The organism is Streptomyces sp. NPDC090499 (assembly GCF_044769305.1).
Classification (GTDB): Bacteria; Actinomycetota; Actinomycetes; order Streptomycetales; family Streptomycetaceae; genus Streptomyces.
Map to the genome: position 1 here is coordinate 114,521 of NZ_JBIVXP010000010.1, position 115,343 is coordinate 229,863.

The 115,343-nt window shown below is 71.5% G+C and carries 94 protein-coding genes and 5 tRNA genes (1 of these 99 cut by a window edge); 61 read left to right on the forward strand and 38 right to left on the reverse strand.

Features of this window, described 5'->3' with window-relative positions; translation table 11 throughout:
• Positions 1–118 precede the first annotated feature (118 nt).
• The gene (serA, locus tag ACIQVL_RS32180; RefSeq protein WP_403432712.1) at positions 119–1,708 is read left to right on the forward strand and encodes a phosphoglycerate dehydrogenase; all 1,590 of its coding nucleotides are present in this window, start codon (positions 119–121) and stop codon (positions 1,706–1,708) included.
• Between the two features lie 63 nt (positions 1,709–1,771).
• Here serA and ACIQVL_RS32185 read toward each other — a convergent pair whose 3' ends face one another.
• Positions 1,772–3,301, reverse strand: coding sequence for an MFS transporter (locus tag ACIQVL_RS32185; RefSeq protein ID WP_403432715.1), 1,530 nt, complete (start codon positions 3,299–3,301; stop codon positions 1,772–1,774).
• A gap of 97 nt (positions 3,302–3,398) precedes the next feature.
• Between ACIQVL_RS32185 and ACIQVL_RS32190 the strand changes: the two genes are divergently transcribed.
• Complete coding sequence (locus tag ACIQVL_RS32190) at positions 3,399–3,974, forward strand: TetR/AcrR family transcriptional regulator (RefSeq protein WP_403432717.1); 576 nt, start codon at positions 3,399–3,401, stop codon at positions 3,972–3,974.
• 25 nt (positions 3,975–3,999) lie between these two features.
• Here ACIQVL_RS32190 and ACIQVL_RS32195 read toward each other — a convergent pair whose 3' ends face one another.
• Positions 4,000–4,581, reverse strand: a complete 582-nt coding sequence (locus ACIQVL_RS32195; RefSeq protein WP_403477111.1) for a hypothetical protein — start codon at positions 4,579–4,581, stop codon at positions 4,000–4,002.
• An 84-nt stretch (positions 4,582–4,665) separates the two neighbouring features.
• Positions 4,666–5,976 (reverse strand): PucR family transcriptional regulator, encoded by a 1,311-nt coding sequence (locus tag ACIQVL_RS32200; protein ID WP_403477112.1) that lies wholly within the window; start codon positions 5,974–5,976, stop codon positions 4,666–4,668.
• A 142-nt stretch (positions 5,977–6,118) separates the two neighbouring features.
• Here ACIQVL_RS32200 and ACIQVL_RS32205 point away from each other — a divergent pair, with 142 nt between their 5' ends.
• From ACIQVL_RS32205 to ACIQVL_RS32220, 4 genes are all read left to right on the forward strand, one after another.
• A complete protein-coding gene (locus tag ACIQVL_RS32205; protein ID WP_403432723.1) occupies positions 6,119–7,045 on the forward strand; it encodes a proline dehydrogenase family protein in 927 nt (308 codons plus the stop codon).
• 250 nt (positions 7,046–7,295) lie between these two features.
• Positions 7,296–8,927 (forward strand): L-glutamate gamma-semialdehyde dehydrogenase, encoded by a 1,632-nt coding sequence (gene pruA, locus ACIQVL_RS32210; RefSeq protein ID WP_403477113.1) that lies wholly within the window; start codon positions 7,296–7,298, stop codon positions 8,925–8,927.
• Between the two features lie 241 nt (positions 8,928–9,168).
• Positions 9,169–9,708 (forward strand): GNAT family N-acetyltransferase, encoded by a 540-nt coding sequence (locus ACIQVL_RS32215; RefSeq protein ID WP_403432728.1) that lies wholly within the window; start codon positions 9,169–9,171, stop codon positions 9,706–9,708.
• A gap of 292 nt (positions 9,709–10,000) precedes the next feature.
• Entirely contained in the window at positions 10,001–10,132 is a 132-nt protein-coding gene (locus ACIQVL_RS32220) for a hypothetical protein (protein ID WP_089098576.1), read from the forward strand.
• Between the two features lie 133 nt (positions 10,133–10,265).
• On the opposite strand, the gene ACIQVL_RS32225 is transcribed toward ACIQVL_RS32220, so the two are convergent.
• Positions 10,266–11,849 carry a purple acid phosphatase family protein gene (locus ACIQVL_RS32225; RefSeq protein WP_403477114.1) on the reverse strand — a complete coding sequence of 528 codons (1,584 nt, stop codon included), beginning with the start codon at positions 11,847–11,849 and terminating at the stop codon, positions 10,266–10,268.
• 131 nt (positions 11,850–11,980) lie between these two features.
• Between ACIQVL_RS32225 and ACIQVL_RS32230 the strand changes: the two genes are divergently transcribed.
• The 4 genes from ACIQVL_RS32230 (at position 11,981) to ACIQVL_RS32245 (ending at position 16,821) form a co-directional block, all read left to right on the forward strand.
• A complete protein-coding gene (locus tag ACIQVL_RS32230) occupies positions 11,981–13,024 on the forward strand; it encodes a 3-isopropylmalate dehydrogenase (RefSeq protein WP_403432732.1) in 1,044 nt (347 codons plus the stop codon).
• 237 nt (positions 13,025–13,261) lie between these two features.
• Positions 13,262–14,350, forward strand: a complete 1,089-nt coding sequence (locus ACIQVL_RS32235) for a branched-chain amino acid aminotransferase (RefSeq protein WP_403432734.1) — start codon at positions 13,262–13,264, stop codon at positions 14,348–14,350.
• 81 nt (positions 14,351–14,431) lie between these two features.
• Complete coding sequence (locus tag ACIQVL_RS32240) at positions 14,432–15,505, forward strand: hypothetical protein (RefSeq protein ID WP_403432737.1); 1,074 nt, start codon at positions 14,432–14,434, stop codon at positions 15,503–15,505.
• Between the two features lie 14 nt (positions 15,506–15,519).
• Positions 15,520–16,821, forward strand: a complete 1,302-nt coding sequence (locus ACIQVL_RS32245; RefSeq protein ID WP_403432740.1) for a KamA family radical SAM protein — start codon at positions 15,520–15,522, stop codon at positions 16,819–16,821.
• A gap of 193 nt (positions 16,822–17,014) precedes the next feature.
• On the opposite strand, the gene ACIQVL_RS32250 is transcribed toward ACIQVL_RS32245, so the two are convergent.
• The gene (locus ACIQVL_RS32250; protein ID WP_403432743.1) at positions 17,015–18,457 is read right to left on the reverse strand and encodes a cytosine permease; all 1,443 of its coding nucleotides are present in this window, start codon (positions 18,455–18,457) and stop codon (positions 17,015–17,017) included.
• Between the two features lie 153 nt (positions 18,458–18,610).
• Between ACIQVL_RS32250 and ureA the strand changes: the two genes are divergently transcribed.
• The 5 genes from ureA (at position 18,611) to cimA (ending at position 24,628) form a co-directional block, all read left to right on the forward strand.
• Complete coding sequence (gene ureA / locus ACIQVL_RS32255) at positions 18,611–19,312, forward strand: urease subunit gamma (RefSeq protein ID WP_403477115.1); 702 nt, start codon at positions 18,611–18,613, stop codon at positions 19,310–19,312.
• Positions 19,309–21,021: an urease subunit alpha gene (locus ACIQVL_RS32260; protein ID WP_403477116.1), complete on the forward strand. Its 1,713-nt coding sequence runs from the start codon at positions 19,309–19,311 to the stop codon at positions 21,019–21,021. Before ureA ends, ACIQVL_RS32260 begins: the two co-directional genes overlap by 4 nt.
• 9 nt (positions 21,022–21,030) lie before the next feature.
• On the forward strand, positions 21,031–22,065 hold the full coding sequence (locus ACIQVL_RS32265; RefSeq protein ID WP_403477117.1) for an agmatine/peptidylarginine deiminase: 1,035 nt from the start codon (positions 21,031–21,033) through the stop codon (positions 22,063–22,065).
• Between the two features lie 42 nt (positions 22,066–22,107).
• Positions 22,108–22,707, forward strand: coding sequence for a TetR/AcrR family transcriptional regulator (locus tag ACIQVL_RS32270; RefSeq protein WP_403432752.1), 600 nt, complete (start codon positions 22,108–22,110; stop codon positions 22,705–22,707).
• Positions 22,708–23,017: 310 nt separating this feature from the next.
• Positions 23,018–24,628, forward strand: a complete 1,611-nt coding sequence (gene cimA, locus ACIQVL_RS32275) for a citramalate synthase (RefSeq protein ID WP_403432754.1) — start codon at positions 23,018–23,020, stop codon at positions 24,626–24,628.
• Between the two features lie 9 nt (positions 24,629–24,637).
• Here cimA and ACIQVL_RS32280 read toward each other — a convergent pair whose 3' ends face one another.
• Positions 24,638–25,132, reverse strand: coding sequence for a hypothetical protein (locus ACIQVL_RS32280; RefSeq protein ID WP_403432756.1), 495 nt, complete (start codon positions 25,130–25,132; stop codon positions 24,638–24,640).
• A 7-nt stretch (positions 25,133–25,139) separates the two neighbouring features.
• On the reverse strand, positions 25,140–27,005 hold the full coding sequence (locus ACIQVL_RS32285; protein WP_403477118.1) for a ricin-type beta-trefoil lectin domain protein: 1,866 nt from the start codon (positions 27,003–27,005) through the stop codon (positions 25,140–25,142).
• Between the two features lie 127 nt (positions 27,006–27,132).
• Here ACIQVL_RS32285 and ACIQVL_RS32290 point away from each other — a divergent pair, with 127 nt between their 5' ends.
• Positions 27,133–30,144: a glycoside hydrolase family 3 protein gene (locus ACIQVL_RS32290; RefSeq protein WP_403477119.1), complete on the forward strand. Its 3,012-nt coding sequence runs from the start codon at positions 27,133–27,135 to the stop codon at positions 30,142–30,144.
• Between the two features lie 42 nt (positions 30,145–30,186).
• Positions 30,187–31,560 (forward strand): hypothetical protein, encoded by a 1,374-nt coding sequence (locus ACIQVL_RS32295; RefSeq protein ID WP_403477120.1) that lies wholly within the window; start codon positions 30,187–30,189, stop codon positions 31,558–31,560.
• A 1-nt stretch (position 31,561) separates the two neighbouring features.
• Here the strand turns inward: ACIQVL_RS32295 and ACIQVL_RS32300 are convergent, their stop codons facing one another.
• Complete coding sequence (locus tag ACIQVL_RS32300; protein ID WP_403432766.1) at positions 31,562–31,984, reverse strand: MarR family winged helix-turn-helix transcriptional regulator; 423 nt, start codon at positions 31,982–31,984, stop codon at positions 31,562–31,564.
• Positions 31,985–32,046: 62 nt separating this feature from the next.
• Between ACIQVL_RS32300 and ACIQVL_RS32305 the strand changes: the two genes are divergently transcribed.
• Positions 32,047–33,102, forward strand: a complete 1,056-nt coding sequence (locus ACIQVL_RS32305) for an FUSC family protein (RefSeq protein WP_403477121.1) — start codon at positions 32,047–32,049, stop codon at positions 33,100–33,102.
• On the opposite strand, the gene ACIQVL_RS32310 is transcribed toward ACIQVL_RS32305, so the two are convergent.
• Positions 33,099–33,551, reverse strand: a complete 453-nt coding sequence (locus ACIQVL_RS32310; protein WP_403477122.1) for a hypothetical protein — start codon at positions 33,549–33,551, stop codon at positions 33,099–33,101. The two genes, ACIQVL_RS32305 and ACIQVL_RS32310, sit on opposite strands and share 4 nt — an antisense overlap.
• A 158-nt stretch (positions 33,552–33,709) precedes the next feature.
• Positions 33,710–35,083 (reverse strand): MATE family efflux transporter, encoded by a 1,374-nt coding sequence (locus tag ACIQVL_RS32315; protein ID WP_403477123.1) that lies wholly within the window; start codon positions 35,081–35,083, stop codon positions 33,710–33,712.
• 186 nt (positions 35,084–35,269) lie between these two features.
• On the opposite strand from ACIQVL_RS32315, the gene ACIQVL_RS32320 reads away from it, so the two are divergent.
• A complete protein-coding gene (locus ACIQVL_RS32320) occupies positions 35,270–35,953 on the forward strand; it encodes a DUF899 family protein (RefSeq protein ID WP_403432777.1) in 684 nt (227 codons plus the stop codon).
• Between the two features lie 107 nt (positions 35,954–36,060).
• On the opposite strand, the gene ACIQVL_RS32325 is transcribed toward ACIQVL_RS32320, so the two are convergent.
• Complete coding sequence (locus tag ACIQVL_RS32325) at positions 36,061–36,657, reverse strand: YceI family protein (RefSeq protein WP_403432779.1); 597 nt, start codon at positions 36,655–36,657, stop codon at positions 36,061–36,063.
• 465 nt (positions 36,658–37,122) lie between these two features.
• Between ACIQVL_RS32325 and ACIQVL_RS32330 the strand changes: the two genes are divergently transcribed.
• Positions 37,123–38,718 carry an acyl-CoA carboxylase subunit beta gene (locus ACIQVL_RS32330; RefSeq protein WP_403432781.1) on the forward strand — a complete coding sequence of 532 codons (1,596 nt, stop codon included), beginning with the start codon at positions 37,123–37,125 and terminating at the stop codon, positions 38,716–38,718.
• A gap of 35 nt (positions 38,719–38,753) precedes the next feature.
• Positions 38,754–38,951 carry an acyl-CoA carboxylase subunit epsilon gene (locus ACIQVL_RS32335; protein WP_089098553.1) on the forward strand — a complete coding sequence of 66 codons (198 nt, stop codon included), beginning with the start codon at positions 38,754–38,756 and terminating at the stop codon, positions 38,949–38,951.
• Between the two features lie 50 nt (positions 38,952–39,001).
• Here the strand turns inward: ACIQVL_RS32335 and ACIQVL_RS32340 are convergent, their stop codons facing one another.
• The 9 genes from ACIQVL_RS32340 to ACIQVL_RS32380 form a co-directional block, all read right to left on the reverse strand.
• Complete coding sequence (locus tag ACIQVL_RS32340) at positions 39,002–42,169, reverse strand: NACHT domain-containing protein (RefSeq protein ID WP_403432785.1); 3,168 nt, start codon at positions 42,167–42,169, stop codon at positions 39,002–39,004.
• A gap of 104 nt (positions 42,170–42,273) precedes the next feature.
• A complete protein-coding gene (locus tag ACIQVL_RS32345) occupies positions 42,274–42,855 on the reverse strand; it encodes an ATP/GTP-binding protein (protein WP_046729246.1) in 582 nt (193 codons plus the stop codon).
• The gene (locus ACIQVL_RS32350; protein WP_351707153.1) at positions 42,836–43,405 is read right to left on the reverse strand and encodes a DUF742 domain-containing protein; all 570 of its coding nucleotides are present in this window, start codon (positions 43,403–43,405) and stop codon (positions 42,836–42,838) included. Before ACIQVL_RS32350 ends, ACIQVL_RS32345 begins: the two co-directional genes overlap by 20 nt.
• Before the next feature lie 96 nt (positions 43,406–43,501).
• A complete protein-coding gene (locus tag ACIQVL_RS32355; RefSeq protein WP_005479603.1) occupies positions 43,502–43,915 on the reverse strand; it encodes a roadblock/LC7 domain-containing protein in 414 nt (137 codons plus the stop codon).
• A 10-nt stretch (positions 43,916–43,925) separates the two neighbouring features.
• On the reverse strand, positions 43,926–47,204 hold the full coding sequence (locus tag ACIQVL_RS32360) for a nitrate- and nitrite sensing domain-containing protein (RefSeq protein ID WP_403477124.1): 3,279 nt from the start codon (positions 47,202–47,204) through the stop codon (positions 43,926–43,928).
• 392 nt (positions 47,205–47,596) lie between these two features.
• Positions 47,597–48,172 carry an ATP/GTP-binding protein gene (locus ACIQVL_RS32365; protein ID WP_046729249.1) on the reverse strand — a complete coding sequence of 192 codons (576 nt, stop codon included), beginning with the start codon at positions 48,170–48,172 and terminating at the stop codon, positions 47,597–47,599.
• Positions 48,153–48,551 (reverse strand): DUF742 domain-containing protein, encoded by a 399-nt coding sequence (locus ACIQVL_RS32370; protein ID WP_019058642.1) that lies wholly within the window; start codon positions 48,549–48,551, stop codon positions 48,153–48,155. The genes ACIQVL_RS32365 and ACIQVL_RS32370 overlap by 20 nt, the downstream gene beginning before the upstream one ends.
• 110 nt (positions 48,552–48,661) lie before the next feature.
• Positions 48,662–49,075: a roadblock/LC7 domain-containing protein gene (locus ACIQVL_RS32375; protein ID WP_003973453.1), complete on the reverse strand. Its 414-nt coding sequence runs from the start codon at positions 49,073–49,075 to the stop codon at positions 48,662–48,664.
• Between the two features lie 9 nt (positions 49,076–49,084).
• On the reverse strand, positions 49,085–53,002 hold the full coding sequence (locus tag ACIQVL_RS32380; protein WP_403477125.1) for a nitrate- and nitrite sensing domain-containing protein: 3,918 nt from the start codon (positions 53,000–53,002) through the stop codon (positions 49,085–49,087).
• Positions 53,003–53,570: 568 nt separating this feature from the next.
• Between ACIQVL_RS32380 and ACIQVL_RS32385 the strand changes: the two genes are divergently transcribed.
• The 9 genes from ACIQVL_RS32385 to ACIQVL_RS32425 all read left to right on the forward strand — a co-directional run bounded on the left by ACIQVL_RS32385 (position 53,571) and on the right by ACIQVL_RS32425 (position 57,595).
• Positions 53,571–53,759: a hypothetical protein gene (locus ACIQVL_RS32385; protein WP_403432794.1), complete on the forward strand. Its 189-nt coding sequence runs from the start codon at positions 53,571–53,573 to the stop codon at positions 53,757–53,759.
• 124 nt (positions 53,760–53,883) lie between these two features.
• Positions 53,884–54,669, forward strand: a complete 786-nt coding sequence (locus tag ACIQVL_RS32390) for a fumarylacetoacetate hydrolase family protein (RefSeq protein ID WP_403432798.1) — start codon at positions 53,884–53,886, stop codon at positions 54,667–54,669.
• Complete coding sequence (gene gltX, locus ACIQVL_RS32395) at positions 54,662–56,146, forward strand: glutamate--tRNA ligase (RefSeq protein WP_403432801.1); 1,485 nt, start codon at positions 54,662–54,664, stop codon at positions 56,144–56,146. Before ACIQVL_RS32390 ends, gltX begins: the two co-directional genes overlap by 8 nt.
• A gap of 114 nt (positions 56,147–56,260) precedes the next feature.
• A complete protein-coding gene (locus ACIQVL_RS32400) occupies positions 56,261–57,028 on the forward strand; it encodes an HAD family hydrolase (protein ID WP_403433404.1) in 768 nt (255 codons plus the stop codon).
• Between the two features lie 91 nt (positions 57,029–57,119).
• A tRNA-Gln gene (locus tag ACIQVL_RS32405) sits at positions 57,120–57,191 on the forward strand.
• Positions 57,192–57,212: 21 nt separating this feature from the next.
• Positions 57,213–57,285 (forward strand) — tRNA-Glu (locus ACIQVL_RS32410).
• A gap of 28 nt (positions 57,286–57,313) precedes the next feature.
• A tRNA-Glu gene (locus ACIQVL_RS32415) sits at positions 57,314–57,386 on the forward strand.
• A 21-nt stretch (positions 57,387–57,407) separates the two neighbouring features.
• Positions 57,408–57,479, forward strand: a tRNA-Gln gene (locus ACIQVL_RS32420).
• A gap of 43 nt (positions 57,480–57,522) precedes the next feature.
• Positions 57,523–57,595 (forward strand) — tRNA-Glu (locus ACIQVL_RS32425).
• Positions 57,596–57,660: 65 nt separating this feature from the next.
• Here the strand turns inward: ACIQVL_RS32425 and ACIQVL_RS32430 are convergent.
• A complete protein-coding gene (locus ACIQVL_RS32430) occupies positions 57,661–58,305 on the reverse strand; it encodes a MerR family transcriptional regulator (protein ID WP_403432804.1) in 645 nt (214 codons plus the stop codon).
• 101 nt (positions 58,306–58,406) lie between these two features.
• On the opposite strand from ACIQVL_RS32430, the gene ACIQVL_RS32435 reads away from it, so the two are divergent.
• Positions 58,407–58,907, forward strand: a complete 501-nt coding sequence (locus ACIQVL_RS32435) for a DUF4188 domain-containing protein (RefSeq protein ID WP_403433406.1) — start codon at positions 58,407–58,409, stop codon at positions 58,905–58,907.
• A 324-nt stretch (positions 58,908–59,231) separates the two neighbouring features.
• On the opposite strand, the gene ndgR is transcribed toward ACIQVL_RS32435, so the two are convergent.
• Entirely contained in the window at positions 59,232–59,948 is a 717-nt protein-coding gene (gene ndgR, locus ACIQVL_RS32440; protein ID WP_089098541.1) for an IclR family transcriptional regulator NdgR, read from the reverse strand.
• 205 nt (positions 59,949–60,153) lie between these two features.
• Between ndgR and leuC the strand changes: the two genes are divergently transcribed.
• From leuC to ACIQVL_RS32460, 4 genes are all read left to right on the forward strand, one after another.
• Entirely contained in the window at positions 60,154–61,578 is a 1,425-nt protein-coding gene (gene leuC, locus ACIQVL_RS32445) for a 3-isopropylmalate dehydratase large subunit (RefSeq protein WP_403432807.1), read from the forward strand.
• Between the two features lie 6 nt (positions 61,579–61,584).
• Positions 61,585–62,178, forward strand: coding sequence for a 3-isopropylmalate dehydratase small subunit (leuD, locus tag ACIQVL_RS32450; RefSeq protein WP_403432810.1), 594 nt, complete (start codon positions 61,585–61,587; stop codon positions 62,176–62,178).
• 287 nt (positions 62,179–62,465) lie between these two features.
• Positions 62,466–62,696 carry a hypothetical protein gene (locus ACIQVL_RS32455; RefSeq protein ID WP_362583586.1) on the forward strand — a complete coding sequence of 77 codons (231 nt, stop codon included), beginning with the start codon at positions 62,466–62,468 and terminating at the stop codon, positions 62,694–62,696.
• A 139-nt stretch (positions 62,697–62,835) separates the two neighbouring features.
• A complete protein-coding gene (locus ACIQVL_RS32460; RefSeq protein WP_403432812.1) occupies positions 62,836–63,465 on the forward strand; it encodes an HU family DNA-binding protein in 630 nt (209 codons plus the stop codon).
• A gap of 181 nt (positions 63,466–63,646) precedes the next feature.
• Here the strand turns inward: ACIQVL_RS32460 and ACIQVL_RS32465 are convergent, their stop codons facing one another.
• Together ACIQVL_RS32465 and cofC are read right to left on the reverse strand one after the other, a co-directional pair.
• Positions 63,647–63,850 (reverse strand): hypothetical protein, encoded by a 204-nt coding sequence (locus ACIQVL_RS32465; RefSeq protein WP_403432815.1) that lies wholly within the window; start codon positions 63,848–63,850, stop codon positions 63,647–63,649.
• Positions 63,851–63,859: 9 nt separating this feature from the next.
• Positions 63,860–64,498 carry a 2-phospho-L-lactate guanylyltransferase gene (gene cofC / locus ACIQVL_RS32470; RefSeq protein WP_403477126.1) on the reverse strand — a complete coding sequence of 213 codons (639 nt, stop codon included), beginning with the start codon at positions 64,496–64,498 and terminating at the stop codon, positions 63,860–63,862.
• Between the two features lie 155 nt (positions 64,499–64,653).
• Here cofC and ACIQVL_RS32475 point away from each other — a divergent pair, with 155 nt between their 5' ends.
• From ACIQVL_RS32475 to ACIQVL_RS32485, 3 genes are read left to right on the forward strand one after another with little or no spacing between them, the layout of a single operon-like run.
• Positions 64,654–65,418, forward strand: a complete 765-nt coding sequence (locus tag ACIQVL_RS32475; protein WP_403432820.1) for a lysophospholipid acyltransferase family protein — start codon at positions 64,654–64,656, stop codon at positions 65,416–65,418.
• Positions 65,415–66,425, forward strand: a complete 1,011-nt coding sequence (locus ACIQVL_RS32480; RefSeq protein ID WP_403432823.1) for an NAD(P)H-dependent glycerol-3-phosphate dehydrogenase — start codon at positions 65,415–65,417, stop codon at positions 66,423–66,425. Before ACIQVL_RS32475 ends, ACIQVL_RS32480 begins: the two co-directional genes overlap by 4 nt.
• Before the next feature lie 59 nt (positions 66,426–66,484).
• Entirely contained in the window at positions 66,485–67,642 is a 1,158-nt protein-coding gene (locus ACIQVL_RS32485) for a D-alanine--D-alanine ligase family protein (protein ID WP_403432826.1), read from the forward strand.
• Between the two features lie 194 nt (positions 67,643–67,836).
• On the opposite strand, the gene ACIQVL_RS32490 is transcribed toward ACIQVL_RS32485, so the two are convergent.
• On the reverse strand, positions 67,837–68,325 hold the full coding sequence (locus ACIQVL_RS32490) for a DUF3515 domain-containing protein (protein WP_403432829.1): 489 nt from the start codon (positions 68,323–68,325) through the stop codon (positions 67,837–67,839).
• 20 nt (positions 68,326–68,345) lie between these two features.
• A complete protein-coding gene (locus ACIQVL_RS32495; protein WP_093498875.1) occupies positions 68,346–68,579 on the reverse strand; it encodes an Lrp/AsnC family transcriptional regulator in 234 nt (77 codons plus the stop codon).
• A 206-nt stretch (positions 68,580–68,785) separates the two neighbouring features.
• On the opposite strand from ACIQVL_RS32495, the gene ACIQVL_RS32500 reads away from it, so the two are divergent.
• Together ACIQVL_RS32500 and thiD are read left to right on the forward strand one after the other, a co-directional pair.
• Positions 68,786–69,751 (forward strand): thiamine-phosphate kinase, encoded by a 966-nt coding sequence (locus ACIQVL_RS32500; RefSeq protein ID WP_093498874.1) that lies wholly within the window; start codon positions 68,786–68,788, stop codon positions 69,749–69,751.
• Positions 69,748–70,563 (forward strand): bifunctional hydroxymethylpyrimidine kinase/phosphomethylpyrimidine kinase, encoded by an 816-nt coding sequence (gene thiD / locus ACIQVL_RS32505; protein WP_403477127.1) that lies wholly within the window; start codon positions 69,748–69,750, stop codon positions 70,561–70,563. Before ACIQVL_RS32500 ends, thiD begins: the two co-directional genes overlap by 4 nt.
• Here the strand turns inward: thiD and ACIQVL_RS32510 are convergent.
• The 3 genes from ACIQVL_RS32510 to rpmB form a co-directional block, all read right to left on the reverse strand.
• Positions 70,526–71,758, reverse strand: coding sequence for an FAD-dependent monooxygenase (locus ACIQVL_RS32510; protein WP_403432835.1), 1,233 nt, complete (start codon positions 71,756–71,758; stop codon positions 70,526–70,528). The two genes, thiD and ACIQVL_RS32510, sit on opposite strands and share 38 nt — an antisense overlap.
• A 34-nt stretch (positions 71,759–71,792) precedes the next feature.
• The gene (locus ACIQVL_RS32515; RefSeq protein WP_403477128.1) at positions 71,793–74,795 is read right to left on the reverse strand and encodes a BTAD domain-containing putative transcriptional regulator; all 3,003 of its coding nucleotides are present in this window, start codon (positions 74,793–74,795) and stop codon (positions 71,793–71,795) included.
• 121 nt (positions 74,796–74,916) lie between these two features.
• Positions 74,917–75,102: a 50S ribosomal protein L28 gene (rpmB, locus tag ACIQVL_RS32520; RefSeq protein WP_003993230.1), complete on the reverse strand. Its 186-nt coding sequence runs from the start codon at positions 75,100–75,102 to the stop codon at positions 74,917–74,919.
• 257 nt (positions 75,103–75,359) lie between these two features.
• On the opposite strand from rpmB, the gene ACIQVL_RS32525 reads away from it, so the two are divergent.
• The gene (locus ACIQVL_RS32525; protein ID WP_403477129.1) at positions 75,360–77,036 is read left to right on the forward strand and encodes a DAK2 domain-containing protein; all 1,677 of its coding nucleotides are present in this window, start codon (positions 75,360–75,362) and stop codon (positions 77,034–77,036) included.
• Positions 77,037–77,057: 21 nt separating this feature from the next.
• Here ACIQVL_RS32525 and ACIQVL_RS32530 read toward each other — a convergent pair whose 3' ends face one another.
• Both ACIQVL_RS32530 and ACIQVL_RS32535 read right to left on the reverse strand, forming a co-directional pair.
• Complete coding sequence (locus tag ACIQVL_RS32530) at positions 77,058–79,967, reverse strand: tetratricopeptide repeat protein (protein ID WP_403477209.1); 2,910 nt, start codon at positions 79,965–79,967, stop codon at positions 77,058–77,060.
• Positions 79,964–81,790, reverse strand: a complete 1,827-nt coding sequence (locus tag ACIQVL_RS32535; protein WP_403432842.1) for an HSP90 family protein — start codon at positions 81,788–81,790, stop codon at positions 79,964–79,966. The genes ACIQVL_RS32530 and ACIQVL_RS32535 overlap by 4 nt, the downstream gene beginning before the upstream one ends.
• A 169-nt stretch (positions 81,791–81,959) precedes the next feature.
• Here ACIQVL_RS32535 and recG point away from each other — a divergent pair, with 169 nt between their 5' ends.
• The 8 genes from recG to mutM all read left to right on the forward strand — a co-directional run bounded on the left by recG (position 81,960) and on the right by mutM (position 89,391).
• A complete protein-coding gene (recG, locus tag ACIQVL_RS32540; protein WP_403477130.1) occupies positions 81,960–84,173 on the forward strand; it encodes an ATP-dependent DNA helicase RecG in 2,214 nt (737 codons plus the stop codon).
• Positions 84,174–84,282: 109 nt separating this feature from the next.
• A complete protein-coding gene (gene rsmD, locus ACIQVL_RS32545) occupies positions 84,283–84,870 on the forward strand; it encodes a 16S rRNA (guanine(966)-N(2))-methyltransferase RsmD (RefSeq protein WP_403477131.1) in 588 nt (195 codons plus the stop codon).
• 26 nt (positions 84,871–84,896) lie between these two features.
• Positions 84,897–85,376, forward strand: a complete 480-nt coding sequence (coaD, locus tag ACIQVL_RS32550; RefSeq protein WP_362583540.1) for a pantetheine-phosphate adenylyltransferase — start codon at positions 84,897–84,899, stop codon at positions 85,374–85,376.
• Between the two features lie 57 nt (positions 85,377–85,433).
• Entirely contained in the window at positions 85,434–86,534 is a 1,101-nt protein-coding gene (locus ACIQVL_RS32555) for an ATP synthase F0 subunit B (RefSeq protein ID WP_403477132.1), read from the forward strand.
• A 166-nt stretch (positions 86,535–86,700) separates the two neighbouring features.
• Positions 86,701–87,351, forward strand: coding sequence for a YceD family protein (locus ACIQVL_RS32560; protein WP_403477133.1), 651 nt, complete (start codon positions 86,701–86,703; stop codon positions 87,349–87,351).
• 2 nt (positions 87,352–87,353) lie between these two features.
• A complete protein-coding gene (gene rpmF, locus ACIQVL_RS32565; RefSeq protein ID WP_007493396.1) occupies positions 87,354–87,527 on the forward strand; it encodes a 50S ribosomal protein L32 in 174 nt (57 codons plus the stop codon).
• A gap of 8 nt (positions 87,528–87,535) precedes the next feature.
• A complete protein-coding gene (gene rnc / locus ACIQVL_RS32570) occupies positions 87,536–88,390 on the forward strand; it encodes a ribonuclease III (protein WP_403432856.1) in 855 nt (284 codons plus the stop codon).
• Between the two features lie 80 nt (positions 88,391–88,470).
• Positions 88,471–89,391 carry a bifunctional DNA-formamidopyrimidine glycosylase/DNA-(apurinic or apyrimidinic site) lyase gene (mutM, locus tag ACIQVL_RS32575; protein WP_403432859.1) on the forward strand — a complete coding sequence of 307 codons (921 nt, stop codon included), beginning with the start codon at positions 88,471–88,473 and terminating at the stop codon, positions 89,389–89,391.
• Here mutM and ACIQVL_RS32580 read toward each other — a convergent pair.
• Positions 89,364–89,765 carry a winged helix-turn-helix transcriptional regulator gene (locus ACIQVL_RS32580; protein ID WP_403432862.1) on the reverse strand — a complete coding sequence of 134 codons (402 nt, stop codon included), beginning with the start codon at positions 89,763–89,765 and terminating at the stop codon, positions 89,364–89,366. The two genes, mutM and ACIQVL_RS32580, sit on opposite strands and share 28 nt — an antisense overlap.
• Before the next feature lie 361 nt (positions 89,766–90,126).
• A complete protein-coding gene (locus ACIQVL_RS32585) occupies positions 90,127–91,278 on the reverse strand; it encodes a CAP domain-containing protein (protein WP_403477134.1) in 1,152 nt (383 codons plus the stop codon).
• Positions 91,279–91,466: 188 nt separating this feature from the next.
• Between ACIQVL_RS32585 and ACIQVL_RS32590 the strand changes: the two genes are divergently transcribed.
• The 4 genes from ACIQVL_RS32590 to ACIQVL_RS32605 all read left to right on the forward strand — a co-directional run bounded on the left by ACIQVL_RS32590 (position 91,467) and on the right by ACIQVL_RS32605 (position 98,124).
• Complete coding sequence (locus tag ACIQVL_RS32590) at positions 91,467–91,748, forward strand: acylphosphatase (RefSeq protein WP_403432868.1); 282 nt, start codon at positions 91,467–91,469, stop codon at positions 91,746–91,748.
• 383 nt (positions 91,749–92,131) lie between these two features.
• Positions 92,132–92,335, forward strand: coding sequence for a hypothetical protein (locus ACIQVL_RS32595; protein ID WP_093498859.1), 204 nt, complete (start codon positions 92,132–92,134; stop codon positions 92,333–92,335).
• A 248-nt stretch (positions 92,336–92,583) separates the two neighbouring features.
• Positions 92,584–96,411: an AAA family ATPase gene (locus ACIQVL_RS32600; protein ID WP_403477135.1), complete on the forward strand. Its 3,828-nt coding sequence runs from the start codon at positions 92,584–92,586 to the stop codon at positions 96,409–96,411.
• A gap of 294 nt (positions 96,412–96,705) precedes the next feature.
• Positions 96,706–98,124: a sugar porter family MFS transporter gene (locus tag ACIQVL_RS32605; protein ID WP_403477136.1), complete on the forward strand. Its 1,419-nt coding sequence runs from the start codon at positions 96,706–96,708 to the stop codon at positions 98,122–98,124.
• 121 nt (positions 98,125–98,245) lie between these two features.
• Here the strand turns inward: ACIQVL_RS32605 and ACIQVL_RS32610 are convergent, their stop codons facing one another.
• From ACIQVL_RS32610 to ACIQVL_RS32620, 3 genes are all read right to left on the reverse strand, one after another.
• Positions 98,246–98,623, reverse strand: coding sequence for a hypothetical protein (locus ACIQVL_RS32610; RefSeq protein WP_403432876.1), 378 nt, complete (start codon positions 98,621–98,623; stop codon positions 98,246–98,248).
• A 54-nt stretch (positions 98,624–98,677) separates the two neighbouring features.
• A complete protein-coding gene (locus ACIQVL_RS32615) occupies positions 98,678–99,649 on the reverse strand; it encodes an LLM class flavin-dependent oxidoreductase (protein WP_403432878.1) in 972 nt (323 codons plus the stop codon).
• A 61-nt stretch (positions 99,650–99,710) separates the two neighbouring features.
• A complete protein-coding gene (locus tag ACIQVL_RS32620) occupies positions 99,711–101,183 on the reverse strand; it encodes a cytosine permease (RefSeq protein ID WP_403432881.1) in 1,473 nt (490 codons plus the stop codon).
• 128 nt (positions 101,184–101,311) lie between these two features.
• Between ACIQVL_RS32620 and ftsY the strand changes: the two genes are divergently transcribed.
• On the forward strand, positions 101,312–102,514 hold the full coding sequence (gene ftsY, locus ACIQVL_RS32625; protein ID WP_403432884.1) for a signal recognition particle-docking protein FtsY: 1,203 nt from the start codon (positions 101,312–101,314) through the stop codon (positions 102,512–102,514).
• 104 nt (positions 102,515–102,618) lie between these two features.
• Here the strand turns inward: ftsY and ACIQVL_RS32630 are convergent, their stop codons facing one another.
• Positions 102,619–103,275 (reverse strand): bifunctional DNA primase/polymerase, encoded by a 657-nt coding sequence (locus ACIQVL_RS32630; RefSeq protein WP_403432886.1) that lies wholly within the window; start codon positions 103,273–103,275, stop codon positions 102,619–102,621.
• 457 nt (positions 103,276–103,732) lie between these two features.
• Between ACIQVL_RS32630 and ACIQVL_RS32635 the strand changes: the two genes are divergently transcribed.
• The 6 genes from ACIQVL_RS32635 (at position 103,733) to ftsH (ending at position 113,424) form a co-directional block, all read left to right on the forward strand.
• Positions 103,733–105,217 carry a hypothetical protein gene (locus ACIQVL_RS32635; RefSeq protein WP_403432889.1) on the forward strand — a complete coding sequence of 495 codons (1,485 nt, stop codon included), beginning with the start codon at positions 103,733–103,735 and terminating at the stop codon, positions 105,215–105,217.
• Positions 105,218–105,622: 405 nt separating this feature from the next.
• Complete coding sequence (locus tag ACIQVL_RS32640; protein WP_403432892.1) at positions 105,623–106,963, forward strand: ammonium transporter; 1,341 nt, start codon at positions 105,623–105,625, stop codon at positions 106,961–106,963.
• Positions 106,960–107,298 (forward strand): P-II family nitrogen regulator, encoded by a 339-nt coding sequence (locus ACIQVL_RS32645; RefSeq protein ID WP_093498850.1) that lies wholly within the window; start codon positions 106,960–106,962, stop codon positions 107,296–107,298. The genes ACIQVL_RS32640 and ACIQVL_RS32645 overlap by 4 nt, the downstream gene beginning before the upstream one ends.
• Before the next feature lie 35 nt (positions 107,299–107,333).
• On the forward strand, positions 107,334–109,790 hold the full coding sequence (locus ACIQVL_RS32650) for a [protein-PII] uridylyltransferase (RefSeq protein WP_403432895.1): 2,457 nt from the start codon (positions 107,334–107,336) through the stop codon (positions 109,788–109,790).
• 93 nt (positions 109,791–109,883) lie between these two features.
• Positions 109,884–111,431 (forward strand): signal recognition particle protein, encoded by a 1,548-nt coding sequence (gene ffh, locus ACIQVL_RS32655; RefSeq protein WP_403432898.1) that lies wholly within the window; start codon positions 109,884–109,886, stop codon positions 111,429–111,431.
• Between the two features lie 49 nt (positions 111,432–111,480).
• Positions 111,481–113,424, forward strand: coding sequence for an ATP-dependent zinc metalloprotease FtsH (gene ftsH, locus ACIQVL_RS32660; protein WP_403432902.1), 1,944 nt, complete (start codon positions 111,481–111,483; stop codon positions 113,422–113,424).
• A gap of 124 nt (positions 113,425–113,548) precedes the next feature.
• Here ftsH and ACIQVL_RS32665 read toward each other — a convergent pair whose 3' ends face one another.
• A complete protein-coding gene (locus ACIQVL_RS32665) occupies positions 113,549–114,409 on the reverse strand; it encodes an SAM-dependent methyltransferase (protein WP_403432905.1) in 861 nt (286 codons plus the stop codon).
• A 583-nt stretch (positions 114,410–114,992) separates the two neighbouring features.
• On the opposite strand from ACIQVL_RS32665, the gene ACIQVL_RS32670 reads away from it, so the two are divergent.
• A protein-coding gene (locus tag ACIQVL_RS32670) for a hypothetical protein (protein WP_093498845.1) crosses the window boundary here: on the forward strand, positions 114,993–115,343 show its 5' portion. Its footprint extends 246 nt past the window's final position; the window shows 351 of its 597 coding nt (coding positions 1–351); it begins with the start codon at positions 114,993–114,995; the stop codon falls past the right edge of the window.

Sequence of the window (115,343 nt, forward strand, 5' to 3'; positions counted from 1 at the left end):
CACTGCCGTACTACATACGCGTCAGGCCCACAGCGTCGTGCGTCTCCACGCGGCTAGCCAACCTCCACCGCCTGCGGCCGTCGGGACGGCCGTCCGCATTGGACATGTGAGGACTCACGTGAGCTCGAAACCTGTCGTACTCATCGCTGAAGAGCTGTCGCCCGCCACCGTCGACGCGCTGGGCCCGGACTTCGAGATCCGGCACACCAACGGAGCAGACCGAGCCGAACTGCTCCCCGCCATCGCCGACGTGGACGCGATCCTGATCCGCTCCGCCACCAAGGTCGACGCCGAGGCCATCGCCGCGGCGAAGAAGCTGAAGGTCGTCGCACGAGCCGGCGTCGGCCTGGACAACGTCGACGTCTCCGCCGCCACCAAGGCCGGCGTGATGGTCGTCAACGCCCCGACCTCCAACATCGTGACCGCCGCCGAACTGGCCTGCGGTCTTCTCATCTCCAGCGCCCGCCACATTCCGCAGGCCAACGCCGCGCTGAAGAACGGCGAGTGGAAGCGCAGCAAGTACACGGGCGTCGAGCTCGCCGAGAAGACCCTCGGTGTCGTCGGCCTCGGCCGCATCGGCGCCCTGGTCGCGCAGCGCATGTCCGCCTTCGGCATGAAGGTCGTCGCGTACGACCCCTACATCCAGCCCGCCCGCGCCGCCCAGATGGGCGTCAAGGTGCTGTCCCTGGACGAGCTGCTCGAGGTCGCCGACTTCATCACCGTGCACCTCCCGAAGACCCCGGAGACGGTCGGTCTGATCGGCGACGAGGCGCTGCGCAAGGTCAAGCCGTCGGTGCGGATCGTCAACGCCGCGCGCGGTGGCATCGTCGACGAGGAGGCGCTGTACGCGGCGCTCAAGGAGGGCCGGGTCGCCGGCGCCGGCCTCGACGTGTACAGCAAGGAGCCGTGCACCGACTCCCCGCTGTTCGAGCTCGACCAGGTCGTCTGCACCCCGCACCTCGGCGCCTCCACCGACGAGGCCCAGGAGAAGGCGGGCATCGCCGTCGCCCGCTCCGTCCGCCTCGCCCTCGCCGGCGAGCTGGTCCCGGACGCGGTCAACGTCCAGGGCGGGGTCATCGCCGAGGACGTCAAGCCGGGCCTGCCCCTCGCCGAGCGCCTCGGCCGCATCTTCACCGCGCTCGCCGGTGAGGTCGCGGTCCGCCTCGACGTCGAGGTCTACGGCGAGATCACCCAGCACGACGTCAAGGTGCTGGAACTGTCCGCGCTCAAGGGCGTCTTCGAGGACGTCGTCGACGAGACGGTGTCGTACGTCAACGCGCCGCTGTTCGCGCAGGAGCGCGGTGTCGAGGTACGGCTGACGACCAGCTCCGAGTCGGCCGACCACCGCAACGTCGTCACCGTGCGCGGCACCCTCGGCAACGGCGAGGAGGTCTCGGTCTCCGGCACGCTGTCCGGCCCGAAGAACCTCCAGAAGATCGTCGCGGTCGGCGACTACGACGTCGACCTCGCGATCGCCGACCACCTGCTGGTGCTGCGGTACGAGGACCGGCCGGGTGTCGTCGGCACCGTCGGCCGCATCCTGGGGGAGGCCGGGATCAACATCGCCGGTATGCAGGTCGCCCGTGCGGCGGCGGGCGGCGAGGCGCTGGCCGTCCTGACCGTCGACGACACCGTGGGCTCCGGCGTGCTGGCCGAGGTCGAGGCGGAGATCGGGGCCACGTCGGCTCGTTCGGTCAACCTGGTGTAACAGCCTTCAGCGAACGGCGGGCGGGCTGACACAGGTCAGCCCGCCCGCCGTTCGCATGTCCCGCTACTCACCGGGCTTCCGCAGCGTCACCCCCGCCCCCACCGCGGCCAGCACCAGCAGCACCGCCCCCGCGATGGCCGCTCCCTGCATCCCGCTGGTGAACGCCTCCCGCGCGGTCCGGGTCAGGGTCTCTCCCGCGGGCCCCGTCAGCCGGCTCGCCGTGGCCAGCGCGCCGCCCAGCGTCTCGCGGGCCCCGGCCGGGGCCGTGGCCGGCATCTCGTGGCGGTAGACCGCCGTGCCGATCGAGCCCAGCACCGCCATGCCGAGCGCACCGCCGAACTCCGAAGCCGTCTCCAGCAGCGAGGACGCCGTCCCGGCCCGTTCCACCGGCGCGCCGGTCATCGCGAGGTCGGTCAGCTGGGACATGATCGCGACCATCCCGCAGGCGAGGACGCCGGCGCCGGTCAGCACCAGCCACAGCGAGTCGGTGCCGACCAGGGCGAGCAGGACGAACCCGGCCGCCATGGCCGCGAAGCCGCCGGCGACGACGTACCCCCGGTCGGCGCCCCGCTGCACCAGCTGGGCCGTGAGCGGCCCCGCGGCCCCGATGAACACCGAGGGCAGCAGGCTCCACAGCGCCGCCGCGAGCGGGCTCATCCCGAGGACCGACTGCAGGTACTGGGTGGTGAAGATCGCCGACCCCATCATGGCGAGCGTGGCGACCAGGTTCAGGACCAGCGCCGGGGTGAAGCCCCGGCCCTTCAGCAGGGCCGGCGGGATCAGCGGGGAGCCGGTGGTGCGCTGGCGGTGGACGAAGAGGGCGGCGAAGAGCAGGCCGACGGTGACCGAGACGACGTAGAGCGGGTGCCAGCCCTCGGAGGGGATCTCCTTGACGCCGTAGACCACGGGGAGCACGGCGGCCATCGAGAGCGGGACGCTCGGCCAGTCGAAGCGGCCGGGGGAGGGGTTGCGGGACTCCGGGAGCAGGAACGGGCCGACGAGCAGGAGCAGGGCCATCGCCGGGAGGTTGACCAGGAAGACCGAGCCCCACCAGAAGTGCTCGACGAGGATCCCGCTCATCACCGAGCCGAGGGCGATCCCGCCCGTCATCACCCCGGACCACAGGCCGATCGCCTTCGCGCGCTGGCCCGGGTCGGTGAACATCGTGCGCAGCAGCGCCATCGTCGACGGCATCAGGGTCGCGCCACCGATGCCGAGGACCGCGCGGGCGGCGATCAGGGTCCCGGCGCTGTCCGCGTACGCGGCGAGCAGCGAGGCGCCGCCGAAGGCCGCGGCGCCGAACAGCAGCAGTCGGCGGCGGCCGATGCGGTCGCCCAGCGCGCCCATGGTCATCAGCAGACCGGCCAGGACGAAGCCGTAGATGTCGAGGATCCACAGCTGCTGGGTACCGCTCGGCGCCAGGTCCGCGCCGATCGCCGGGAGGGCGAAGTAGAGGACCGAGACGTCCATCGAGACCAGCAGGAGCGGAAGCATCAGCACGCCGAGTGCGGTCCATTCACGGCGCCCGGCAAGGGAGTTGGTCTCGGGTGTGCCTGTGGTCGTGCCCGTGTTCGTGCTCGTCGGGTTCGTCATGCCAAGGAATGTACGGGCGTCTTAAACGCTTGTCTAGAACAAATGTATAAGTCATGCGTCTAGGACAGCTGTATGGATCCCGGGGTAGGGTGACCGCATGGGACACCGTGAGGATCTGCTCGAAGGCGCCAAGCGCTGCCTGCTGGAGAAGGGGTTCGCGCGGACCACGGCGCGCGACATCGTCAAGGAGTCGGGGACCAACCTCGCCTCCATCGGCTACCACTACGGGTCCAAGGACGCGCTCCTCGCACAGGCCTACATCGCGCTGGTGGAGGAGATGTCCTTCGAGGGCGGCGACGGGGGGCTGACCGGCGCGCCCGGCTCCCTCGAACGGTTCCGGGAGGTGTGGTCGAACATCGTCGGCAGCATGCGCGAGCCCGGCACGATGTGGCGGCTGAGCGTGGAGATCGTGGCGATGGGCGACCGGATGCCGGAGGTGCGTGACCAGTTGGCGCGCGCCCAGCGCGAGGGCGGCCGGGGGCTCACCTCGCTGCTGATGGGCGTGCCGGAGGAGGAGGTCTCCGACGAGACCGCCGACACCCTGGGCCGCTTCTACATGACCCTGATGTCCGGCCTCATCTCGCAGTGGACCTTCGACCCGAAGACCGCGCCCGACGGCGACACGCTCGCCGAGGGGCTGCGGCAGATCGTCGAGGCCGCGAACCGGAGCTGACGCGTCGCGGACGCCGGTGCGCGGGTCAGCCGAGCGGGTACGTGATCACGGCGCGGGCCGGGAACCGGAGCGCGCCGTCGTACAGCGGTGACCGCTCGACGGTGACCCGGACGCCGTCGGTGGCGTCGTAGTACCAGACGGGGCTCTGCAGGGTGGGTCCGCACAGGCCGTCCGGGAGCTTGTACGGCTCATCGGCCACGCCGACGCCGCCGTGGCGCTTGTCGAACAGGTCCGCGCCCGCCGGCACGATGCCCGCGCCGCGCAGGTAGTACGGGAGCAGGCCGCTGCGGAAGGACAGGGCGGCCCGGCCGTTCCGGGTGAAGTAGTGGACGTCGGCGGCGTCGGAGGGGATCGGCGTGCCGTGGACGAGGATCCGGGCCGGCAGCCGCTGCTCGCTTCCGGCGCAGGCGCGTTCGTCGCCGAGCGGGTGGGGCAGGTCGTCCCGGAAGAGCCAGACGGCTCCGGAGGCGCACCCCGCGAGGGCGAGCGCCCCGATCCCCAGCGCCGCCGCCCGGCGGCCCGGCCGGCGCTGACCGCGTGCCCGGGGCTCCCGCGCCGGCGGCTCGGCGGCCCCGTCCTGCCGTATGTCCGGACCCGAATCGCCCATCGTCCGCCCCCGCCGACAACCTTGATGTGAACACGCGGAGCATACGCCGATCGGCCTCCGCGTACGGCACTGGAAACGCGCACCTCAGGCGAGCCGGGCCGCCTTCAACGCCATGTGCAGCAGCAGGCGGTCCTCGCCGTCGTCCAGGTCGAGACCGGTGAGCTGCTCGACCCGGGACAGGCGGTAGTACAGGGTCTGCCGGTGGATGCCGAGCGCGGTGGCCGTGCGGCCCGCCTGGCCCGCGTGGTCGAGGTAGACCTCGGCGGTGCGGGCCAGTTCGTGGTGGGCCGGGGCGAGGAGCGGGGCCACGGCCGGGTCCTGCGGGGCCTGCGGCGGCAGCGCGGTCAGCAGGCGGTACGGGCCGATCTCCGCCCACCGGACGACCGGCCCCCACCGCGGCTCCGCCAGCGCGGCACGGGCGGCCGCCACGGCCTCCTGCCAGACCGCGCCCAGTTCGGCCAGCCCGGTCCGGGCCCCGCCCACCCCCGCGGCGCAGCCCTGCACCGCCGCCGGGAGGGGTCCCGCGAACCCCGCGGCGACGGCCGCCGCCGTCCGTGCCCCGGCCCCGCGGGCCGTCGCCGACCGGGCCGCCCCTGCCTCCTCGGCCTCCTTGAGCAGTCGGGCGGCGGCCGTCAGGGCGGGTGTGGCCGTGTCCGTGCTGCGCAGCCGGACCAGTACGGCGAGGCTGTGGCCGGTCGCGCCCCAGGGCAGCGCGCACAGCGCGGTGGCGTGCGGGACCGTGCGCGGGGACGGGGCGTCGTCCGGGTCGGCGGACGGCCAGGGGGCGACGCAGACCAGGGTGTGCGGGGCGTCCGCGCGGGTGCCCAGGGCCGTGCGGAGTTCGGCCACCGCCATGTCCCGCTGCCAGCCGCCCTCCGCGACCAGTACCGCCCGCAGCTCCCGGCCGAGTCCGGCCCCGGCCTGTGCCTCGTCCGCGAGCAGCGCCCCGATCCGCCCGGCCACCACCATGGCGGCGGCCAGCTGGGCGTCGGTCGGGCCCGGATCGTCGTCGAGCAGCCAGACATAGCCGAGGACGACACCCCGATGGCGTACCGGAAGGCAGATCCGTCCCCGGTACACGCCGGCCTCCGGGGTCGGCGGGATCCGGACCGGTCCGGTCGCCCGGGTGATGCCGAAGCCCTCGAACCAGGTGCGGACCGCCGCCGTCGAGCGCCGGGTCAGGATCGACCGGGTGCGCACCGGGTCGAGGGCCGACGGGTCGAGGTCGCCCTCACTGTCGTACGCCCCGAAGGCGATCAGCTCGAAGTCGCGGTTCTCCAGGGTCGCCGGGACGCCCAGCAGCTCCGAGATCTCGTCGACCAGCTCCTGGTAGTCACCCTTGAATTCCGACGTCACCCGGGCATTCTCCCGCAATTCACGGCCGCCTTCATACATCTGTCTGAGATCCGCGGCACGGATGCGTGACAGCTGTCGATGGCCCACGATCGGAGGGATCCTTAACTTTCACGGTGGTTCCCCGTGCCGTATCCAAATCGTCGGATCGCGGCCTGTCTGGCATGTGTTGTGGAGGTGCCCCGTGCTGGGTCCCGTGATTCTCGCCGCGTCGCGCAGCGACCGGATGCGACGTCTGATCTCGGCGGCCCCGGTGACGAAGCAGGTCGTCGACCGCTTCATCCCCGGTGAGTCGGTCGCGGACATCGTCCCGATCATCGAGGAGCTGACAGGCCGCGGCCTGGAGCTGACGATGGACGTCGTCGGCGAGGACATCACCACCCCCGAGCAGGCCGCCGCCGCCCGGGACGCCTACCTCGCGCTCGTCGAGCGGCTGAAGGACCTCGGCCTCGGCGAGCGCGTCGAGATGTCGGTCAAGCTGTCCATGTTCGGACAGGCGCTGGAAGGTGGGCACGAGCTCGCCCTCGCCAACGTCCGCCCGGTCGTCGAGGCCGCCGCCGCCGTCGGTACGACCGTGACCCTCGACGCCGAGGACCACACCACCCTCGACTCGATGTTCGCCATCCACGAGGAGCTGCGGAAGGACTTCCCGCAGACCGGCTGCGTCATCCAGGCGTACCTCTTCCGCACCGAGGCCGACGCCCGCCGCCTCGCCGACTCCGGCAGCCGGGTCCGCCTGGTCAAGGGCGCCTACAAGGAGCCCGCCGAGGTCGCCTACCAGCAGAAGCACGAGATCGACAAGGCGTACGTGCGGATCCTGCGGACTCTGATGGACGGCGAGGGGTACCCGATGGTCGGCTCCCACGACCCGCGCCTGATCTCCATCGCCCAGGAACTCGCCCGGCACGCGGGCCGCAAGCCCGACGAGTACGAGTTCCAGATGCTGTACGGCATCCGCGGCGACGAGCACCTGCGGCTGGCCGCCGAGGGCCACCGGATGCGTGTCTACACCGCGTACGGCACGGACTGGTACGGCTACTTCATGCGCAGGCTTGCCGAAAAGCCCGCCAACCTGCGATTTTTCGTCCGCTCAATGATCAGCAAGGGGTGATGCGCTGGATGAGCCACGGCTGTCGGTCGCCGAGGAGTTCGGAGGCCAACAGCCGCAGCCCTGCGGCCGGCTGAGCCGGACCCAGACCCGTGGAAAGGAGTTACGGATCTCGTGACTCCGCCCCCGAAGGGGCTTCTCACGGCTCGCCACAGCGAGTCCGTGACGGTCAAGCCCTGACCGCTGCTCACCATACGCAACTGCTTCGGCCTCCTCCGGCTGAAGCCAGGGACTCACTCGGAAGAGGTAACTCATGGACGCTGTGACCCAGGTCCCCACCCCCGTCAACGAGCCGGTGCACGGCTATGCCCCCGGTTCCGCCGAGCGCACCCGCCTGGAGGCGAAGCTCAAGGAGCTCGCCGAGAACCCGATCGAGCTGGCGATGACCATCGGCGGCGAGAAGCGGCTCGGCGGCGGCGAGCCCTTCCAGGTCGTGCAGCCGCACCACCACAAGGCCGTCATCGGCACCGGCCGGCACGCCACCCAGCAGGACGCGCAGGACGCGATCGACGCGGCCCTCGCCGCCGCGCCCGCCTGGCGCGCGATGGCCTTCGACGACCGCGCCGCCATCATCCTGCGCGCCGCCGAACTGCTGGCCGGCCCCTGGCGCGAGACGATCGCCGCCTCCACCATGCTCGGCCAGTCCAAGACCGCCCAGCAGGCCGAGATCGACTCGCCCTGCGAGCTGGTCGACTTCTGGCGGTTCAACGTCCACTACGCCCGCCAGATCCTGGCCGAGCAGCCCCCGGCCAACTCCCCGGGCGTCTGGAACCGCCTCGACCACCGCCCGCTGGAGGGCTTCGTCTACGCGATCACGCCGTTCAACTTCAGCGCGATCGCCGGCAACCTGCCGACCGCCCCCGCCCTCATGGGCAACGTGGTCGTGTGGAAGCCGTCCCCGACCCAGACCCACGCCGCCGTGCTGCTGATGCAGCTGCTGGAGGAGGCCGGTCTGCCCAAGGGCGTCATCAACCTCGTCACCGGCGACGGCATCGAGGTGTCGAAGGTCGCCCTTGAGCACCGGGACCTGGCCGGCATCCACTTCACCGGCTCCACCAAGACCTTCCAGTACCTGTGGAAGACGGTCGGCAACAACATCGAGAAGTACCGCTCGTACCCGCGTCTGGTCGGCGAGACCGGCGGCAAGGACTTCCTCGTCGCCCACCCGAGCGCCGACCGTGCCGTCCTCAAGACGGCGCTCACCCGCGGTGCCTTCGAGTACCAGGGCCAGAAGTGCTCGGCGACCTCCCGCGCCTACATCCCGGCGTCCATCTGGAACGACGGCTTCCGCGAGGAGTTCGCCGCCGAGGTCGACTACCTGACCATGGGTGACGTCACCGACCTGTCGAACTTCATCGGCGCCGTCATCGACGACCGCGCGTTCGCCAAGAACAAGGCCGCGATCGACCGCGCGAAGACCGACCCGGCCTGCGAGATCGTCGCGGGCGGCTCCTACGACGACTCGGTCGGCTACTTCGTCCGCCCGACGGTCGTCGTGTGCAGCGACCCGGAGAACGAGGTCTTCCGCACCGAGTACTTCGGCCCGTTCCTCGCCGTGCACGTCTACGAGGACGACCAGTACGACGAGATGCTGACCCAGATGGAGTCGGTGTCCGACTACGCGCTCACCGGCTCGGTCATCTCCAACGACCGCGCGGCGGCCGCGTACACGATGGAGAAGCTGCGCTACGCGGCCGGCAACTTCTACATCAACGACAAGTCGACCGGCGCCGTCGTCGGCCAGCAGCCCTTCGGCGGCGGCCGCTCCTCCGGCACCAACGACAAGGCCGGCGCCCCGCAGAACCTGCTGCGCTGGACGCTGACCCGCGCGATCAAGGAGACGCTGGTCGCCCCGACCGACTACGCGTACCCGCACATGGGCTGACCCACAGCCCTCCCGAGCACGGGCCGGGAAGCCTGACCCACGAGCAGGCTTCCCGGCCCGTTCCCATGCCCGGCCGGGGTTCCGCCACAGCGGCTGCCGGTGCGCCCGCAGCGGCCCGCAGACCGGCACCGAGGGCACGGACGCGATCGTCCGCCTCGCCACCGGGCCGTCCGGCGCCGGACGGGCCGGTTCGTCGACCGCAACGGCCCCGTCGCCGGGTCGTCCGTACGACACTTGGGCCATGTCTCTCACCGTCGCCCACACCGCCGACCTCGACCCGGCCGACCTGCGTGCCGCCCGTGCCCTCCTCCACGAGGCGTTCGGCGGGGACTTCGCCGACAGCGACTGGGAGCACGGGCTGGGCGGCCTGCACGCGCTCGTCCACGACGAGGCCGGGCTCGCCGCCCACGGCTCGGTCGTCATGCGCCGCGCCCGGCACCGGGACCGCTGGCTGCGCGTCGGCTACGTCGAGGCGGTGGGCGTCCGGCCCGACGCCCGGCGCCGGGGGCTGGGCGGGCAGGTGCTGGCGGCGTTGGAGGGGGTCGTCGGGCGGGCGTACGACTTCGGCGCGCTGTCCGCCAGCGAGGACGGGGCCCGGCTCTACACGGTCCGGGGCTGGGAGCGTTGGGCCGGCCGGGTCTGCGCACTGTCCCCGGCGGAGGGAATCGTGCGGCTCGCGGACGAGGAGGGGGACGTGTACGTGTGGCCCGGACTCGCCGGGGACGTCCTCGACCCGGCCCAGGAACTGGTCTTCGACTGGCGGGACGGAGACGTGATGTAACCCGTTCGCCCCTCCGGAGCCGTCTGCCCCACCCGCCCCGCCCGTCAAAAGCCCAGCTCACGGCCGGGTGGCCGATGCCGCCGTCTCAGATAGTAGGAAGTCCGAGTAATTGTGCAGACAGAAGCGGGCCGCTCGCTTACTTTTGTAGAAGCCGAACGTCTCGCTCGATCAAGCGAATGGCGGTCGTGAGCCGGGCCCCGTGCAGGCAACCCCTGCGGCACCGCTCCCCGCCCCTTCCGGCGTCTCGTATCCCCCCTGCCGTACTCCCTGTATGCCGAAGGAGTCGATTCCCATGGCCGAGACGACCGTCCGCCGCCGGGTCCGCCACGTGTCCCGCACCAGCGAGTCCGAGCGCAAGAACGCCGCCGCCGCCCTCCAGCGCGCCCTCGACCGCCGCGACAACGGCGGCGAGACCGGCCACTGAGCCGTCGGCGCACCGTTGACGCACCGCCGGTAACACGTGTAGCAACCCCTCAACGGGAGCCGCACCCGCACGGAGTACGGCGCGGCCGGGACAGCCGCGCCGTACTCCGGGGAACCGCGGGGAACCCCGCGGATCAGCCGCCCCGGCGTATCTCGAAGTGGTCGATCCGCGCGCCGCTCTGCGCCAGCGCCGACACCGTCAGCCGCGGGGCCGTACCCGCCTCCGCCTCGACCCTGAGGAAGGAGAAGCCGGCGTACCGCACCCGCGACCACTCCACCGTCTCCGCGACGTTGTGCTGCCCCTTGGCCCAGTGGAAGCTGTGCACCGCGTCGTGCCGGGTGACGTGCCCCTCGTAGCTGTCCCGCACCCCCGAGGGGAACCCGTACAGGTCCCGCCCGCCGCCGCCCGCCGTGACGTACACGATCCCGTCCCGCGTCGGGTCGGTCGAGCCGCCGACCGGGACCGCGCGGCCGACCCTGCCGCCCTTCACCGCGTCGGTGCGCTCGTAGACGTGGTTGTGCCCGTTGATCACCAGGTCCACCTGGTAATCGGTGAACAGCGGCAGCCAGGCCGCCCGGATCCCGCCGTCGGAGGCGTGCGAGGACGTCGAGTACGCGCAGTGGTGGAAGAAGACGACCACGAAGTCCACCCCCTTCGCCGCCCGCAGCTCCTTCAGCTTCTCCGCCAGCCATTTCGTCTGCCGGCCGCCGCTGTAACCGAGGTTGGCGGGGATCTCGTACGACACGTCGTTCGCGTCCAGCGCCACGAAGCCGACGTTGCCGTAGGTGAACGCGTACACGCCCGGTGAGCCGTGCGGGTCGAAGCCGTTGTCCGGGAGGGCGAAGCGGGCGTACTGGCCGCCGTAGCCGTCGGGGGAGTACCAGGCCTCCATGTCGTGGTTGCCGGTCGTCACCATCCACGGCACGGACCGCGCCACCGGGTCGTTCTGCTTCAGGAACCGGTCCCACTCCCGGGCGTCGTAGCCGTCCGAGGTCTTCCCGGCGCCGTTGCCGTCGGCGTAGCAGATGTCGCCGGCGTGCAGATGGAACGCCGGCTTCTGCTTCAGCAGCGCGTTGTCACTGGCCTTCCCGGCCCGGCTGACGCCCTGGTCGCCGAAGGCCGTGAAGACGAACCGCTCCGGGCTCGCGGGCGCGGTGCGGAACGGGGTGATGGCGGCGCGGTGGTTCGGCGCGGCCGGGTCCCAGCCGTCGTGGCCGACGCCGTAGTAGTACGTGGTGCCGGGCGCGAGGCCGGTCAGGGCCGCGTGCACGTAGTACTGCTCGACCACCGGGCGCACCCCCCGCACCCCGGGCGTGTGCAGGTGCCGGATCTCGGCGGCGACGCGCGCGCCCAGCCGGTCCGGGCGCGTCCCGATCCGCACGAACGGCTTCCTCACCGCGAACGGCACCTGCCAGGAGATCCGCATCTGCGTCCGCGGGTCGGCGCCGAAGGCGAGATGGCGGCCGAACGGCACGACCGCCGCGCCCCGGATCGCGGAGGTCGCCGGAGCCGGGCTCGCCGACTTCGCCGTCCTCGCGCAACCGGCTGCCAGCGCACCGCCGGCCACCGCGCCCGCCGTCACCAGGGTGCGGCGGCTCACCAGCCGGGCCCGCAGATACTCGTACTGCTCGGCCATGCTCATCCCGGCGGCGAGCCGCGGCGGGATGCCGAAGTCGGGGAGGTGCGTGCCAGGGTGATCGGTGCCGGGGAGGTCCATGCCGGAAACGTGCCCAGCACAGGCCAACACCGGCCCCACGTACGGGTGAACGCCCGTCGACGGAACGACCCGCCGTGTCCGCATGCCGGACGGTGTGTGTCATCCCATGGGACGCGCAGTAGGGTGCCGACATGTCTCGCAGCATCGATCTCGCAGTGATCCCCGGTGACGGCATCGGGCAGGAAGTCGTGGCCGAAGGCCTCAAGGTCCTCTCCGCCGTCCTCCCCGGGGACGTGAAGCTGGAGACCAAGGAGTACGACTTCGGCGCCAGGCGTTACCACGCCACCGGTGAGACCCTCACCGACGCCGACCTCGACGCGCTCAAGGGGCACGACGCCATCCTGCTGGGCGCCATCGGCGACCCGAGCGTGCCCTCCGGCGTTCTGGAGCGCGGCTTCCTGCTCAAGCTCCGCTTCGCCTTCGACCACCACGTCAACCTGCGCCCGTCGAAGCTGCTCCCGGGTGTCGCCACCCCGCTGGCCGGCGAGCCCGAGATCGACTTCGTCGTGGTCCGCGAGGGCACCGAGGGCCCGTACACCGGCAACGGCGGCACCATCCGCAAGGGCACCGAGCACGAGGTCGCCACCGAGGTGTCCGTCAACACGGCCTTCGGCGTCGAGCGGGTCGTCCGGGACGCCTTCGCCCGCGCCCAGGCCCGCCCGCGCAAGAAGCTCACGCTGGTCCACAAGAACAACGTGCTGACCTTCGCCGGGCACCTGTGGACGAACATCTTCAACCGGGTGGCCGCGGAGTTCCCCGAGGTCACCACGGACTACATCCACGTCGACGCGGCGACGATCTACCTCGTCACCGACCCCGGCCGCTTCGACGTCATCGTCACCGACAACCTCTTCGGTGACATCATCACCGACCTCGCCGCGGCCGTCTCCGGCGGCATCGGCGTCGCGGCGAGCGGGAACATCAACCCGAGCGGCGAGTTCCCGTCCATGTTCGAGCCGGTCCACGGTTCCGCGCCCGACATCGCCGGCCAGGGCAAGGCCGACCCCACCGCCACGGTCCTGTCCGTCGCCCTGCTGCTGCGCCACCTCGGCTACGAGGCCGAGGCCGCCCGCGTCGAGGAGGCCGTCACCGCCGACCTCACCGAACGCCAGGGCAGCCCCGCCCGCTCCACCTCGGAGATCGGCGACGCGCTCGCCGTACGAGTAGCCGGCTGACCCGAGCCACTCGAAGCACGACTTCGAAGCCGCCGGGTCGCACCAGCGCCCGGCGGCTTCCCCATGCCTGCCGCCGGGTGCCACCATCAACCCCGGGTCCGCTTTCACCCTGATTCCTTCCGGCCAGGTCCCCGCGCGATAATCGAACGCGAAGCCGCGGTATGAGGGAATGCTCGGACGTCCTAGGACAGGGGAGTGAGCGCGGCCACTACTACAACCGGTGAAGGACTACCACTGATGACGACGCCCACGATCGAGCTCAAGCCGTCCGCGCACCCGACCGCCGCCGCCGAGCGCGAGGCGATCCTGGCCAGCCCCGGATTCGGCCGCCACTTCACCGACCACATGGTGACGATCAAGTGGACCGAGGGCCGCGGCTGGCACGACGGCCAGCTCGTCCCGTACGCGCCGATCCCCCTCGACCCGGCCACCAACGTCCTGCACTACGCCCAGGAGATCTTCGAGGGCCTGAAGGCCTACCGCCGCCCCGACGGCTCGGTGGCCACCTTCCGCCCCGACCAGAACGCCAAGCGCTTCCAGCGTTCCGCCCGCCGGCTCGCCATGCCCGAGCTGCCGGTGGAGACCTTCATCGAGGCCTGCGACCTGCTCGTCCAGCAGGACAAGGCGTGGGTTCCGGCACACGGCGGCGAGGAATCCCTCTACCTGCGCCCCTTCATGATCGCCACCGAGGTCGGCCTGGGCGTCAAGCCGGCCAACGAGTACCTCTTCCTGGTCATCGCCTCCCCGGCCGGCGCCTACTTCCCCGGCGGGGTCAAGCCGGTCTCCATCTGGGCCTCCGAGGACCGCGTCCGCGCCGTCCCCGGCGGCATGGGCGACGCCAAGACCGGCGGCAACTACGCGGCCTCCCTGCTCGCCCAGGCCGAGGCCGCCGAGCAGGGCTGCGACCAGGTCTGCTACCTCGACGCGGTCGAGCACAAGTGGGTCGAGGAGCTCGGCGGCATGAACCTGTACTTCGTGTACGGCGACAAGATCGTCACCCCGACCCTCACCGGCTCGATCCTCGAAGGCGTCACCCGCGACTCCCTCCTCACCGTCGCCCGCGACCTCGGCTACGAGTCCGAGGAGGCCCGGGTCTCCATCGAGCAGTGGCAGCGCGACTCCGAGAACGGCACCCTCACCGAGGTCTTCGCCTGCGGCACCGCCGCCGTGATCACCCCCGTCGGCACGGTCAAGCGCGCGAACGCCGAGTGGCAGCAGTCGGGCGGCGAGCCCGGCGAGGTCACCCTCAGGCTCCGCGAGGCCCTCCTCGACATCCAGCGCGGCAAGGCCGAGGACAAGCACGGCTGGATGCACCAGCTCGGCTGATCGATCTTCGGTTGTCCGTTCGACGCGTATCACCTCCCCCGTACGGGTATCTCCTGGTTCCACACGGGGGAGGGAACACGCGTGAGCGGACGATCGCCGATGCCACGACTGCGCTGGCTGATGCGCACGTTACGCACCCCGCGCCGCCCGCAGAGCCTCACCGTGCTCGCCCTGCTCACCGCCGTCGCGGGTCTGCTGCTGTGGCGGGCCTCGACGATGGACAGCTACGGGCAGAACCTCGCCCTGAACCTCGGGACCGACCTCGTCGGCGTGGTCATCACGGTGTTCGTCATCGGCCCGCTGATATCCCGGGCCCAGGAGGGCCGGGTCCGCGAGCACACCCGGCTGGACTACGAGTGGTTCGCCGCCCAGGTGCACGGCTCGACGTCCAACGTGAAGGTCCTGGACACCTTCTCCAACCTGTTCGGCCCGCAGTTCTCCGAACGCCTGTTCCGGGGTGTCAGGTCCGCGACCGCGAGCGGTGCCCGGGTGCAGATCCTGCTCCTGGACCCCGACTCCCTCGCCGTCATCCTGCGCGGCCGCGAACTGGGCGAGCAGAGCGCCGACATCCGCCGGGACATCATGCGCAACCTGCGCACCCTGGACGGGTTCGCCCGCCGCCTCGACGCCACCTCCCGGCAGCTCCTGGAGGTACGGCTGTGCTCCACCTCCCCCGGCGTCACCCTCTACCGCTGGGACGAGCGCTGCCTGGTCTCCTTCCTGACCGTAGGCCGGCTCTCCGGTGAGGGGGTCCAGCTGGAGGTCGCGGTCCGCTCGCCGCTGGGCACCTTCGTCGAACAGCGCTTCGACGAACTGTGGCAGCAGGGCAAGCCGATGGACCGGTTCACCCGCCTGCCCGTCACCCTCGTCGACGCCACGGACGGGCGACGCGAGTTCGTCTGCCACTTCGTCTTCCTCGACGACCGCCTGTACGTCGCCGCCCCCGACCTCGTCACCTACCTGGCCCGCCACCGGCTCGACCAACTCAGTGCCTACAGCGACGCCCTGAGCGGGTCCGGCGCGCACGACGTCCTCGTCGTGGACGACGAGAGCGAGCTGCATCGGCGGCTCATCCACCACTTCGGGGAGAAGTACGATGCGCAGGCGGCCGCCTTCGTGGAGTTGCGGCCGTCCACGGTCCTGGTCACGGAATAGAGGGCCCCCGCACCATGAGTTCAGCGCACCACCCCCGCTTTCGCGCCTTCACGCCCCGTGACCTGGACGGTCTGCTCCGGCGTGTCTCCCTGACGGACGATCAGCGGCTGGCGCTGCGGGCGGTCTCCTCGGTCCTGCCGTTCCGCACGAACACGTACGTCGTCGACGAGCTGATCGACTGGACGGCCGTACCCGAGGACCCGATCTTCCGGCTGACCTTCCCGCAGGCCGGGATGCTGCCCGCGCCCGACGTCCGCCGGATGGCGGACCTGCTGCGCCGGGACGCGCCGCGCGCCGAGATCCAGCGCGCCGCGCACGAGATCCGGATGCGGCTCAACCCGCACCCCTCCGGCCAGCTCGACGCCAACGTCCCCGTGCACGAGGGGCAGCGGCTGACCGGCCTGCAGCACAAGTACCCGGAGACGGTGCTGGTCTTCCCGCGCCAGGGCCAGACCTGCCACGCCTACTGCACCTACTGCTTCCGCTGGCCGCAGTTCGTCGGCGAGGCCGACCTGCGCATCGCGACGGACGACATCGCGGCCACCAGCTCCTATCTGCGGGCCCACCCCGAGGTCGCCGGCGTCCTGGTCACGGGCGGCGACCCCCTGGTGATGAGCACGGACGTACTGCGCCGCTACGTCGAGCCGCTGCTGCGGATCGACACCGTCCGCTCGATCCGTATCGGCACCAAGTCCCTCGCCTTCTGGCCGTACCGCTTCACCACCGACCGCGACGCCGACGACCTGCTGCGGCTCTTCGAGGAGGTGGTGGCGAGCGGCCGGCACCTGGCGCTGATGGCCCACTTCACGCATCCGCAGGAGCTGCGCCCGCCCGTCGTACGGGAGGCGATGCGGCGCGTCCGCGACACCGGGGCCGTGATCCGCTGCCAGGGGCCGCTGGTGGCCGGGATCAACGACAGTGCGGACGCCTGGGCCGAGCTGTGGGAGGAGACGACCACGCTGGGGGCGGTGCCGTACTACCAGTTCGTGGAGCGGGACACCGGCCCCCAGGGCTACTTCGGCGTCCCGCTGGCCCGCGGCCACGCCGTCTTCCGCGACGCCTACGCCCGCGTGTCGGGCCTCGCCCGTACGGTCCGCGGGCCGGTCATGTCGGCGATGCCGGGCAAGGTCTGCGTGGACGGCGTCGCCGAGGTGGCCGGCGAGCGGGTCTTCGTCCTCCACCTGATCCAGGCCCGCGATCCGGACCTGGTCGACCGGCCGTTCTTCGCCGCGTACGACGAGGGGGCGACGTGGTGGACCGACCTGAAGCCGGCGTTCGGGGAGCCCCGGTTCCTGCCGGGGCTTGAGCCGGGGTGACGGTCCTTCCGGGGGCTGCGCCCCCAGACCCCCCTTCGGCCTGAACGGCCTCGTCCTCAGACGCCGGACGGGCTGGGGGGTGATGCTGTTCGGTTTTCGTCCTCAGACGCCGGAGGGGCTGGGGGGTGGTGCTGTTCGGTTTTCGTCCTTGGACGCCGGATGGGCTGAGGGGAAAGCGGACCGGTCTTCGTCCTCAGACGCCGGACGGGCTGAGATGTGGCTGGGCTTCGTTGTCGGACATCGGATGGGCCGAGTCTGCCCGATTCCACGTGAGAAGCAGGTACACCAGCCCACCGACCGTCCCCGACAGCAGGAAGCTGCAGTCCACCCCGCCCGTCAGTGACAGCAGCGGCCCCTCGTACGACGGGAGGGACACCGCCAGCAGGCCGACGCCCGCTCCCAGGGCCCAGGATGCGGTGGCGCGGATGTTCCAGCCGGACCGGTACCAGTAGATCCCGCCCCGCGAGCGGCGGTTGAAGACCTGGAGGGCGTCCGCGTCGTAGACGCCCCGGCAGCGGACGAAGCCGATGAGGGTGATGACCGCCCACGGGGTGCCGATGGCGGTGAGGAGGAGGACGAAGGAGGTCATCGCGGACTGGGCGTTCCAGGCGTAGTGGCCGGCGAAGACGCAGGCCGTGGCGACGATGGCGACCGTGTAGGTGGCGCGGGCCCGGGACGCGCGGGGGAGGATGGCGTCCAGGTCGAGGCCCATGGAGTAGAGCATGAGGCCCGCGTTGCCGACCGAGCCCGCGGAGGCGGAGAGCAGGAGCGGGACCAGGTACCAGGCGGGGGAGGCGGAGACCAGCGGGCCCGCGTAGTCCGCCGCCGCCCGTGCCGCGTACGCGGTGAACGTGCCGAAGAGCTGCGGGACCAGCAGGCCCAGGATCAGGCCCAGCCACGTCGCGTGCAGGACCCGGCGGGAGGTGTGGCGGGCCGGGGAGATGTAGCGGGTGTAGTCGCCGAGGAGGGTGATGAAGGCGACGGGGCCGGAGAGGCCGGCCGCCACGGCCGCCAGGCACCAGGTCGGCCAGAAGCCGCCGAGCAGGTAGCCGCCGGCCTCCGGCAGCGCGGAGGTGGTGAAGTGCGGGCCGTAGGCGAAGATCCCGAGGACCAGCAGGGCCGTCATGCCGATGGCGAGGACCTTGGACATGGCGAGCAGCACCCGGTAGCCGTAGACCGCGCCCGCCACCGTCGCCGCCGCGAGCACGGTGTAGACGACGGCGTAGGACAGCCCGTCCGCGGGCAGACCGAACAGCCGGCCGAGCACGCCCACCATCACGTCGCCGCCGATCCACACGGTCAGCGCGGTGTAGCCGAGGGCCAGCAGCAGGCCCACCACCGAGCCGACCAGCCGCCCGCGGACCCCGAACTGGGCGCCCGAGGAGGTGGAGAGGTTGGTGGCGGTGCGCAGGGAGACCAGGGCCAGCGGGGCCGTGAAGACCGTGCCGATCAGCGTGCCCGCCACGATCGCGCTCACCGACGCCCACCAGCCGAGCCCGAAGGACGGCGGCAGCCAGCCGAAGATGATCACGCCGAGGCAGAGGTTGGAGCCGAGCAGGATCGAGACCAGGTCCTTCGGACCGCTGGTGCGTTCCCCGTCCGGGATCGTGTCGACTCCGCGCTGTTCTATCGGCATGGCTGGTCTCCTTCGACGGCCGTCCAAAAGTTAGAGCGACGTTCAATGTGGGTGACCTGGGGGTCGATGTCAATGGTTCCCTTCTCGTAATCCGGCATTTAGAGTGTTGTTCTAAGTGGAGCTAGGTATGAGGAAGCGAAGGAGGTGCCGGGCGTGCGACTGACCCCCACCGAACGTGACCGGCTGCTGCTCTTCGGCGCCGCCGAGCTGGCCCGTGCCCGCCGTGCCCGGGGCCTCAGGCTCAACGTGCCGGAGGCCACCGCGCTGATCGCGGACACCGTCTGCGAGGCCGCCCGGGACGGCCGGCGGCTCGCCGAGGCGATCGAGGCGGCCCGCTCCGTCCTCGGCCCGGCCGACGTGCTGCCCGGCGTCGCCGACATCGTCACCGAGGTGCACGTCGAGGCCGTCTTCGACGACGGGTCCAGGCTCGCCGTGGTCACCGACCCGATCGGCGGCGGGGGACTGGGCGAGGACGCGCCCGGCGCGCTGCTGCCGGGGCCGGAGCACGCCGACCCGGAGGCGGTCGTACGGCTGACCGTCACCAACACCGCGGCCGTCCCCGTCTCCGTCACCTCGCACTTCCACTTCTTCGAGGCCAACCCGCGCCTCGACTTCGACCGCGCCGCCGCCTACGGCCTGCGGCTCGCCGTGCCCGCCGGGTCGTCCGTGCGGTTCGGGCCGGGGGACTCGCTGGAGGTCGGTCTCGTGCCGATCGGCGGTTCCCGGGTCGCCATCGGCTTCGCCGGGCTCGTCGACGGGCCGCTGGACGCGCCCGGCGCCCGCGCGGAGGCGCTGCGCCGCGCCGCCGCCTGCGGATACCTGGGTGTACGAGAGACAGAGGAGGCCGATCGATGAGCCGCCCCGGAGGCCACCCCGCCGAGGCCCGCCGCCTCACCCCGCACGAGTACGCGGCCACCCACGGCCCCCGCGCCGGCGACCGCGTCCGCCTCGGGGACTCGGGGCTCGTGATCCGCGTCGAGGACGACTCCCAGCGCCACGGCGACGAGTTCCTGGCCGGTTTCGGCAAGACGGCCAGGGACGGTCTGCATCTGAAGGCCGCCGCCGTCCGGGAGACCTGCGACGTCGTGATCAGCAACGTCGTCGTGATCGACGCCGTGCTCGGGATCCGGAAGGTGTCCATCGGCATCCGGGAGGGGCGGATCTGCTCGATCGGGCGGGCCGGCAACCCCGACACCCTCGACGGGGTGGACGTCGTGGTCGGCACCGGCACGTCCATCGTGTCCGGGGAGGGGCTCATCGCCACCGCCGGGGCCGTCGACACCCACGTCCACCTGCTGTCGCCGCGCATCATGGAGGCCTCGCTGGCCTCCGGTGTCACGACGGTCATCGGGCAGGAGTTCGGGCCGGTGTGGGGTGTCGGCGTCAACTCGCCCTGGGCGCTGAAGCACGCGTTCGGCGCCTTCGACGCCTGGCCGGTCAACATCGGCTTCCTCGGCCGGGGTTCGTCCTCGCACGCGGCCCCGCTGGTCGAGGCCCTCGCCGAGGGCGGCGCCTGCGGCTTCAAGGTGCACGAGGACATGGGCGCCCACACCCGGGCCCTGGACACGGCCCTGCGGGTCGCCGAGGAACACGACGTCCAGGTCGCCCTGCACAGCGACGGGCTGAACGAGTGCCTGTCGGTCGAGGACACCCTGCGGGTCCTGGAGGGCCGCACCATCCACGCCTTCCACATCGAGGGCTGCGGCGGCGGACACGTGCCCAACGTGCTGAAGATGGCCGGCGTCCGCAACGTCATCGGCTCCTCCACCAACCCCACCCTGCCCTTCGGCCGGGACGCGGTCGCCGAGCACTACGGGATGATCGTCTCCGTCCACGACCTGAAGACCGACCTGCCCGGCGACGCCGCCATGGCCCGCGACCGCATCCGCGCCGGGACCATGGGCGCCGAGGACGTGCTGCACGACCTGGGCGCGATCGGCATCACCTCGTCCGACGCGCAGGGCATGGGCCGGGCCGGGGAGACCGTCCGCCGCACCTTCGCCATGGCCGGCAAGATGAAGGCCGAACTCGGCGCCCCGGACGACGGCCACGACAACGAGCGCGTGCTGCGCTACATGGCCAAGCTGACCATCAACCCGGCGATCGCGCACGGACTCTCGCACGAGGTCGGCTCGATCGAGGTGGGCAAGCTCGCCGACATCGTGCTGTGGAGCCCGGAGTACTTCGGGGCCAAGCCGCAGCTGGTGCTGAAGGCCGGCTTCCCGGCGTTCGGCGTCACCGGCGACCCCAACGCGGCCACCGACACCTGCGAACCCCTCGTCCTCGGCCCCCAGTTCGGGGCGCACGGCGCCACCCCGGCCGAGATCTCCGTCGCGTTCGTGGCGCAGGCCGCCCTCGACCAGGGCCACGACACCATGCCCACCCGGCGCCGCCGGGTCGCCGTCCGCGGCACCCGCGGCATCGGCCCGGCCGACCTGCGGCGCAACTCCCGTACCGGAGCGGTCGACGTCGACCAGCGCACCGGCCTGGTCACCCTCGACGGCGAGCCGCTGCGCTCGGAGCCCGCCGACTCCGTCTCCCTCAACCGCCTGTACTTCCTCTGAGGATCACCGATGACTGCTGCCTCCGACGGCTTCCGGATGCCCGCCGAGTGGACCCCGCACGAGCGCACCTGGATGGCGTGGCCGGGTCCCAACCCCACCTTCGACGACGCCGACGACCTCATCGCCGCCCGGATGGCCTGGGCGTCGGTGGCCCGTGCGATCCTCCGCTTCGAACCGGTGACCGTCGTGTGCGGCCCCGGCCAGTCGGCGGCGGCACAGACGCTGCTCGGGCCCGGCGTCGACACCGTCGAGCGGGACCTCGACGACGCCTGGATGCGGGACATCGGCCCCACCTTCCTCACCGACGGACGTGAACTGGCGGCCGTGGACTGGACGTTCAACGGCTGGGGCGCCCAGCACTGGGCCCGCTGGGAGCACGACGCGAAGATCGCCGCGCATGTCGCGGACCTCGCGGGCGCGCGGACGTACGCCTCGCAGCTGGTCAACGAGGGCGGTGCGATCCATGTCGACGGCGAGGGCACCGTCCTGCTGACCGAGACCGTGCAGCTGGGCCCCGAGCGCAACCCGGGCTGGACGAAGGCGGAGGTCGAGGCCGAGATCCACGGGATGCTCGGCACCCGCAAGGCGATATGGCTGCCCCGCGGCCTCACCGGCGACTACCCGCCGTACGGCTTCGGCACCCTCGGCCATGTCGACATCGTCGCCGCCTTCGCCCGCCCGGGAGTCGTGGTCGCGCACTCCCAGCCCGACCCCGCGCACCCCGACCACGAGGTGAGCAAGGAGGTCGTCGGCCTGCTGCGGTCCCAGACCGACGCCCGCGGCCGCACCCTGGAGGTCGTCGAGGTGCCCGCCCCGACCGTCCTGGAGGCCGACGGCCACTGGGCCGACTACTCCTACATCAACCACTACCTCTGCAACGGCGGGGTCGTGCTGTGCGGCTTCGACGACCCGCGCGACGAGATCGCCGCCGGGATCTTCCGCCGTCTCTTCCCCGAGCGGACGGTGACACTGGTGGACGCCCGTACGATCTTCGCGGGGGGTGGCGGTATCCACTGCATCACCCAGCAGCAGCCGAGGATCTAGTGCCAGGGGTTCTGGTTCTGGTCGTAGTTCGAGGAGCCGAAGATGGCCGGTGGGCGCAGACAGGCCCCGCCCCGCGAGGACGTGCTCGCCGCCGCCATGACGATGATCGCCGGCCGGGGCCTGGAGAAGCTCACCATGGCCGCGCTCGGCCGTGAGGTCGGCATGAGCAGCGGCCATCTCCTCTACTACTTCCACTCCAAGGACGAACTCCTGCTCCAGACCCTGGAGTGGAGCGAGGGCCGGCTGGGCGCCGAACGCGGCCGGCTCCTCACCCGGCGCGGCACCGCCCGCGAGCGCCTCGACGCCTACGTCGACCTGTACGTCCCCGACGGGCACCGGGACCCGCACTGGACGCTCTGGCTGGAGGTCTGGAACCGCTCGCAGAACGCCGACGAGGCGGCCCGCGACCGGCAGGCCGCCATCGAGGGCGCCTGGCACCGCGACCTGGTGGCGCTGGTCGCCGAGGGCATCTCGCGCGGCGAGTTCCGGCCGGTCGACCCCGACCGGTTCGCCGCCCGGCTGCGCGCACTGCTCGACGGTTTCTCCATCCACGTGGCGATCGGCCTGCGCGGCACGGACCGGGCGCAGGTGCTCGGCCATGTGCGCGACTTCCTGGAAGCGGACCTCCTCGCGGACGCGTGACGGACTGCACACTGTTCGCATCATGAGACGGACGGTGAGCACGGGGGCGGTCTGTGCCAGACTGCGTCCGTGCTCTCGTTCGCCATGATTATTGGCAGCAGGCGCGCCGGTCCGCAGTGACCACCACGTACGACCAGGTACGGGTGGCCATCGTCGTCCTCGACCCGCGCGCAGACCTCTCGCACCCGCGAGGGGTTTTTTCGTTTTCCGGCCCACCTTCAGCCGGGGGACGGGCGCGAGGGACCATGGAGGGACGGTGGAGCCGGTCATTCCGGTACGACCGAGATTCGACATCAGGAGCCTTGAGACCATGACCGAGACGGAAACCAACGAGCTGGACGACTCGTTCCACGTCTTCGACACCACGCTGCGCGACGGCGCGCAGCGCGAGGGCATCAACCTCACTGTCGCGGACAAGCTCGCCATCGCCCGGCACCTGGACGACTTCGGCGTGGGCTTCATCGAGGGCGGCTGGCCGGGCGCCAACCCCCGGGACACCGAGTTCTTCGCCCGCGCCCAGCAGGAGATCGACTTCAGGCACGCCCAGCTGGTCGCCTTCGGCGCCACCCGCCGGGCGAACGCCAAGGCCGCGGACGACCCCCAGGTCAGGGCGCTGCTGGAGTCCGGCGCCCCGGTGATCACACTGGTCGCCAAGTCCCACGACCGGCACGTCGAGCTGGCTCTGCGCACCACCCTCGACGAGAACCTGGAGATGGTCCGCGACACGGTCTCCTTCCTCAAGGCCCAGGGCCGCCGGGTCTTCGTCGACTGCGAGCACTTCTTCGACGGCTACCGCGCCAACCCCGAGTACGCGAAGGCCGTCGTACGGGCCGCCGCCGAGGCCGGCGCCGACGTGGTCGTCCTCTGCGACACCAACGGCGGCATGCTCCCCGCCCAGGTCAACGCCGTCGTCTCCACCGTCCTCGCGGACACCGGCGCCCGGCTCGGCATCCACGCCCAGGACGACACCGGCTGCGCGGTCGCCAACACCCTCGCCGCGGTCGACGCGGGCGCCACCCACGTCCAGTGCACGGCCAACGGCTACGGCGAGCGGGTCGGCAACGCCAACCTGTTCCCGGTGGTCGCCGCCCTGGAGCTGAAGTACGGCAAGCAGGTGCTGCCCGAGGGCAGGCTCCGCGAGATGACCCGGATCTCGCACGCCATCGCCGAGGTCGTCAACCTCACCCCCTCCACCCACCAGCCCTACGTGGGCGTCTCGGCCTTCGCCCACAAGGCGGGCCTGCACGCCTCCGCGATCAAGGTCGACCCCGACCTCTACCAGCACACCGACCCGGCCCTGGTCGGCAACACCATGCGCATGCTGGTCTCCGACATGGCCGGCCGCGCCTCCGTGGAGCTCAAGGGCAAGGAGCTCGGCGTCGACCTCGGCGGCGACCGCGAACTGGTCGGCCGGGTGGTGGAGCGCGTCAAGGAACGCGAGCTGAGGGGCTACACCTACGAGGCCGCCGACGCCTCCTTCGAGCTCCTGCTGCGCGCCGAGGTCGAGGGCAAACCGCGCTCCTACTTCCGCGTCGAGTCCTGGCGGGCCATCGTCGAGGACCGCCCCGACGGCACCCACGCCAACGAGGCCACCGTCAAGCTCTGGGCCAAGAGCGAGCGCATCGTCGCCACGGCCGAGGGCAACGGCCCGGTCAACGCCCTCGACCGCGCCCTGCGCGTGGGCCTCGAAAAGATCTACCCGCAGCTCGCCAAGCTGGACCTCGTCGACTACAAGGTCCGCATCCTGGAGGGCAAGCACGGCACCGAGTCCACCACCCGCGTCCTGATCTCGACCTCCGACGGCACCGCCGAATGGTCCACGGTGGGCGTCGCGGAGAACGTCATCGCCGCCTCCTGGCAGGCCCTGGAGGACGCGTACACCTACGGCCTGCTGCGCGCGGGGGTCGAGCCGGCGGAGTAGGCCCCCGGTTCAGCAGGAGTCCTCGGCGAGCTTCTCGAACTCGCCGAGGCTCATGACCCGGCCGTCGGCCCAGACCCGGCCGGGCCTCAGCTTCGCCAGGTCGGTCGTGCGGAACGTCAGCGTCGTGCTGTATTCGTAGTTGAACTCGCCCTTCATGAAGCCGAGTCGATAGGTGTAGGCAGCCACCGTGCGCTGGGTCCCGGTGTGCCGGGCGTGCCAGTCGGCCGGCGGATCGAAGAGCGGGAAGCTCGCGTCACCGGTCCGCAGCGTGCCGTCGACCCGCCAACCGGACAGGTCGCGCCCGGAGCCGTCCCGGGCCCGGGTGCCGGTCAGCGACAGCCCTTCGATCCGGTCGTCACCGCACGGCCGGATGACCGCGTGCGGCATCCCGTTCGCCCCCACCCGCACCGCGGCCAGCGGCAGTTCGATCGCCCCGCAGCCGCTCAGCAGCAACGCACCGGCGGCCGTGCCCAGCACGGCCGCCGCCCCCGTGGTACGTCTCATGGCGCTCCTACTGCAGGTGCCACTTCTGGTTGGCGGCGCCCGTGCAGGACCAGATCTGCGCCCTGGCCCCGTTCGCCGACGAGTTGTCCGTGACGTCCAGGCACTTGTTGGCCGCCGTGTTCACCACGTCACCGGAGGACGAGTTGTACGACCACTGTTGCGCACCGGTGCCGTTGCAGTCGTACAACTGCACCTTCGCGCCGTCCGCCGTCGACGCCGACGTCACGTCGAGGCACTTGCCGAGCGCCCGGACCGACCCGTCGGACTGCACGGTCCACTGCTGGGCGGTGGAGCCGTTGCAGTCGTAGAGCTGGACGGCCGTGCCGTTGGTGGTCGAACCGCCCGCCACGTCCAGGCACTTGCTCGCGAGGCCCACGAACGCCCCGGTCTGGCTGGAGCCGCCCGACTGGGTGCCGGACCAGGTGAAGGTCGCCGAGGTCTTGCCGGGGAGCGAGTAGGTGGCGTGCTGGGAGCCCCAGTTGATGGTCACCGACTGCGCGCTCGACGAGTCGTTGTAGGCGATCAGCGCCTTCGAGCCGTCCGGGTTGCGCCAGGCCACGTTCGGCACGGTGGTGGACGCGGTGGAGGCGATCCGCTGCGCGCCGGGCCGGACGAACTTGGTCAGGTGGCCCATGTCGTAGTACTCGACGGTGTAGTCGACCGTCCCGCTCGCGCCGTCCCCGTTGTGGACGGTGACCAGGCCGGTGCAGGTGCCGCAGCCGCCGTTGTGCGGGCCCATGTTCTGGTCCACGGCCAGCGACCACTTGGTCACCGACTTCGCCCAGTTGCGGGTGTAGTCGATGATGTTGGCCATGTCCTCCTTCTGCTGGTTGGCGACCCAGGTGCCGCCGGAGTGCTCGGTGCCGAAGGCGTCCAGCGTGGGGTACTGGTTGTGCACGGTGGTCTGCTCGGAGACGTCACCGCCGTAGCCGTGCCAGGCGATCCCGCCGAAGTTGGGGTGGTTGCGGATCGTCGAGTCGTTGACGAGCGCGGCCGCGTACGAGTCGTACACGTCCCAGTTCCAGTCGTGCGCGAGGACCTTGGTGGACAGGCCGGCCGACTGGAGCTGCGGCAGCAGGTCGTTCTTGAGGAAGTACTGCAGCCCGGAGGCGTTCCAGCTCATCGACGGGTAGCCGGAACAGCAGGTGGGCTCGTTCTGCGGGGTCACGTAGGAGACGTTGACGCCCTGCGCCTGGTACGCCTGGAGGTACTTCACGAAGTACGCGGCGTAGGCGGCGTAGTCCTCCGACTTGAGCCAGCCCCCGTTGAGCGAGCCGCTGTCCTTCATCCAGGCCGGCGCCGTCCATGGCGAGGCCATGACAGTCAGAGAGGGGTTCAGCTGGAGCGCCTGCTTGGTGAGCGGCACGACGTCCGCGAGGTCGTGCGAGATGGAGAAGCTGTTGAGGTTCGGGTCGGTCTGCCCGGCGGGTACGTCGTCGTACGTGTACCCGTACCGCGCCAGGTCCGAGGCGCCCATCGGATTGCGCAGGAACGAGAGGCCGATGCCGTTCGTCGGCGAGAACAGCTTCTGCATGGTGGCGTCCCGGGTGGTCTGGGACAGCGCCCCGCTGCTGTTCATCAGCCAGGCCGCGGTGTCCGTGAAGGACGCGCCGCCGCCGGTGAAGGTCTGGTAGCGGGTGTTCTCGTCGACGGTGATGTTCGTGCCGCTGCCGCCGGTCCCGGCGGAGAAGGCGAACGGCGTCTGCGCCTGGAGCCCGCGGGTGACATGGCGTCCCGCGGAGTCGTCGGTGGTGGTGAGGTACGCGGTGACCTGCTCACCGGCCGCGTGCGCCGGCGGTACGACGGCACTGAAGCCGGCCGCGGTCAGCAGCCCGGCCAGCAACAGGCGCAGGGTGTGGGGGGTTCTTCTCATGGGCACATCGCCCTTCCTGACGGGACGTCTTGACGGGGGTGCGAGCCGTTAGTTAACTCACGTCGTGATCTAAGCCATGAGTGAACTGTGAGAGCCCCGAGTGAACCAGAGAGTCGAGGGAAGGTCCATGCCAAGAGCCGCCCTGCTCGTCTCCACCGCACTGCTCGCCGCCCTGATCCCCCTGTCCGCCGCCAGCGCCGCCGACGACCCCGCTCCCACCCCCGTCGACCACTTCGAGGGCGAGGTCCCCTTCGCCTCCCAGCCGGCCGACGGCATCTTCACCTGGGGAGGCGACAGCGACGACCCGCCCGCCTTGCAGTTCGCCGACCGTGCCGACGCCCCCGAGGGCGCCAAGGTCCTCGCCGGGACCTACGACATCAGCGGCTACGGCGGCTTCACCCACGACTTCGCCGCCACCGAGCCCGCCCACGACTGGTCCGCGCACAAGGGCATCCGCTTCTGGTGGGACGGCCAGGACAACGGCAGGAAGACCGCCTTCGAGATCAAGGACGGCGGCACCAACGGCGAGGCCTCCGAGCTGTGGACGACGTCCTTCACCGACGACTTCACCGGCTGGAAACAGATCGAGATCCCGTTCACCGACTTCGTGTACCGGACCGACTACCAGCCGGTCGGCGGCATCGACCACGTCCTCGGCCTGACCCAGATGTGGGGCTACGCGGTCACCCTCCCCGTCGGGGTCAAGGGGCAGTTCGCCATGGACGACGTGGAGTTGTACGGCAAGGCCGACCAGGCGCTGCGCGCGTCGGTCACCACGGACGCGGCCGTCTACCCGGTCAAGGAGGGCGCCACGGCGACCGTCAAGGTCACCGTCGCGACCACCGGCTCGGCCCCGATCGACGACCCGGTGACCGTCGCCTACGAGACGTCCGGCGGGACCGCCGAGGCCGGCAAGGACTACCGGGCGGTCTCCGGCACCGTCACCTTCCCGGCCGGCACGGCCTCCGGTGCGACGCAGACCATCAAGGTGCCGACGCTGAAGGACCGGTCGGCCGAGTCGGCGGAGACCATCCCGCTGAAGCTCACGGTCACCGGCGCCAAGGCCCCCGCGGAGACCCCGCAGGTCGTTGTCGACGCCCACGGACTGCCGTACCTGGACAGCAAACTGCCCGTGAAGAAGCGGGTCGCCGACCTCCTCTCCCGGATGTCCCTGGCGGAGAAGGTCGGCCAGATGACCCAGGCCGAGCGCGGGGCCGTGGGCACCGGCGGCGACGTCACCGCGTACGACCTCGGCTCGCTGCTCTCCGGCGGCGGCTCGACCCCGACGCCCAACACGGCCGCGGCCTGGGCGCGGATGATCGACGACTTCCAGCTCCGGGCGCAGGCGACCCGTTTCCAGATCCCGCTCGTCTACGGCGCCGACGCCGTCCACGGCCACAACAACCTGGCCGGCGCCACGATCTTCCCGCACAACATCGGCATCGGCGCCACCCGCGACCCCGGGCTCGCCGAGCAGGCCGGTGCGGTGACCGCCTCCGAGGTCCGTGCCACCGGCGTCTCCTGGGACTTCGCCCCCTGCCTCTGCGTCACCCGTGACGAACGCTGGGGCCGCTCCTACGAGTCCTTCGGCGAGGACCCGGCGCTGGTGAAGTCCATGGAGACCGTCATCCAGGGCCTCCAGGGACGCGCCGACGGACGGGACCTGAAGGACGACGACAAGGTCCTCGCCACCGCCAAGCACTTCGTCGGCGACGGCGGCACCGCCTACGGCTCGTCCACGACCGGCACGTACACCATCGACCAGGGCGTCACCACGGTCACCCGGCAGCAGCTGGAGGCGATCCACCTGGCGCCGTACCAGACCGCCGTGGACCGGGGCATCGGCACGGTCATGCCGTCGTACTCCTCGCTGGAGATCATCGGCGACGGCCGGGGCCCGGTGAAGATGCACGCCCGCGCCGACATGATCAACGGGGTGCTGAAGGGCCGGATGGGCTTCCAGGGCTTCGTGATCAGCGACTGGAACGCCATCGACCAGCTCCCGGGCGACTACGCGTCCCACGTCAGCACGGCCGTGAACGCGGGCGTCGACATGATGATGGTGCCGTACAGCTACCAGGACTTCACGAAGACCCTGACCGACCAGGTGAAGGCGGGCACTGTCAGCGAGCAGCGCATCGACGACGCGGTGTCCCGCATCCTCACCCAGAAGTTCAAGCTGGGCCTGTTCGAGCACCCGTACGCAGACACGAGCAACGCCTCGAAGATCGGCTCCACCGGGCACCGGGCCGTCGCCCGGCAGGCGGCCGCCGAGTCGCAGGTGCTGCTGAAGAACTCCGACGGCGTCCTGCCCCTGAAGAAGTCGGAGAAGGTCTACGTCGCCGGGTCCGACGCCGACGACCTCGGCAACCAGACCGGCGGCTGGACCATCACCTGGCAGGGCCAGTCCGGCACCCACACCACCGGCACCACCATCCTCCAGGGCATGAAGAACGCCGGGGGAGACGTCACCTACTCCAAGGACGCCTCGGCGCCGACGAGCGGGTACGACGTGGGCGTGGTCGTGGTCGGCGAGACCCCGTACGCCGAGGGCGTCGGCGACGTCGGCAACGGCAACGACCTCACGCTGACCCCCGCCGACCAGGCCGCCGTGGACAAGGTGTGCGCGGCCATGAAGTGCGCGGTGCTGGTGGTCTCCGGGCGCCCGCAGCTGATCGGCGACCGGCTCGGCGAGATCGACGCCCTGGTGGCGTCCTGGCTGCCGGGCACCGAGGGCGACGGCGTGGCCGACGTGCTCTACGGGAAGAAGGCCTTCACCGGGCAGCTCCCGGTCACCTGGCCGAAGTCCGAGGCGCAGCTGCCGATCAACGTGGGCGACGCGTCGTACGACCCGCAGTACCCCTACGGCTGGGGTCTGACCACGCTGACCAAGGCCCCCAAGGGCGGCGAGGCCACCCTGAAGGCGCTCGGCGCGGCGGCCAGGGCGGCCGATCGGACGGGCTCCGACTCGGCGGCCCGCAAGCTGGTCGGCAAGGCCCGGCTGCTGGTCCAGGCGAAGATCGGGCAGTCGGTCACCGCGGCCGTCTCCAAGCCCTTCGCCGACGCCGACCACCTGCTGCTGACCGGCAGGTACGCGGCGGCGGTGGAGAAGCTGACGGAGGCCTACCGGGCAGCGTAGGAGGACAGCGCCCGAAGGGAGGCTTCGGGGTAGGTTCGAAGCATGAACGCGGTGCGACGGACCACCCGAAGCCTCCCGGGGCTGCTGTTCCTGGCGCTCGTGCTGGCGCTGCTCGCGCTGGCCGCGCCCGCCCCACGGGCGAGTGCGGCCACCGGCGTCTCGGCGGTCGCCGACGCCCTGCGCAAGAACCCGGTGTACGTCGACCCGGCGGCCGCCGCCCAGTTCTCCACGGCCGACGCCCACGCGCTGGCCCGGCAGATCAAGGACGCGGACAAACCCCTGTTCGTCGCCGTCCTGCCGGCCGGCTACCCCACCAAGGACCTCTTCACGAACCTGCGCACCGCCACCGGCGTCACCGGCCTCTACGCGGTCCGCCTCGGCGACCGCTTCGACGCCCGCGCCGACTCCTCGGTGCTGCCGAGGACGGCCGTGCAGAACCTGGTCACCAGCGTCCAGGGCGAGAGCGCCAAGGCCCAGCTGACCGACTTCACCGACCGCGCCCTGACCAACATGGGCGGCAAGGCCCCCGCGTCCTGGGGCGGCGGCAGCACGGGCGGCTCAGGGGTCTCCAGTACGGCGCTGATCGCGCTCGGAGCCGTCGTGGTGGCCGGCGGGGCGGGCGCGTACGCCCTGGTCCGCCGCAACCGCAGGCGCCACGCGGAGGAGCAGCGGGCCGCCCTGGACCGGCTCCGGGTGGTCGTGGACGAGGACATCACCGCGTTCGGCGAGGAACTGGACCGCCTCGACTTCCACCCGGCCGAGCCGGGCGCCGACGACGCGATGCACGCCGACTACGAGCACGCGCTGAACGCTTACGACCAGGCGAAGTCCGCGATGGCCGACGCCCGCAGACCGGAGGACGTCCGGGCGGTCACCCAGGCCCTGGAGGACGGCCGGTTCTCGCTCGCCCAGCTGGCCGCCCGCCGAGCTGGCCGCCCGCTCCCGGAGCGCCGCCCGCCCTGCTTCTTCGACCCCCGGCACGGCCCCTCGGTCACCGACGCCGCCTGGACCCCGCCCGGCGGCGCGCCCCGCGAGGTCCCGGTCTGCGCGGCCGACGCCGCCCGCCTCGCCGACGGCCACGATCCCGCGGTCCGCGAGGTCGACACCGACTACGGCCGCCGCCCCTACTGGGACGCGGGCCCGGCCTACGGCCCCTGGGCGGGCGGCTACTTCGGCGGCGGCATCCTCCCCGGCCTCCTCATCGGCACCGCCCTGGGCGGCTGGATGTCCGCCCCCGCCTACGCGGCCGACTACGGCACCGGATACGGCGACTTCGGCGGCTTCGACACCGGCGGCTACCAGGGCGGCGACGTCTCGGGCGCGGACTTCGACCCCGGGGACTTCGGATCCTTCGGCGGGGGCGGGGACTTCGGGGGCGGGGGCGGCGACAGCGGGGACTTCGGCGGCGGTTTCTGACCTACGGCACGCCCCCCAGCCGCTCCATCACGGAGGCCGCGAGCGACAGCACCCCGCGCTCGGTCTCGCTCAGCGCCCCGAGCGCCGTGGCCAGCCAGGCGTCCCGCTGTGCCATGTCGTCCTCCAGCGCCCGCCGCCCCGCCGCGGTCAGGCTCAGCACGGACTGCCGCCGGTCGGCGGGGTCCGGCGCCCGCCCGACCAGCTCCTCCGCCTCCAGCTCCGCGAAGACCCGGGTCAGCGACTGCGGCCGCTGCCGCTCGGCCGCCGCGACCTCGCCGGGCGTGGACGGCCCGTGCCGGTACAGATGGCCGAGCACCGACAGCTGGTTGGGACTGAGGCTGCCGTCCCCGCGCTCCTGCCGCAGCCGACGGTTGAAGCGGAGGACGGCACGACGGAAGCGGGCGGCTTCGGCGAGATGCTCCATGACAGAAAATCGTACGCGATTACTTACTACTGTCACGTCATGATGACCGTATTATCGGCTCCGTGACCGTCAAACTCATACGCAACGCGTACGAAGTCGGGCTGACGATGACGGCCGTGCTGCTCTCCTGGGGAGCCGCGCTGGCACTGGAGGGGATGGCCGGGCTGCACACCGACGTGCTGGTCCTCGCGGTCGCCCTCACCCTGACCCTCGCCTCGACCCAGCGCACCGCCGACACCCGCCGACGGCTGACGTCACTGGTGCTGCTGCCCGCGACGGCCGCCGCCTCGATCTTCGTCGGCCGCCTGCTCGCCTCCCACTACGCGGCGGGCGCGGCCCTCTACACGGCCGGGATGGCACTGGCCGTCTGGATCCGCCGCTTCGGCCCGGCCGCCACCAAGGCCGGCACCCTGATCGCCCTCCCGCTGGTCGCCCTGCTCGTCGTGCCCGGCCCGGCGCTGCCGCCCGAGGCCCGGAGCGGGCTGGTGACCTGGGGCTGGTCGGCGCTGGTCGGGGCGATGGCGTGCGGCTCGGTCTGGCTGGTGCAGTCCCTCGGCGACCGTTTCGCCCCCTGGCCCCCGGCCCCGGCCCCGGCCACACCCTCGCGCCGCTCCCGCCTCCACCCCCGCCCCAGCACCCGCATGGCACTCCAGATGGCCGCCGGGATCGCCACCGCCTTCACCCTCGGCCACCTGCTCTTCGACGACCACTGGCCCTGGGTCGTACTGACCGCCTACGTCGCCGCGAGCGGCAACCGCGGCCGAACGGACGTACTGCGCAAGGGAATCGAGCGGCTGGCCGGCGCCTGCGCGGGCACCCTCCTGGCGACGGGCGTGGCGGCCACCGGCGTCACCGGCCACACCGCCGTGGCCCTGATGTTCACGACCCTCGCGATCGCCCTCTGGCTGCGCCCCCTCAACTACGCCTACTGGGCGGCAGGCATGACCTGCGCCCTCTCCCTCCTCCTCGGCTACTTCGGCCAGCACGCGGAGTCCCTGCTGCCGACCCGCCTGGAGGGCATCGCGGTGGGCGCGGTCCTGTCGGTGGCGTCGGCGTGGTGGCTGCTGCCGGTACCGAAACGCCGCGAGCCCGCGGCGGCACGGCCGGCGTGGACCTAGTGGTGCCGCCGGTGGTCCGCCGCGAACGCGTCGGAGAGACTCACCGCGGGGCGGCCGAGCAGCTCCGTGAGCGTGCGCCGCTGGCGCTCGGTCAGGGCGGTGACGAAGATCACCGCGTCGGCGCCGGCCCGGTCGCACACCTGAGCCACCTCGCGGACCTTCCCGTACCTGAGCAGAGTCCGCGAGGAGAAGGGCAGACCCGTCTTCCGGACCCCGCCGTCCGAGACACCTCGCCGCTGCACGATCCGGGCGACGACCCGAGCGCCGCGTGCCGCCAGTTCGGCGGCCGCCGACGCCATGACCGTCTCGAAGTCCTTCTGCTTCGCCGAGAAGCAGCCGACCAGAACCACGTCGGCGTCCGCCACCGGGAGCGGGCACACCTGCCGCCGGACCGGCTCCGACGGCCGGCGGCGAGCCGGGCGGCGGTCACGCCTTCGGGACTGATGCATGCGCCACAGGCTAGATGCGGGGCCTCCTCCGACGACACCGCGTTTCCGCCCCGGCCCGCTCGAAGCGGCTGGTGCGAGTGCACGGTGCGGGGCGGTCTCGGTACGGGGACCGTCCGTGACCGGCCCGATCCGAGCCTCGTCACAAGCTCAGGAGGCGTTCATCGTCCTGGCCGCGGTTCCGGGACAGCGGTGGCGTCCCCCTCTGACGCCGTCGACGGGACGGACGCACTGATCCGGACACTGTGGCGGAGGAAGGACACCAGCTTGGTGACGGCCTGGAGCAGGTTCGCGCACGCCAGGGCGGTCCACAGGCCGGGCAGTCCGGCTGTGTCGGCGACCGGGACGGACAACGCGGCCAGGATCCCGAACCACACCGCGGTGGACACCAGGCTCGGCCCGGTGCGTTTGAGTCCGACCAGGCCGAAGCCCGCCACCGCCTGCACGGCGTCCGTGGCCACCACCGCCAGGATCAGCGGCAACAGCCGGATCACCTGATCCTCCAGCGCCGGGGTCCTGGTGAACAGGCCCACCATCGGGCCCCGCAGCATGACCAGGACGGCCCCGAGTACGGTGACCGCGCACAGGGCCACCCGCATCCCGGCCCAGACGCTGCGCCGGATGCGAACGGCGTCCCGGGCCTCGGCGTATTCGGCGATCAAGGGGACCGTGGCCTGACCGACGGCGACCGCCGCGGTGAAGATGACGTTCACCAGCGATTCGGACACGCTGTGCACGGCGGCGCTGTCGGGGCTGATCCGGGCGGCCGCGAAGGTCAGTACTCCGAGCACCGCGAACTTGACGAGTACGGTTCCGCCGAGTGGGAGCCCCACCCGGGCCAGACGCAGTATCCGGCGCGGATCCGGCCGCCCGGGGCGTATCCGCCGGCCGGCCAGCACTGTGCGGCGGCGCAGCGCGTACTGGTTGAGGCCGGTACTGATCAGGCTGGAGGCGAGCATGGCCAGGCCCGCGCCGGTCAGCCCGTGGCTCGGTAACGGTCCCGGGCCCCCGACGAGCAGCACCGACAGGGTCACCGACGCGGCGGTACCCACCAGACCGGACCGCATCACCTGAGCGGAGTGGCCCAGGGCGACCAGCACGGACGTCGCCGACTGGCCGACCGCGATCAGCAGCACGCTGGCCGCCAGCAGCCACGGGAACGCACCCAGCCGGGTGAGGACGCCGGGCCGGACTCCGAACATCTCGCCGAGCAACGGCACCGCCGCCACCGCGGCAGCACAGATCCCGCCCACGGCGAACGCCAGCCACATACCGCTGCGTACCAGCGGCAGCAGTTCGCCGGGGGCGTCGCGATGCGGCGCGACGAACGGCATCACCCCGCGGAGCGCACCCGCCACGGTGGCGGTGGCCGGGCTGAAGACGGCCATGGTCACGGCGAACGCGGCCAGGGAGAGGGTCCCGTGGCGACCGAGGAGCGCGGTGTCGACGAGCGAGCCCGCCGACGCCGCGAGGGTGGTCACGTAAAGCGGCGCGGCCACCTTGGCAATGGTCACGAATGCGCTGCGGTCGCTCACACACGCAGATCGTGTCACTCAACCCCGTCCCCCCGCACGCCAGTTGCCCGATCGTCCCCGAATCCGCCGACGCGGCGGCGAACCGGGGCGCCCGGAGCGGCCGTGCCACGTCACCGCGCTGCCCGCCGCGGGCGACCGGCCTAGACTTGGGGGCCTGGGAGGGGGACCCCACTCCAGGAGGACGCGATGGTGCGGCAGACCAGGCTGGTCGGGGAGTCCGAGGAGTACCTCGGTGCCCGGGAGGAGCTGCGGCTGGCCGAGATCGAGCTGATGCGGCGCCGGGAGGAGGTCGCGGCGCTGCGGCGGGCGCTCCCGCCGGGGCCGGCCGTCGACGACTACGTCTTCCTCGAAGGACCCGACGACCTCGGCGCCGGTGACGCCCCGGTCCGCGAGGTCGCGTTGAGCGAGTTGTTCACCGGGCCCGAACGGCCGCTGATCGTCTACCACTTCATGTACGGCAAGCTCCAGACCAGCGCCTGCCCGATGTGCACGCTGTGGATCGACGGCTACAACGGCATCGCCCACCACGTCACCCGCAACGCGGACTTCGTCGTTGCCGCGGCCGCCGACCCGCCCACCCTCCGGCAGTACGGCCGCGACCGCGGCTGGCACCGGCTGCGGCTGCTCAGCTGTGGTGACAGCACGTTCAAGTACGACCTGGGGAGCGAGGACGAGGACGGCGCGCAGGACTCCACGGTCTCCGTCTTCACCCGCGACGGCGACGGCACGGTCCGGCTCACCTACTCGGCCCATCCGCGGATGGCCGACGACATCCAGGAGCGCGGCATCGACCTGCTGACGCCCGTCTGGCACCTGCTCGACCTGACCCCGCAGGGGCGCGGCGACTGGTACCCGACGATCGACTACTAGGGCACGGCGGACGCAGGGCGCCCGGACATGGCGGAGCGCCGCCCTCAGGGGAGTGGAGGGCGGCGCTCAGCGGGCGTGGTCGGGGCCGGCGGTCCGGCGCCGCGGGGTCACGCGTTCTTGATCGCCGAGATGTCGAAGTTCAGCTTGATCTTGTCGGAGACGAGGACGCCGCCGGTCTCCAGCGTCGCGTTCCAGGTGACGCCCCAGTCGGAGCGCTTGATCTCGGCCTTGCCCTCGAAGCCGACGCGCTCGTTGCCGAACGGGTCCTTGGCGGCACCGTTGAACTCCAGGTCGATGGTGATCGGCCGGGTGACGCCGAGGATCGTGAGGTCGCCGGTGATGCGGTAGTCCTCGCCGCCCAGGGCCTCCGCCTCGGTGGAGCGGAAGGTCATCGTCGGGAACTCGTCGATCTTGAAGAAGTCGGCCGACTTCAGGTGACCGTCGCGGTCGGGGCTGCCGGTGGTGATGCTGTCCATCTTGATGTCGAGGGAGGCCGTGGACTTGGACGGGTCCGTGCCGTCCAGGTGCAGGGTGCCCTCGAACTCCTGGAAGCTGCCCTTGACGTTGGTGACCATCGCGTGGCGGGCCACGAAGCCGAGCGTGGTGTGCGCCGGGTCGATGGTGTAGTCGCCGGTCAGCGCGGCCGTTTCGGCGGTCGTGCCGGCGGCGGGGGTCTCGTCGTTCTTGCGGCCGAAGATGCCCATGAGGTGCTCCTTGGGGGGACGGGTCGCGACTTCTGAGCGGTGCATGAAGCGGTGTGTGCGGAAGGCGCGGACTTGATGTTTAACGTTCAACGAACTCAACGAGAGACACCGTAGACCCATTCCCTTCAACCTTCAACATCATCGACATGCGTGTCGCGTTCGTCACTCACCGTAACGTCGTGTGACCCGATGTCGTGTCGGGAATCGCTGGGGGAGCGGCTAGGCTCCGTGTGGGTGAACCGCCGTCCGGAGGCCTGTGTCACTCCGCGGGTGGTACGGACCGCCGGTGAATGTGAGGCGCATCTCGGCCCCGCCCTTGTGGTACTCCTACAACCGCGAAGCCCTCTGAGCAGTCGGAACGGCTGCATGGGGTTCTGGTTCTGTTCAGTGGTTCCAGGAAAACGCGCCGGAGACTGTACGGAGTCGACGTCTCGCAATCGTTGGTGTCCTTCGTAAGGTCGCTACATGACCGTTTTGGAAGAGACGACGGGTGAGCCCACCGGTGAGCCGACGGACGCGCGCGGGCGCGTCGCCGAGCTGCACGAGATCCGTGCGGCGGCCGTGGCGGGCCCCGGCGAGAAGGCGACCGAGGCGCAGCACGCCAAGGGCAAGCTGACGGCCCGGGAGCGCATCGAGCTGCTCCTGGACCCGGGTTCCTTCCAGGAGGTCGAGCAGCTGCGCCGGCACCGGGCGGTCGGCTTCGGCCTGGAGGCCAAGAAGCCGTACACCGACGGTGTCATCACCGGCTGGGGCACGGTCGAGGGCCGCACGGTCTTCGTCTACGCCCATGACTTCCGGATCTTCGGCGGCGCGCTGGGCGAGGCCCACGCCACCAAGATCCACAAGATCATGGACATGGCCATCGCGGCCGGTGCCCCGCTGGTCTCGCTGAACGACGGCGCCGGGGCCCGGATCCAGGAGGGCGTCTCCGCCCTCGCCGGCTACGGCGGCATCTTCCAGCGCAACACCAGGGCGAGCGGTGTCATCCCGCAGATCTCCGTGATGCTCGGCCCGTGCGCCGGCGGCGCGGCCTACTCGCCCGCCCTCACCGACTTCGTCTTCATGGTCCGCGAGACCTCGCAGATGTTCATCACGGGACCGGACGTCGTCAAGGCGGTCACCGGCGAGGAGATCACCCAGAACGGGCTCGGCGGCGCCGACGTCCACGCGGAGACCTCCGGCGTCTGCCACTTCGCGTACGACGACGAGGAGACCTGCATCGCGGAGGTCCGCTACCTCCTCTCGCTCCTCCCGCAGAACAACCGCGAGAACCCGCCGCGCGTCGAGTCCACGGACCCGGTCGACCGCCGCAGCGACGTCCTCCTCGACCTCGTCCCGGCCGACGGCAACCGGCCGTACGACATGACCAAGGTCATCGAGGAGATCGTCGACGACGGCGAGTTCCTGGAGGTCCACGAGCGCTGGGCGCGGAACATCATCTGTGCGCTGGCCCGGATCGACGGCCAGGTGGTCGGCATCATCGCCAACCAGCCGCAGGTGCTCGCGGGCGTCCTGGACATCGAGGCGAGTGAAAAAGCTGCGCGCTTTGTCCAGATGTGTGACGCTTTCAATGTTCCGATCGTCACATTCCTGGACGTACCGGGCTTCCTGCCCGGTGTCGACCAGGAGCACGGCGGGATCATCCGGCACGGCGCGAAGCTCCTCTACGCCTACTGCAACGCGACCGTGCCCCGGATCTCCCTGATCCTGCGCAAGGCGTACGGAGGTGCCTACATCGTCATGGACTCCCAGTCGATCGGTGCCGACCTGACCTACGCCTGGCCGACGAACGAGATCGCGGTCATGGGCGCCGAGGGTGCGGCCAACGTGATCTTCCGCCGGCAGATCGCCTCCGCCGAGGACCCCGAGGCCATGCGGGCCCGCATGGTCAAGGAGTACAAGTCCGAGCTGATGCACCCCTACTACGCGGCCGAGCGCGGCCTGGTCGACGACGTCATCGACCCGGCCGAGACCCGCGAGGTGCTCGCCAAGTCGCTGGCGATGCTGCACACCAAGCACGCCGACCTGCCGTCCCGTAAGCACGGCAACCCCCCGCAGTAATCCTGCGGAAACCTCTCTCACGGAGACTGACACCCATGAACGTGCCTGACATCCGCGTCGAGAAGGGCAATGCCGACCCGGAGGAAGTCGCCGCCATAACGGCGGTCCTCCTGGCCCGTGCGGCCGCCCGGCCGACCGCCGACACCGAGCAGACCCACCGCGGCCGCGCCAAGGCAGGCTGGCGCCGCCTGGAGCGCGAGAACGGCTTCCGCGCCCCGCACAGCTGGCACTGACCCTTCGGGCGACGTGCGCCCTGACCCCGCTCTCCTCCGGGAGGGCGGGGTCAGTGCCGTTTCACGCGGATGCCGGGGATGGGGGCGGCGGGCGGCGGGACCTGCGCCGAAGCGATCACCACCAGCCGGCGCTGATGCGGACCACGGCCCAGGGTGCGCAGGTCGAGGGGGTTGTCCGCGCCGGCCGGGTGCGTCCGCAGGTCCAGTGTGCGCAACTGGTCCAGCGCGCCGACGGGCCCCAGGTCGGCCGGCAGCCGGCAACCGTACAGTTCGAGCCTGGACAGCCGCGGTGGCCAGCTCTCCTGGGCGGGAAGCCACGTGCTCAGGTCGTAACCGCACAGGCTCAGGTGGGTCATGTCCGTCAACCGCCCGAGCCCGCCGAGGCCCCGTGGCACGCCGGAACCGGTGAGGAAGAGGCTCTGCCAGGGGGCTCGCTCCAGCAGCGGAGCCAGGTCGACGTTCTCGGCGAGTGTGCCCAGCCCCAGGCTCACCAGGGAGTCCGGCACGGGGACGGCGTCGAGCTTCGGCAGGGAAGTCCAGTTCTGCAGCTGCAGGTTGGTCAGCCCGGTCAGACCACGCAGCGGTTCGACGTCGGCCAGCGGCAGGTCGTCCATGCCGCACAGGACCAGGTTGCGCAGTCCGGGCCGTTCGGCCAGGGGCGAGAGGTCGTTCTCGCCCACCAGGCGCGGCACCCAGAGCTGGTCCAGCTCGCCGAGCGCGGACGTGGCGGCCAGCCCTTCCGTGAACTCGTATCCGATCCATATCCGCCGTGCCCCGCGCAGCTGCAGTACCGCCGGCCACTGAGCGGGGTGGGACAGATGCAGCTCCACCGAGTCGAGCGGAAGCCGGGACAGCACCCGGCGCGCGTACCCGTCCGGGTCGAAGTACGCCCACGACTCGACGAGTTCGTCCCGTACGCCGGCGTCGTCACTGGCCGCCGCGAACCCGGCCAGCCGGTCCATGGCCTCCTCGCCTCCGATCAGCGCCGCCGTGCGTACGGTCGTCCGCGCCGCCCGCGCCGAGAGCCCGTCCAGGGCCGCGGGCAGCCGGTGCGTCAACACGGGCCCCACGGCCGCGAGCGACCTCGCCTCGGACTCCCGCCGGGGCGGCAGCAGCACGCCCAGCGCCTCGTCGAGCCGGCGTGCCACATCGTCCGGCACGGTCGTCATGGTCTCCAGGCAGGACGCGGCGAGCAGCCGCAGCCGCCGGGCGTGGCGGGGCTCGTCGGCGGCGCGGTCCAGGAGGGCGCCGATCAGTTCCCGTCGCTGCCTCAGGTTCGCGTGCCCCGCCGCCATCACGATCGTCTCGCGCCACAGGTCGAGGTGAGCGCGCTCGACCAGGTTGCCCATGTTGTCCTCGTCCGCCGCGTCCTCGGCGGCGAGATACTCCTGAAAGGTGCGGTGCACGAAGTCGACGCGGCCCGCCACGGGGGAGCGCAGGACCCCCGACCGTCCGATCAGGTGGTCCAGGACCGCATCGCCGTCGGCCTCGTCCAGATGCCGCATGGACCTCAGCCGGGAGGCGACGTGCCGGCAGGCCTGCTCGGTGGAGATCTCGGTGCGGTTGTTGTCGGACAGCCGCCATGCCAGGTCGCGCAGCACGCACAGCTTGTCCGACAGGGTGAGCGGGCTGTCCAGGGCGCTCGGCACCCGGCGGTCCGCGTCCCGGTGCTGGACCAGCGTCTCCAGTGCGATCTTGTACAACTCCATGCGGTTACGCGGCAGTTGGCGGCCCTTGCTGAGGTGCAGGGTGCAGATCAGCGCGGCCAGCAGCGGGTTGGCGGCCAGCGACTGGAGATGCGGACGGTCCTGCAGACTGGTGAGCAGCGACTGCTCGTACTGCGGGAGCTCCTCGACCGCGCACGGCAGTTCGTCGCCTTGTTCCCGTACCGCACGGTGCCACTGCCGGACGAAGGCGGTCAGGTCGGCCGGGGCCAGCCGGTCCAGCTGGTAGGCCGTGAAGTCCAGCGCGCGCAGCCAGTCCGTGCGGGCGGCCGCCGGCCGGGTCGTGACCACGGCCCGGATGCCGGGGTACGCGTTCAGCAGGCCGGTCAGCCAGGCGCGCACCGCCTGCCGCTCGCCGGCCGGCAGTTCGTCCACCCCGTCCACCAGGAGCAGCACCCGTCCGTCGCGCAGGGCCCGGTCCATCCAGCCCCTCGGCGTGTGGCCGGTGAGAGCGCCCGCGACCCCGTCCAGCAGGGCCTCCGGCAACGGCAGTTCCCGTCCCGCGTACCGCCGCAGCTTCACCAGGACCGGAATCAGCCCGTTCCAGCTGCCCAGCGGCCCGGAGAAGGCCCCTCTGGCCGCCGTCACCGCCAGCCACTGCATCAGCGTGGTCTTCCCGGAGCCCGCCTCTCCGCGCAGCAGTACCCGGGAGGCACCGCCCAGCGCGTTCTCCACCCGCTTTCCGGAGCTGTCCGGCTCCTCCCAGTCCCGCAGGCCCCGCCGCAGCAGCGGACGCCTCTCGACGGCCGTCCGGCGGTGTCCGTCGTCCGGCGTGGCCCGCATGCTCACGTACGCGACCGACAGCTTCGCCCGGGTCACCTGCTCCGAGGCCACACGGAACAGCTCCACCTCGTCCAGGGACCGGCTCACCAGGCCGAGGTACTCCCGCAGGAACGCCTCGTCCTCGTCCGAGCCCTCGGGCGCGTACAGCGAACGCGTCGGCAACCGCTCCAGCACCCGGGCGAGTTCGGCCCCGAGCGAGGTGGTGCGGCCGAGCAGCTCCGTGACGGCCCGCTCGGTGAACACGGGCAGGCGGCGCAGCACCCGTACGTAGCACTCGCAGCACTCGGCGAAGAGCACCTCGTAGTAGCGCTCCGCGGGCTCGCCCAGTCCGCCGGGCCGGGGAGTGTCGTGCCGTATCCGCCGTACCAGCTCCGCCGCGTCCGCGTCCGATCCCAGCACCGTCTCGTCGGACAGGTCGGCGTGCGCGAACGTGTCCGTGACGGCCTGGACCGCGGCCAGCCGTTCGTGCTCGGCGAGCCCCGGGAACTCGTGCGCCAGCAGCGGCTCGACCCGGGCCGCCACGGCGTCCGCGATCTCCTCGAACTGCCGTTCCACGCTCCGCTGGGACCTCAGGCCGGGAACCCGGGACCGGATCAGGTCCGACATCTCCGCCCGGCGTTCCTGCTCCTGCCGCCGGGCACCCAGCCACAGCCGTACGGCACTCGTCGCCACCGTCTGCCCCAGGCGCACCGCGGCCACTTCGATGCTCATCCCCGCCTCCCCCACTCGGCAGATGGCTCATTGTGGCAGCGGGGTACGCCAAAAGGGCCCCTGCCTGATGGAAAGGGGCCCCAGGAACCTCGGAGAACCGGCCGCTACCGCAGCCGGGCCATCAGAGCGTGCTCGACCAGCGTGATCAGCGCCGACTTCGCGTCGGCACGGTGCCGCGCGTCGGTCGTGATGATCGGGGTGTCGGGGCCGATCTGGAGGGCCTCGCGGACCTCTTCGGGGTTGTACGGCTGGTTGCCGTCGAAGCCGTTGAGGGCGATGACGAAGGGGAGACCCGAGTTCTCGAAGTAGTCGACCGCGGGGAAGCAGTCGGCGAGACGGCGGGTGTCCACCAGGACGATGGCGCCGATGGCGCCGCGTACCAGGTCGTCCCACATGAACCAGAAACGGTCCTGACCGGGCGTGCCGAACAGGTAAAGGATCAGGTCCTGGTCCAGGGTGATGCGGCCGAAGTCCATGGCGACCGTCGTGGTCGTCTTGTCCCCGGTGTGGGTGAGGTCGTCGATGCCGGCAGACGCGGACGTCATCACGGCCTCTGTGCGCAGCGGGTTGATCTCCGAGACGGCACCGACGAACGTGGTCTTGCCCACGCCGAAGCCGCCCGCCACCACGATCTTCGCGGAGGTGGTGGAGCGGGAAGGACCGCCGCTAGAGCTTGCGAAGTCCACTGAGCACCCTTTCGAGCAGTGTCACGTCTGGCTGGCCACCGGCGTTCTCGTCGCCGCCGGGCTGATGGATGGCGACCAGGCCCGCCTCCGCCAAGTCGGCGACGAGGATCCTGGCCACGCCGAGAGGGATCGACAGCAGGGCCGAGACTTCGGCCACCGACTTGATCTCCCGGCAGAGGTTGCAGATCCGCTGATGCTCGGGCAACTGGCCCTGCATCTGGTGCGGCTGCGCGGTGGTGTGCACCAGCGCCTCGATGGCGAGCTGGTACCGCGGGCGGGTCCGGCCGCCGGTCATGGCGTACGGACGTACCAGGGGGTTGCTTGACCCCGAGGCCGGCGCCGGCTCGGGGCGGCGCTGCGGCTGCACGGGCTGGATGCGCGGCGCCGGCGGCTGGTCGTACGGCGAGGGGCCGGGGCCCTGCGGAGCGTACGGCTGCCGGTGGCTCGGCGTGGAGGGGAAGTTGTACCGGTTCCCGGAACCGTCGCCCTGGCCCTGCGCAGGCCCGTACGACCAGTTGCCGTTATTAGAACCGCCTGGGGGTGTTGCCACTTTCTCTCCTCCTCCGACCGTGCCGGGCACCCAACCTTGTGGAGCCGCGTCCCGAAACCTTACGGCCCCGGGACGCGAAAACGCACCGTCTGACTATTAGTTGAGAAGGCTTCCCTGGAGTTCCGCACGCAGATCCGGGGTAAGAACCGTGCCCGCGCGGTCCACCAAAAGGGCCATCTCGTACCCAATCAGGCCGATGTCGGCCTCCGGGTGGGCCAGGACCGCGAGCGAGGAACCATCGGAAACGGACATGATGAACAGGAATCCCCGCTCCATCTCCACAACCGTCTGATTCACGCTGCCGCCCTCGAAGATCCGGGAGGCGCCTGCCGTCAGAGACGTCAGACCGGAGGCGACGGCCGCGAGCTGGTCGGCGCGGTCGCGGGGGAAGCCTTCGGACATCGCCAGAAGGAGTCCGTCGGCGGAGACCACCACCGTGTGGGACACCCCCGGGGTGTTGTCCACGAAGTTGGTGATCAACCAGTTCAGGTTCTGTGCCGCCTGGCTCATCGGGCTCACACTAACGCTCCTGGTTGTAGGTGCTGTCAGGACCGAAGCCCTGGCCGTTCGTTTCACTGCCTGCGTTGCGTCCGCGCTCGACGCCGCGACGCAGGTTGCTCAGCCTGCCCCGGATGTCCTCCGGGGCGCGGGAGACCTGGGGGCCTCCCTGAGGGGTGCTCTCCGCGGCGCCCTCGACCAGGTTGGCCTTGGGTACCCGCCGCGGCAGACCGGAGGAGGTGACCCCGCCCGCCTTGGGCCTCCGCAGTGCCGAGGCCTGCTGCCAGCGCTCGTCGTTCTGCGAACGCCAGGAGGTGTCGCCGCCCGGTTCCGGAGCCGGGGCCGCGGGAGCCACCGGTGCCGGGGCCGCAGCCGGAGCGTGCCGCGCGGGACCGCCGCCGTTCGGGCCGCCCGTGCCGCCGCCGACGGAGCCCCGGCGGGGCAGTCCGGCGTCGGTCAGCCGGTGGCCGTTGGAGGGGGCCGTTCCCGGACGGTCGAAGCCTACGTGGTTCCGCTCGTCCACGGCACCGGCCTGCGCCGACTCCGCCTGCGGAGCGTACTGGGCCCCGTAGCCGTTCTGGTAACCGTCCTGCTGCGGCCAGTCGTCCTGGTAGGGCTGCTCGCCGAAGGCCGGGAAGGCCTCCGCGGCGGCGGCCTGCGCGGCCGCGGGCTCCTCCTGGGCCGGCTCCGGATAACCGGGCTCCGGGTATCCGCCGCTGACGGAGAACGCGTCGGGGGAGAAGGTGTCGTTCTGCGGGAGGCCGCCGTTGGGCGCGTAGTACTGCTCGTCGTACGTGCCCTGCGGCTGCTCCTGGTACGCCGGCTGCCCGTCGTAGCCCGTGGGCTGTTCCTGGAAGCCCGTACCGTTCGGGTCGTAGTCCGCCCGGCCGCTGTCGAACTCGTCGACGTACGCGGGGATCTCGGCGGTCTCCTGGGGGGCCTGCGGGGCCTGTGCGGCCTGCGGGGGCTGTGCCTGGGCCTCCAGGGCCGCACGGCGCTCCTCGCGCATCAGCGAGCGGCCCACGGGGTCCAGGTCGCGGATGTCGTCGGGGACCTCGATGTAGCGGCTGTCGTCGAAGCCGAGTTCGGCCGCCGTACGCATCGGCTGGAGCTGCGGCTGGTTGAAGTTCTCGGGCTGGAACTGCTGCTCCGGGATGATCTGCGAGACGGTGAACTGGTCGCGCTCCAGGGGCTGTTCGCCGCCACCGCCGTGGGTGATCGCGTCCGGCAGCATGACCAGCGAGGTGGTGCCGGCCTGCTCGCCGGAGGGGCGCAGCTGGACCCGGATGCCGTGCCGGTCGGAGAGCCGGCCGACCACGAAGAGGCCCATGCGCTGGGAGATCGCGGCGTCCACGGTCGGCGGGTTGGCCAGCTTGTGGTTGATGTCCGCGAAGTCCTCGGCGGTCAGGCCGATACCCTTGTCGTGGATCTCGATCATGATGCGGCCGTCGGGGAGACGGGTCGCCGTGACGCGGACCTTGGTCTGCGGTGAGGAGAACGTGGTGGCGTTCTCCAGGAGCTCGGCGAGCAGGTGCACGAGGTCGGTGACCGCGCGGCCGTGGATCTCGGCCTCCGGGACGCCGGAGAGCTCGACGCGCTCGTACTGCTCCACCTCGGAGGAGGCGGCGCGCAGCACGTCCACCAGCGGGACCGGCTGGTCCCAGCGGCGGCCGGGCTCCTCGCCGGCGAGGACCAGGAGGTTCTCGCCGTTGCGGCGCATACGGGTCGCGAGGTGGTCCAGGCGGAAGAGGTTCTCCAGCTGGTCCGGGTCGGCCTCGTTGTTCTCCAGGTCGGTGATCAGGGTCAGCTGGCCCTCGATCAGCGACTGGTTGCGGCGCGACAGGTTGGTGAAGATCGCGTTGATGTTGCCCCGCAGCAGGGCCTGCTCGGCGGCGAGCCGGACGGCCTCACGGTGGACCTGGTCGAACGCGCGGGCGACTTCGCCGATCTCGTCGGTCGAGGTGATCGGGATCGGCGCCACCCGGGTGTCGACCCGGCCCGGGTCGGTGCGGGAGAGCTGGTCGACCAGCATCGGCAGGCGCTGCTCGGCGATGCCGAAGGCGGCGTTGCGCAGCTGGCGCATCGAGCGGGACATCTGGCGGGCCACCATGCCGGCCAGGATGAACGCGGCGAGCAGGGCGACCATGACCGCGGCACCGGTGATGAACGCGGAGGTCTTGGCGTCGTCGGCGATGCCGGAGGCCTCGCTCACCGCCTTGTCGGCCATGTCCGACTCGATCGTGCGGTAGGCCTGGTACTTGAGGGTGTTGACCGTCCACCAGTTCTCGGCGGTGACGCCCTGGGCGGCCAGCGCCTGGCGGGTGCTGGTGTCGGTGTTCGGCAGCGTCGCCAGCGCGTTGACCATCGCGTTGTCCTTGGACGGCGGGGCCACGTAGTTCGGGTCCTTGGCCTTGGCCTGCTGGGCCAGTGCCGCGCCGTCCGTCTTGATCTTCTTCTCGAGGTCGGTCAGCTTCTGCGCGTCCGCCTCGGTGCCACCGCCGATGTACTCCTCGACGGCGATGCCCTCCAGGTAGGCGTACGAGGAGAGGGCGACCCGCTGGCTGGCCAGGTTGCCGGCGTCCGGGCCGGGCTTGACCAGCAGGTGCATGCCGATCGACCGCTCCAGCGACAGGGCCGCCTTGGTGAGCGAGATGGCGTAGACGGTACGGCCGTAGGAGGTGATGTTTCCGGTGCCCAGACCGAGTTCGTTGGCGAACTCCATCAGCGGGTGGGCGACCCCGACGTAGCCCTCTTCGGTCTGCACGCCGGAGAGCTTGCTGGTGTACGAGGCGGCGCGCAGGTTCGTGAGCTGCGGCTCGGCCTCGCGGAACAGCTTCAGGCGGCGCTCCAGGCCCGGCTTCTGCGGCATGTTCTGCGCGGCCGCGTCGAAGGCGTCGGCGGCCTTGTCGGTCGCGGCGCGCGCCTGGGTGACCGTCGCCTTGTCCTTGTTCAGGAGCAGCGGTGCCGCGCTGACGTCACGCTCGTTGTAGAGGGCGTCGGCGTAGGTCAGGGCGGCGCGGACCAGGCGCGCGGTGTTCTCCGCGTCGCGGGCGTCCTGCCAGGTGTCGATGGAGCTCTTCACCTGGAAGCCGCCCATCACCAGGCCGACGGCCACGGGTATGAGCAGGATCGCGTTCAGCCTGGTCGGCACTCGCCAGTTGCGCGGGGAGAAACGGCCGCCGCTCTTCGCGGGCGCGGCCGGTGGTTCCGCGGCTGGCACAGGGGTGGGCGCCGCAGCGCGCGGCGGCGGGGTGAAGTTGCCCCGTGCCGACGGCTCGGGACCGTTCTTGCTTCGCCTCACTCGACCAACAACCTCTCGGCGGCGGGCACCTGTCGTCGTGCCGCAGTCTCTCAGAGCCCGGTGTGTCTCAGACCACTACTCAGTACGTCTTTGACTAATGGGCAGTTCAGGCATTCCAGCACGGGGGCCGGTGCACTTCCAAACAGTCCATTGGGGCAGAGCGCACGGATGTAAGCCCCAGATAAAACGGTCATAAAGAGCGAGCCCCGCCAAAAGGCGGGGCCATTGTGAGCGCAGCGGCACCGCACGACCGCGACGCGTGGCGATACCACTGGATTCCTCTGCCGAAACGTTATGAACACCGGAGCCGACCGTGTCAAAGGCCACAGTCGGCTCCGGTTTCCATACGACAACTGCCGTACTCGATGACGGACTTGAGTACGGCGGCGGCGCTACCGCAGGCGCGCCATGAGGGCGTGCTCGACCAGCGTGATCAGCGCGCTCTTCGCGTCGGCGCGGTGCCGGGCGTCGGTCGTGATGATCGGTGCGTCCGGTCCGATCTGCAGCGCCTCGCGCACCTCTTCGGGTGTGTAGGGCTGGTGTCCGTCGAAGCCGTTGAGGGCTATGACGAACGGCAGACCGCTGTTCTCGAAGTAGTCGACGGCCGGAAAGCAGTCGGCCAGACGCCGGGTGTCCACGAGCACCACCGCGCCGATCGCACCGCGTACCAGGTCGTCCCACATGAACCAGAAACGGTCCTGACCGGGCGTGCCGAACAGGTACAGGATCAGGTCCTGGTCGAGCGTGATACGGCCGAAGTCCATGGCCACCGTGGTGGTGGTCTTGTCCCCGGTATGGGTCAGGTCGTCGATGCCCGCCGAGGCGGACGTCATCACGGCCTCCGTGCGCAGCGGGTTGATCTCGGAGACCGCTCCCACGAACGTGGTCTTGCCGACGCCGAAGCCGCCCGCCACCACGATCTTCGCGGAGGTGGTGGCCCGACCTCCGTCAGAGCTTGCGAAGTCCACTGAGCACCCTTTCGAGCAGCGTCACGTCAGGAGCGCCGCCGTTGTTCTCGTCGCCGCCCGGCTGGTGGATGGCGACCAGGCCGGCCTCGGCGAGGTCGGCCACCAGGATCCGGGCCACACCGAGCGGCATGGCGAGCAGCGCCGAGACCTCGGCCACCGACTTCACCTCGCGGCACAGGTGGCAGATGCGCTGGTGCTCCGGGAGCAGCCCCATGAGCGCTGCCGGGTCGGCCGTCGTGCTGATCAGCGCCTCGATGGCGAGCTGGTAGCGCGGCCGGGTCCGGCCGCCGGTCATCGCGTAAGGACGTACCAGCGGCTGGTCGCCCTCGTCCCCGTACGGCTCCGCGTACGGATCATGAGAGGCGGTGGGCGGGGTCATCGTTCCTCCGGGCGGGACAGCAAGTCGGTCGGGCTAGCCGTCGGACGTGGCCGGTGGGGGGATTGTGGCGGCCGGACGGTGATTTGGTGAGGCGGGTTGGATCCGGGCTGTCAGTGGAGCAGACTGCCTTGCAGTTCGGCACGCAGGTCGGGCGTGAGCACCGCGCCCGCGCGGTCGACCAGGAGCGCCATCTCGTAGCCGACGAGACCGATGTCGCACTCCGGGTGGGCCAGGACCGCGAGGGACGAGCCGTCGGAGACGGACATCAGGAAGAGAAAGCCGCGTTCCATCTCGACGACCGTCTGCGCCACGTTGCCGCCCTCGAAGATCCGGGAGGCCCCGGCCGTCAGCGAGGTGAGCCCGGACGCGACGGCCGCCAGCTGGTCGGCACGGTCACGCGGGAAACCTTCGGACATCGCCAGAAGGAGGCCGTCGGCGGACACGACGACGGTGTGGGACACACCTGGGGTGTTGTCCACGAAGTTGGTGATCAACCAGTTGAGGTTCTGTGCCGCCTGGCTCATCGGACTCAACTAACGCTCCTGCTGGTGAGTGGGGCTCGGGAAGCTGCCGGTCTGCGGGCCGCTGCCGGCCTGCCGACCCTGCGCGATACCCCGACGGAGATTGGTCAGCCGGCCGCGAACGTCGTCAGGCGAACGCGAGACCTGCGGACCCGCTTGGTGCTGTTGCTGCTGTGCCGTGCCCGGTACCAGGTTCGCCCGGGGGACCCGGCGCGGCAGACCGGAGGTGGTGACACCGCCCGCCGCCGGCTGCCGTACGCGCTCCGCCTGCCGGACGAGGTCGTCGTTCGGGGAGGTGCGCCAGGCTGCCTGGGCGGGACGCTGGGGGGCCGCGGCGGCGGGCGCCGGCGGCTGTGCGGGCACCGGCGGGATCGGCGGGACCGAGGCCGCCGAGCCGTTGCCGTTGCTCTGGGGGCGCTGCTGCTCCTGCTGGCCGCCGTGGAACCAGTTGGTCTCCAGCGTGTCGTACAGCGGGGTACGACCGTCACCGGGACCGGTGGCCGGCGGCAGCGCCTCCGGCTCCTGGCGGACCGGCGGCGCGGGCGGGACCGGCGGGCGCTGCGGCGCACCGTAGTCGACGCCGCGGCCGTTGGTCCCCGGACGCTCGTACTGGCCGGTGCCGTACTGGCCCGTGCCGTACTGGCCGTTGCCGTTCTGGCCGTTGCCCGGGTAGCCGTTCTGCCGGCCGGGCAGGGAGTGCTGACCGGTGGAGCTGCCGTCGTAGGACGGCGTGGCGAACTGGCCGGTGGAGCCGTTGTCGTAGGCCTGCGGAGCGGCGAACTGCCCCGTGTCACGGGAGCCGTTCTGCGGCGCGGCCGGCGTGCCGAAGACGTCGGAGCGCACGAACTGGCCGGAGTCCTGCTGGCCGTTGACGTTCGGCCGCGGGAACGAGCCGGTGTCGTGGCGGCCGTTGACGTCGGGCCGCGGGAACGAGCCGGTGTCCTGCGGGCCGGTCGTCCCCGGCCGCGGGAACGATCCCGTGTTCTGCGAGCCGTTCGGCGCGTTGAAGTCCGGGCGCGGGAACTCGCCGGTCGACGGAGCCTGCGGGATCGCCGGCATCTGCGAGGTGGCGCCGAGGTCCTGCCGGTCGTCGACGCGGGGCATCGGCGCGGTGTGGGTCGGGTCCTGCTCGTCGTGGCCGCGCGGGGTGTCCAGCGAGGCACGGGACAGCGGCGGCTGGGCGTTCTCGTCGCTCCAGCTGGGCCGGCCCGCCGGCGGGGTGGCGCCGGGCAGTTCGGCCCGCGGGCCGCCGCGCGGCGGCAGCTGGGGCTGACGGCCCTGGTCGGAGGGGTTCGCGGAGCGCTGCGGCGGGACCGGGGTGCGGTTGCCGAAGGCGTCCTGGCCGCCGAAGGAGTCCTGCGGGTTGCCGAACGCGTCCTGGTTGCCGAAGGCACCGGCACCCGCGTTCGACCGGCCCTGCGAGCCGCGTCCGCCGCCCTGTGCACCGGGAGGACGGCCGCCGTTGGGGCCCGCGCCGGGCAGCGCGGCCCGGGGACCCTGGCCGGCACCGACCTGACCGCGCGGACCCGCACCGGCGCCGAGCAGTCCGCCGCCGGAGGGGGCGCCGGAGCCGAGGGCCCCGCCGCGTCCGCCTGCCGTACCGGCACCGCCGCCGAGCGCCGGGGCCGGGGCGCCCGCGCCGAGCGAACCACCGGCGCCGCCCTGGCCGCCTCCGCGACGGGCGGCGGCCGCACCGGCCGCGGCCTGCGCGGCCGCCGGGCCGCCGGACTGGGCCGGGGCACCGGGCTTGCCGGGAGCGGGCTTCTTGCCGCCCTGGGCGACGTCGACCGGGAGCATGACCAGCGCGGTCGTGCCACCGGAGTCGGACGGGCGCAGCTGGATGCGGATGCCGTGCCGCTGCGACAGACGACCGACCACGAAGAGGCCCATGCGGCGGGAGACCGAGACGTCCACGGTGGGCGGCGAGGCGAGCCGCTCGTTGATCGCCGCGAGGTCCTCGGGGGAGAGGCCGATGCCGGTGTCGTGGATCTCGATCAGGACGCGGCCGTCGGGCAGCGCGTGACCGGTGACCTTGACCTTGGTCTGCGGGGAGGAGAACGAGGTGGCGTTCTCGAGGAGCTCGGCGAGCAGGTGCACGAGGTCGTTGACCACGCGGCCGGCCACTTCGGTGGTCGGCACGGCGGCCAGCTCGATGCGCTCGTACTGCTCCACCTCGGACGCGGCGGCGCGGAGCACGTCGACCAGCGGGACCGGGCGGGTCCAGCGGCGGCCGGGCTCTTCACCGGCGAGGACCAGAAGGTTTTCACCGTTCCGGCGCATACGGGTCGCGAGGTGGTCGAGCTTGAAGAGGGAGGACAGCTGGTCCGGGTCGGCCTCGCGGGACTCCAGTTCGGAGATGAGCGAGAGCTGACGCTGGATGAGGCCCTGGGAGCGGCGCGAGAGGTTGGTGAACATCGCGTTGACGTTGCCCCGCAGCAGGGCCTGCTCGGCGGCGAGGCGGACCGCCTCGCGGTGCACGTCGTCGAAGGCCGCGGCCACCTGGCCGATCTCGTCCCGGGAGTGCACACCGACCGACTCCACGGACGTGTCGACGTCCTGCGGGTCGGACTCGGAGAGCTGCTTGACCAGCTCGGGCAGCCGGTCCTGGGCGACCTTGGTGGCGGTCTCCTGGAGGCGGCGCAGCGAGCGGATCATGGAGCGGGCCACGATGAAGGCGCCGACCAGCGACACACCGAGGACGAGCAGGATCAGCGCACCGGAGATGATCGCCGACTGCTCGGAGGAGTTGCGCAGCTCGCGCGCCTTCTGCTCCATGTCCTCGAGCAGCGTGTGCTCGATCTTCTTCATCTGGTCGATCTTGGTCGAGCTGTCGTCGACCCAGTCCAGGTACGAGCGCTTGCTGAGCTCGTTCAGACCGTTCTGGGCGCCGAGCGCACGCTTGGCGTAGGTGTCGGCGGCCTCGATCGTCGGGTTGTTGCCGTCGATCGGGCTGAGCAGGTCGGCCGCGTTGCCGGCGTAGATCTTCCGGAAGATCGTCAGCTCGGAGGTCTCGCTCTCCTGGGCGGACTCGCCGTACAGGCGGTCGTTCTCGGAGAGGTCGCCGGCGCTGGTGCCGTTGGCGGGCAGGGCCGCGGCGATGACGGCGCGCTGTACGGACGCGTACTCCTTGGCGGTGGAGAACGCCGCCAGGGCGCGGGTGCGCTGGATCATCTCCGGGTTGCTGGAGGCCTGCGCCATGTCCTGGGAGAGGTCGATCAGCTGGGTGATCAGCCGGTGGTAGGCCTCGACCGTCTGGGTCGAGTTCTCCTTCTGCTGATAGGCGTCCTTGCGGATCTTCGCCAGGTCGTCCAGCTGGCCGGCCAGACCGACGAGGCTGTCGCGGACGCCCTGCAGCTGACCGTTCTTGCTCGCGGTGTCGATCGACTCGGAGGCGTTGAGGAAGTTCTCGCGGGCGCGGTCGGTCTGGTCCTCGTAACCCTTGACCGCGACGCTCGAGACCGACCCGCCGTGCGCCAGCGGACCGGCGGTCTTGTCGCGCTCGGTCTGGAGCGCGGTGGCCAGCTCGGTCGCCTGCGTGGTCATGTCCGTCAGCAGCTGCATGTTGTCGAGCTGCTGGATGTCGTCGAGCGAGTCGTTGATGCGCACCGCGCCCAGCGTCGTCGCCGCCACCACGGGGAGGGCGAGCAGCGAGACCAGGCGCGTGGAGATGCGCCAGTTGCGCAGGGCTATGCGCGAGCCCGGGTTGGGGGAACCCTGCGCGGGCTTGATCGTCGGAGTCGGACCCGCGGTCGGCTGGGGGCTCGAAGACGCCGACGCGGCGGGGCGCCCGGGGCGCTCACCGCCGTCACCGCCGCCGGCCGGGGCCGGGCCCGGGTTCTGGGCGTGCTGGGGCGAGGAACCGCGGTCGGTCCCGCCGTGCGCCTCCGGCTCCGCCGAAGCGCTGCCATCCCTCTTGAAACGTCCCTGCACTAGCGTCGCAACCTCTGGACCAGGCGCCCTTCCGGGAACGGAAGGACACGGTGTCGGCGTTGAACGGGGAGCGCCCTGAATGCGCACCCTGTTGGTCGTGAGTGTGACCGGCGCTGGCTCCCCCTGTCTCGCCGCCACTCGGCGCTGCGTTGCGCCCCCTGCGCGCCGGCTCGATCCTGCGGCGGTCCGTGGAATTCCAGCACAGTGCCGGATCTCCAACAAGGGCCGCGGACCGAGCTGTGACCTCCGTGACAGCGTGTGAGTGACACGTTACGAGATGTGGAAGCCGATCGCGTACATAAAGGGCGTATCCCTGTCAGTTGCCGGTGTGCCGACCGTGTCCCAGTCGCCATGATCAGGAGCGGAATGACAGGTTCAGTTCGCCAATGTCCGTTTCGTTGCGGTGACTTGTCAGCCGGATATGACCGCTTTGACCCTCGGGTCGTGAGCAAACTCACACGCAGATCAAGGCCTCTTCGCGGCTTCGGCCGGGAATTCGATGTTTAGCCTGGCGCTTTACAAGAGGGAAGTCTCTGCCAACCCACACATGACGGGGTCCAGTACAACCGTGAAGACGACGATGATGTTCCGCAACATAGCCAACCCCCGGCGCACCACCCTCGCCCACCTCAAGGACGCCGAGGAACTGCAGACCCCCGAGCTGCCCGAGCACTCCCTCGATCTCCCCTCCCAGACCGCCAACCCCCGGCGCACGATCCTCATGGAGATCCCGGTCGGGACCTCGGTCGCGGAGTAGTACGGGACCCGGCCGCCGATCACTCACGCACCCGGTGACCGGGTAATTCCGCGGCGGCCACCCCTCACCGCGTTAGCCTGGGGCGTCAGACTCCAGCCGGTTCAGTGAGGGGCGCCAGGATCCCGTGCGCATCGCCAGGTTCTCCATCGACGGGAACGTCGCCTTCGGCGCCGTCCAGGGCGACAAGCAGGACGAACTCGTCCTCGACATCATCAAGGGCATTCCGTTCGCGGACTTCGAGCTCTCCGGCACGAAGGTCCCGCTGAGCAAGGTCCGCCTGCTCCCGCCGGTGCTCCCCAACAAGGTCGTCGCCTACGGCCGCAACTACGCGGAGCACGCGCAGGAGCTGAGCAACGAGGTCCCGGAGGTCCCGTTCGCCTTCTTCAAGCCGTCCACCTCGGTGATCGGCCCCGGCGACGACATCCAGTACCCCTCCTTCTCCCAGGACCTCCACCACGAGGCCGAACTGGCCGTGGTCATCGGCCGCATGTGCCGCGAGGTCCCGCGCGAGCGCGCGGCCGAGGTCATCCTCGGCTACACCTGCGCCAACGACGTCACCGCCCGCGACGTGCAGCGGCGCGAGAAGCAGTGGGCCCGTGCCAAGGGCTTCGACACCGCCTGCCCGCTGGGCCCCTGGGTGGAGACGGACCTGGACCTCGCCACCGCGTCCGACCTGACGATCCAGCTCACGGTCAACGGCGAACAGCGCCAGCTCGGCCGTACGAGCGAGATGATCCACTCCATCGCGGACCTGATCGTCAACATCACCGAGGCCATGACGCTGCTCCCCGGCGACGTCATCCTCACCGGCACCCCGGCAGGGGTCGGCCCCCTCAGCGTCGGCGACGAGGTCGCCGTCACCATCGAAGGCATCGGCACTCTCACCAACAAGGTTGTCAAGCGTGGCTAGCGCACCCGGCACTCCCGTTCGCGTTCGTTTCTGTCCGTCCCCCACCGGTAACCCCCACGTGGGCCTGGTCCGCACCGCCTTGTTCAACTGGGCGTTCGCCCGGCACCACCAGGGCACGCTGGTCTTCCGCATCGAGGACACCGACGCGGCCCGCGACTCCGAGGAGTCGTACACCCAGCTGCTCGACGCGATGCGCTGGCTGGGCTTCGACTGGGACGAGGGCCCGGAGATCGGCGGCCCGCACGCGCCGTACCGGCAGTCGCAGCGCATGGACCTCTACGCCGACGTCGCGGCCAGGCTCCTCGACGCCGGCCACGCCTACCACTGCTACTGCTCCCAGGAGGAGCTGGACAGCCGCCGCGAGGCCGCCCGCGCCGCCGGCAAGCCGTCCGGCTACGACGGCCACTGCCGCGACCTGACCGGGGAGCAGGTGGCGGAGTACCAGGCCCAGGGCCGCACGCCCATCGTCCGCTTCCGGATGCCCGACGAGACGATCACCTTCACCGACCTGGTGCGCGGCGAGCTGACCTTCACCCCGGAGAACGTCCCGGACTACGGCATCGTCCGCGCCAACGGCGCCCCGCTGTACACGCTGGTCAACCCGGTCGACGACGCCCTGATGGAGATCACCCACGTCCTGCGGGGCGAGGACCTGCTCTCCTCCACCCCCCGCCAGATCGCGCTCTACAAGGCGCTGATCGACCTCGGCATCGCCCGGCAGATCCCGGCCTTCGGCCACCTCCCCTACGTCATGGGCGAGGGCAACAAGAAGCTGTCGAAGCGCGACCCGCAGGCCTCCCTGAACCTCTACCGCGAGCGCGGCTTCCTGCCCGAGGGCCTGCTCAACTACCTGTCCCTGCTGGGCTGGTCGCTCTCCGCGGACCAGGACATCTTCTCGGTCCAGGAGATGGTCGCGGCCTTCGACATCTCCGACGTGAACCCCAACCCGGCCCGCTTCGACCTGAAGAAGTGCGAGGCGATCAACGCCGACCACATCCGCATGCTGGACGTGAAGGACTTCACGGAGCGCTGCGCCCCCTGGCTGAAGGCGCCCTTCGCGCCCTGGGCCCCGGAGGACTTCGACGAGGCGAAGTGGCAGGCGGTCGCCCCGCACGCCCAGACCCGGCTGAAGGTGCTCTCGGAGATCACCGAGAACGTCGACTTCCTGTTCCTGGCGGAGCCGGTCGAGGACGAGGCGTCCTGGACCAAGGCGATGAAGGAGGGCAGCGACGCCCTCCTCGCCACGGCCCGCGAGAAGCTGGAGTCGGCCGACTGGACCTCCCCCGACTCCCTGAAGGAGGCCGTCCTGGCCGCCGGCGAGGCCCACGGCCTCAAACTCGGCAAGGCCCAGGCCCCGGTCCGCGTCGCCGTCACCGGCCGTACGGTCGGCCTGCCGCTCTTCGAGTCCCTGGAGGTCCTGGGCAAGGAGAAGACGCTGGCGAGGATCGACGCGGCGCTGGCGAAGCTGACCGCGTAACACCGCGACACGCGTGAGGGGCGGTACCCGGGCCTCCCGGGTACCGCCCCTCACGCGTCGGCCCACCCCGCGTCCGCACGGGCCTCGGCGGTGAACGGGAACCGGTACTCGCTCATGCCCCCGGTGTGCCAGTCTGGGAGGGTGATCAGAGCCGTGGTGTGGGACGTCGACGACACCCTCTTCGACTACACGAGTGCCGACCGCGAGGGGATGCGGGCGCATCTGGCGGCGGAGGGGCTGCTCGCCGGACGGGAGAGCGCGGAGGCGGCGCTGGTGCGGTGGCGGGAGATCACCGACCGGCAGTGGGCGCGGTTCTCGGCGGGCGAGGTCTCCTTCGAGGACCAGCGCCGCGACCGGGTGCGGGTCTTCCTCGGCGCGGAGCTGACCGACCCGCAGGCCGACGACTGGTTCCGCCGCTACCTGACGCACTACGAGTCCGTCTGGGCCCTCTTCCCGGACGTCCTGCCCGCCCTGGACGCGCTCGCGGCCGGCTACCGGCACGCCGTGCTGTCCAACTCCAGCCTGCACGTCCAGGACCGCAAGCTGCGCACGCTCGGGGTGCACGACCGTTTCGAGGCCGTCCTCTGCGCCGCCGAACTGGGCGTCTCCAAGCCCGCCGCCGGTGCCTTCCTGGCGGCCTGCGAGGCCCTGGAACTCGCCCCGCACGAGGTCGCGTACGTCGGTGACCACCCGGAGATCGACGGGCGCGGCGCCGCCGGCGCCGGGCTGCTGTCGGTGTGGATCGACCGCCACGGACCGTCCGCCGGCCCGGCCACCAGGGCGGACGCCCCCGGCGGCCCGCACCGGATCTCCTCCCTCGCCGAACTGCCCGCGATCCTCCGCGCCGATACCCGTTTTGGAGCCCCGTCCACCTTCAGGTAATGTTCTTCCTGCGCCGCCGGGGAGCGGGCCGAAAGGCCGGAACCGAGGGCGCAAAACTAGAACAAGATCCCCTCAGGGGCTTGCGTTCCAGTGGCCTATGGTGTAATTGGCAGCACGACTGATTCTGGTTCAGTTAGTCTTGGTTCGAGTCCAGGTAGGCCAGCTCGCAGAGCTCATCTGCAAAGCCCCCGTTGTGTAGCGGCCTAGCACGCTGCCCTCTCAAGGCAGTAGCGCCGGTTCGAATCCGGTCGGGGGTACGGAGATCTTCCACGGATGATCGCTAGGGCCCCCGTTGTGTAGCGGCCTAGCACGCCGCCCTCTCAAGGCGGTAGCGCCGGTTCGAATCCGGTCGGGGGTACGAACTGGTCTAAACCATCATTGGTCTATGGTGTAATTGGCAGCACGACTGATTCTGGTTCAGTTAGTCTTGGTTCGAGTCCAGGTAGACCAGCTCGGATCTGCGGCGTTGTACATCAAACGCGCGTAAGATCCACGCCCCCGTTGTGTAGCGGCCTAGCACGCCGCCCTCTCAAGGCGGTAGCGCCGGTTCGAATCCGGTCGGGGGTACGCGAGGAAGGCCCTCCGCTTCGGCGGGGGGCCTTCTGTCCGTGTGTACGGCTGTGTACGGCGCCCTACTCGAAGCCGTAGCGCCGGGCCGACTCCTCCTCCTGGGCCAGCCGGTGCAGCGCCTGGAGCATCGGCTCCACCAGCACCGCGCTGGCGACCGCGGCCTCCACCTTCTCCTCCTCCGACGGGCGCGTCTCCAGGAAGTCCAGGTCGGCGACGGCCGCCTGGTACATCAACTTCGCGTGGGGTACGAGGAGTTCGGCGCCCCAGTCGTAGCCGAGCCGGCGGAACGCGGCCAGCGCGACCACCAGCTGCCGGTACGCCGGCGAGATCGTCGTCAGCTGCCTGGCGTTGTCCCAGCCGAGGGCGTCCAGCAGGGCGTCGGCCTCCCGGTGCGCGCCCCGCACGTACTCGTCGTCCTCGTCCGGCTCCGGCAGCTGCGGCAGCGCCCACAGTGCGGCGCCCACCCGGATCGTGCGGCCCAGTGAGTCGTCGTCGACATGCCGGAGCACCTCGCGGACCGTCGCCACGGGGACTCGTCCCACCTGGATCATCGCCCGCACCAGCCGCAGCCGCCGCAGATGCTCCTCGCCGTACTCGGAGGTCGTGGCGTTGACCTGGCGGCCGGGCGGCAACAGCCCCTCGCGCAGGTAGTACTTGATCGTCGCGGCGGACACCCCGCTGCGCTCGCTCAACCGGGCAAGCCGCATGTCTTGCGCGCCTCCTTGGTAAGTGCCACTATCCAAGCATTCACAAAAGGATAGTGTCGCTATCCGACAAGGCTCCGGGGGTGTCGTTCCACATGGTCTCCATGTCCGCCAAACCGATTCCGGGCCGTACGACCGCAGCCCGCGAGGGCGACGCGGTGGTCCTGCTCATCGGGATGCGCATCAACCACTTCTGGGCGGTCCACCAGTGGCTCCCGGTCATGGTGGCGATGTTCCGCATGCTGGCCGAGTTGGCGCGGGACCCCGGCCGGGGACTGCTCGGCCGCATCCTGCTGACGGCCTCGCCGCGCACGTACTACGTCGTCCAGTACTGGGAGTCCAAGGAGAAGCTGTACGCGTACGCGAGCGAGGTGGGCCTGCTCCATCACAAGGTGTGGGGCGCCGTGAACCGCAAGGAGAAGGCGGGCAAGCTGCACGCACACGTGGGCCTCTGGCACGAGACCTACGTCGCCCCCGAGGGCTCGTACGAGTCGATCTACTTCGACATGCCGGAGTTCGGCCTGGGCGCGGCGAGCGGGGTGGTCCCGGTGGAGCAACGGGGCCGGTACGCGAAGGACCGGTTCGCTCACCGGAGCGCCCCGTAAGGGGCGCGGGGAACTGCGCGACCAGCCACGACGGCGGCCCGCCCGGCTGACGGCCGGTGGCTGTGCGAGGAGCCGCTTCGCCTGTCGATCGGCTTGAGTGCAGCACCCCGCCAGGGGCGCGGGGAACTGCGCGACAAGTCGCGACGGTGTCACGGACGGGTGCGGTCGGTGGTGGCAGTGACTGCGCCGTGGGGGCTTCGGTCGCTGGGCGGGCGTGGGTCGCGCGTGGCTGGTCGCGCAGTTCCCCGCGCCCCTTACGGGGCACTGCACTCGCGTAGGGAGAGGCCTGCCGCGGCGTTGAGGCCGGGCTCTCCCTGCGGGGTGTCAGCCTGTGCGGCGCAGGGCCTCGGAGAGGCGGGCCGCCGCGTCGATGACGGCCTGGGCGTGCATGCGGCCGGGGTGGCGGGTCAGGCGCTCGATGGGGCCGGAGACGGAGACGGCGGCCACCACGCGGTTGGAGGGGCCGCGCACCGGCGCCGACACCGACGCGACGCCCGGCTCCCGCTCGCCGATGGACTGGGCCCAGCCGCGGCGGCGCACCCCCGACAGGGCCGTCGCCGTGAAGCGGGCACCCTGCAGGCCGCGGTGCAGCCGCTCCGGCTCCTCCCAGGCCATCAGGATCTGCGCCGAGGAACCGGCCTTCATGGTCAGCGTCGAGCCGACCGGCACCGTGTCCCGGAGTCCGGACAGGCGTTCCGCGGCGGCCACGCAGATCCGCATGTCGCCCTGGCGGCGATAGAGCTGCGCGCTCTCTCCGGTGATGTCACGGAGGTGCGTCAGCACCGGGCCCGCCGTCGCGAGCAGGCGGTCCTCGCCGGCCGCCGCGGCCAGTTCCGCGAGTCGCGGGCCGAGAATGAAACGGCCCTGCATGTCGCGTGCCACCATGCGGTGGTGTTCCAGGGCCACGGCCAGCCGGTGGGCCGTGGGTCGTGCCAGTCCGGTGGCCCCGACCAGACCCGCGAGGGTGGCCGGACCGGACTCCAGGGCGCTCAGGACAAGGGCCGCCTTGTCCAGCACGCCGACGCCGCTACTGTTGTCCATGCAACGATACTCACGTCTCACTCTGTGAAACGCAAGTTCAATTTTCCGTGGAACGCGCCACCCTGGAATCACACGGTGGCCCGCAGACCAACGGGCCCGGCGGCGGACGCCCGGAACCACGACTTCAGGGGCCCGGAACACGGGCAGCCGCCTCCTCAAGATCTCTAGTTGGGCCGGTGCACGCTTGCCGGCCGGAGGGAAAGCGATGGGTAGGACACTCGCGGAGAAGGTCTGGGACGACCACGTCGTCCGGCGCGCCGAGGGCGAGCCCGACCTCCTCTTCATCGATCTGCACCTGCTGCACGAGGTGACCAGCCCGCAGGCCTTCGACGGGCTGCGCCAGAACGGCCGCCAGGTGCGCCGCCTCGACCTCACCATCGCGACCGAGGACCACAACACCCCGACCCTCGACATCGACAAGCCCATCGCGGACCCGGTCTCCCGCGCCCAGCTGGAGACGCTGCGCAAGAACTGCGCCGAGTTCGGGGTGCGCCTGCACCCGCTGGGCGACGTCGAGCAGGGCGTCGTGCACGTCGTCGGCCCCCAGCTGGGCCTGACCCAGCCGGGCACGACCGTGGTCTGCGGCGACTCGCACACCTCCACGCACGGTGCGTTCGGCGCGCTCGCGTTCGGCATCGGCACCTCCCAGGTGGAGCACGTGCTGGCCACCCAGACGCTGCCGCTGGCCCGCCCCAGGACCATGGCCATCACGGTCGACGGCGAGCTGCCCGAGGGCGTCACCGCCAAGGACCTGATCCTGGCGATCATCGCCAAGATCGGTACCGGCGGCGGCCAGGGCTACATCCTGGAGTACCGCGGCTCCGCCATCGAGAAGCTCTCGATGGAGGCCCGGATGACCATCTGCAACATGTCGATCGAGGCCGGCGCCCGCGCGGGCATGATCGCCCCCGACGAGACCACCTTCGCCTACCTCAAGGGCCGCGCCCACGCGCCCGAGGGCGAGGACTGGGACGCCGCCGTCGCGTACTGGAAGACCCTGAAGACCGACGCGGACGCCGAATTCGACGCCGAGGTGCACATCGACGCCGCCGCGCTCTCCCCGTTCGTCACCTGGGGCACCAACCCGGGGCAGGGTGCGCCGCTTTCGGCGGACGTCCCCGACCCGGCTTCGTACGAAGACGCTTCGGAACGCCTCGCCGCCGAAAAGGCCCTGGAGTACATGGGGTTGGAGGCCGGCCAGTCGCTGCGCTCGATCAACGTGGACACCGTCTTCGTAGGCTCCTGCACCAACGGCCGGATCGAGGACCTGCGCGCCGCCGCCGAGATCCTCAAGGACCGCAAAGTCGCCGACGGCGTACGGATGCTGGTCGTCCCCGGCTCCGCGCGGGTCGGGCTGCAGGCCGTCTCCGAGGGCCTGGACGTCGTCTTCAAGGACGCCGGCGCCGAATGGCGGCACGCGGGCTGCTCGATGTGCCTCGGCATGAACCCCGACCAGCTGGCCCCCGGCGAGCGCTCCGCGTCCACCTCCAACCGCAACTTCGAGGGGCGGCAGGGCAAGGGCGGCCGTACCCACCTGGTGTCGCCGCAGGTCGCGGCCGCAACCGCCGTCCTGGGCCACCTGGCCTCCCCGGCCGACCTGTCCGACGCTCGTACGCCCGCTGGAGTCTGATCAGCCATGGAAGCATTCACCACGCACACCGGCCGGGCCGTCCCGCTGCGCCGCTCCAACGTCGACACCGACCAGATCATCCCTGCTCACTGGCTCAAGAAGGTCACCAGGGACGGCTTCGAGGACGGGCTCTTCGAGGCCTGGCGCAAGGACGAGGAATTCATCCTCAACCGCCCCGAGCGGCAGGGCGCCACGGTGCTGGTCGCCGGCCCCGACTTCGGCACCGGCTCCTCCCGTGAGCACGCCGTCTGGGCGCTGCAGAACTACGGCTTCAAGACCGTGATCTCCTCCCGCTTCGCCGACATCTTCCGGGGCAACTCGCTGAAGAACGGCCTGCTCACGGTGGTCCTGGACCAGAAGATCGTGGAGGCGCTGCAGGAGCTCACCGAGAAGGACCCGCAGGCCGAGATCACCGTCGACCTGGAGGCCCGGGAGGTGCGCGCCGAGGGCGTCACCGCCTCCTTCGAGCTGGACGAGAACTCCCGCTGGCGGCTGCTGAACGGTCTGGACGACATCTCCATCACCCTCCGGAACGAGGCCGACATCGCCGCCTACGAGGCCAAGCGGCCGTCGTACAAGCCGCGGACGCTCCAGGTCTGACCCGGGGCCCGCTTCGGCGGGAACCGCCACATCTGAATACGGCTGGTTTCAGCCACCGGAACACCCCGCCTGTACCCCCGATCGCCACGATTGGGGGTACAGCCATGTCTGCACCCGAACGGGCGCTCGCGTTGTCGCAGGTCTTGCCAACTTCCCACGTTAGGGCGGATGTTGTCGGGGTACGTGAGTGCTGTGTCCGCGGCTTCCGCAAGTGCCCCGAAGGCCATTCGAGGCGCCAGTTGCACCCTGCGCAGGCGACAACTCGCCCCAGATGGCACAATCTGTGCATGGAACACGACGGCCAACTCCAGCTCTATGCGGCGGTCGCGGACCAACTCAAGGAAGCGCACACAAAAGTGCGCGCACTGCAAGTCCCGGAGGGCGTACGGATGGCGCTGACCCGGAAGCTGCTGGTCATTACGGCCGCGGCCAAACACGACGTGGCCGACGCGGCGAGGCGGCTCGAACGGTTCAACGCGGACCTCGATGCGGGTCGAATCCCCGAAGAGGACCGCTGACCGGACCGTACGAGCGGCCGAGTCGGTTGCGGCACAAGGGTGATAAGCCCGTTTCGTGTTTGATTTGCGGTATATATCTGCCTAACGTGCGAAAAAGCTTGAACACATTCGTTCTGGCGATGTCTCCGAAGGGGAAGACGTGAACAAGGCGCAGCTCGTAGAAGCGATTGCCGACAAGATGGGCGGCCGCCAGCAGGCCGCCGAGGCTGTCGACCATGTCCTGGACGCCATCGTCCGCGCGGTCGTCGCGGGTGAGCGGGTCTCGGTCACCGGCTTCGGGTCCTTCGAGAAGGTGGACCGCCCCGCCCGTTACGCCCGCAACCCTCAGACGGGCGAGCGGGTTCGGGTCAAGAAGACCTCCGTGCCGCGCTTCCGTGCCGGTCAGGGCTTCAAGGACCTGGTGAGCGGCTCCAAGAAGCTCCCGCGCGGCGGTGAGGTCGCGGTCAAGAAGGCGCCCAAGGGCAGCCTGACCGGCGGCGCTTCGGCAACGGTCAAGAAGGCTGCGGCGAAGAAGACCACCACCGCCAAGAAGGCGACGGCGGCGGCGAAGAAGACCACCGCGAAGAAGACGGTGGCCAAGAAGACCACCGCCGCTGCCGCGAAGAAGACCACGGCGACGGCGAAGAAGACCACCGCCAAGAAGACCACGGCGACCGCGAAGAAGGCGGCCGCGAAGAAGGCTCCGGCCAAGAAGGTCACCGCCAAGAAGGCGCCGGCCAAGAAGTCGACGGCGCGCAAGGCTGTCGCCAAGAAGGCCGCAGCCCGCTAGGCGAGCGGGGCTCGGGGACACTCACGCGACGGGCCGGATTCCCTTGGGGAGTCCGGCCCGCGGTGTGTTCGGCGACAGAGTTGCGTTGTGTTTCGGGTTCGGCCCGGTGGGGCTGGTCGCGCCCACGCGGCGGAGCCGCACATCGAATACAGTCCCGCGCCCCGTGCGGGGCGCTTGCGCTTCAGAACGTTTGCAGGGTCACCAGGGTCACGCGAAGATCTTCGCCCGACCCCTCGGTCTCGATCCGTACCCGCTGACCAGGCCTGAGCAGCCGCAGGCCGCCCGCCTCGAAGGCCGGGCCGTCGAACGGCACCGGGGTGCCGTCGTCCAGGAGCACCTGGCCGCTGTGGGTCTCCGGGTCGTACGTGTATGCGGTCGCCTGCATGAGCGCAGCCTACTGGTCCGGGATCAGCAGGCGGGCGGCCACCGCGGCCGTGCGGGGGCCCACGCCCAGGGCGAGGGCCGCGCGCAGGTCGGCGCCGGTGTCCACGTCCTGGCGTACCGAGTCCACGCCCACCAGACGCAGTTCCGCGGCGCCCGAGGCGGCGTGCCGGGCGCGGGAATCCGGGCCGAACGCGGGCGCCAATTCCCGGCCGGGAGCCGCCGCCAGCAGGGTGGTGCCGATTGCCGCGGCGTCCGGGAGAAAAGCGCGCGGGAATTCCGCGGCCGCGTCGAGAACCCGGGCCAATTCCAGCGGGCGGACGGCCGGGAGATCGGCGTTCAGGGCCGCCACGGGGCTTTCCGGACGCGATGCCCGGACCGCCGCCGCCCCGTGCCGCAGCGCCGCGTTCAGACCGCCGCCCGGCGTGTCCGGGACGATCCGCGCGCCCAGTGCCGACAGCTCCCGCCCGGCCAGCGTGTCGTCCGTGACGACCGCCACATCCTTCACCGACTGGCAGGCCAGGGCGGCCGCCACCGTGTCCTGGGCGAAGGCGAGGGCCAGTGACGGGCGCACGCCGTCCGATGCGGTGTCCGCGAGCCTGCTCTTGGCACGGGCCAGCGGCTTGAGCGGGATGACCAGGGTCCACTGCACAGTCGTACCGTCCCTCCCTTGTTGCCTCATTGTCACCCGGGCCCACGGGGTGGCCGCGACACCGAGGCGTACGGTGTTCTCGACAGGCCGGCGGGCCGGGGCCACACTTCTTCCCGATCCCAGGCCGGGAAGAAGTCCTAGAGGAAGGTGTCCGCGTGCCCCGCCGGAGAATCGGCTTCTGGTACCGCTTCGCTGCGGTGCTCTGCAAACCTCCGCTGGTGGTTCTGATCAAGCGGGACTGGCGTGGAATGGAGAACATTCCGGCCGAGGGCGGTTTTATCACCGCGGTGAACCACAATTCCCACATCGACCCCTTCGCCTACGCCCACTATCAGTACAACACCGGCCGTGTTCCGCGATTCCTCGCGAAGAGCGGGCTTTTCAAGAAGGGATTCGTCGGCGCCGCGATGCGAGGCACCGGCCAGATCCCCGTCTACCGCGAGTCCACCGACGCGCTCAGCGCCTTCCGGGCCGCGATCGACGCCGTGGAGCGCGGCGAGTGCGTCGCCTTCTACCCTGAGGGAACGATCACCCGCGACCCGGACCAGTGGCCCATGGCCGCCAAGACCGGTGCCGCCAGGGTCGCCCTGCAGACCAAGTGCCCGGTGATCCCGGTCGCCCAGTGGGGCGCCAACGAACTCCTCCCGCCGTACGCGAAGAAGCCCAACCTGCTGCCGCGCAAGACGCACCACGTCCTCGCCGGACCGCCCGTCGACCTCACCCGCTTCTACGGCAGGGAGATGACCCAGGACGTCCTCAAGGAGGCGACCGAGGTCATCATGGCGGCCGTCACCCGCCAGCTGGAGGAGATCCGCGGCGAGAAGGCTCCCGAGACCCCCTACGATCCACGCCAGGTGCGGATCGAGCAGCGGCGCCGCACGCGTGCCCAGAGTGGTCTGGAAGAGGAGAGCGGCAAGTGAGCATGCCTGCCAAGGCGGCGGTCTTCAGCGCGGGTTCGTGGGGTACGGCCTTCGGGATGGTGCTCGCCGACGCCGGGTGCGAGGTGACCCTGTGGGCGCGGCGCCCGGAGGTGGCGGAGGCTGTCAACTCCGGCCGTACCAACCCCGACTACCTGCCGGGTGTGGAACTCCCCGGGAACCTGCGGGCCACCACCGACCCCGCCGAGGCGGCAGCCGGCGCCGACTTCACGTTCCTGTCGGTGCCGTCCCAGACCATGCGGGCCAACCTCGCCGAATGGACGCCGCTGCTCGCGCCCGGGACGGTCCTCGTCTCCCTGATGAAGGGGGTCGAACTCGGCACCGCCATGCGGATGAGCGAGGTCATCGAGGACGTCACCAAGGTCGGCGCGGACCGCGTCGCCGTCGTCACCGGACCCAACCTCGCCCGGGAGATCGCGGCCCGGATGCCGGCCGCCGCCGTGGTCGCCTGCACCGACGAGACGGTCGCCCGGCGGCTGCAGGCGGCCTGCCACACGCCGTACTTCCGGCCGTACACCGAGACCGACGTCGTCGGCTGCGAGCTGGGCGGCGCGGTGAAGAACGTGATCGGCCTCGCCGTGGGCATCGCCGACGGCATGGGGCTCGGCGACAACGCCAAGGGCTCCCTCATCACCCGCGGTCTCGCGGAGACCGCGCGGCTCGGCCTCGCCCTCGGCGCCGACCCGCTGACCTTCTCGGGACTCGCCGGGCTCGGCGACCTGGTGGCCACCTGCTCCTCCCCGCTCTCCCGCAACCACACCTTCGGCACCAACCTCGGCAAGGGCATGACCCTGGCGGAGACCATCGCGGTCACCCGGCAGACCGCCGAGGGCGTCAAGTCCTGCGAGTCGGTGGCCGATCTGGCCCGCCGGCACGGTGTGGAGATGCCGATCACCGAGACGGTCGTCGACATCGTGCACGAGGGCAAGCCCCCGGTGGTCGCCCTCAAGGAGCTGATGTCGCGCAGCGCGAAGCCCGAGCGACGCTGAGCGAACCCGTCCTGCCGTCGCTGTCTCGGGGCCCTACCACCGGGTACTCTCAACGCGATATGAGCACCGAGAACCTCCCCCAGAGCCCTGAGCAGCCCGCTCGCAAGCCGCGCGTGGCCGTCGTCTTCGGCGGCCGCAGCTCCGAGCACGGGATCTCCATGGTCACCGCCGGAGCCGTGCTGAGCGCCATCGACCGGACCAGGTACGACGTCCTGCCGATCGGCATCACCCGGGAAGGCCGCTGGGTGCTCACGGCCGACGAACCCGAGCGCATGGCGATCACCGAACGCCGTACCCCCGAGGTCGCCGACCTCGCGGAGTCCGCCGAGGGCGGCGTGGTGCTCTCCGTCGACCCGGCCGACCGCGAGGTCGTCTACACCGAGCCCGGCTCGGTGCCCAAGGCGCTCGGCGAGGTCGACGTGGTCTTCCCGATGCTGCACGGCCCGTACGGCGAGGACGGCACCCTGCAGGGACTCCTGGAGCTGTCGGGCGTCCCGTACGTCGGCTCGGGCGTGCTCGCCTCGGCCGTCGGCCAGGACAAGGAGTACATGAAGCGGGTGTTCGCCTCCTTCGGGCTCGCCGTCGGCCCGTACCTGGTGATCCGGCCCCGCGAGTGGCAGCAGGACGAGTCCGCCGCCCGCAAGAAGATCGTCGACTTCGCCGGCGAGCACGGCTGGCCGCTGTTCGTGAAGCCCGCCCGCGCGGGTTCGTCGATCGGCATCACCAAGGTCGACGGCCTCTCCGGCCTGGACGAGGCGATCGCCGAGGCCCAGTCCCACGACCCGAAGATCCTGATCGAGGCGGCCGTCCGCGGCCGCGAGATCGAGGTCGGCGTCCTGGAGTTCGAGGACGGGCCGCGGGCCTCGGTCCCGGCGGAGATCCCGCCGCCCTCGGAGCACGCGTACTACGACTTCGAGGCCAAGTACATCGACTCCACCCCCGGCATCGTCCCGGCCCCCCTCACCCCCGAGGAGACCGCCGAGGTCCGCGGGCTCGCGGTGGACGCCTTCGAGGCCGCCTCCTGCGAGGGCCTGGTCCGTGCCGACTTCTTCCTCGCGGAGGACGGCCGCTTCGTCATCAACGAGATCAACACGATGCCGGGCTTCACCCCGATCTCGATGTACCCCCAGATGTGGCAGGCGACCGGCGTCCCCTACCCGGAGCTGATCGACCGCCTGATCCAGGCCGCCCTGAACCGTTCAACAGGGCTCCGCTAGAAAACGCCCCGAGCTGAAGCGCCCCGAAAGGGGCGCGGGGAACTGCGCGAGCAACCACGCACATCCCGCACCCGACGGATCACCCGCCGTGCCACGGCGCTCCGCCGGAAGTGCCCCGTCATGTCGTCGCCCCGCCGCGGCGCCGTCGCGGCTGGTCGCGCAGTTCCCCGCGCCCCTTACGGGGCGCTGCCCGCTCAGTCGGCGATCCCCTCCGGAATCGCCTTCCTGATGGCAGGCGCCAAGCTCACCAGCGGCGCCATGCCATCCCCGGTCCGCCCCGCGGGAATCGTCACCTCGACATACGCCTTCCGCAACGTCGTGGTGAACCGAAACGATTTGTCGGACTCCTGTTCCAGCAGCCACCCGACCCCGTTCACCTCGACCCCGTCGGCCTCGGCGTCAGCCATCTTGGCAGGCCGCTCGACACCGCAGCGCAGTATGATCGCCGGGTCGCCGCCCCAACCGGCGGTCAGCGGGGAGGCCGGTTCGGGATCCCGTCGGCCCAGCTTGTCGACCTTCGCCGGAAGCACCCGGTCAAGGCGATCGCAGAGCGTCGCAACCGCCCCGCCAGGACTGGGAACCGCCGCCGACGGGGCGTCGTCCGCTGATGAGCAGCCCGCTGCCGCGATCATCAGCGCGGCGAGCGCGGGCAGGCCGAATGGCCGGTGACGGAAGAAGTTCACCGGCCAAGGGTAGACGGGGGCTACAGATGGACCACCGGGCAGGTCAGGGTGCGCGTGATGCCGTCCACTTGCTGGACTCTCGCGACCACCAGCCGGCCGAGTTCGTCGACGGTCTCCGCTTGCGCGCGCACGATGACGTCGTACGGTCCTGTCACATCCTCGGCCTGGATGACTCCAGGGATCTTGCTGATGATCTCGGCGACGGTCGACGCTTTGCCGACCTCCGTCTGGATCAGGATGTACGCCTGTACCACGGAACCTCCAGGGCGGCCACGAGGATCATGTGGGGAAAAGGAACGGCCACGGTATCGCGTCGCCGCTCACCGCGGGGAGACCTGCGAGGACAGGGCTTGCGCGCCAGGGTGCAGGCACGACAGAAGTTGACGGTCACCTCGACCGTATCCAGGACGACGATGACGCGCGAGCGGGCACGGCAAGGCAGAGAAGGGGCGTAAGGGCAATGAAGGGCACTGTTGGTGAGCTGGGGGAGTTCGGGCTCATCAGGGAGCTCACCTCCCGTCTCACCACCACTCCGGCGGTCCGGGTCGGCCCCGGCGACGACGCCGCGGTGGTCGCCGCGCCCGACCGCCGGGTGGTGGCGAGCACCGACATCCTGCTGGAGGGGCGGCACTTCCGCCGCGACTGGTCCACGGCCTACGACGTGGGCCGCAAGGCGGCCGCGCAGAACCTCGCGGACATCGCCGCCATGGGCGCCGTGCCGACCGCCCTGCTGCTCGGCCTGGTCGTGCCCGCCGAACTCCCCGTGACCTGGCCCAGCGAGCTGATGGACGGCATCCGGGACGAGTGCCAGGTGGCCGGCGCCTCGGTGGTCGGCGGCGACGTGGTCCGCGGCGACACGATCATGGTGTCGATCACCGCCCTCGGCGACCTGCGCAACCAGGAACCGGTCACCCGGGCCGGCGCCCAGCCCGGCGACCTGATCGCCGTCACGGGCTGGCTGGGCTGGTCCGCGGCCGGCTACGCGGTGCTCTCCCGCGGTTTCCGCTCGCCGCGGGCGTTCGTGGAGGCGCACCGCCGTCCCGAGCCGCCGTACCACGCGGGTCCGGCCGCCGCCGCCCTCGGCGCGACCGCGATGTGCGACGTGAGCGACGGGCTGATCGCCGACCTCGGGCACATCGCCGAGGCCAGCAAGGTGCGCATCGACATCCGCTCCGGCGCGATCGACATCCCGACCCAGATGAACGACATCGGCCAGGCCGTCGGCGTCGACCCCATCCAGTGGGTGCTCACCGGCGGTGAGGACCACGCGATCGTGGCGACCTTCCCGCCGGACGTGAAGCTGCCCGCCCGCTGGAAGGTCATCGGCGAGGTCCTCAACCCGTCCGCGCTGCCCCAGGTGACCGTCGACGGCGCGCCCTGGACCAGCAAGGGCGGCTGGGACCACTTCGGGGACATCGAGTCGTGAGCCTGCCGCGCGTACTGACGGTCGCGGGCTCCGACTCCGGTGGCGGGGCCGGGATCCAGGCCGACCTGAAGACGATGCTCGCGCTGGGCGTGCACGGCATGAGCGTGCTCACCGCGGTGACCGCGCAGAACTCCGTGGGCGTACAGGGTGCCTGGGAGCTGCCGGTGGCGGCCGTCCGCGCCCAGTACCGGAGCGTGGTGGACGACATCGGGGTCGACGCTGTCAAGACCGGGATGCTCTCCTCGGCCGAAGTCGTCGAGACGGTCGCCGAGTTGCTCGCCGGGACCGACGCACCCGTGGTCGTGGACCCGGTCGGCGTCTCCAAGCACGGCGACCCGCTGCTCGCCGCCTCCGCCCTCGACTCGGTCCGCACCAGGCTCCTCCCGCTGGCCACCGTCGCCACCCCGAACCTCGACGAGGTGGCCCAACTGACCGGCGTACGGGTCGAGTCGGAGGCCGATCTGCGCCGGGCCGCGGCGGCCGTGCTGTCGTACGGCCCGACCTGGGTGCTGATCAAGGGCGGGCACCTGCCCGGCGAGGCCGTCGACCTGCTCACCGACGGCACCGACGAACTCCTGCTGCGCGCGCCCCGGTACGACAACCGGCACACCCACGGCACGGGCTGCACCCTCGCGTCCGCGATCGCGTCGCAGCTCGCGAAGGGGCAGTCGGTGCCGGGTGCGGTGACGGCGGCCAAGGAGTACGTCACCGGGGCGATCGCGGCCGGGTTCGCGCTCGGCGCCGGGATCGGACCCGTGGACCACGGCTGGGCCCTCAGGCCGCAAGCAGGGCCGGGTACTCCCGCAGCCTGATGCCGGTGGCCGCCTTCTCGGTCATCCTCTTGAAGAACCGGGCCAGCGGACGGGAGGCGAGCACCCGGTACATCCGGTCCCGGCTGCGGATGCGCCGCTCGGTCGGCGGGGCGAAGAACGGGCCCGCGTTCCCGGAGATCTTCTGGCAGCCCTTGGCGAAATCCCGGATCCGGGACTCGTACTCCGCGAAGGCGGTACGGAAGTCACCGCCCGCGAGCGCCAGCTCACCGGCGAGGACGTAGGCGCCGACGATCGCGACCCCCGTCCCCATCCCGCCCATCGTCGCCCCGTACCCGGCGTCCCCGAGCAGCGCCACCCGCCCCTCGACCAGCCGGTCGACGTGGATCTGGGCGATCGCGTCGAAGTACAGGTCGTCGGCGTCCGCCAGGGCCTTGAGCACGGCCGGGGTCTCCCAGCCCATCCCGGCGAAGCGGTCCGCGAGAATCCGCTTGATCGCCGCGACGTCCCGGCGGTCGTACGACAGCTCCTCGGACCGGAAGACCAGCAGGGCGCCCGCGCGGTCCGGGTCGCCGTCGTAGTTACCCATGACGATCCCGCGGCCCGGCTCGCTGTAGGCCCGGCCGGTGCGGTCCAGGCCCAGGTGGTTGGGGACGTCGAAGCCGGCCACGTAGTGGTCGAAGAAGCGCAGGTAGCGGGACTCGTCGCCGAACACCAGCCGGCGGGTGTTGGAGTGCAGCCCGTCGGCGCCGACGACCAGGTCGAAGCGGCGGGGCGCGCCCTTCTCGAAGGTGACGTCGACGCCCTGCGGGTCCTGGGCGAGGGAGGCGATCGAGTCGCCGAAGACGTACTCGACGTCGTCCCTGGTGCGTTCGTACATGATCTGCGCGAGGTCGCCGCGGAAGATCTCCACGTCGCCGCTCATCAGCTCGGCGGGCAGGTCCACCCGCGGGCTGCCGTCGGCGTCGACGACCGTCTGGCGGCCCATGTGGGTCTGGCGGGCGTGGATCTCGTCCCAGATGCCCATGGCGGTCAGGACGGTGCGGTGGACGTGGCCGCGGAAGTCGACCGCGAAGCCGCCGCCGCGCAGTCCGGCCGCCTTCTCGACCACGGTGACGCGGGCGCCGAGCCGGGCCAGGTTGAGGGCGAGGGCGGGGCCGGCGACGCTGGCGCCGGAGATCAGGACGCTGAGGTGGGCGAGGTTCGCCGGCGGGTTGCCTGTCGTGTTCTTCGTCATGCCATGAGCTTCGCCGGGGGCGCTGACCGTCCCCCTACCGTTCGCTGACCGCCGCTGACCGCTGCCGTCGGCCCTGCTCGAAGGCCCGGTCGTACGCCTCGGCGGACAGCTTCGCCCGCGCCTCCCGCTCGACGCGTACGACGTCCGGGTCGCCCTCGGTCCGGCCGCCCCGCAAGCCGGTCGCGGCGCCCAGCAGCTCCGCGGCCCGCTCGGCGGAGCCGGCGGTGGCGGCCAACGCCTCGGCCGCGTCGGCGAGTTCCAGGTCGCCCGGCCCCTCCACGGCCAGCTCGGCGGCCTGCCGGAACCAGTCGCGGGCCTCCCCGGCATGCCCCTCGGCGGCGGCCGTGCGGCCCAGCCCGATGAGGCTGCGGACGGTCTCGCCGACGCTGAACCAGTTGGCCGCGCATTCCCGGAGGGCGTCCTCGTAGTGCACGCGCGCGCGTGCCGCGTTCCCGGACAGCCGGGCCGCGTCGCCCAGGCCGCGCCGGGCGGCCGCCACCTTGTCGGGGAGCCCGGCGCCCCGCGCGAGCGCCAGCGCCTCCTCGAAGTGGGCCACCGCGGTCGCCGTGTCGCCCCGGTGCAGCAGCACGGTGGCCCGGGTGCGCAGCAGATCGGCGGTCTCCTCGGGCGCGGCCAGCTCCCGCACGTGGGCCAGCCCCTCGTCGAGCAGTTCCAGGGCGCGTCCGGACTCCCCGCGCGCGTGGGCGAGCATGCCGAGCGGATCGAGGCAGTTGGCCAGGCCCCAGCGGTCCCCGGTGGCCCGGTACCCGGCGAGCGCCCGGGTGAAGTACTCCTCGGACTCCCGCGGCCGTCCCGCGAACTGCGCCCGGAAGCCGAGGCCCACGTCGAGCAGGGCACGCGCCCAGGGGGAGGAGCCGGCCAGGGCCAGCGCGTGCGCGTCGGTGGCGGGCCGCGGACCGGCCGCGACCGCCCACAGCACGAGGATGTACGGCATCCGCAACGGCCCCCGGTACGCGTCCAGGACGGCGTCCACGCGCGCGATGAGCTCCGGTTCGTCGCCCGCACCGGAGAGTGCGTTGACCGCGCACAGCACGTACTCCTCCTCCAGCCCGGACGGTGGTGCGTCCCCGGCCGCGGCCAGCAGCTCCCGGGCCGTCGCCACGCGTTCGCCGTGCACCCCGCGCAGCCGCCAGAACCAGGAGAGGGGACCCATGAGGCGCAGGGCTCCGGCGGTGTCCCGGCGCACGAGGTGGCGCAGGGCCGCGTCGAGGTTGGCGTGCTCGGCGGCCAGCCGGGCCAGCCAGGGCAGCTGCCCGCCGCCGCGCAGGTGCGGCTCGGCCTCCGCGGCCAGCCGCAGGAAGTAGCCGGCGTGGGCGTCCGCCAGGCCTTCCGGACCGGACAGGCTCTCGGCGGCGAAGGCCCGGATCGTCTCCAGCATCCGGTAACGGCCCTCGGACACCTCCAGGAACGACTTCTCCACCAGCGAGGCCAGCACGTCCTCCGGATACGGCAGTCCGCACACCGCCTCGACCGCCGCCAGGGTCGCGCCCCCGGAGAAGACGGTCAGCCGCCGCGCCAGCTCCCGCTCCTCCTCGTCCAGCAGCCCCCAGCTCCACTCCACGACCGCGCGCAGGGTGCGGTGCCGGGGCGCCTTGGACCGGTCGCCGCGGGACAGCAGCCGGAAGCGGTCGTCGAGACGGTCCTGAAGACGGTCGGCGAGTTCGTCGGGGGTGAGGGTGCGCAGCCGGGCCGCGGCCAGCTCGATGGCCAGGGGCAGCCCGTCCAGGGCGGCGCAGACGTCGGCCACGCGCGTGTGCCCGTCGAATCCGGGGCGTACCGCGCGGGCCCGGTCCAGGAAGAGCCGCACCGCCGGTTCCGGCGGCAGCGGGGGCACCGGGACCAGGACCTCGCCGGTGATGCCGAGCGACTCCCGGCTGGTGGCGAGCACCCGCACCCCCGGGCAGGCGGCGAGGAGCAGCGCGGTGAGCCTCGCGGCCTCCTCGACCAGGTGCTCGCAGTTGTCCAGGACGAGCAGCAGCTCGCGCTCCTCCAGGGCGGCCAGCAGCCGGTCCGTGGTGTCGGCGGCGGGAGCGCGCAGGCCCTCGCGGATGCCCAGGGCGGCCAGGACGGCGTACGGGATCCGGGAGCCGTCGGTGAGCGGCGCGAGTTCCACGAGGCAGGCGCCGGGGTGCTGCTGGGCCGCCTCGATCGCGAGCCGGGTCTTGCCTGCCCCGCCCGGACCGGTCAGCGTGAGCAGCCGGGAGGCGGCGAGCCCGGCGGCGATCCGGACGAGCTCGGGTTCGCGGCCGACGAAGCGGGTGAGCTGGACCGGGAGGCGGGGCCGCTCGGGCGCCGCGCCCCGCAGCAGCTCCAGATGGAGTGCGGACAGCTCCGGCGAGGGATCGGCGCCCAGCCGGTCGGCGAGCGTGCGGCGGGCCTCCTCGTACACGGTGAGGGCCTCGGCGGGGCGCCCGGCCGCGTGCAGCGCCCGCATCAGCTGCCCGCACAGCCGCTCGCTCAGCGGCCGGCCGGCCAGCAGCGCCCGCAGCTCCGGCACCAGCTCCGCACCGCCGCCGAGCGCCAGGTCCGCCTCGACCCGGTCCTGTACGGCGGCCAGCCGCAGCTCGTCGAGGCGTGCGGCCTCGGCCCCGGCGTCCGGAAGGTCGGGCAGCGCGGGGCCGCGCCACAGGGCGAGGGCCTCGCGGAGCCGGGCCGCGGCCCCCCGGTGGTCGCCGGCGGCGAGGGCGGCACGTCCGGCCGCGGACCAGGTTTCGAACAGGTGTGCGTCCACGGTGTCGGAGGCGGCGGCGAGGCGGTACCCGGTGGCGGTGGCCTCGATCTCCGCATGCGGGGCCAGCCGCCGGCGCAGCCGTGAGATCTGCGACTGGAGCGCGTTGGCGGCCCCGGCGGGGGGCTCGGCGCCGTACAGGCCGTCGGTGAGGCGCTGGAGGGAGACCGGCCGGCCGGCGCCCAGGAGCAGCAGGGTGAGCAGGGCGCGGGGGCGGGGGCCGCCGGGGTCGAGGGGGGTGCCGTCGCCGGTGCGTACGTCCAGGGGGCCCAGGATGCCGAAGCGCATGGGATCAGCTTGTCAGGCCTGGTGCCGTGCCCGGCCGGGCACGGCAAAAAGCCGGCCCACCCGGAGGTGGACCGGCTCTGTGCAGCGAACCAGCGGTGGCCGCGCGCTCAGCGACAGTGCGTCAGCGCGAGACCTTGCCGGCCTTGATGCACGAGGTGCAGGCATTGACGCGCTTCGGCGTCCCGCCGACCACGGTACGCACACGCTGGATGTTCGGGTTCCAGCGGCGGGACGTACGGCGGTGCGAGTGCGAGATGTTGTTGCCGAAGCCCGGCCCCTTGCCGCAGACGTCGCAGTTGGCAGCCACGGGTCACTCCAAAGACTTCAGATGCACTTACGGTTGGATCCCGGCAGCCGGGATCCAGATCCTTGAGATCAGGGATCCTGAGTGGCGTTGCCAGGGAATGGCCCGATCGGATCGGGCAACCGGAGCAGCATACAACGGCTGCGTCCGTTAGACGAAACTAGCATGGCAGCTCAGGGGCCCGCCCCCGGCCCTCTTCCGGCGGACACCCTTCCGGGGTCTACGCTGCGTCCACGTTCGGCCGGCTCAAGGAGGCGCAGGTGGCGCAGGTGCCGCAGACATTCTTCGATGCTCTCGCGGTACGCACCTGGTGCGGACTGTCGCTCGGGGCGCTCGGGCGGGCCCGCGAGGAGATCGACGCGATCAACGTCTACCCGGTGGCCGACGGCGACACCGGCACGAACCTGTACCTGACGGTGGAGTCGGCCGCGGGGGCCGTGGAGGCCGTCTTCGCCGGCTACGAGCTGGGCGAGGAGGTGCCGACCCTGGCCGACGCCGTCCGCGCGATGGCGCACGGCGCCCTCATAGGCGCGCGCGGCAACTCCGGCACGATCCTGGCGCAGTTGCTGCGCGGCATGGCCCACGTCCTCACCGAGGGTGAGGCGACTCACATCGACGCGGACCGGCTGCGGCTCGCCCTGCGGCATGCCGCCGAGGCCGCCCGCCGGGCCGTCGCCCACCCGGTGGAGGGCACCGTGCTGTCGGTCGCGGCGGCCGCGGCGGACGCCGCCGACGCGGCCGAGGGCGACTACGGGGCGGTCGCGCGGGCCGCCCACGAAGGCGCGTGCAAGGCGCTCGCGGCGACGCCCGGACAGCTGGCCGCGCTGGAGCGGGCCGGGGTGGTGGACGCCGGCGGCCGGGGGCTGGTCGCGGTGCTCGGGGCGCTGGTGGAGACGTTCACGGGGGAGACGCCGGCCCCCTTCGACCCGCAGGTGCGCGTGGCGGGCACGGTCGTCCACGCGCGCGTGGACGCCGTCTCCGGCGCCCGGGCCGAGAACTGCGCGGAACGCGACGGCGGGCCCGCGTTCGAGGTCATCTACCTCCTGGAGGCCGAGGACGCCGCCGTGGACCGGCTGCGGACCCGGCTCGACGCCCTCGGCGACTCCCTGGTGATGGTCGGCGGCGACGGCCTGTGGAACATCCACGTGCACGTCGACGACGCAGGCGCCGCCGTCGAGGCGGGTGTGGAGGCCGGGCGGCCCCACCGGATCCGGATCACGCACTTCGGCGCCGGGGACGTGCACACCGGCGGGGCGCGGCCGCCGCGCGAGCGGGTGCAGCGGGCCGTGGTGGCCGTCGTGCCGGGGGAGGGGCTGGCGGGCCTGTACACCGAGGCCGGCGCGACCACCGTGCTCGCGCGCCCGGGGGAGCCGCCCGCCAGCGGGGAACTGGTGGACGCCGTGCGCCGCGCCAACGCGCGCGAGGTGGTGCTGCTGCCCAACGACGCCGACCTGCGGCACACCGCGGCCGCCGCGGCCGAACAGGCCCGCGCGGAGGGCGTCCGGGTCGCCCTCATCCCGACCCGCTCGGCGGTCCAGGGCATCTCCGCGCTCGCGGTGCACCAGCCGGACCGCCGCTTCGACGAGGACGTCGTCCAGATGACCTCGGCGGCCGGCGCCACCCGCTACGCCGAGGTCGTCCTCGCGGAGCGGCAGTCCTGGACCATGGCCGGCATCTGCCAGGCCGGGGACGTACTGGGGCTGATAGACGGGGACGTGGCGGTGATCGGCTCGGACGTGACGGCCACCGCCGAGACCGTCCTGGACCGCATGCTCCAGGCCGGCGGCGAGCTGGTCACCCTCGTCCTCGGCGACGAGGCCCCCGACGGCGTCGCCGACCGCCTGGAGGCACGCGTGCGCGAGGCGTACCTCGCCGTCGACACGGTGGTCTACCGGGGCGGCCGGCAGGGGGCCCCGTTGCTCATCGGCGTCGAGTGAGCCCCTCCTGCGGGCTTCCTTTCACTCCTCCGTGGGCTCCAGCAGCTGCCGGGCCTCCGCCCGCCGGGCCCGGACCGTCTCGTCGGCCGGGTCGGCACCCTCGTAGGCGTCCAGTACCGCACGCGCGCGTGCGGTCGCCGCGGCCGGCCTGCTGAGGTCGGCCTCTAGCCAGCCCGCGGCCAGTTCCGCGGCGGTACGGCTGTGCAGCCCGTCGTCGCCGAGCCCGGCGAACACCGAGATCGCCGCCGTCATCTGCGCGAGCGCCGCCTCGAACGCCTCCCGGATCGCCGCGTCGTCGGCGTCCTCCGGCACCGAGCGGGCCAGCAGGTCGCCGAACTGCCGGTGGGTGTGCCCGAGTTCACCGGCGAGCCGCTCCACGGCGGCCGGGTCCCCGGCCGTCTCCAGCGCCGCCTCGCACTCCCGGACCGCGTCCGCCATCAGCCTCCGCGCGCCCTCAGGACCCGCCTCCGTCCGCAGCGCCAGCCAGGCGCGGGCCCGCAGCGAACGCACCAGGAAGTGCACGTTGCCCATGGCCCGCCACAACTCGCCCGCGCGCGTGTAGGCCCGGTCGGCCTCCGCGGGCAGCCCTGCGTTGCCCAGCGACTCCGCGGCCAGGTGGGCGAGGGTGGCGTGGTCGTGCTGCTCGGGCCAGTGCCGGGCGATCTCGGCCGCCTGCAGCCGCCGTTCGGCCGCCGCGTGGTGCTCGCCGAGCTCGCTCAGGCAGTCCCCGAGCCACCACTGGGTCTGGACGACCGCGCCGTCGCCGTGCGTCTCGGCGCTCAGGTCGGCCAGCGCCGACTCCAGCACCTCGGCGGCCTCCGCGAACCGGCCCTGCCGCAGCAGGAAGCCGCCCAGCTGGTGCCTGGCCCAGGCACCCAGCGTGCCGCTCTGCCCGGCCTCGTCGGCCCAGTGCGCCGCCTCCAGGGCATGCTCGGCGGCCTCCTCGGCCGCGCCCCGGCCGCCGACGACCTCGGCGAGCTGCAGATGCAGCTGGGCCCGCCCGACCGGCTCCACGTACGGCCCGCCGTGCTCCAGCGCCGCGCGCAGCGCCCGCTCCGCCTCGGCCAGGTCGCCCTGCTCATGGGCGAGCGCGGCCACCCGCACCTCGTACTCGACCGCGAACCACGGCAGCTCCGCGCCGACGAACTGCGCCGTCGCCTGCCGGAACAGCTCGCCCGCCCGCTCCCCGTCCCCGGCGTGCTCGGCCAGCTCGGCGAGCATCGCCCGCCCCTCGGCCGCCCGGGACACCAGCCGCAGGTCGGACCCGCCGCGCCCGCCGACCAGCGCCAGCAGCTCCCGTACGGCCTGCTCGGCGTCCCCGGCGCCCGTGGAGCGCTCGTGCACCTGGCGCATCAGGATCCGCGCCCGGCTCATCAGCACGGACGCCGTCTGCCGCACCCCGGTCGCGTCGTCCGCGTAGAGGGCGAGGATCCGGTCGTACGGCTCGTCGATCGCGGCCAGCGCCTCGTCCAGCTCCCCCGACAGTGCGCGGACGTAGGCGGCACGCGCGCGTGCCGCGATCGCCTCGCCCTCGTCACCCGCCTCCGCGTACAGCTCCGCCGCCCGCTCGAACAGCCCGACCCCCTCGGGGCCGCGCCCCATCGCCGTGTGGTCGGCGATCTCCGCGCGGACGTACGTGTCCACCTCGGTCTCCTCGGCGGCCCGCGCGACCGCCGCCCAGGCCTCCAGGGCGTGCGGCCGGAGCGTGTCCGACAGCCGGCGCGCCTCGGCCAGCAGCGCGGGGAACGACGGCTGCCCGGCCTGCTCCGGCGCGGGCGCCGGGGCGACCGGCGCGAGGGGCCCGGCGGGCGCCGTCCGCACCGCCCGCACGCCCAGCGGCAGCCGGTCCACCAGCGGCTGCTGGGCCATCCGCTCGCGCAGCTGGTCGCCGACGTAGGAGGTGCCGTTGCGGGCGTCGAACCGCGCGGCCAGCTCCAGGGCCTCCGCGCGCGCGTGTCCGGCGAGTTCCGCGGCGGTCCACGTCCGCCCGGCGGGCCCCGGCACCCGCTGCCCGCCAAGACCCAGCCCGGCCAGCCGGTCCATCAGCAGTGCCACCACCGCCATGAAGTCCATCCGGCTGCGCGGCTGCCCGGTGTCCGTGAAGTAGGCGGGACGTTCCGCCAGCAGCTCCAGACCGCGCGCCTCGTTGCCGGTCAGTGCGCAGAACTCCACATGGTCCGCGTAGGCGCCCCGCATGCTCTCCATGGGGCGCACCAGACGGAAACCGCGCAGGTGGTGCGCGCGGGCCTCGTCGACCCGGCCGAGGCGCAGCAACGGGGCCAGGGAGGACGCCAGGACCGTGTGCGGCTCGTGGGCGCAGCTGTACTCGCCGTCCAGCACCGGCCCCCACAGCTCCAGGGCCGCCTCGTCCCGGCCGTTCTTCAGCTGCCAGCCGCCCTGCCCGTGCAGCTCGCACGCGTGGCAGTCGGCCATCCGGTCCCGGTCCGCCGCCAGCCAGGCCGCGTACGCCCGCTCCGCGCGCGGCAGGTCACCGACGTGCCCGGCGACACTGAACTCCGCGCTGCGCACCGCCCGCTCGGAGTGCCCGGCCAGCCGGTAGCGGTGCTCCATCTCGCCCAGCCACTTCTCGATCGAGGCGAGCGGGACGTGCGGCTGGTCGAGCATGCCGGCCGTCATCCACTTGAAGACCCAGTGCAGCGAATGCGTCTCGTACTCGTCGAAGTCCTCGGGCCGCTCGTCCCACATCCGCAGCAGCCGCGCGAACGGGACGAACATCTTGTCCTTCTCGGAGCTGTAGTTGTAGACCTTCAGCTGGTGCCCGAGCGCCTCGACCACGGCGAGCGGGATGTCCAGCTTCTCGGCCTCCGCCAGCAGCTGCTCCGCGCGCGCGTTGCGGGCGGGACCCTCCGGCTCCTCGGAGTTCTCCACCATCGCCCGGCGCAGCGAGTCGAAGTCAGCAATCTCCATCAGCGATCGTCTTCCCCATGCGTGGCCCACTCCAGGAGGCCGATGAACGAGCGGTTGAGCAGCGCCGAGTCGGCCGGGCGCAGCGGGCGCTGGGCCATCAGCAGCGCCTGACCGTAGAGCGACTCGGTCGCGGTGCCGATCAGCTCCGGGTCCTTGAGGGCACTGATCCGCCGGATCAGCGGGTTGAGGTGGTTGAGCACCAGCCGGGCCCGGGGCGTGCTGCCGCGCAGCGAGCCCAGGATGCCCGCCCACAGGTCGTCGGCCTGTTCCTCGGCCTCCGCGCGGGCCTGCTCGTGGCGGGCGGCGCGGTCGTCGAGGTGGAGGGCGGGGACCGAGAGGGGGTGGAAGGCCCTCAGTACAATGTCACATTGCAGTGGGTCCAGCTTCGCCCGCGCCACCCCCAAAAACCCGGCCACCGCCAGCTCCTCCGCCGGGTCCACCGCGTCCAGATGCGCGGTCACGGTGTCCGCGTCCAGCTCCGCGACGACCGTCCCGGGCCGCACCGACGGCAGCGCCTCGACCAGCTCGCTGTCGTACGTGTAACCGCCGTTGACCACCCCGACGCCCTGCGCGGAGGCGATCGGCGCGACCTGCCGGTACTCCTCGACGGTCCGCGTGAAGTGCACCACCGGGTGCCGCTGCGCGAACTCCTCCAGGGACAGCTGCCCGTCGGTGGTCTCGAAGGGCAGCCACGGCAGCATCGTCCGCAGCATCTCGCTGTCGTGCCGGGCCAGCGACTTCACACCCAGGTGGTGCACGGACAGGAACGCGGAGAGCCGTTCCGGATCGCCCGCCGCGAGCCCGGTCAGCCAGGACCGAATCCTTTCGCCGAGCGCCTCCCGTACGGCCGCCAGCGTCTCGTCCTCGTACAGCGACTCGCGCGAGGCGGTCGGCCGCAGGCTGTCCGTGTCCAGCACGCAGCGCACGAAGAACGCCCAGTCCGGCAGCAGCTGTTCGGCCCGCTCGGTGAGCAGCATGCCCTTCAGGTGCACCCGGTGCGTGGCCCGCTGCGCCGGACTCACCGCGGACGGCAGCACGTACGCCACTCCGCGGATCCCGGCCAGCGGCACGTCCAGCGCGATCGAGTCCAACGGCGTGAACCCGAACAGCTCGTGGCAGTGCCGGGCCAGCGCCACCCGCCGGGTGCTGGGGGAGGGGTACGGCCGGTCCCAGGGCGCCGGCAGGTCGGTGACCGCCTCGTCGCCCACCCGGACGTCGTACGGCAGCAGCGAACCGAAGTCCCGCGCCAGCGCGAGCACCCGCCGCTCGTCCAGCCACTCCGCCGCACCCGCCCGCGCCACCAGGTACACGGTGGTACCGGGCTCGGGCCGGGCCTCGGGCGCCAACGTCCGTACGGTGTACGACCCGTCGTCCCGGGCCGTCCACTCCACGGGCGGCGCGTCCGGCGTCCGGGCGCTGCGGCTGACCACCCGGATCCGCTCGGCGACCACGAAACAGGCCAGCAGCCCGATGCCGAACTGGCCCAGGAAGTCGGAGCGGGCCTCCTGCAGCCCGTCGCCCCGCTTGGAGCTGCGCCCGATCGTGGCGAGCAGGCTGTGCACGTCCGACTCGGTGAGTCCGACGCCGCTGTCCTCCACCCGGAGCGAGCTGCCGTCCGCGTACAGCCGGACCCGCGCCGGGGCACCGGGCTGCTCGGCCCGTCTCGCGGTGATCGCGTCCACGGCGTTCTGCAGCAGCTCGCGCAGGTAGACCTTGGGGCTGGAGTACAGGTGATGGGAGAGCAGGTCCACCAAACCACGCAGGTCGACCTGGAACGTATGAGGTGACTGTGATGCCTGGGATGACTGTGAGGTCTGGGAGTCCATCGTCGCTGCGCCGGAGGGGGGAAGACGTGGTCGGCGCGGGGTCGGGCGGTCCCTGGTGGGGCGGTGACCGCGGAAGGATGGCCGGAGCGCGCCATCCTATGACTCAAAACGGCCGTCTGACCAGGGGTTTCCCGAGACATATACGGCATTGTCAGTGGTGTGGTGTGCAATGGATCTCGTGCCCGCACTGGAAGAACCACTGAAGAAAGTGCTCGGCCCAGCCACCGCAAAGGTGATGGCCGAGCATCTCGGCCTGCACACCGTCGGCGACCTCCTGCACCACTACCCCCGCAGATACGAGGAGCGCGGCCAGCTCACCCACCTCGCCGACCTGCCCATGGACGAGCACGTCACGGTGGTCGCCATGGTCGCCGACGCCCGCCTGCACACGTTCGCCTCCGCCAAGGCGCCCCGCGGCAAGGGGCAGCGCCTGGAGGTCACGATCACCGACGGCAGCGGCCGGCTCCAACTGGTCTTCTTCGGCGCCGGCGTGCACAAACCGCACAAGGAACTCCTGCCCGGCACCCGCGCGATGTTCGCCGGCAAGGCCTCGGTCTTCAACCGCCGCCTCCAACTGGCACACCCGGCCTACGAGTTGCTCCGCGGCGACGACCCCTCCGAATCCGTCGAGACCTGGGCCGGCGCCCTCATCCCGCTCTACCCGGCCACCGCCAAACTGGAGTCCTGGAAGATCGGCAAGGCGGTCCAGACCGTCCTCCCGAGCGCCCAGGAGGCCCTGGACCCCCTCCCCCCGACCCTCCGCGAGGGCCGCGGCCTGCTCCCCCTCCCCGAGGCCCTCCTCAGGATCCACCGCCCGCACACCAAGGCGGACATCGCGGCGGCCCGCGACCGCCTCAAGTGGGACGAGGCCTTCGTCCTCCAGGTCGCCCTGGCCCGCCGCCGGCACGCCGACGCCCAACTCCCGGCCGTGGCCCGCCGACCGTCCCCCGACGGCCTCCTCACGGCCTTCGACGACCGCCTCCCCTTCACCCTCACCGACGGCCAGCAGAAGGTCTCGAAGGAGATCTTCGACGACCTGGCCACGGAGCACCCGATGCACCGGCTTCTCCAGGGGGAGGTGGGGTCGGGCAAGACGCTGGTCGCCCTCCGCGCCATGCTCGCGACCGTCGACGCGGGCGGCCAGGCCGCCATGCTCGCCCCCACCGAGGTCCTGGCCCAGCAGCACCACCGCTCGATCACCGAGATGATGGGCGAGCTGGCCGAGGGCGGCATGCTCGGCGGCGCGGACCACGCCACCAAGGTCGTCCTCCTCACCGGCTCGATGGGCACGGCGGCCCGCCGCCAGGCGATGCTGGACCTGGTCACGGGCGACGCGGGCATCGTCATCGGCACGCACGCGCTGATCGAGGACAAGGTCCAGTTCCACGACCTCGGCCTGGTCGTGGTGGACGAACAGCACCGCTTCGGCGTGGAACAGCGCGACGCCCTCCGCGGCAAGGGCAAGCAGCCCCCGCACCTCCTCGTCATGACCGCCACCCCCATCCCGCGCACGGTCGCGATGACGGTCTTCGGCGACCTGGAGACCTCGGTCCTGGACCAGCTCCCGGCCGGCCGCTCCCCCATCGCCACCCACGTCGTGCCCGCCGCCGACAAGCCCCACTTCCTGGCCCGCGCCTGGGAGCGGGTGCGCGAGGAAGTCGGCAACGGCCACCAGGCGTACGTCGTCTGCCCCCGCATCGGCGACGACATCGACGAGGCGGCCGACCCGAAGAAGGCCAAGAAGTCGGCCGAGGACGAGGCCGAGAAGCGCCCGCCGCTCGCCGTGCTCGACGTGGCCGACCACTTGGCCAAGGGTCCGCTGAGCGGCCTCAGGGTCGAGGTCCTGCACGGCCGCATGCACCCGGACGACAAGGACGCGGTCATGCGTCGCTTCGCGGCAGGCGACACCGACGTCCTCGTCGCCACCACCGTCATCGAGGTCGGCGTCAACGTCCCCAACGCCACCGCCATGGTGATCATGGACGCCGACCGCTTCGGCGTCTCCCAGCTCCACCAGCTGCGCGGCCGGGTCGGCCGGGGCGCCGCCCCCGGCCTCTGCCTCCTCGTCACGGAGATGCCCGAGGCGAGCGCGGCCCGCCAGCGCCTCACCTCGGTCGCCTCGACCCTGGACGGCTTCGAGCTCTCCCGCATCGACCTCGAACAGCGCCGGGAGGGCGACGTCCTCGGCCAGGCCCAGTCCGGCGCCCGCTCCAGCCTCCGCGTCCTCGCCGTGATCGAGGACGAGGAGATCATCGCGGAGGCACGGGAGGAGGCGACGGCTCTGGTGGCCAAGGACCCTGAGCTGACCGACCTCCCGGGACTCCGAACGGCCCTGGACGCCCTCCTGGACGAGGAGAGGGAGCAGTACTTGGAAAAGGGCTGAGCTGTAGCGCCCCGTCAGGGGCGCGGGGAACTGCGCGAGCAACCACGACGCACCTGCTGCCAAACTGAATCCGTAACCACCCCGGAAAACCCCAGACCGAGGATTCAAAATGACCCGCGTGATCGCCGGCGCAGCCGGCGGACGTCGGCTGACGGTGCCGCCCGGCACAGGAACCCGGCCCACTTCGGACCGCGCACGCGAAGGCCTCTTCTCCACCTGGCAGTCCCTCCTCGGCGGTCCCCTGGACGGCGAACGCGTCCTCGACCTCTACGCCGGCTCGGGCGCCGTGGGCCTGGAGGCGCTCTCCCGGGGCGCCGGCCACACCCTCCTGGTGGAGGCCGAGCCCAGAGCCGCCCGCGTCGTACGTGAAAACGTAAAGAATCTGGGGCTCCCCGGCGCCGAGGTAAGAGCGGGCAAAGCCGAGCAGATCATCCAGTCCCCGGCACCGGCGCAGCCGTACGACATCGTCTTCCTGGATCCTCCGTACGCCGTCACGGACGACGATCTTCGGGAGATTCTCCTCACACTCCACTCCGAGGGCTGGCTCGCGCCGGACGCTCTCGTCACCGTGGAGCGCAGCACCAGAGGTGGCGTTTTCAACTGGCCGGCCGGTTTCGAAGGCCTCCGGTCCCGTCGCTACGGCGAGGGAACGTTTTGGTACGGTCGCGCCGCCGCTACGTGCGAAGACGCACGATGACCGGACCGGAGAGCGAGGGATCTCAAGTGCGCCGCGCCGTCTGTCCCGGGTCGTTCGACCCGATCACCAACGGACACCTCGACATCATTTCCCGGGCGTCCCGTCTCTACGACGAGGTCTACGTCGCGGTGATGATCAACAAGTCCAAGAAGGGCCTGTTCGAGATCGACGAGCGGATCGACCTGATCCGCACGGTCACCGCCGACTACGGCAACGTCCGGGTGGAGGCGTTCCACGGCCTCCTCGTCGACTTCTGCAAGCAGCGCGACATCCCGGCCATCGTCAAGGGCCTCAGAGCCGTCAGCGACTTCGACTACGAACTGCAGATGGCCCAGATGAACAACGGCCTGTCGGGAGTCGAGACACTGTTCGTGCCGACCAACCCGACCTACAGTTTCCTCTCCTCCTCGCTGGTCAAGGAGGTGGCCCAGTGGGGCGGCGACATCGCCCACCTGGTTCCGCCGGCCGTTCTGGAGGCCCTCAACAAGCGTCTCGGCAAGGACTGATGGGGCTACAGTCGTCCCGTCCGTCTCCAACCCAGCTGTAGAGAGTGGCGAGCACAGGTGGACGTGCAGAAGAAGCTCGACGAGATCGTGAGCACGGTCTCCGGCGCCCGGTCCATGCCCATGTCGGCGTCGTGCGTGGTCAACCGTGCCGAGCTGCTCGCGATGCTCGAAGAGCTGCGCCAGGCGCTGCCCGGCTCGCTCGCGCAGGCCGAGGAGCTGATCGGCGGCCGGGACCAGATGGTCGAGCAGGCCCGCATGGAGGCCGAGCGGATCATCGAGACCGCGCACGCCGAGCGCGGCTCCCTGATCTCCGACACCGAGGTGGCCCGCCGCTCGCAGGCCGAGGGCGACCGGATCCTCGCCGAGGCCCGTCAGGAGGCCGAGGAGGTCCGTGCCGACGCCGACGACTACGTCGACTCCAAGCTCGCCAACTTCGAGGTCGTCCTCACCAAGACCCTCGGCTCGGTCGGCCGCGGCCGCGAGAAGCTGCTCGGCACCGGCCCCGGCCTGGACGAGCAGGGGTACGAGGACGAGGACGCCCCCGAGCGCAGCCACGACCCCGAGACCCTGCGCCGGGACGCCGACGCCTACGTGGACGTCAAGCTCGGCGCCTTCGAGGCGGTCCTCGCCAAGACCCTGGAGGCGGTCGGCAAGGGCCGTGCCAAGCTGCACGGCCGGATCGCCTCCGACGCCCTCGGCGCCCTGGCCGACGACAACACGACGTTCCAGCACTCCAGCGACGCCGACTACCTGGCCGACCTCGCGGCCCTCGCCGACCAGGACGACCGGGCGGTGCAGGCGGCCCAGGCCGAGCAGCCCGCCGCCCAGCCGCAGCAGCAGCCGCAGTACGACCAGCAGCCCATGCAGCAGCCCGTGGCGCAGGATCCGTACGGCTACCCCCAGCAGCAGCCCGTCTACGCCCAGCAGGACGCGTACGGCTACCAGCAGGACCCCTACGGCTACCAGCAGGCCGATCCGTACGCCGCCGCCTACCAGGGCTACGACACCGGCCAGCAGCCCGTCTACGACCCCCAGCAGCAGGCGGCCCAGCAGCATCAGCAGCACCAGTCGTACGCCCTCGACGAGACCAGCCTCTTCGACACCGGCATGATCACGCCGGAGCAGCTGCGGGCCTACGAGCAGGGCCGGGGCCTGTAGGGACCGGCCGGAAGCCCGGCGGGGAGGCGGCCGGCGGACCCGCGGATTGGGCCGACAGCGAAAGGTCCAGTATCCTGGCTCTTCGGTCGCGTCTACGTCCGCGATCCACGCTGCCCGGAGAGATCTCCGGACGGCGTCCCTCTGAACTCGAAGATCGAAAGCAGGAATGGCTCCTCACGCGCGCCTCGACCACCGCAACCCGTTCGTGTTCGACACACACGAGCTGGGACGGCGTCCTGGTGCCCTGCAGCGCCTGCCCCGCACGATCGACGCTCCCGAGGACTTCGGGATCAAGGGGGTCATCGGAGTGCCGCAGGGCGCCCCGGTGGAGCTCGAACTCCGGCTCGAGTCGGTCATGGAAGGTGTGCTCGTCACAGGCACCGCCCGTGCACAGGCCGAGGGGGAGTGCGTAAGGTGTCTGGAGCCGGTCGGGCAGGAGCTCGAAGCGGATTTCCAGGAACTGTTCTCGTACCCTGACGCCGACGACCGGGGCCGCGTGATCGCGGAACCGGGCGACGACGCCGAGGACGACGAGGACAGGTTCTTCATCGAGGACGGCCTGTTCGACCTCGAACCCGTGCTGCGCGATGCGGTGGTGCTCGCACTGCCCATGCAGCCGGTGTGCCAGGACGACTGCCTGGGCCTGTGCTCCGAGTGCGGAGCCCGGCTCACGGACGACCCGGACCACCACCACGACGCCGTCGACATCCGTTGGGCGGCTTTGCAGGGACTCGCCAGTTCCACCAAGGACGGCGAGAAGGACGAGATGAGCGGCGCTGACGCGGAAGCGGGCGTCGACGAGAAGCAGGAGAAGTAGCCGTGGCTGTTCCGAAGCGGAAGATGTCGCGCAGCAACACGCGCCACCGCCGGTCGCAGTGGAAGGCTGCGGTCCCCACCCTGGTTGCGTGCGAGCGCTGCCACGAGCCCAAGCTGCAGCACATCGCGTGCCCGTCTTGCGGCACCTACAACAAGCGCCAGGTCCTCGAAGTCTGAGCGGCCAGGTGAGAGGCACTGTGTCCAGTCCCAAGAAGGGCGATGAGCCCAAGGCGGACCCAACCGCCAAGAAGAAGGCGGACAGCACGGCCTCGTCCCACACGCTTCTGGAAGGGCGGCTCGGGTACCAGCTCGAGTCCGCCCTTCTGGTGCGTGCGCTGACCCACCGTTCCTACGCGTACGAGAACGGCGGCCTGCCGACGAACGAGCGGCTGGAGTTCCTCGGTGACTCCGTCCTCGGTCTCGTCGTCACGGACACGCTGTACACCACCCACCCCGATCTGCCCGAGGGCCAGCTGGCCAAGCTCCGGGCCGCGGTGGTGAACTCGCGTGCGCTCGCGGAGGTGGGCCGAGGTCTCGACCTGGGTTCCTTCATCCGGCTCGGCCGTGGTGAAGAGGGCACGGGCGGCCGGGACAAGGCGTCCATCCTCGCCGACACCCTGGAAGCGGTGATCGGCGCGGTCTATCTCGACCAGGGCCTCGACTCGGCGTCCGAGCTGGTGCACCGGCTCTTCGACCCGCTGATCGAGAAGTCCTCGAACCTCGGAGCCGGCCTGGACTGGAAGACCAGTCTCCAGGAGCTCACCGCGACGGAGGGCCTCGGCGTGCCCGAGTACCTGGTCACGGAGACCGGCCCCGACCACGAGAAGACCTTCACTGCTGCCGCCCGCGTCGGAGGCGTCTCGTACGGCACCGGCACCGGCCGCAGCAAGAAGGAGGCGGAGCAGCAGGCCGCCGAGTCCGCCTGGCGCGCCATCCGCGCCGCGGCGGACGAACGCGCCAAGGCCAGGGCGGCCGAGCAGGCCGCCCAGGCCGAAGCCGAGGAGGACGACGGCCCGCCGTCGTCCGCCGCCTCCGCCTGACGAACAGCGCAGCCCGAGCGCCCGCCACCTTTCACGGAGGCGGGCGCTCGGATCGTCCACGGTCCCGCACAGGAGTCCCGATGCCCGAACTGCCCGAGGTGGAGGTCGTCCGGCGCGGCCTGGAGCGCTGGGTCGCCCATCGCGTCGTGGCCGAGGCCGAGGTCCTGCACCCGCGCGCCGTACGACGGCACGTCGGCGGCGCCGACGACTTCACCCACCGGCTCAAGGGACACCGCATCGGCATCCCGAGCCGGCGCGGGAAGTACCTGTGGCTGCCGCTGGAGGACACCGACCAGTCGATCCTCGCGCACCTCGGCATGAGCGGCCAGCTCCTGGTGCAGCCCCACGAGACGCCGGACGAGAAGCACCTGCGCATCCGCGTCCGGTTCGCCGACACACTGACCTCAGCCTCCCCCACTCTCGGCTTCGCTCGAGCGGGGGGACCCCCATCCGCGGCGGGCGGCACCGAACTCCGCTTCGTCGACCAGCGCACGTTCGGCGGACTGTCGTTGCACGACAACACGCTCGACGGACTGCCGGACGTCATCGCGCACATCGCCCGCGACCCCCTCGACCCGCTGTTCGACGACGAGGCCTTCCACCAGGCGCTGCGCCGGAAGCGGTCCACCATCAAGCGGGCCCTGCTCGACCAGTCGCTGATCAGCGGGGTCGGCAACATCTACGCGGACGAGGCCCTGTGGCGTGCCCGCGTCCACTACGAGCGCCCGACCGCGGGCTTCACCCGTCCCCGCACCGCCGAACTCCTCGGCCATGTACGGGACGTGATGAACGCGGCCCTGGCGGTCGGCGGCACCAGCTTCGACAGCCTGTACGTCAACGTCAACGGCGAGTCCGGGTACTTCGACCGCTCACTGGACGCCTACGGCCGGGAGGGGCTGCCCTGCCGGCGGTGCGGTACGCCGATGCGCAGGCGACCCTGGATGAACCGGTCCAGCTACTTCTGCCCGCAGTGTCAGCGGGCGCCGCGCGTCTCGTCGTAACGCTCGCGGGCGGCCAGCACCTCGTCCATCCGGCCCTCCACGAAGTGCACGACGGCCAGCAGGTGCTCGGCGACCCCGCGGCCGAGCGGGGTGAGCTCGTAGTCGACGCGCGGCGGGTTGGTCGGCTGCGCCTCGCGGCGCACCAGGCCGTCGCGCTCCAGGGCCTGGAGCGTCTGGGAGAGCATCTTCTCGCTGACGCCGTCCACGCGCCGGCGCAGCTCGTTGAACCGGAACGAGCCCTCGTGCAGCGCGCTCAGGGTGAGCCCGCCCCAGCGGCCCATGACGTGCTCAAGGGTGGTGCGCGAGGGACAGGCCCGGACGAAGACGTCGTACGGAGGCTGCGGCTCCACGACGCCGTCCTGGGTGATGGTCATGCGTCAAGCGTACGGGAGCGCAGCGCTAACTGACAGGGTGCGCTAACTCGTGGTTAGCGACGGCCCTGCAATCGGCCGCCCGGCCGACGCCGCGACCCGCGAATTGGTCGTCCTCGCGCGGGAGCGCCCCGCAGCAGTCGGGTGCGTTCTGGCCGTTCAGGTGCGGGCTGCGGAGGCCGGGGCCGGGTGCGGCACGGGATGCGCGCGCTGAGGCACTGCGGTGGCCCGGTCCGCCTCGGCGCGGGGGAGAGCGTCAGGGCGCTCGGTGAGTACCCGGGTCACCTCGGCCCCGGGTTCACGATGCGGACGTACACCCACCTGCTGCCGTCGGTGGTTCCCGGGTCGCTGACCTGCGGCTGTCTCAGTAGCCGAAGTCCTGCGTCCACCACGGCCCGCCCTCGCCGAAGTGCACGCCGACCCCGAGGGTCTTGAAGTCGCAGTTCAGGATGTTGGCGCGGTGGCCCTCGCTGTTCATCCAGGCGTCCATGACGGCCTGGGCGGTGGCCTGGCCGCGGGCTATGTTCTCGCCGCCGAGGTTGGCTATGCCGGCCGCCGCGGCCCGGTCCCACGGCGTCTTGCCGTCCGGGTCGGTGTGGTCGAAGAAGTCCCGTGCCGCCATGTCGTCGCTGAACGCCTCGGCCAGCTTGGCCAGCGAAGAGCTCGCGGACAGCGCGCTGCAGCCGACCTTGGCCCGCTCCTCGTTCACCAGTTTCAGCACCTCGGCCTCGACGACCGCCTCCTGGGAGGTGGTGATCGGTGCGGCGGTCTTCACCGGCGCCTTGGTGGCCGTCCTGCTCGGGCTCGCCGTCGCCTTCTTGGACGGCGTCTCGGCGGTCGTCGGCTTCTCGGTCGCCGTCTTCGTCGGGGTGGGGGACGAGGAGGCGGGGGAGGATGCGGAGGCGGACTTCGAGGCGGACGCCGACGGGGTCGGCGAGGCGGAGCGCTGCGTGTCACGGCTGGTCGAGGAGCCGGTGCCGCGGCTCTCGGCGCTGCCGGAGGTGCCGCCCTGCTCGGCGGCCGTGTTGCTGGGCGCGCCGTCGGCCTGCACCCGCTCGCCGCCGGTCGTGCTGTTGCCGCCGCCGAGCTTGTAGTTCTCCAGGCCGGGCACCAGACCGGTGGCCACCGCGACCGTGCCGATGGCGACCGCGGCGGAGACCCCGAGCAGACCGGTGGCCACGGGCCGCCCCGACTTCTTGCGACGCCGGTGCCCGCCACCCGAGGAGGAGCCGCGGCCCGCGGTGAACTCCTCGACCGGGAAGTCGGCGGTGTTCATGAAGCGGGCGTAGTCGTCCTCGGTCGCGAACAGGTAGGCCGAGCTGCGCTCGTTGGCGTCGGCGTACTCCTCCGGGTACTCCTCCTGGCGCAGGTAGGCCGCCGTGCCCGTGCCGTAGCGGAGTCCCGCGTACGAGTCCTGCGGGTCGTGGCCGCCCGGGTACGGGCCGTCGTGCTCCGTGACCCCCGTGGCGTGGCCCGTGGCGGCGCGGCCGGCGGCGTGGCGTCGGTGGCGTCCCATGTCCTTGCCCTCTTCCCTCGTCCTCGCGGTCGGGTTGACCAGGGGCCGGTGTGGCCAATGACTCCTTCTGGTCAACCAGGCTCACCCGATCGAGTGAGTTTCATATGAGATTCATTGGGTGGGGACGGTACCGCATGCCGCTGAATGAGGGAGTGCCCCGAGTGACATTGGCCGGTTAGGTTGCACCCATGAGCGAGGATGTGCGACTGGTCGCCTGGGTCCGTGGACGGGTACAGGGGGTGGGTTTCCGCTGGTTCACGCGGGCCAAGGCGCTGGAGATCGGGGGCCTGAGTGGTTTTGCTCTCAATCTGGGCGACGGCCGCGTCCAGGTGGTCGCGGAGGGTTCCCGGGTGGGCTGCGAAGGGCTGCTCGACTGGCTCCAGGGCGATGACACGCCCGGGCGTGTGGAGGGTGTCACCGAGATCTGGGACACACCACGGGGCGGCTACGACGGCTTCGCCATCCGCTGAGCCCGCTCGGTGAAGCCGTGCGGGCGGAACCGGAGTGAACTGCCACTGGCATGTGCCCCGAGCAGAAATGGCCTGGTGGTTGCCAAGAACCGCGTGTCGTGGCAGGCTCCGCACTTACAGATGATCGCCACGCCCTGAGGGCCCCGCGGGAGTCGCAGTGCCGCCCCGTCAGGGCCGCCCGACTACGGGTTCGCCCGCCAATGCAGGGCGTGATCGTGTTGACCGTCAAACTTTTTGGTGAGACGCTGAAAGCCCCGCGCACCTTAGCTGTTTGGCATGGCGCAACAATCGAGAAACACTCGGATGTGTCAAGCACCGCGGGTGCGAATCCCTCACGACCCACACCGCTTCGGTCGGTCACTCAGTGTGGAGGACCATCCATCATGGCAAAGGCGCTTCTCGGTTACGTCGGCGGCTCCGACCCGCGACTCCTCGCCGAGATGCGACGGCTCCAGCAGCGTGTCCAGGACCTCGAATCCGAGCTCGTACGGATCCAGGCCGAGAACGACGCGCTGACGGCTGCCGCTTCTCCCGACAGGATCATGGAGAGCATCGACGCAAACCAGGCGGAGCCTGCGCTCACCTGATCGCTGCATCGCTCCACAACAGCACATGCGGCGGTTGGGCAGCCCTTTCAACCGCTCAAGTTGTCAAGATTTGCAAGGGACGCCCCGGCGTCCCTTCTTTCTTGCGCCCTCGCTCCCTGCCCCGTTCCAGCCCCGCGCATCCTTTCACCTTCTTTAACGTCTGGTGTGCCCTGCATGTTCATGCGCGAAACCGCGAGGTTGCGAGGGGTCGTGGAGTGCGGTAGCGGCGCCGGGTAGAGTCCGACGGCGTGCACCTCAAGGCCCTGACCCTCCGCGGGTTCAAGTCGTTCGCCTCGGCGACCACGCTCCGGTTCGAGCCGGGGATCACGTGCGTCGTCGGTCCGAACGGCTCGGGCAAGTCCAATGTGGTGGACGCGCTCACCTGGGTCATGGGCGAACACAGCGCCAAGTCGCTGCGCGGCGGCAAGATGGAGGACGTCATCTTCGCCGGCACCACCGGGCGTCCCCCGCTGGGCCGCGCCGAGGTGTCCCTGACCATCGACAACTCCGACGGCGCCCTGCCCATCGAGTACGCCGAGGTCACCATCACGCGGATCATGTTCCGCAACGGCGGCAGCGAGTACCAGATCAACGGCGACACCTGCCGCCTCCTGGACATCCAGGAACTCCTCTCCGACTCCGGCATCGGCCGCGAGATGCACGTCATCGTCGGCCAGGGCCAGCTCGACTCCGTCCTGCACGCGGACCCGATGGGCCGCCGCGCCTTCATCGAGGAGGCGGCCGGCGTCCTCAAGCACCGCAAGCGCAAGGAGAAGGCGCTGCGCAAGCTGGACGCGATGCAGGCCAACCTCGCGCGCGTGCAGGACCTGACCGACGAACTCCGCCGCCAGCTCAAGCCGCTGGGCCGCCAGGCCGCGGTCGCCCGCCGGGCCGCCGTCATCCAGGCGGACCTCCGCGACGCCCGCCTGCGCCTGCTCGCCGACGACCTCGTACGGCTCCGCAACGCACTCCAGACCGAGGTCGCCGACGAGGCCGCGCTCAAGGAACGCAAGGAAGCCGCCGAGCAGGAGCTGAAGAAGGCCCTCCAACGGGAAGCCCTCCTGGAGGACGAGGTCCGGCAGCTCACCCCGCGCCTGCAGCGGGCCCAGCAGACCTGGTACGAGCTCTCCCAGCTCGCCGAGCGGGTCCGCGGCACCACCTCGCTGGCCGACGCCCGGGTCAAGAGCGCCACCTCCGCGCCCCCCGAGGAACGGCGCGGCCGTGACCCCGAGGACATGGAGCGTGAGGCCCACCGCATCCGGGAGCAGGAGGCCGAGCTGGAGGCCTCCCTGGAGGCGGCCCAGCACGCCCTGGACGACACCGTCGCGCACCGCGCCGAGCTGGAGCGCGAGCTCGCCCTGGAGGAGCGGCGCCTGAAGGACGTGGCGCGCTCCATCGCCGACCGCCGCGAGAGCCTGGCCCGGCTGAACGGCCAGGTGGGCGCGGCCCGCTCCCGTGCCGGGTCCGCCCAGGCCGAGATCGACCGGCTGGCCGCCGCCCGCGACGAGGCCCAGGAACGGGCGGTCTCGGCGCAGGAGGAGTACGAGGCGCTGAAGGCGGAGGTCGACGGCCTCGACGCCGGCGACGAGGAACTCGCCGGACAGCACGACCAGGCCAAGCACCGGCTGGCCGCGGCGGAGGCGGCCCTGACCGCGGCCCGCGAGGCCGTCACGGCGGCGGAACGCAGCCGGGCCGCGACCCAGGCCCGCCACGAGGCGCTGGCCCTGGGCCTGCGCCGCAAGGACGGCACCGGCATACTGCTCGGCGCCCGCGACCGCCTCACCGGTATCCTGGGCCCGGCGGCAGAACTCCTCACCGTGACCCCGGGCCACGAGGTCGCCCTGGCAGCCGCCTTCGGCACGGCAGCGGACGCGATCGCGGTCACCACCCCCTCCTCGGCAGCCGACGCCATCCGCCTGCTACGCAAACAGGACGGCGGCCGGGCAGCCCTCCTGCTGGCAGGAGCCCCGGAGACCCCCCATCCCATGGCGCCCCACAGGGGCCCAGGGAACGGCGCGCCCGAGACCACGGCCGCAGGGGCCGCGCCCCAAAGGGGCGCGGGGAACGGCGCGACCGGCCACGATGCACCCGCACCCGAGATCACGGCCGCAGGGGCCGTGCCCCACAGGGGCGCGGGGAACGGCGCGACGAGCCACGATGCACCCGCACCCGAGATCACGGCCGCAGGGGCCGCGCCCCACAGGGGCGCGGGGAACGGCGCGACCGGCCACGACGGCGCCGCACTCGACCGACGACCCCCCACGGCCCCCCCGTCAGGGAACTTCGCCGCCGACCTCGTCCGCGGCCCCGCCGACCTGATGCCCGCCGTACGGCGCCTCCTCAGCGGCATCGTCGTCGTCGACACCCTCGAAGCCGCCGAGGACCTGATCTACCGCCACCCCCACCTCACCGCCGTCACCGCCGAAGGCGACCTCCTCGGTGCCCACTTCGCCCACGGCGGCTCCGCCGGCGCCCCCAGCCTGCTGGAGGTGCAGGCCTCCGTGGACGAGGCCGCCGCCGAGCTGGAAGAGCTCGCCGTCCGCTGCGAGGAGCTGTCCGACGCTCAGGAGTCGGCCCAGGCGCACCGCAAGGAGTGCGCGGCACTCGTCGACGAGCTGGGCGAGCGGCGCCGCGCCGCCGACCGCGAGAAGTCGGCCGTGGCCCAGCAGCTCGGCCGTCTCGCCGGACAGGCGCGCGGCGCGGCGGGCGAGGCGGAACGTTCCACGGCCGCCGCCGCCCGCGCCCAGGACTCCCTCGACAAGGCACTCGAAGAGGTCGAGATCCTCGCCGAGCGGCTCGCCGTGGCCGAGGAGATGCCCGTCGAGGAGGAGCCCGACACCTCGGCACGCGACCGCCTCGCCGCCGACGGCGCCAACGCCCGCCAGACCGAGATGGAGGCCCGCCTCCAGGTCCGTACCCACGAGGAGCGGGTCAAGGGGCTCGCCGGCCGCGCCGACTCCCTCGACCGCGCCGCCCGCGCGGAACGCGAGGCACGCGCGCGTGCGGAACAGCGCCGGGCCCGGCTGCGCCACGAGGCGGCGGTCGCCGAGGCCGTCGCCGCCGGTGCGCGGCAGCTGCTCGCGCACGTAGAGGTCTCGGTCGGCCGGGCGGAGCAGGAACGTGCCGCGGCCGAGGCCGCGAAGGCCCGCCGCGAGCAGGAGCTGACCGCCGCCCGCACCGCCGGCCGCGACCTCAAGGCGGAGCTCGACAAACTCACGGATTCAGTTCACCGGGGCGAGGTACTCGGCGCCGAGAAGCGGCTGCGGATCGAGCAGCTGGAGACCAGGGCGCTGGAGGAACTCGGTGTCGAACCGGCGGGGCTCGTGGAGGAGTACGGCCCGCACCAGCTCGTGCCGCCCTCGCCCCCCGCCGAGGGCGAGGTGCTGCCGGACGACCCCGAGCACCCGCGCAACCAGCCCAAGTCCTTCCACCGGGCCGAGCAGGAGCGCCGGCTCAAGGCGGCCGAGCGGGCCTACCAGCAGCTCGGCAAGGTCAACCCGCTGGCCCTGGAGGAGTTCGCGGCCCTTGAGGAGCGGCACAAGTTCCTCAGCGAGCAGCTGGAGGACCTGAAGAAGACCCGCGCCGACCTGCTCCAGGTCGTGAAGGAGGTCGACGAGCGCGTCGAGCAGGTCTTCACGGAGGCGTACCGGGACACGGCGAGGGAGTTCGAGGGCGTCTTCAGCCGGCTGTTCCCGGGCGGCGAGGGACGGCTGATCCTCACCGACCCCGACAACATGCTCACCACGGGCGTGGACGTCGAGGCCCGCCCGCCGGGCAAGAAGGTCAAGCGGCTCTCCCTGCTGTCGGGCGGCGAACGCTCGCTGACCGCCGTCGCGATGCTGGTGTCGATCTTCAAGGCGCGCCCCAGCCCGTTCTACGTCATGGACGAGGTCGAGGCGGCCCTGGACGACACCAACCTGCAGCGGCTGATCCGCATCATGCAGGAGCTCCAGGAGTCGTCCCAGCTGATCGTGATCACGCACCAGAAGCGGACGATGGAGGTCGCCGACGCGCTGTACGGCGTCTCCATGCAGGGCGACGGTGTGTCGAAGGTCATCAGCCAGCGGTTGCGCTGACGCTGGGTCCCGGCCGACTTCCGCGGGTGCGGGTGCGTCGTGGCTGGTCGCGCAGTTCCCTGCGTCCCTAGCTAGATCATCTCCTCCTATTCTTCAAGAAGTGAACGCATCTTCGTTGCGTGGTATCTGCAACTTCACACCGCACCGCCTATTGACTTCGAAACTTGAAGGCATAGTCTCTGCAACGTTGCTTTTACCTTCAGGTGTGAGCGGTGTGAAGATGTGCGCCACTTAGACCTGGGAGGGCTCACCCCCCACCCCCGGCGGCGTTGCCGGTGGCCCGAGGAGTTTCTTGTGACCAGCACTGCGCAGGCACCCCATTCAGGAGCCGGGACGGCTCACCCCGATCACCTCGGGCATGTCATCTTCATCGCGGCGGCGGCCGCCATGGGTGGTTTCCTCTTCGGCTACGACAGCTCCGTCATCAACGGCGCCGTCGAGGCGATCCGGGACCGTTACGACATCGGGTCCGCGGCCCTCGCCCAGGTCATCGCCGTCGCCCTGATCGGCTGCGCCATCGGCGCCGCGACCGCCGGTCGCATAGCCGACCGCATCGGCCGTATCCGGTGCATGCAGATCGCGGCCGTGCTGTTCACCATCAGCGCCGTCGGCTCGGCGCTGCCCTTCGCGCTCTGGGACTTCGCCTTCTGGCGGATCATCGGCGGCTTCGCCATCGGCATGGCCTCCGTCATCGGCCCCGCCTACATCGCCGAGGTCGCCCCGCCCGCCTACCGTGGCCGTCTCGGCTCCTTCCAGCAGGCCGCGATCGTCGTCGGCATCGCCATCTCGCAGCTGGTCAACTGGGGTCTGCTGAACGCCGCCGGCGGCGACCAGCGCGGCAAGCTGATGGGCCTGGAGGCCTGGCAGGTCATGCTCGGCGTCATGGTGGTCCCGGCCGTCCTGTACGGCCTGCTCTCCCTCGCGATCCCGGAGTCCCCGCGCTTCCTGCTCTCCGTCGGCAAGCGTGACCGCGCCCGCGCGATCCTCGAAGAGGTCGAGGGCAAGAACGCCGACCTGGACGCCCGGGTCGCCGAGATCGAGCACGCGATGAAGAGCGAGCACAAGTCCACGTTCAAGGACCTGCTCGGTGGCTCCTTCTTCTTCAAGCCGATCGTCTGGGTCGGTATCGGCCTCTCCGTCTTCCAGCAGTTCGTCGGCATCAACGTCGCGTTCTACTACTCCTCGACGCTGTGGCAGTCGGTCGGTGTCGACCCGACGGACTCGTTCTTCTACTCCTTCACGACGTCGATCATCAACATCATCGGCACCGTGATCGCGATGATCTTCGTGGACCGCATCGGCCGCAAGCCGCTGGCCCTCATCGGTTCGGTCGGCATGGTCGTCGGCCTGGCGCTGGAGGCCTGGGCCTTCTCGTACCACCTGGTCGACGGCAAGCTCCCGTCCGCGCAGGGCTGGACCGCCCTGATCGCCGCGCACATCTTCGTCCTCTTCTTCGCCCTGTCCTGGGGCGTGGTCGTCTGGGTCATGCTCGGCGAGATGTTCCCGAACAGGATCCGCGCCGCCGCCCTGGGCGTGGCCGCCGCCGCGCAGTGGATCGCCAACTGGGCCATCACCGCGAGCTTCCCGTCGCTGGCCGACTGGAACCTCTCCGGCACCTACGTGATCTACACGGTCTTCGCGGCCCTCTCCGTCCCGTTCGTCCTCAAGTTCGTCAAGGAGACGAAGGGCAAGTCCCTGGAGGAGATGGGCTGACCCGCACCGGGAGCCCCCCGAACTCGGGGAGAAGGGCCAAGTCCCCGCTGCCCCTCTCCTCGTACCCTCCGCCGCCCCGCCCGGTCACTGCCCGGGCGGGGCGGCGGTTCGTGTGCGGGCCTCACCAGATCAGGACGCCGCCGCCGATCTCCAGGGCCCTGCGGATGCTCTCCTCGATGATCCGCAGCCTGGTCTCGATCTGGTGCCGGTGCTCCTCGACCGTGCGGGGCCGCTCGGTGCCGTGGGCGACGTCGTCGAGACGGGAGCGCAGCAGAGCGACCTCCCGCCGGAACTCCGGCACGTCCCCGGCCTCGACACAGAGGTCCTGGTCGGCCAGCACGGGCAGGAAGCGGGCACCCAGCGAGCGCACGAACTCCGATCCCCACACCGTCCTGCGCCAGGACTCGAAGCCACCGGACCGGTACACGTCGTCGGGCACGTCGAGGATCCGTAGCCCGCCGTCCGGCTCCCGGACGAACACCTCCACCAGCAGACTCATGGGCCCAGCAGATCACCGATGGCCGCGACCGGGCCGGCGGTTTGTCGCCGCGGGTCAGCCGTCCAGCGCCGGAAGCACCCGCTCCCCGAACAGCCTGAGACTCCGCCACCCCTCCTCGACCGGCATCCCGCCCGCCAGCGGATGCAGGACCAGGTTGTCCAGCCCCGCCGACACGCACTCCTCGGGGGTGAGGATGCGGTAGACACCCTCCTCGCGCAGTTCCCCGACCGTGGTCGCGGCGGACCGCACCGCCGAGTGGATGTCCCCGGACTGCCAGGACGCGTACGTCCGGGCCTCGTGCAGGAAGTGCTCGCCGTACTGCGCCCACGCCCGGTCCGGGTCCTCGGCGATGTGCAGCAGCGGGGTCTCGGCCGTCGGCATCATCGTCCAGCCCTCCGTGCCGTGCTCGGTGAGCTGCTCCTTGTAGTACGCCTCCAGCTCCGGCAGGTGCGCGCTCGGGAAGAACGGCAGGCCGAGGCGGGCGGCGCGGCGGGCGGCGGCCCTGGAGGAACCGCCGACCAGGAGGAGCGGGTGGGGGTCGGTGAGGGGGCGGGGGGTGACCCGTACCGTACGGCCCCGGTACTCGAACTCCTCCCCGGTCCACGCCTTCAGCAGCGTTTCGAGCAGCTCGTCCTGCAGCCGCCCGCGCCGCTTCCAGTCCACGTCGAACAGCGCGTACTCCTCGGGCCGGTAGCCGATCCCGGCCACCGTCACCAGCCGGCCCCCGCTGAGCAGGTCGAGGACCGCGATGTCCTCCGCCAGCCGCAGCGGGTCGTGCAGCGGGCCGATCACCGCCGACACGGTCACCGCGATGGTCCGGGTCGCCCCGAACACCGCGCCCGCGAAGGCGAACGGCGACGGCAGCCAGTTGTTGTCGACGCCGTGGTGCTCCTCGGTCTGCACGGTGGTGACCCCGTGCTCGTCGGCGTACGCGGCCATGTCGAGGGCCGCTCGGTACCGGGCGCCCAGCGCGGCCGGGGCGGCGCCGGGGTCGACGAGGTTGAAGCGGACGACCGAGACGGGCATGGGAGTTCCCCTTCACCTTGGCTGGCCGGGCAGGTGTGCGGGGACAGTAGCTGACGGCGCGTCAGACAGCCAGGGGTGCGCGCTTCCCGGCCGCCGCCGGTACCACCGCCGGCTTCGGCAGCACCGCGTACAGCAGGCCCGAGACGGCGATCGTCGCGATCCAGCCGAGGCCGTACCGGCCGACGGGGTTGTTCGCGGCGAGCGGGCCGGTGAACCAGTCGCACGTGGTGAAGAGCAGCCCGGCCGCCAGGCCGAGCCCCCAGGCCGCGACGGCGGCGGGGGAGAAGCCCGCCCGGTACCAGTAGGCGCTGGTGCGCGTGGTGTCGAGCAGGGCCGTGGCGTCGTACTCCCGGCGGCGGAACATGTCGGCCCCGAACACCCCCACCCACGCCGAGAACGCCACCGCCAGCAGCGACAGGAAGGCGATGAAGGAGGCCATGAACGAGGTCGCCGCCAGCATCAGGACGGCCCCGAGGGCCAGCGAGATCACCGCGTTGACGGAGACCGCCCAGTGCCGGGGGATCCGCAACCCCAGCGTCTGCGCGGTGAAGCCTGCCGAGTACATCGACATCGCGTTGATCAGCAGCATCCCGGCCAGCGCGACGAGGAGATAGGGGACCGCCAGCCAGCGGGGCAGGATCTCGCCGAGGAAGGAGACCGGGTCGGCCGCCCTGGCGAGGCCCGGAGTGGCGGCCGCCGTCACCGCGCCCATCAGGACCAGGGGGAGTACGACGATCCCGGCACCGCCGACCGTGTTGCGTACGATCGCCGCCGAGGACGCCGTACCCGGCAGATACCGCGTGAAGTCCGGCGCGGCCGGCGCCCAGCTCATCCCGCCCGCCGCGATCAGCCCGGCGCCGGTGACCATCGCGGCCGCGGAGCCGGCGGGCTGTCCGAACACCCTGCCCCAGTCCGCCGTCGCGATCAGCCGGCCGAGGACGAGCAGCGAGAAGGCGCCGAACAGCCAGGTCGCCCACCGGTTGCAGAACCGCACCGCCTTGATGCCCATGCCCGAGATCACGAACGCGGCGATCACGAAGAGGAGAAGCGTGACGATGATCAGCGCGGTGTTGCTCCCGATCCCGAACAGGATGTCGAGGACGGTCAGCAGCGCGTAGCTGCCGGTCACCGCGTTGACCGTCTCCCAGCCCCAGCGCGCCACCCAGATCAGCGCGCCGGGGAGCAGGTTGCCGCGCTGGCCGAAGACCGCCCGGGACAGGGCCATGCCCGGTGCGCCGCCACGCTTGCCCGCGATGCCGATCAGCCCGACCAGGCCGTACGACACGATCGGCGCCGCGATACCGACCACCAGGGACTGCCAGAAGTTCAGCCCGAACGACACCGCCAGGCTCGCGCCCACGGTCACCAGCAGGACGGTGACGTTGGCGGCGATCCAGGTGGGGAGCAGACCACGGGGGGTGCCGGTGCGCTCGGAGTCAGGCACCGGCTCGATGCCCCGGGTTTCGAGGCCGTGGTGCTCCAGCGACTCTTCGAGATGTTCGAGCGCGCCATCGTGGTGGGCGGTGGTGCTCATAGGCAGTCATCGTACGTTAGGCCGACTAATCCCCTCAAAAGAGACATCCGGCTTCGGGGGATCATCCGGAAACTCCCGAGCGAGGGAGCAAAGTCGGCCGCGGGGGAGGGATGGATACTGGTCGGGTTATGGAAACCGTCATCCTTGCTGTAGTCATCGCCGTAGTCGTGCTCGGCGCGCTCGGCGGGCTCGTCATCGGCAGCCGGCGCAAGAAGTCGCTGCCCCCGCCGCCCCCCGCCGCGCCCGACATCACCGCACCCCCGGCCGAGCCGCACGTCGGCGACGAGGCCGAGACGCCGCGCGACGAACCGCGCCGGACGATAGAGGAGGTCGACCTTCCCGACGGCTCGGCTCCCGTCGCCGTCGAAGAACCCCCCGCGGTCGAAGCGCCCGAGATCGAGATCCCCGAGCCCACCGCAGGCCGGCTGGTCCGGCTGCGCGCCCGGCTCTCCCGCTCGCAGACCGCCCTCGGCAAGGGGCTGCTCACGCTGCTCTCGCGCGAGCACCTCGACGACGAGACCTGGGAGGAGATCGAGGACACCCTGCTCACCGCCGACGTCGGCGTGCAGCCCACCACCGAGCTGGTCGACCGGCTGCGCGAGCGCGTCAAGGTGCTCGGCACCCGGACCCCCGGGGAACTGCGCACCCTCCTGCGCGAGGAGCTGCTCAAGCTGGTCGGCACCGACGCCGACCGCGAGGTGAAGACCGAGCCCGCCGACCGCAAGCCGGGCATCGTGATGGTCGTCGGCGTCAACGGCACCGGCAAGACCACCACCACCGGCAAGCTCGCCCGTGTCCTCGTCGCCGACGGCCGTACGGTGGTGCTCGGCGCCGCCGACACCTTCCGGGCCGCCGCCGCGGACCAGCTCCAGACCTGGGGCGAGCGCGTCGGTGCCCACACCGTGCGCGGCCCCGAGGCCGGTGACCCCGCCTCCGTCGCCTTCGACGCGGTGAAGGAGGGCAAGGAGATGGGCGTCGACGTGGTGCTCATCGACACCGCCGGGCGGCTGCACACCAAGACCGGCCTCATGGACGAGCTGGGCAAGGTCAAGCGGGTCGTGGAGAAGCACGCCCCGCTGGACGAGGTGCTGCTCGTCCTCGACGCCACCACCGGGCAGAACGGCCTCGTCCAGGCCCGGGTCTTCGCCGAGGTCGTCGACATCACCGGCATCGTCCTCACCAAGCTGGACGGCACCGCCAAGGGCGGCATCGTGATCGCGGTCCAGCGCGAGCTGGGCGTCCCGGTCAAGCTCATCGGCCTGGGCGAGGGCGCGGACGACCTGGCGCCGTTCGTGCCGGAGGCGTTCGTGGATGCCCTTATCGGTGACTGACCCGAGGGGGGTGGATTTACCCGCCCCGAGATCGCGAAGAAGCGCCCGATCCCCGAGATGCAGCCGGGGACGGGCGCTTCGGCGTCTGAGCCGGACCTGTGCGGTTACGCCCGCGACCGGTGCGCGACGTAGGCCAGCGTGCCGAGCAGCAGCCTCGCCGCCGGGGGCCTGGTCGCCGAGTCCAGGGCCGGCGGGCGCAGCCAGCGCACCGGGCCAAGACCGCCCCGGTCGGACGGCGGGGCGGTGATGTGCGTACCCGTGCCGAGGCCGCGCAGGTCCAGGGAGGTCGGGTCGTCCCAGCCCATGCGGTAGAGCAGCGCCGGGAGTTCGGCGGCGGCGCCGGGGGCGACCAGGAAGTGCGCGCGGCCGTCCGGGGTGGCGGTGACCGGGCCGAGCGGGAGGCCCATCCGCTCCAGGCGGACCAGGGCGCGGCGCCCGGCGGGTTCGGCGACCTCGATCACGTCGAACGCGCGGCCGACCGGGAGCATCACCGCCGCGCCCGGGAACTCGCCCCAGGCCTTGGTGACCTCGTCGAGCGTGGCGCCCGCGGGCACCTGGGGCGCGAAGTCCAGCGGATGCGCTCCCGGCGCGGGACAGCCGGCCTGCCCGCAGGAGCACGCCCCGGCCGCGGCACGGGCGCCGGGCACCACGTCCCAGCCCCACAGTCCGGTGAACTCGGCGACGGCGGTGCAGTCCGATGAACGACCGCGCCGGCGCGTGCCGGAGCGGATCTCGCGAATGCCGCCGATCGTGAAGCCCATGCCCCCTCCAACGGGTCCGGCGCGCCGGTGGTTACGACCCGGAACGGGACGGAAACGGAACGTGACGCTACGGCTCCGCCTTCCCTCCGGCCCGCAAGGTCATGGCGGCGCCCTGAAGCTCTCCGGGTGGTGCGCCTGGGGATGTGCGCCCCAGAGTGCACCGTTCCGCCTACTCCCGGCCGTCCTATGTCAAGTGAATCGCGCCAAGGGCATCGTGAGTTCATTCGAAGGGGTGGCGAATGGTGGCGTTTCCGGGATCGCCGTGGCTGGAGCAGTGATCGTAGGATTACTTTGAGTGCACGAGGCCTGGGGGCACTTGCACTCGTGGGTATGCCGGAGGCAACTCGGCATCCCGTTCGAAGGGTGAGAACTACCGGACGGGCAGCCGTATTTACCGGCATTCTGATAGGGCTTGGCGCATCCGGCATCAAGTGGTCTCAGGGATGGGGGCGTTCCAGTGGGCGGCAACGGCGGAAGCGGGGCGACCGCGACCAGCACCGACAAGCGCCCCAACGAGCTGCTCAACTCGTGGTTCGTGCGCAGCGGCTGGTCCAAGGGCGAGCTGGCGCGGCAAGTGAACCGCAGAGCACGCCAGTTGGGCGCCAACCACATCTCCACGGACACGTCCAGGGTGCGCCGCTGGCTCGACGGGGAGAACCCGCGCGAGCCGATCCCCCGGATCCTCTCCGAGCTGTTCTCCGAGCGGTTCGGCTGTGTCGTCTCGGTCGAGGACCTCGGGCTGCGGGCCGCCCGCCAGTCACCCTCCGCGACCGGCGTCGACCTGCCCTGGACGGGCCCGCAGACGGTGGCCCTGCTCAGCGAGTTCTCGCGCAGCGACCTCATGCTGGCGCGGCGCGGCTTCCTCGGAACCTCGCTGGTGCTGTCTGCGGGCCCGTCCCTCATCGAGCCCATGCAGCGCTGGCTGGTCCCCTCGCCGGGCGGCCCGCAGCAGACCCCCGAGCCGTCCGCGGACCCCCGCCGACCCGGCCGCATCTCCCGGCCCGAGCTGGCCCTCCTGGAGTCCACCACGGAGATGTTCCGCCAGTGGGACGCCCAGTGCGGCGGCGGCCTGCGCCGCAAGGCGGTCGTCGGCCAGCTGCACGAGGTCACCGACCTCCTCCAGGAACCCCAGCCCGAGACCACCGAGCGCAAGCTCTTCAAGGTCGCCGCCGAACTCGCCGAGCTGGCCGGCTGGATGTCGTACGACGTCGGTCTCCAGCCCACCGCCCAGAAGTACTTCGTGCTCGCCCTGCACGCGGCCAAGGAGGCCGGTGACAAGCCGCTCGGCTCGTACATCCTCTCCAGCATGAGCCGCCAGATGATCCACCTCGGCCGGCCCGACGACGCCCTGGAGCTGATCCACCTCGCCCAGTACGGCAGCCGGGACTGCGCGAGCCCGCGCACCCAGTCGATGCTGTATGCGATGGAGGCCCGCGCCTACGCCAACATGGGCCAGCCCGGCAAGTGCAAGCGGGCGGTCCGGATGGCCGAGGACACCTTCGCCGAGGCCGACGAGTGGGACGAACCGGACCCCGACTGGATCCGCTTCTTCTCCGAGGCCGAGCTCTACGGCGAGAACAGCCACTCCTTCCGCGACCTGGCCTATGTCGCCGGCCGCAGCCCCACCTACGCCTCGCTGGCCGAGCCGCTGATGCGCAAGGCCGTCGAGCTGTTCGCCAAGGACGCCGAGCACCAGCGGTCGTACGCGCTCAACCTCATCGGCATGGCCACCGTGCACCTGCTGCGCGGCGAGCCCGAGCAGAGCACGGTGCTGGCCTCCGAGGCGATGGGCATCGCCAAGAAGGTGCGCTCCGAGCGCGTCAACACTCGTATTCGAAAGACGGTCGACACGGCTGTCCGCGACTACGGCGGCCTCGCGGCCGTGGTCGACCTCACCGAACAGCTCGCCGCCGATCTCCCGGAGACCGCCGAGGCGGTCTGAACCCCGGCGCTTCCCAGACCCCGGCCGCGGCCGGCCCTCCCGAACTGCCCGACTCGGCTCCCCCATGCCAGGTCATCGGACGGCCGACCGCGGCCGGTTCCCCTTTTTGCGCCTGAACCGGCGCCGCTCTCGCGGACGTGGCTGGTCGCCGTAGGGGTCCTCAATTGATGGTTGCGCTTGATCTCGCAATGGTTGCGTCACGATAACGATCAGCGAGCCCGGAATCCGGCAGTTCATCCAGGCGTAACACGCGCGGCGCCTTCGTCACTCCGGCGAAACAACGAGGGGCAACGACCGAAACCGCGCTGCGCCAATCTCATGGCGCATAACCGGCCCACCCCCCGCTTCACCGGACCGCTCACGCTCCGACCCGCACGGGGCCGTACAACCGACGAGGAGACGCCGATGGCACCAGCCGCCATCACGCTTGCCGCGGAGGCACCCAAGCTGTCCTCCGCGAACACAGGCTTCATGCTCATCTGCTCCGCCCTGGTGCTGCTCATGACGCCGGGTCTCGCCTTCTTCTACGGAGGCATGGTCCGCGTCAAGAGCACCCTGAACATGCTGATGATGAGTTTCGTCAGCATCGGGATCGTCACCATCCTGTGGGTGCTCTACGGCTTCTCCCTGGCCTTCGGCTCCAGCAACGGCTTCATCGGCTTCAACTCCGACTGGCTCGGCATGAGCAACGTCGGCCTGACGGAGCTCTGGGACGGCTACACCATCCCGATCTTCGTCTTCATGGTCTTCCAGATGATGTTCGCGGTCATCACCCCGGCCCTGATAAGCGGCGCCATCGCCGACCGCGTCAAGTTCTCGGCCTGGGCGCTCTTCGTCGCGCTGTGGCTCACGATCGTCTACGTCCCGGTCGCCCACTGGGTCTGGGGCGCCGACGGCTGGGCCTACAAGCTCGGCGTGATCGACTTCGCCGGTGGTACCGCGGTCCACATCAACGCCGGTGCCGGCGCCCTCGGCGTCATCCTGGTGATCGGCAAGCGGGTCGGCTTCAAGAAGGACCCGATGCGCCCGCACAGCCTCCCGCTGGTCATGCTCGGCGCCGGTCTGCTGTGGTTCGGCTGGTTCGGCTTCAACGCCGGCTCCTGGCTCGGCAACGACGACGGCGTCGGCGCGCTGATGTTCGTCAACACGCAGGTCGCCACGGCCGCCGCCATGCTGGCCTGGCTCGCCTACGAGAAGATCCGGCACGGCGCGTTCACCACCCTGGGCGCCGCCTCCGGCGCGGTCGCCGGTCTGGTCGCCATCACCCCGTCCGGTGGTGCGGTCTCCCCGCTCGGCGCGATCGCCGTCGGCGCCATCGCCGGTGTCGCCTGCGCCGCGGCCGTCGGCCTGAAGTTCAGGTTCGGCTACGACGACTCCCTCGACGTGGTCGGCGTCCACATGGTCGGCGGCATCATCGGCTCCCTGCTCATCGGCTTCTTCGCCACCGGCAAGGGCCAGTCCGCCGCGACCGGCGTCTTCTACGGCGACCACTCCTTCACCCAGCTGTGGAAGCAGTTCGCCGGTGTCGGCGCGGTCCTCGGCTACTCCCTGGTCGCCTCCGCGGTCCTCGCCTTCCTCCTCGACAAGACCATCGGCATGCGGGTCACCGAGGACGAGGAGGTCTCCGGCATCGACCAGGCCGAGCACGCCGAGACTGCATACGACTTCAGCGGCACGGGCGGCGGTGTCATCGGCTCCGTCTCCGCCGCGGCCCTGGCCGGGACCGGCAAGAAGGTGGACGCATGAAGCTCATCACCGCCGTCGTGAAGCCCCACCGGCTCGACGAGATCAAGGAGGCCCTCCAGGCCTTCGGCGTCCACGGCCTCACGGTCACCGAGGCCAGCGGCTACGGTCGGCAGCGCGGCCACACCGAGGTCTACCGTGGTGCCGAGTACACGGTCGACCTGGTGCCCAAGATCCGCATCGAGGTGCTGGCCGAGGACGAGGACGCCGAGCAGCTGATCGACGTCATCGTCAAGGCCGCCCGCACCGGCAAGATCGGTGACGGCAAGGTCTGGTCGCTCCCGGTCGAGACCGCCGTACGGGTCCGCACCGGCGAGCGCGGACCGGACGCACTGTAGAACAGAACCATCTGCATACAGGCAGGAGTCGCTGGGTGACGGGTACGGAAGTTCGGAACGACGCGGAGAACACGGGACCCAGCGGCTACGCGGCGGCCCGGCTGCGCCTCCTCACCGAGGGGGCGCGGTCCGGGCCGCCGCGCCGTACCGCCCTCGCCGAGCTGACCGACGAGTGGCTGACCGGCCTGTTCGCGGCGGCCACCGAGGGCATCAGGGGCGGTGTCTCGCTGGTCGCCGTCGGCGGCTACGGCCGCGCCGAACTCTCCCCGCGCAGCGACCTCGACCTCCTGCTGCTGCACGACGGCGCCGACTCCGGCGCGGTGGCCGCCGTCGCCGACCGGCTCTGGTACCCCGTCTGGGACCTGGGCCTGGCCCTGGACCACTCCGTACGCACCCCCGCCGAGGCCCGCAAGACCGCGGGCGAGGACCTCAAGGTCCAGCTCGGCCTCCTCGACGCCCGCCACATCGCCGGCGACCTCGGGCTCACCTCCGGCCTGCGCAGCGTGATCCTCGCCGACTGGCGCAACCAGGCACCCAAGCGCCTCCCCGAGCTCCAGGAGCTGTGCGCCGAGCGCGCCGAACGCCAGGGCGAGCTGCAGTACCTCCTGGAGCCGGACCTGAAGGAGGCCCGCGGCGGCCTCCGGGACGCCACCGCGCTGCGCGCCGTCGCCGCCTCCTGGCTGGCCGACGCCCCGCGCGAGGGCCTCGCCGACGCCCGCAGGCGCCTCCTCGACGTCCGCGACGCCCTGCACCTGACCACAGGCCGCGCCACCGACCGCCTCGCCCTCCAGGAGCAGGACCAGGTCGCCGCCGAACTGGACCTCCTCGACGCCGACACCCTGCTGCGCCAGGTCTACGAGTCCGCCCGCGTCATCTCCTACGCCAGCGACGTCACCTGGCGCGAAGTGGGGCGCGTCCTGCGCTCGCGCGCCGTCCGGCCCCGCCTGCGCGCCATGCTGGGCGGCGGCAAGCCGGTCGCCGAGCGCTCCCCGCTCGCCGAGGGCGTGGTGGAGCAGGACGGCGAGGTGGTACTCGCCCGCGCCGCCCGCCCCGAACGCGACCCCGTGCTCCCGCTGCGCGCCGCGGCCGCCGCCGCCCAGGCCGGCCTCCCGCTCTCCCTGCACGCCGTACGGCGCATGGCCGCCACCGCACGCCCCCTGCCCACACCCTGGCCCGCCGAGGCCCGCGAGCAGCTGGTCACCCTGCTCGGCTCCGGCCGCCCCACCGTCGAGGTCTGGGAGGCGCTGGAGGCGGAGGGCCTGATCACCCGCATCCTGCCCGACTGGGAGCGGGTCCGCTGCCGCCCCCAGCGCAACGCCGTGCACGTCTGGACCGTCGACCGGCACCTCATCGAGACCGCCGTCCGCGCCTCCGAGTTCGCCCGCCGCGTGCACCGGCCCGACCTGCTGCTGGTCGCCGCGCTGCTGCACGACATCGGCAAGGGCTGGCCCGGCGACCACTCGGTGGCCGGCGAGATCATCGTCAAGGACGTGGCGGCCAGGATCGGCTTCGACCGCGCCGACGTGGCGGTCCTGTCGACGCTCGTCCTGCACCACCTGCTGCTCATCGAGACCGCCACCCGGCGCGACCTGGACGACCCGGCCACGGTCCGCCTGGTCGCCGACGCGGTCGGCACCCAGGGCACCCTGGAGCTGCTGCACGCCCTCACCGAGGCCGACGCGCTGGCCACCGGACCGGCGGCCTGGTCCTCCTGGCGCGGCTCGCTCGTCACCGACCTGGTGAAGCGGGTCTCGGCGGTCCTCGCCGGGGACACGGCCGACGAACCCGAGCCCGGCGCGCCCACCGCCGAGCAGGAGCGGCTGGCCATCGAGGCCTTCCGCACCGGCGCCCCGGTCCTCGCCCTGCGTGCCCAGACCGAGCCGGCCGCCACGGACGAGGAGCCCGCCGGCGACCCCGAACCGCTCGGCGTCGAGCTGCTCATCGCCGTACCGGACCAGCCGGGCGTGCTCCCGGCCGTCGCCGGCGTGCTGGCCGTGCACCGCCTGGCGGTCCGCACCGCCGAGCTGCGCTCGCTCCGGCTCCCGGACGACGTCGACGACGGCACGGTCCTGCTGCTCGACTGGCGGGTCGCCGCCGAGTACGGCTCCCTGCCGCAGGCCGCCCGCCTGCGGGCCGACCTCGTACGGGCGCTGGACGGCTCCCTGGACGTCGCGGGCCGCCTCGCGGAGCGGGACGCCGCCTACCCGAGGCGCCGGGGCTGGGCGGCCCCGCCGCCGCGCGTGACCGTGGCCTCCGCGGCCTCCCGGCACGCCACCGTGTTCGAGGTACGGGCCCAGGACGCACCGGGCCTGCTGTTCCGGATCGGGCGGGCGCTGGAGGACGCCGAGGTACGGGTGCGCAGCGCCCACGTCAGCACGCTCGGCTCCAACGCCGTCGACGCCTTCTACGTCACCGGCACCGACCACGCGCCGCTGCCCGCGGAGGAGGCGGCCTCCGTGGCGCGCAAGCTGGAGGAGACGCTGAGGGGCTGATCGCACGGCTGTGCACGGCGGGGACCACTTCCTTGCGCGGCCGGATACCCTGGAAGACGCTCACCGCCCCCGACTCCGAGGACCGACGCCGCCGTGTTCGACACTCTCTCCGACCGCCTTTCAGCGACCTTCAAGAACCTGCGCGGCAAAGGGCGTCTGAGCGAAGCGGACATCGACGCCACGGCCCGGGAGATCCGCATCGCGCTTCTCGAAGCCGACGTGGCCCTTCCGGTCGTCCGCACGTTCATCAAGAACGTCAAGGAGCGCTCGCTCGGCGCCGAGGTCTCCAAGGCGCTCAACCCGGCCCAGCAGGTCCTGAAGATCGTCAACGACGAGCTGGTCACGATCCTCGGCGGGGAGACCCGTCGGCTGCGGTTCGCCAAGCAGCCGCCCACCGTGATCATGCTGGCCGGTCTCCAGGGTGCCGGCAAGACCACCCTCGCGGGCAAGCTCGCCCACTGGCTCAAGGAGCAGGGCCACTCCCCGCTGCTCGTGGCCGCCGACCTCCAGCGCCCCAACGCCGTCAACCAGCTCAGCGTGGTCGCCGAGCGCGCCGGTGCCGCGGTCTACGCGCCCGAGCCGGGCAACGGCGTCGGCGACCCGGTCAAGGTCGCCAGGGACTCCATCGAGTTCGCGAAGTCCAAGGTCCACGACATCGTGATCGTGGACACCGCCGGCCGGCTCGGCATCGACCAGGAGCTGATGCAGCAGGCGGCCGACATCCGGGACGCCGTCTCGCCCGACGAGATCCTCTTCGTGGTCGACGCCATGATCGGCCAGGACGCCGTCACCACCGCCGAGGCCTTCCGCGACGGCGTCGGCTTCGACGGTGTCGTGCTCTCCAAGCTCGACGGTGACGCCCGCGGTGGTGCCGCGCTCTCCATCCGCCAGGTCACCGGCAAGCCGATCATGTTCGCGTCGAACGGCGAGAAACTCGACGACTTCGACGCGTTCCACCCGGACCGGATGGCCTCCCGCATCCTCGACATGGGTGACCTGCTCACCCTGATCGAGCAGGCGGAGAAGACGTTCAGCCAGGAAGAGGCCCAGAAGATGGCCTCCAAGCTGGCGTCCAAGAAGGGCCAGGACTTCACCCTGGACGACTTCCTGGCCCAGATGGAACAGGTCAGGAAGATGGGCAGCATCAGCAAGCTGCTCGGGATGCTGCCCGGCATGGGCCAGATCAAGGACCAGATCCAGAACCTCGACGAGCGGGACGTCGACCGCACCGCCGCGATCATCAAGTCGATGACCCCGGCCGAGCGCCAGGAACCGACGATCATCAACGGCTCCCGCCGCGCCCGTATCGCCAAGGGCTCCGGTGTCGAGGTCAGCGCGGTCAAGGGGCTCGTCGAGCGGTTCTTCGAGGCCCGCAAGATGATGTCCCGCATGGCCCAGGGCGGCGGGATGCCGGGCATGCCGGGGATGCCGGGCATGGGCGGCGGTCCCGGCCGTACCAAGAAGCAGCCGAAGCAGGCCAAGGGCAAGCAGCGCTCCGGCAACCCGATGAAGCGCAAGCAGCAGGAGCTGGAGGAGGCCCAGCGCCGCGAGGCCGCGGCCCAGGGCGGTGCCTTCGGCCTGCCGCAGCAGGGCGCCCAGGACTTCGAGCTGCCGGACGAGTTCAAGAAGTTCATGGGCTGAGTTCACCTGTGCGGGTGCCAGGGGTTGGTCCGTGTCGTACGGTCCGCATATGACCAACCCCGCGCCGCCGCGCAAGTCACCCGACCAGCCCTGGCGTACCGAGGGCGCTCCCGAGGAGCCCCCGAAGCCGCCGAACGGCGGGCGGCGGATGCACGGCGGCTGGTGGCGGCTGATCGTCACCGCGCTGGTCGTGTACCTGCTGGCCAACCTGGTGCTCTCGTACTTCGACCAGGAGAACGAGCCGACGATCTCGTACACCGAGTTCAGCAAGCAGGTGAACGACGGCAACGTCGAGAAGATCTACGCCAAGGGCGACTCGATCCAGGGCCAGCTCAAGAAGGAGCAGAAGAACCCCGAGGGCGGCCAGAGCTACACCAAGTTCAACACCGAGCGCCCCTCCTTCGCCGGTGACGACCTGTGGACCAGCCTGACCAAGCACGACGTGACGGTCACCGCCGAACCGGTCGTCCAGCACCGCAGCTTTCTCGCCAATCTGCTGATCTCACTGGCCCCGATCATCATCCTCGTCGCGGTGTGGGTCTTCATCGCCCGCCGGATGAGCGCGGGCCTCGGCGGCGCGGGCGGCATGCTGGGCCGCAAGGCGCCGCCCAAGCCGGTCGAACTGGAGCCCGGACAGCAGCGGACCACCTTCGAGGACGTGGCCGGCATCGACGAGGTCGAGGGCGAGCTCAACGACGTCGTCGACTTCCTCAAGAACCCGGACGCCTACCGCAGGATGGGCGCCAAGATGCCGCGCGGCGTGCTCCTCGCCGGCCCGCCCGGCACCGGCAAGACGCTGCTCGCACGGGCCGTCGCCGGCGAGGCGGGGGTGCCGTTCTTCTCGGCCTCCGCCTCCGAGTTCATCGAGATGATCGTCGGCGTCGGCGCCTCCCGGGTCCGCGAACTGTTCGCCGAGGCCCGCAAGGTCGCCCCCTCCATCATCTTCATCGACGAGATCGACACCATCGGCCGGGCCCGCGGCGGCGGTGCCTCGATGGGCGGCCACGACGAGCGTGAGCAGACCCTCAACCAGATCCTCACCGAGATGGACGGCTTCTCCGGCTCCGAGGGCGTCATCGTCATCGCCGCCACCAACCGTGCCGACATCCTCGACCCCGCGCTCACCCGCCCCGGCCGCTTCGACCGGGTCGTCCAGGTCTCGCCCCCCGACCGCACCGGGCGCGAGGCCATCCTGCAGATCCACACCCGCCAGATCCCGCTCGCCGAGGGCGTCGACCTCGCCCAGGTCGCCCGCACCACCCCGGGCATGACCGGCGCCGAACTGGCCAACCTCGCCAACGAGGCCGCCCTGCTCGCCGTCAAGCGCAAACAGGACCAGGTCACCCAGTCCGACCTCTCCGAGGCCCTGGAGAAGGTCCAGCTCGGCGCCGAACGCCCGCTGGTGATGCCCGAGGAGGAGCGCCGCAGGACCGCCTACCACGAGAGCGGCCACGCCCTGCTCGGCATGCTCCAGCCCGGCGCCGACCCGGTCCGCAAGATCACCATCGTGCCGCGCGGCCGCGCCCTCGGCGTGACGCTCTCCACGCCGGACGCCGACAAATACGCGTACACCGAGGAGTACCTGCGCGGCCGCATCATCGGCGCTCTCGGCGGCATGGCGGCCGAACAGGTCGTCTACGGCGTGATCACCACCGGCTCGGAGAGCGACCTGGAACAGGTCACCAGCATCGCGCGCGGCATGGTGTCCCGCTGGGGCATGAGCGAGGAGGTCGGCCGCCTCTCCGCCCTCCCCAGCGACGCCCAGCAGGCCTACGGCCTCGCCGCGGCGCCCCAGACCCTCGACGTCATCGACACCGAGATGCGCCGCATCGTCGACGAGTGTTACGACGAGGCCCGCCGCAAACTCCAGGACCACCGGGACCAGCTGGACGCCCTGGCCCAGGCCCTCCTGGAGAACGAGACCCTGGAGGAGGCGGACGCCTACCGCATCGCGGGGGTCACGAGACTGACCAAGGACCTGGACGAGTCCTGACTTTCGAGCGCCCTTGAGCGCCCCGAAAGGGGCGCTGGGGGTACCCCCGGCCGAAGGCTGGGGGAGGAACTGCGCGACCAGCCCCCACGGCGCGGCAGCCGAAGACGGCGGCCGAGACCCAGCGTCAGCGAACCCGCGCGATCAAGTACCGGAACACATTCGGCATCCACACCGTGCCGTCGGCACGCACGAACGGCTGGAGCACCTCGACCAGCTCCTTGCCCACCTGCTCCTCGTCGGCCGCCAAGATCCCCGCATCGAACAGCCCGGTCGACAGCAGCCCCCGCACCGCACTGTCCGCGTCGGCGTACCCGAACGGGCAGGAGACCCGCCCGGACCCGTCGATCCGCAGGCCGGCCCGCTGGGCGACCTCCTCCAGATCGTCCCGGCACGCCGGGCGCCAGCTTCCCGTGCTCCGCAAAGGATCGGCCAATTTCGCCGCCACCCGCAGCACGGACGAGGTCGCGCAGCGCTCCGGCGGACCCCAGCCGGTCAGCACCACGGCCGCCCCGCGCTCCGCCAGGGGAGACGCCTCGGCCAGCAGGTCACCGAGCCGTTCGGCGTCGCCGGCCAGGCAGCCGATCGGGTCGAAGGAGGTGATCAGGTTGTACGCCGGTGCCTTCGCGTCCGCCGCGTTCCGGGGCGTGCCCTCGACGATCCGGGCGGCACGGCCACGCGCGCGTGCGCCCGGCGCCGGGTCGGGCAGCAGGCGCTCACGGGCGAGGGCGAGCCGCTCGGGGGAGGAGTCGACTCCGGTGACCGCGGCCCCTCTCGTCGCCGCCATCAGCAGGGCGAGACCGGAACCGCAGTGCAGGCCGAGCAGCCGGGTGGCCGGGCCCACTTCGAGTCGCTCGTGGACGGTCTCGTAGAGCGGCACCAGCATCCGCTCCTGGATCTCGGACCAGTCACGCGCGCGTGCGCCCAGGTTCACACGGGGTGGTGAGTCCACGTGAGACAGGTGGTGCCGCACGAGCGTAGGTGTCATAGGTAAGCGCCCCAATCCGCCGAGAGTTACGCACTGACCGATTCCGTGGCCCCCGTGCCGTGCGCTCGCACTTCCCACCTATGCCACATAACTCCGGGCTCGCGATGGCGTCCAGAGGTCGCGGGTCCCCGCTTGTACGTGGGCTGTGACTGTGGCGAGATTTCACATCCCGGCAACTTGGGGCTCTACCATCGGACCCACGACACGGCGGTTCCGGCCATGGTCGGCGGGCACCGTGGCCGCACGGTGTCCGGGCGCCGGAGCCGGGCGGATGCCGGATGACGACGGGCTGCGAGTAACGCGGGGGCCGCCGCGGACGCTGACCGGGATGAGACCCGGCCACGAGAGCGACCGAAACGCCTCTTGCGCATCCGCCGCTCCGCCGTCCAGACGTCCGGACCAGGGATACGTGGCGGGTCGTACGTCAGACTACGCACCGGCTTGGTACGAGCTGTGAGGCTTCTCCGCAGATCAGCGCACCCGTGCTCGTCTCCACGCATCAGCGGCAACTGACGGGTACGTGCAAATTATTTGGGATGCCCCGGAATAGGAACACAGGGGCCCTCCCGCTCGTTCTCATTACGTGAGCACGACACAGACACCACCTGTTCTCGCCGCAGAGCTGGCAGAGGCGTGGGCCGACATTCAGCGGTACCACCCCGAGCTGCCGGACCTTGCCGCGCCAGAGTCCCTGATCGGGGAGTCGTCGTCCGCGTGCGGTCACGAACTCTCCTTCGAACGACTGCTCCATGAGGCAGTCCACGGCATCGCCGCCTCCCGTGGAGTCCGCGACACCTCCCGGGCAGGCCGCTACCACAACCGCCGATTCCTCGCGATCGCCGAGGAGCTGGGCCTGGACCACCCCGACGAGCCGCATCCCAGCAGCGGCTTCTCGCTGGTCACGCTCAACCCCGAGGCGAAGCGACGCTACCGG

Coding starts and splice junctions, on each gene's coding strand:
- ACIQVL_RS32185 (WP_403432715.1), bottom strand. CDS start 3,301: ATGACGAACCCGACGAGCACGAACACGGGCACGACCACAGGCACACCC.
- ACIQVL_RS32190 (WP_403432717.1), top strand. CDS start 3,399: ATGGGACACCGTGAGGATCTGCTCGAAGGCGCCAAGCGCTGCCTGCTG.
- ACIQVL_RS32195 (WP_403477111.1), bottom strand. CDS start 4,581: ATGGGCGATTCGGGTCCGGACATACGGCAGGACGGGGCCGCCGAGCCG.
- ACIQVL_RS32200 (WP_403477112.1), bottom strand. CDS start 5,976: ATGTATGAAGGCGGCCGTGAATTGCGGGAGAATGCCCGGGTGACGTCG.
- pruA (WP_403477113.1), top strand. CDS start 7,296: ATGGACGCTGTGACCCAGGTCCCCACCCCCGTCAACGAGCCGGTGCAC.
- ACIQVL_RS32215 (WP_403432728.1), top strand. CDS start 9,169: ATGTCTCTCACCGTCGCCCACACCGCCGACCTCGACCCGGCCGACCTG.
- ACIQVL_RS32220 (WP_089098576.1), top strand. CDS start 10,001: ATGGCCGAGACGACCGTCCGCCGCCGGGTCCGCCACGTGTCCCGCACC.
- ACIQVL_RS32225 (WP_403477114.1), bottom strand. CDS start 11,849: ATGGACCTCCCCGGCACCGATCACCCTGGCACGCACCTCCCCGACTTC.
- ACIQVL_RS32230 (WP_403432732.1), top strand. CDS start 11,981: ATGTCTCGCAGCATCGATCTCGCAGTGATCCCCGGTGACGGCATCGGG.
- ACIQVL_RS32235 (WP_403432734.1), top strand. CDS start 13,262: ATGACGACGCCCACGATCGAGCTCAAGCCGTCCGCGCACCCGACCGCC.
- ACIQVL_RS32245 (WP_403432740.1), top strand. CDS start 15,520: ATGAGTTCAGCGCACCACCCCCGCTTTCGCGCCTTCACGCCCCGTGAC.
- ACIQVL_RS32250 (WP_403432743.1), bottom strand. CDS start 18,457: ATGCCGATAGAACAGCGCGGAGTCGACACGATCCCGGACGGGGAACGC.
- ACIQVL_RS32260 (WP_403477116.1), top strand. CDS start 19,309: ATGAGCCGCCCCGGAGGCCACCCCGCCGAGGCCCGCCGCCTCACCCCG.
- ACIQVL_RS32265 (WP_403477117.1), top strand. CDS start 21,031: ATGACTGCTGCCTCCGACGGCTTCCGGATGCCCGCCGAGTGGACCCCG.
- ACIQVL_RS32270 (WP_403432752.1), top strand. CDS start 22,108: ATGGCCGGTGGGCGCAGACAGGCCCCGCCCCGCGAGGACGTGCTCGCC.
- cimA (WP_403432754.1), top strand. CDS start 23,018: ATGACCGAGACGGAAACCAACGAGCTGGACGACTCGTTCCACGTCTTC.
- ACIQVL_RS32280 (WP_403432756.1), bottom strand. CDS start 25,132: ATGAGACGTACCACGGGGGCGGCGGCCGTGCTGGGCACGGCCGCCGGT.
- ACIQVL_RS32285 (WP_403477118.1), bottom strand. CDS start 27,005: ATGAGAAGAACCCCCCACACCCTGCGCCTGTTGCTGGCCGGGCTGCTG.
- ACIQVL_RS32290 (WP_403477119.1), top strand. CDS start 27,133: ATGCCAAGAGCCGCCCTGCTCGTCTCCACCGCACTGCTCGCCGCCCTG.
- ACIQVL_RS32295 (WP_403477120.1), top strand. CDS start 30,187: ATGAACGCGGTGCGACGGACCACCCGAAGCCTCCCGGGGCTGCTGTTC.
- ACIQVL_RS32300 (WP_403432766.1), bottom strand. CDS start 31,984: ATGGAGCATCTCGCCGAAGCCGCCCGCTTCCGTCGTGCCGTCCTCCGC.
- ACIQVL_RS32310 (WP_403477122.1), bottom strand. CDS start 33,551: ATGCATCAGTCCCGAAGGCGTGACCGCCGCCCGGCTCGCCGCCGGCCG.
- ACIQVL_RS32320 (WP_403432777.1), top strand. CDS start 35,270: ATGGTGCGGCAGACCAGGCTGGTCGGGGAGTCCGAGGAGTACCTCGGT.
- ACIQVL_RS32325 (WP_403432779.1), bottom strand. CDS start 36,657: ATGGGCATCTTCGGCCGCAAGAACGACGAGACCCCCGCCGCCGGCACG.
- ACIQVL_RS32330 (WP_403432781.1), top strand. CDS start 37,123: ATGACCGTTTTGGAAGAGACGACGGGTGAGCCCACCGGTGAGCCGACG.
- ACIQVL_RS32335 (WP_089098553.1), top strand. CDS start 38,754: ATGAACGTGCCTGACATCCGCGTCGAGAAGGGCAATGCCGACCCGGAG.
- ACIQVL_RS32340 (WP_403432785.1), bottom strand. CDS start 42,169: ATGAGCATCGAAGTGGCCGCGGTGCGCCTGGGGCAGACGGTGGCGACG.
- ACIQVL_RS32355 (WP_005479603.1), bottom strand. CDS start 43,915: ATGAGCCAGGCGGCACAGAACCTGAACTGGTTGATCACCAACTTCGTG.
- ACIQVL_RS32370 (WP_019058642.1), bottom strand. CDS start 48,551: ATGACCCCGCCCACCGCCTCTCATGATCCGTACGCGGAGCCGTACGGG.
- ACIQVL_RS32375 (WP_003973453.1), bottom strand. CDS start 49,075: ATGAGCCAGGCGGCACAGAACCTCAACTGGTTGATCACCAACTTCGTG.
- ACIQVL_RS32400 (WP_403433404.1), top strand. CDS start 56,261: ATGCCCCCGGTGTGCCAGTCTGGGAGGGTGATCAGAGCCGTGGTGTGG.
- ACIQVL_RS32430 (WP_403432804.1), bottom strand. CDS start 58,305: ATGCGGCTTGCCCGGTTGAGCGAGCGCAGCGGGGTGTCCGCCGCGACG.
- ACIQVL_RS32435 (WP_403433406.1), top strand. CDS start 58,407: ATGTCCGCCAAACCGATTCCGGGCCGTACGACCGCAGCCCGCGAGGGC.
- ndgR (WP_089098541.1), bottom strand. CDS start 59,948: ATGGACAACAGTAGCGGCGTCGGCGTGCTGGACAAGGCGGCCCTTGTC.
- leuC (WP_403432807.1), top strand. CDS start 60,154: ATGGGTAGGACACTCGCGGAGAAGGTCTGGGACGACCACGTCGTCCGG.
- leuD (WP_403432810.1), top strand. CDS start 61,585: ATGGAAGCATTCACCACGCACACCGGCCGGGCCGTCCCGCTGCGCCGC.
- ACIQVL_RS32455 (WP_362583586.1), top strand. CDS start 62,466: ATGGAACACGACGGCCAACTCCAGCTCTATGCGGCGGTCGCGGACCAA.
- ACIQVL_RS32465 (WP_403432815.1), bottom strand. CDS start 63,850: ATGCAGGCGACCGCATACACGTACGACCCGGAGACCCACAGCGGCCAG.
- ACIQVL_RS32485 (WP_403432826.1), top strand. CDS start 66,485: ATGAGCACCGAGAACCTCCCCCAGAGCCCTGAGCAGCCCGCTCGCAAG.
- ACIQVL_RS32500 (WP_093498874.1), top strand. CDS start 68,786: ATGAAGGGCACTGTTGGTGAGCTGGGGGAGTTCGGGCTCATCAGGGAG.
- ACIQVL_RS32510 (WP_403432835.1), bottom strand. CDS start 71,758: ATGACGAAGAACACGACAGGCAACCCGCCGGCGAACCTCGCCCACCTC.
- ACIQVL_RS32515 (WP_403477128.1), bottom strand. CDS start 74,795: ATGCGCTTCGGCATCCTGGGCCCCCTGGACGTACGCACCGGCGACGGC.
- ACIQVL_RS32535 (WP_403432842.1), bottom strand. CDS start 81,790: ATGGACTCCCAGACCTCACAGTCATCCCAGGCATCACAGTCACCTCAT.
- recG (WP_403477130.1), top strand. CDS start 81,960: ATGGATCTCGTGCCCGCACTGGAAGAACCACTGAAGAAAGTGCTCGGC.
- rsmD (WP_403477131.1), top strand. CDS start 84,283: ATGACCCGCGTGATCGCCGGCGCAGCCGGCGGACGTCGGCTGACGGTG.
- ACIQVL_RS32560 (WP_403477133.1), top strand. CDS start 86,701: ATGGCTCCTCACGCGCGCCTCGACCACCGCAACCCGTTCGTGTTCGAC.
- mutM (WP_403432859.1), top strand. CDS start 88,471: ATGCCCGAACTGCCCGAGGTGGAGGTCGTCCGGCGCGGCCTGGAGCGC.
- ACIQVL_RS32580 (WP_403432862.1), bottom strand. CDS start 89,765: ATGACCATCACCCAGGACGGCGTCGTGGAGCCGCAGCCTCCGTACGAC.
- ACIQVL_RS32585 (WP_403477134.1), bottom strand. CDS start 91,278: ATGGGACGCCACCGACGCCACGCCGCCGGCCGCGCCGCCACGGGCCAC.
- ACIQVL_RS32590 (WP_403432868.1), top strand. CDS start 91,467: ATGAGCGAGGATGTGCGACTGGTCGCCTGGGTCCGTGGACGGGTACAG.
- ACIQVL_RS32595 (WP_093498859.1), top strand. CDS start 92,132: ATGGCAAAGGCGCTTCTCGGTTACGTCGGCGGCTCCGACCCGCGACTC.
- ACIQVL_RS32610 (WP_403432876.1), bottom strand. CDS start 98,623: ATGAGTCTGCTGGTGGAGGTGTTCGTCCGGGAGCCGGACGGCGGGCTA.
- ACIQVL_RS32615 (WP_403432878.1), bottom strand. CDS start 99,649: ATGCCCGTCTCGGTCGTCCGCTTCAACCTCGTCGACCCCGGCGCCGCC.
- ACIQVL_RS32620 (WP_403432881.1), bottom strand. CDS start 101,183: ATGAGCACCACCGCCCACCACGATGGCGCGCTCGAACATCTCGAAGAG.
- ftsY (WP_403432884.1), top strand. CDS start 101,312: ATGGAAACCGTCATCCTTGCTGTAGTCATCGCCGTAGTCGTGCTCGGC.
- ACIQVL_RS32630 (WP_403432886.1), bottom strand. CDS start 103,275: ATGGGCTTCACGATCGGCGGCATTCGCGAGATCCGCTCCGGCACGCGC.
- ACIQVL_RS32640 (WP_403432892.1), top strand. CDS start 105,623: ATGGCACCAGCCGCCATCACGCTTGCCGCGGAGGCACCCAAGCTGTCC.
- ACIQVL_RS32645 (WP_093498850.1), top strand. CDS start 106,960: ATGAAGCTCATCACCGCCGTCGTGAAGCCCCACCGGCTCGACGAGATC.
- ftsH (WP_403432902.1), top strand. CDS start 111,481: ATGACCAACCCCGCGCCGCCGCGCAAGTCACCCGACCAGCCCTGGCGT.
- ACIQVL_RS32665 (WP_403432905.1), bottom strand. CDS start 114,409: ATGACACCTACGCTCGTGCGGCACCACCTGTCTCACGTGGACTCACCA.